Here is a 115343-nt window from a genome sequence, read left to right as displayed (position 1 = left end):
TCAATTTCTGATGATTTCAAATAAACAACCTCAGCAACACTATCGACTAGAATACCTATGACTTGTTTTTCTGACTCTATCACTACAACACGGGTATTATCAGTAATATCACATGGTTCAAGACCAAACCGAGATCGGGTATCTATAACGGTGACCACATTGCCGCGTAGATTAATAATACCAAGTACGTAAAGAGGAGCACCGGGAACTGGAGCTATTTCACTATAGCGTAAGACCTCTTGTACTTGCATTACATTAATGCCGTATGTTTCATTTTCTAACTTAAAGGTAACCCACTGTAATACCTCATCATTAGCTTCTACTTTATCACTTGCACTTCGTCTTTCATTTGACATATTACTCGCCTCTCAAATATCTTACTTTAATTCGACTATAAATTAGATAGGGACCATTTACTATTCTTGATAGATATCACTGCCTTTATCAAGCAATTCAATCAAAGCACTTACATCAAGTAAGGCACACATTTTTTCTTTGACTAAGCCCGCTAACCATGGGCGTTTATCGCTAGAATCTAGCCATTTAACTTCATCTTGAGACAATACGACTGTATCAACTAAATGTTCAGCCATCAGTCCCCAAGAGCTATCATTAAGCATGATAATATATTGATAATTTAGTGAGTCTTTTAATGCTTGATCACATTTTTCTGGCATAACCCATAATGCGGTATCTACAACATTAATTTTTTCATCACGATACAGCATCACTCCTTTAAACCAGTCAGGTTTCCCCATTAAACTAGTTGTTTTGTCAACTTTATGAATTCCACCTAATTCGATTAAGGGAACTGCAATGGTTAAACCTGCTACTTTAAAAAACATTGCTTGAAAGTCACCTTGTCGATAACTTTTCGGTGGTGAACTATGCTTTTCTGCACTGTTTTTATCTGTCTCAATCGGTAACAAATCAGTCTTTGAAACAGAACTAACATTTACTTCTTTTTTGACCGTATTTTCTTTCGGTTCATTTACTGTTTTTAATAAGTTTTCTAAAGACTGATTTTCTTTATGCGCTAATGGTCTACTGATTGCTTGTTCAGCAATACTTGGTTGCGATAAGCTTTCAACAACCTCAGGCTCAGTTAGTAGTTCAGATAAATAATTTTTCATTACCTTTTTACTAGCCATTAATGATTTACTCATTTAGCGTTCAACCTCTTTGTGCTGCATGCACTGCTTGACCAAATAATTTAATAAACTTTTATAAGCTAACGTGCCTCTAGAGTTGGCAGCATAATCTGATGGCACTTTTTGCTCAGAGCTCGCATTCCTAAAATTAGTATCCACTGGAATCACTCCAGGCCATATCTTATAAGTATAAACTTCCTGTAACTTTTTAAAGGCCACAATTGAGGCTTTTGTTCTTTTATCAAACATAGTTGGCACTATTGTATATTTAAAGGGAGCATCTTGCTCTCCTTGCATAATTTCCATAGTTCTAATCATGCGGTCTAAACCTTTTAGAGCTAAAAATTCAGTTTGAACCGGAATAATAATTCGGTCGGCGGCGGCCAAGGCATTTACCATAAGCACACCAAGTACAGGTGGACAATCCATCAATACATAATCATAACTATCTGCTACTTTTTGTACTACTTTTTTTAGTACCAAGCCCATACCACCCTTGTTACCTAATGAGCGATCTAAAGTAGCTAAGCCCATAGTAGCGGGTAAAATGTCGATATTAGGGTATTGACTTGGGCATAAGGTCTGTAGAATTTGCTCCCTTGATGATACCTGGGTAAATAACTCATAGACACTCAGGTCTAAATCTTCTGACTCAATACCAAAATAATAACTTAATGATGCATGGGGATCAGTATCAATCAATAAGACTCGATGTCCTTGCTCAGCTAAAATACCAGCAAGTGCTATCGTTGTAGTAGTTTTACCAACTCCACCTTTTTGATTTGCAACTGTCCAAACTACCAAGAGCACTACTCACTTATTTTAAATTAACTTCTATGAATCACTTTTGCGATCATTTGCTCTTTATCAATATTTTGTAATCAACGAGAAAGGTTATTCAGGGTTATTATCAATGTCTACATCATTTTCATTTCGAGTTGTGATACGAATACCACCATTTTTTAACCTAATAACCTTGATATCATTTGATCCGTCTAGATCTATTTCATTGGAATCTTGCGCTATCTTTACCTTTTCAATATCTGGTAAAGCAATTGTTGGCGGTTGCAGTAAGTTGGCCTTTTCTAAGCCATACTTTGAAATAGCAACAACTACTTTCCTGTTTTTTGCCCTGCCTTCAGAGGTTAAATTATCTGCACTAGGATAATATTGTCCATATCCTTCAATAGCCATACGAGCGGGATTTAGTCCTAATTTTTCTAAAACTCTCAAAATGGCGGTAGCTCGAAAAACAGACAACTCCCAATTTGAAGAATATATTTCATTATTAATGACTTGATTATCAGTATACCCTCTTACCCGAATGAAATTACTTGCTTGACCAATCACATCATAAATCACTGTCAAAATAGCTTCAGCGGAGAGAGTGGCTGATGATGAACCACTGGGGAAGAGTAAACCACTATTTAATTCAATTTCTAACCAATCACCATCAATTTGTAATTGTGCGAAACCGGATTCAACAAGTTCATATAAAGCCGTATGAAGTTCTTTCTCTAAAGAACTTAAATTACTGCCTACCTTTGCATCAGAGATGTTTGACAAGTTTTTTTCGTTATCGAGTAACTCAGGCCCAGCAATATCTAAGATACCATTGCCATATAATTTGATATTCGTTTTACTGGTATTAACCATTAAAACGCCATCACCATGACCTCTATTTTTAGTTTCTTCTTCCGAAGCTTGGAACACTCGACCAAAGGACTCTGTGATACTTTCAAAAGGCTTTTCGTTTACCATTGCCATTGCGTATAACACCACGAAAAGGGCAAACATCAAGGTCATATAGTCGGCATAAGAGACCAACCAACGGTGAATATTATCATGTTCTACCGCGGCTCTTCTTTTACGCACACGCTTCATTGCTCTAACCTGAAGGCTGATAATTTATTTTCTATTGCATGAGGATTTTCTCCATGAGCAATAGATACTAATCCTTCACAAATCATTTCACGATACATGGTTTGTTCGTGAACTATAGCTCGAATTTTATTCGCTATAGGCAAATAAAATAAATTTGCAAAACCAACACCATATATTGTGGCAATAAAAGCGGTCGCAATTCCCTGCCCTAATAGTGCTGGCTCAGTTAAATTGCTCATTGCATGAATTAAACCAAGCACTGCACCAAGGATGCCGATAGTTGGGCTATAGCCCCCCATTGCTTCGTAAACATTAGCCGAACGTAAATTGTGTTCGCGATAAATATCTAAATCTAATTCTAAAGCAACTCGAAAGTTTTCAAGTTCGATGCCATCAACCAATAAATTTAAACCTTTTTGAGTATAGCTATCCTCAATTTCCAGCGCAGTATCTTCTAGTGCGAGATAGCCCTTCTCTCTTGCTTTTGTTGCCCATATTACTATTTCGCTAATCCCTTGCTCAATATCATATTTTGGAGGGTAAAAAACCCATTTAAGCAGTGATATTGCATGGGTAAATTGCACCATGGAAGATTGCAACATGACCGCACCTAAGGTGCCTCCAAATACAATGATGAATGCAGGAAGTTCAAATAAAGCGGATAAATGACCACCATCTAAGCTAAAGCCTATATAAACAGCTAGAATAGCAATGGTGAGTCCCGCAATACTCAACTTATCCACGACTGATCTCCTTTACCATCGATGCAGCCATAGAGTCCAAAGAGAGAGATAATTCAGATATTCCTGCTTTGTCGATAGCCTGAGGCATACCATAAACTACACAGGATTGCTCGTCCTGAGACCAAATAGTTGCCCCTTTAGCTTTTAACATTCTGGCTCCTTCTTTACCATCAGAGCCCATTCCAGTTAAAATCACTCCTAAAACTTTGCCAGCAAATGTTTTTGCGGCTGAGCCAAAACTAATATCAACACTAGGTTTAAAGGTTATTTTGGGAGAGTCATCATCTAAAATTTTAATCTTTGCTGAATTTTCACTACCGGTAATAAGCATTTGTCGCCCACCTGGGGCTAAGTAAGCACAACCGGGTTTTAAAACATCCCCATCAGCGGCTTCTTTAATCGATATTTTACACAAAGAATTCAAGCGACTAGCAAATGCTGCTGTAAATGCTGCTGGCATATGCTGAACGATTATGATTGGTAAAGGAAAATTCTCTTCAAGTTGAACTAATATCTTTTGTAGGGCTACTGGACCACCTGTTGATGTACCAATTGCCAATAATTTATATTCTTTACCCGAGCTTCGAGTAATAGCAGCCATAACTTTTTTATCTTTAGTTACTAAAGAAGAAGTTGATGCTAATGGCCTATGTTGATCTGCAATTAATCTTGAAGACTTTGGACTAATATTTACTGCCGCTGGCCGAGTACGTGTGCGTTGTTTTGAAAATTCAGATTTTCTCGCTATTTCTACGACTCGTTGGCGTAATAGGCTACCAGCTTCATCACTATTTTTAGCTATCTCACTAAATTTTTTCGGTAAAAAATCCAATGCCCCGGCATCAAGTGCTTCTAAGGTTGCTTTCGCTCCTTGGTGGGTTAGGGATGAAAACATTAATATTGATGTTGGAGATTGAGCCATAATTTTTCTTACGGCTTCAATGCCATTAAGAATTGGCATTTCGATATCCATCGTAATAACATCTGGTTTAAGCAATAAAGCTTTATCTACTGCTTCTTGACCGTTAACGGCCACATCAATAACGTTTAATTTTGGATCTTTATTAAGGATGTCAGTAACTCTGCGTCTAAAAAAACTAGAATCATCAACAACAAGTACCTTGTAGGCCATTTAATCTCTCTGCTTATGCTATTTATATTTACACTAAATATTCACACTATTGCAATATACTTAAGTGATTTACTTGTGATTCACTAATTTCGCAATCTTTTATTAATCGGTGACTTTTTCGCATAAAATTTAAGCATGTTAGCTATATCTAAAATAAGTGCAATACCACCATCACTTGTGATCGTAGCACCTGCCATCCCTGGTGTTCCATGCAATAACCTATCAAGTGGTTTAATAACAACTTCTTCTTGACCAATTAAGCTATCAACTACAAAACCTACTTGCTGATTACCAAGCTGTACTATAACTACGTGACCTTTATCACGAGACGTTTTAACAAAGTCGCGCACTAACCATTGATCTAGATAAAACAGTGGAATCGCTTTCTCACGAACGATAATGGTTAATTGTCCATCAACACTATTTGTATTTGATAAATCTAGATGAAAAATTTCATTGACTGAAGCGAGGGGTAAAGCAAAGGTTTGTTTACCGACAACAACCATCAATGTAGGCAGTATAGCTAAAGTTAATGGCACTTTGATTTCGAGTATAGTACCAACACCCAATTCTGAGTCAATATTGACAGTACCGTTAAGCTGCGTAATTTTGGTTTTGACAACATCCATACCAACACCACGACCAGAAACTTCTGAAATTTCAGTTTTGGTCGAAAATCCTGGGGCAAAAATAAGACTATAGGCTTCTTTATTCGACATTCTAGCTGCAGATTCTTCATCAAGTACACCGCGGTCAATCGCAATATTTTTCAACTTTTCTGCATCCATTCCTGCACCATCATCTTTTATGGTTAACAGTATATGGTCACCTTCTTGCGAGGCTGAAAGAAGTACCGTACCTTCTCTAGGTTTACCCATGGCTTCTCGAGTATCTGGCGCTTCAATACCATGATCTACTGAGTTTCTAACTAAATGCACCAAAGGATCAGCAAGAGCTTCCACTAAGTTTTTATCTAAATCGGTCTCTTCACCTTCCAAAATCAATGAAATATCTTTGTTCAAGCTACGCGCTAAATCACGTACAACACGCGGGAAGCGACCAAAAACTTTTTTAATTGGCTGCATGCGTGTTTGCATTACAGCGCCTTGCAAGTCAGTCGTTACCGCATCTAAATTGGTTACGGCTTTATTTAGATTTTCGTCGTCAGAAACCAGACCTAAACTTGTTAATCTATTTCTTACTAAAACAAGCTCACCGACCATATTCATAATTTGATCAAGTCGTTTAGTATCCACACGAACCGTTGTTTCACCTTGAGGTGCTGGTGTAGCCGCTGCTTTTTTCGCAATAACTTTTGCTGGTTCTTCTTGTGATTTTTTCTGAGCAGGTTTCTTCTGAGCAACTTTTTTAGGAACCGCTGCCTTTGCTTTTACTTCTTTTTCAGGGGAAGGAGTTGGAATACTAACAGGCTTGTTAGTTACCGAACTTTCAACAGCTTTAGGCGCATTACCTTTACCGTGTAATTCATCTAGTAACTTTTCAAATTCAAGGTCATCAATATCATCACTAGAAGTACTTAGAGCGCTGTTAGTGGAAGCTGCAGCGTCAACTGAAAAAGCACCTTGTCCATGTAATTCATCTAATAGTGATTCAAATTCATCGTCTGAAATCTCATCACTTGCCCCATCAGTACTCGGTGTAGGTGCCGAATAAGGAGCAGGTTCACTAAGATTTGGCGATGCCGAAACACTGCCAGAACCATGTAGTTCGTCTAATAATTTTTCAAATTCATCTTCACTCATTTCATCACTTGAGCTTGATTCTTCATTTGTCGGAGTTGCTTGCTCAATGACTTCAGTCACAGCTGGCGTACTTACATCAGGGTGACTTAGTCGGGCAAGTTCAGCGAGTAGAGTGGCATCTGCAGGAACAAGTGGTTCCTTATTTTGTACCATCACAAACATGTCATTGACAGTATCTAAGGCAGATAAAATGGTGTCCATAAGCTCTGCATTAACAGAGCGTTTTCCGGTACGCAATAAGTCAAATATATTTTCTGCGCCATGACAGACATCGACTAAGTCGCCAAGGCTTAAAAAACCTGCGCCACCTTTAACAGTATGAAAACCACGGAAAATTGAATTCAGTAATTCAGCATTATCTACATCGTTTTCAAGTTCAACTAGTTCTTCTGAGAGCGATTCTAAGATTTCACCCGCTTCAACTAAAAAGTCCTGTAAAATTTCTTCATCTGCTTCAAAAGACATGCAGTAATTCCCCTTAAAATCCTAAACTTGATAAAAGATCATCAACATCATCTTGATCTTCTACTACATCATCTCTGTTCGCTGCATTTACAATTGGTCCCTCAACAAGGTTTTCACCTACTTTAGGATTACTTGGTCCTTGCGTTTTTTCTGCAGACAGGCCAAAAGCTGTCAGCATATTAATTAAACTTTCTTCAACTTCTCTAACTAACTCAATAACTTTTCGAATAACTTGACCTGTTAAGTCTTGAAAGTCTTGTGCCATTAATACATCTGTCATTAAGCTATGAATATGTTGAGTTTCTTTACCGGTATTTTTTAATAAAGTATCGATATCAATGCATAGCGATTTAAACTCTTTCAAGTCCAACTCGTTATTCATCAACTTTGTCCATGAAGGATTGACAGTTGCCACTTGCTCAGCAATGGTATCAACTACGGGAAATATCGCCTCAACGGCATCCATAGTTTTATTTGCGGCTTCTTCTGTTCTCGTAATAACAAAATTCAACCGCTCTTTCGCATCAGGAATATCTGTAGTAGCAAGATCATTTAACCTAGAATCGACTTGAAAATTGGTCAAAGAGTCGTGAAGCTGGCGAGTTAATTTACCAATTTCTGCAAAAAGTTCGGAATTGATTGGATTTTGAATCTCAGCAATAATCGCATCCGCTGCGTCTTGCTCACCAGACTCCAAAAAAGCAACCAAAGATCTTGCTTGCTCTAATGAAATCCGCCCTGTCATAGCTATACTCATGCAAAGTCCTTAATGGAATATTTGTCAACACCTTAATTTAGCTAACAAATTTACTGTTAGCTAAAGCCTTCACATTAAGCTAAGCGTTCAAAAATTTTATCTAGCTTAGTTTTTAATGTTGCGGCTGTAAATGGTTTAACAATATAGCCATTAACACCTGCTTGAGCAGCCATAATGATTTGCTCTTTTTTAGCTTCTGCAGTGATAAGTAGAACGGGGATATGTGAGAGATTAGCATCTGCTCTTATCGCTTTAAGTAAATCGATACCTTGCATACCAGGCATATTCCAATCTGTCACAACAAAATCAAAATCACCACCTTGAAGCATGGGTAACGCAGTATTGCCATCATCAGCTTCTTGAATGTTGGTGAAACCTAAATCACGTAACAAATTTTTAACTATACGTCTCATGGTTGAAAAATCATCAACTACAAGTACTTTCATATTTTTATCCAAGACACTCTCCGGCGAAACATTCAAAATTAATTATTTTTTCTAACATTTTCATTTTACCTAATTAGGTATTTTTTATACTCATTATCACTAGCTTATTCACAGTCTAATTAACTTTGCCAAGATTGCATACGTGCTTTTAAACGATGCATCGCTTGACTATGAATTTGACTTACCCGTGATTCACTCACATCGAGCACTTGCCCGATCTCTCGTAAATTCAATTCTTCATCATAATATAAAGACAGTACTAGAGCTTCTCGTTCCGGTAAAGACTTAATGCATTGAGTTAAGCCTTTTTTAAAAGCTATTCGCTCAATACTTTGATATGGATCATCTCCGATATAGTCATCACTTGGCTTAATAGCATCTTCATTAACACCAAGATCATCAATGCCAAGTATTTTTCCTGTACTTACTTCACTCAATATCTGATGGTAATCTTTCAGTGAAATATCTAATTTTTCAGCAACTTCAACATCAGAAACATCTCGGCCTAATTGTGCTTCAAGTTGCTTTATCGCTTCACTGATCATTCGGCTATTTTTATGAACAGATCGTGGCGTCCAATCACCTCGGCGTATTTCATCAAGCATAGCGCCACGGATTCTGATACCAGCAAATGTTTCAAAGCTTGCGCCTTTAGTGTTATCAAAATTATTTGCCGCTTCAAATAAACCAATCATTCCTGACTGTATCAAGTCATCAACTTGAACACTTGCTGGCAATCTTGCTAAAAGATGATAAGCAATGCGCTTGACTAAAACAGTTTGTTGTTCAAGAAGAGCTGCTTTATCAATTTGATTATTATAGCTATTCACTTTTACCACGTAATGTTACTCTCACTGAAGTAATGCTAAGTTAGTCAGTTAATTAGCCAGTAACTGTTCAATAAAAAATTCTAAGTGCCCTGATGCTTGTTTAGGTATTGGCCATTGGCTAACCTTTTTTGCTAAATCTATATAAGCTAACGAAGCTGGAGATTGCGGATATGCTTCTACTATAACTTGTTGTTTACGAACTGATTTTCTCATATTTTCATCGTATGGGATCACAGCGACTAATTCTATTGCGACATCAAGAAATCTATCGGTTACTTTAGTTAGCTTTGCAAAAAGCTGCTGTCCTTCTTTCGGACTACGCACCATATTGGCAACAACTTTAAATTTAAATACACCATGATCACGGCTCAGTAACTTCATCAGAGCATAACAGTCTGTAATTGAAGTAGGTTCATCACAAACCACCAACATGACATCTTGCGCGGCACGAGTGAAGCTCAAGACCATATCAGAAATGCCAGCAGCCGTATCAACAATCAATACATCAAACTGTGTTTTCATTTCACTGAAAGCTCGAATGAGACCAGCATGTTCAGATGGCGTTAAATCCACCATTGATTGTGAACCAGAAGTTGCAGGAATAATCTTTATGCCAGCAGGACCTTCAATAATAATATCATCAAGTTCACACTCTCCTGACAATACATGAGATAGATTACGCTTAACCCTTAACCCTAACATTACATCGACATTTGCAAGACCTAAATCGGCATCGAGAACTAAAACCCGTTTGCCGAGTTGTCCTAGCGCAATAGCTGTATTCAGCGAGGTATTGGTTTTACCAACACCACCTTTTCCGCCTGACACGGCTACTACTTTAACTTGTTGTAAACCTTGCATCTTTCTTAAGCCGCTCGCTTGATCTATCATTTAATTATTACTTCTAATTATATATATTTAGCTATTAGCCAGAGTCTTATAACGTTGCAGCGGGTGCTACAGGCATCGGCCGTAAAACAGTGACATTATTATTTACTGACTTAGTCGCCATCTTATCTGCAAGGGTAACTAATTTCTCAGCATTTGCAACTTTAATATCTTCCGGAACTCTTTGTCCATCAGTAAGATAACCTATTGGTAAACCATTTTGAATCGAAGTTGTAATTATTTCACCAATACTGATACTTTCGTCAAGTTTAGTATAAATACAACCCGATAATGGTACTTTTTTAAAACGATCTACATTTTCTTGCATGACACCTTGCTGAGTATTAGCCGCTAAGACTAAATAATTTCTAATCCTTACACGAGCATTAGATACTAATGCGGTCAATTGTTCAGCTAAGCGCATGTCTCGTTGTCCCATACCTGCAGTATCGATTAGGATTAATTTCTTCTTCGAATACTGCTGTAATAATATATCTAACGCTTGACTGTCTTTAGCCAGACTCACCTGACAACCAATAATCTTTCCATAGGTTGCTAATTGCTCAAAGCCGGCAATACGGAAAGTATCTGTAGAAATAAGCGCAACTTGATCGCTGCCATGTACTTGGGAAAAGCCTGCTGCAAGTTTGGCAATAGTAGTGGTTTTTCCTACACCGGTAGGGCCGACTAAAGCAACGACTCCGCCACGATTGATTATATCATTCTGTGTAGTATTAATTTGTTGAGAGATAAGTTGTGTTGCTTGTAACCAAGCTTCTTTCTCATGTGATTGCTCAGGAACATATCCTGCAATCTGATCAGCTATTTGTTCATTTAATCCTAAAGCGAGTAATCGATTTACTAATACCGCCCGTTGAGGATCTTTTTGTGCCATATCTTGCCACATTAAACCTGATACTTGATGCTCTAACAATGAACGAATAGAAGCCATTTCTTGCTGCATTTTAGCAAAGTCTTGTGAGGATACTTGAGCATCATCATTCATACCTATAGCAAGTGGGCTTGAAGATGACATATTATTAGATATATTGGCAGTAATATGATCTCTATTATATAGTTCAGCTTCAGTGTTAGCTGTCTGTTGTTGCACTTCACTAGGCATAGCATCAGAAGTTGAATGACTTAGGCGGTCGGTAAAATTCTTTAACTGCTGCTCAATGCTAGCATCGCCTAAGTTAGTAGGCTCTTGTTGTGAAGCTAATTGTTGAGGGGCTGGCTGTTGCACTTGACGATTAAGTAAAGCTGACAAACTATCCGCAGGTGCTTGCGCAACTCTATTTTCATTAAGATTTGAGGGTGTAGTGTTTACCGGTGTTTGTTGTCCAAGCTTTACTACGTCGTTGCTAATCTCTCTACCACTCGGTGTATTTTCCTGTACTTCAGTTTTATGAGGTTTATTCTCTGAAAACTGAGCAGGAGGTACCGCTTGGTTGTAATCAACTGCAGCCATCAATTCCACCCCTTCAGGGATTTTTTTATTGGACATGATAACCGCATCAACGCCAAGTTCTTCTTTTATCTGCGCTAATGCTGTGCGCATATCTTTGGCAACAAAACGTCTGATTTTCATACCCAACCTCTTATTTAGCTCTACGTTATAACGATGCCCTGCATACGTTTAACTGATTGTTACTGCCCAATAGCACTAACTATTTTAATTTGTTTGTCATCAGGTATCTCCTGATATGAAATTACACGTAGGCTTGGAATAGTATATTTAACAAACTTAGCCAAAACATGTCGTAGAATTCCTGACGTTAATAATATTGGTGTATCACCAGCCATCTCTTGCTGGTTTGACCCTTCAGTTAATGATTGTTGTAAGCGTTCCGCTAACCCTGGTTCAATACCAGCACCATCATCTCCTGCCATTTGCATTGATTGATGCAACATCTGTTCCAATTCAGGAGCCAAAGTTATGACGGGTACTTCTTGTGCTCCACCAACGAGGTCTTGTACGATAAATTTTCTTAAGCTAATTCTCACAGCAGCGGTTAAGACTTCCGCATCTTGACTTTTTGGTCCATATTCAACCAAGGTTTGAACTATAGAGCGCATATCTCGTACAGCAACACCTTCATTCATTAAGCTTTGTAATACTTTAACAACCGTACCTAAACTTAAGGTATCAGGCACAAAGCCTTCAACTAACTTAGGATAGTTTTTAGCCAGTAAGTCCAATAGGTTTTGCACTTCTTCATGGCCTAATAACTGGGCGGCATTATTTGTTAATATTTGACTTAAATGCGTAGCTAACACCGTTGCAGAATCGACCACAGTATAACCCAATGTTTGCGCTTGTTCACGTTGGTTTTGGTTAATCCACGTTGCATCAAGACCAAAAGCAGGATCTTTCGTTGCTACGCCATCTAATTGACCAAATACTTGTCCCGGATTGATGGCAAGCTCTTGGTCATGTCTAATTTGTGCCGTACCGACAACAACGCCCATTAAAGATATTTGGTAACTATTAGGATCTAAGTCTAAATTATCGCGAATATGCACTGCGGGTACTAAAAAGCCAAATTCTTGTGATAGTTTTTTACGCACACCTTTAATTCGACTTAGTAGCTCGCCACCTTGGGCTTTATCTACCAAAGGAATTAAACGATAGCCAATTTCTAAACCAATAACATCAACATGATTAACATCATCCCAATCGAGTTCTTTTACTTCATCTTCTTTTTGTTGGTGTTGAACTATCTCATCTTGTGCTTGTTTTTCCAGTTCAACTTTCAGATTTACTTTATTCCTAGCGCCAAAAAATGCAGCTGCTGCAATGATCGCAGCAAATAGCAAAAAGACAAAATGAGGCATACCTGGAATGACGCCCATCACAAACATCACTCCAGCCGCTACGTAAAGAGACTTTTCTTGACCCAGCTGACTACTTACTTGCTCACCCATGTCTTGCGACGTATTTTGACGAGTGACCACAATTGCAGTACCAATTGATAACAACAAGCCAGGTATTTGAGCGACTAGACCATCACCAATAGTAAGTAAAGTATATATCTCAACAGCACGACTAAAAGATAAATCATGCTGCACCATACCAATAATCAAGCCACCAACGATATTAATGAATAAGATTAAAATACCGGCAATTGCGTCACCTTTTACAAACTTACTGGCACCATCCATAGAACCATAAAAATCAGCTTCACTTGTTACTTCAGTTCTTCGTTCTTTCGCTTGTTCTTGCGTTATAAAGCCAGCATTTAAATCAGCATCAATTGCCATTTGTTTACCTGGCATTGCATCTAAGGTAAAACGTGCAGTTACTTCAGCGATACGCCCTGCACCTTTAGTCACAACCACGAAGTTAATGATGATCAAGATAAGGAAAACCACTAAACCAACAGCATAATTCCCTCCAATAACAACCGAGCCAAATGCTTCAATAACTTTACCCGCAGCTTCAGGTCCTTCATGACCTTCTAATAAAACTACTCGGGTACTCGCGACATTCAGCGCTAACCTTAAGATGGTCGCGACCAGTAAAACGGCAGGGAAAGAGCCAAAATCAAGAGGCTTTAAGGTATATACGGTAATAAGTAATACAACGAGAGAGAGCGCGATGTTAAAAGAAAATAAAATATCTAATAACCAAGCAGGCATAGGTAAGATAATCATACCTAGTGCGGCCATTACTAATAATGGTGTGCCTAAGCCAGTTAAATGGCGTAATTGGCTTTTATCAAACTGATTAAAATAAGCGGCTAATTGCATTACTACTTCATGATGTTTTTTTGACAGTAACCATGAATTAGCAATTCTTATACCAAAAACTAGCGTGCATTGAATTTATTAAAGAAGAGCAAACATTATTGGCGTTTAAGTAACCAGATATCTCGATAGTAAATTGAAGGGAATGTCTAATATCTAAAATCATCAGGGATAGGTAACTCTTTAGCAACGGGTGTTGGCTTTTTAGCTTTACCTTTTTTATGTTCGTTGAGTTGGAAAATAAAGGCTAATACTTGAGCAACTGCAGCAAACAATTCTTCGGGAATATCATCGCCAACTTCGGCAGTATAATAGAGTGAACGAGCTAAAGCCGGTGATTGAATTATTTCTATTTGATGCTCTTTAGCAATAGTGCGAATATGCAAAGCCATCTCATCAACGCCCTTTGCAGACAATACTGGAGCACCACCAGCAGCCGCATCATATTTAAGCGCAATAGAAAAGTGAGTGGGGTTGGTAATAACTACATCAGACTCAGGTACGTCTTGCATCATGCGACGTTGCGACATTTCATATTGGGTTCGGCGAATACGCCCCTTAATTTCAGGACTACCCTCTGTGCCCTTATGCTCATCTTTAATTTCTTGTTTGGTCATTTTTAACTGGCGATTGTGATTCCACACTTGGTATGGCGCATCAATAACAACAATGATCCCTATTGAAAGAGCAAGCACTAAGAACATCCACTGCAACATAGTAACGGCATGTTCAAAATTTGCAGGAATGGTTTCTCGACTTAAGCCAAGAATCTCCTCAAACAAACCACTTAACAGTAAAAAAGCAACAATAAAAACAACAAAGAACTTTAAAACTGATTTAATAAGTTCAACAGCGGCTTGCACGCCAAACATACGTTTAAAGCCCGCCATCGGAGATAACTTGCTTGCCTTTGGCATCATGGCATCCCCTGAAAAACTCATGCCACCAAGTAGTGTATTACCAATAAATGCAGCTAACATTACAATAAAGAAAATCCAAAGCAATGGGGGAATAATTTGATAAACACCATCATTTATTACTTTAAAAAGCGCATTTACATCCATGGCCTCTTCACGACTTAGGCTAAACATATGACTCATCATATTAGCCATTGAATTAGCTAAAGCCTTTCCCATTAATAGCATGGCACAAGCACTACCGACCAAAACAAAAAATGTACCTAAATCTTTAGATCGAGCAATTTGACCTTTTTTACGGGCGTCAGTAAGTTTTTTTGCTGTGGGTTCTTCAGTTTTTTCACCGCTATCAGAATCAGCCATTTACGTCGCCTTACAATCAATAAGATAACAGCTAAAATCCAGTGCGCGTTGCCACTGTAATTCAAAATGAGTAAAGAAATTACCAAAGGTGAGCCACATAATAAGTAAACCGGCCATCATAGTGATAGGGAAACCGATGGCAAAAATATTAAGTTGAGGAGCAGCCCTTGTCATAATACCGAAAGAAAAATTGATTAATAACATCGCTGTTATTGGTGCTAAAGCAAGTGATAAAGCAGTAGCAAACATCCATCCGCCCCATTCGACAACTTCGCGATATTTGATGCTAGACAAATGTTCTGTGGGGATAGGCAAGGTATCGAAACTAGCGACAATAAATTGTAAATAGGCAAGGTGACCATCCATCACCCAAAATAACAACGAGGATAAAATAAGAAAAAATTGTCCAATGGCAGGTACATTCATTCCACTAGCAGGATCAACTAAAGAAGCGAAACCAAGACCCGATTGCATCGCAATGATTTGACCCGCGAGAGTAAAAGTATTAACCACCATGATAGTAACAAAACCAAGCATAACGCCGATAATCATCTGCTGCCCCAATAAAATTGCGGTATTGAGTGACATTAAATTAGTTACACTAGCGGGAGGGATTGCTGGCATCACAGCAATGGTAATACTGATACATAAAAACACTTTGACTCGGCCAGGAATGGTCTTTGAACTAAAGCCTATCATTGTCATAATCAAAGCCGAAATACGACTAAAAGGCAAAACAAAATCTGCCATATATTGATTAATAATAGTCTCTGTAAATTCCATTAAACTGCTCTAGTAATTAGAATGCCTAAGCACATAACTAAACAATCACGCTGGGAATACTAGCAATCAGCCGGATAGTATAATCCATCACTTTTTGCACTAACCAATGCCCACCAATGATTAACGCAAGCAAGGTGACAATCAATCTTGGTAAAAAACTTAAGGTTTGTTCGTTAATGGATGTAGCGGCTTGAAAAACCGCAACCATTAGGCCTACCGCTAAACTCGGCAGGATAATAGCGCAAACTAAAATGATCACAAGTAATAATGCATCACCTAGCATATCTACATAGATTTCTGGTCCCATAACTTACTCTCTTTTACTTAACTAGTTTTGTACTTCATCAAATAAATATAGCTTACCATTTTACTAACTACCCATTCCGTAACTGGTTGCTATGGTACCAATAACCAAGTTCCAACCATCAACCAAAACAAATAACATTAGCTTAAAAGGTAAAGATACGATCATTGGTGAAAGCATCATCATGCCCATCGCCATTAAAATACTGGCAACAACCAAATCAATAATCAAAAAGGGGATAAAAAGGATAAAACCAATCTGAAAAGCAGTTTTTAATTCACTAATAATAAAAGCGGGAATAATTACCGTCATAGGTAAGTCAGTTGGCTCATCAACTGCATCAATGCCCGCCATTGCCGCTAAAGTATCAAGGTCTTTAACGCGTGTCTGCTCTAACATAAAGGCACGTAATGGAATCTTACCCAAGTTAATTGCTTCAGTAGAGGTTAAATTCTCTGATAAATAAGGTTGAATGGCAGTTCTATCTATTTGATTATAAACGGGTGTCATAATAAAGAGCGTCATAAAGAGGGTTAACCCGATAATCACTTGATTAGACGGTGTTTGCTGAAGACCAAAAGCTTGTCGTAAAATAGCCATCACCACGACAATACGGGTAAATGACGTCATCATAATAACCGCAGCTGGTATAAAACTCAGTGCCGTCATAAAAATCAAAATTTGTAAGTTTACTGAATACTCTTGTGAGCCATCAGGGTTGGTTGTCAATGTTAATGCTGAGAGAGACAAATCTTCGGCAAATACACCGAAACTCATGCTGAGCAAGCACAGTGTTATGATGGTGAATAACGAAATTCTTTTCATGGTTCGTTGGTAATCCCTAAAAAACAACCCGATTTAAAATAGTTGTGCTGACATTTATGAGTAAAGGTAAAAATGCTAAATCCATTCGATACTACGACTTTTTAGCTAATAGAAAAGACATCAAATTTTTTGGCAACTCAGTTGCTTTCATTGTTTGAGTTGCTAACGGCTCTTCTAAGCGTTCAATTAAAGTCACTTGTTGAGCGGTAACCCCTAAAAGTAACTGTTGTTCTCCTGCCTGAATCACAACCACACGCTCTTTAGCTCCTAACGATAAACTCGTCACCACTTTCAGTTGGCTAACGCCTTGTTGGGTAAGATTAAAACGTTTAAGCACAAAGGCACAAATAATGATTAACGCTAATACCATCAACAACGACAGTATCATACTGCCAGCATCCATATTTGCCATAACATGGCTACCAACTTTTGGTTTATCGTTATTGAGTATTTGAGAGGCCGAAGCTTGTTCGGTTAATCCTTGTTGTGCAGAAATTTTCTCCTGACTACCTTGCTCAATTGCGCTTTTAACCGTTGTGCTTTGCTGAGTAATATTTTGTAGACTCGCACCTTGCTGAGATACTGCGTCATCATTAACAACTTTTTCAGTAGTAATATTGTTAACTAATTCATTTTCAAAAGTATTTTCTTGCGCCACAACAATTAGAGACAGTAAAGAACAACTAAAAGCCAGTAATATGCGTAGTGTTTTTAATATCATGTTGATTTTATATCTCTATTCACTTCATGTTCAATAAATTACTTTATTTTAATTTTTTAATACGTTCAACTTGGCTAACTACATCCGTCAAACGAATACCAAACTTATCGTTAACAACAACCACTTCACCATGGGCAATTAAGGTACCATTAACTAACACATCAAGTGACTCACCAGCAACTCGGTCTAATTCAACTACCGAACCTTGGTTTAATTGTAATAAATTTCTAATACTGATATTACTTCGACCTACTTCCATCGAAATAGTAACCGGAATATCTAAAATAGCATCAAGCTTACGCTTCTCATCACCGGTAATAGGTGCATCATCTGGCGTTAACTCTTCCAGTTCAACCGTTTCAGCACCTGCTTTTGCTTCAGCTTGCTCATCTAGCGCCTCATCCCACATACTTAGGTCTTCATCTTTTTCGTTACTCATACCACTGGCCTCAATTTATAATTTTGTTCAAATAGATCAACTTACAAGTCATCTTCTAGTAGATGAAGTTCTGCATCACTATCAAGGCGTTTACCACCTTTAGTTAAGATAGTTAGTTCAGATTTAGCTGACTCTGGTCGTCTAATTTTCGATTCAATTTTCAACGCTATATTATCTCTACTACGACCTAATTTAGCTCTAAAGGTTGGTAAGTCTTCAATTAGCACCGTAATATTATCAGGCATTTCAATCGGTATAATATCCCCTGCCTGTAACTCCATCACTTGACTTAATGAGATATCAACCTCAATAAACTTAGTGTTAATGGTAACAGGGACATCCATAATTTCATCACGTAGCGCTTTAGACCAGCGCATATCAGTATCTTCTTTATCACTTTGCACACCGGCATCAAGCAATTCACGGATCGGTTCGAGCATAGAATAAGGTAATGCGATATGGAAATCGCCACCGCCGCCGTCTAATTCAATATGAAAAGAACTGATAACCACCACTTCAGTTGGGCTAACAATATTTGCCATTGATGGGTTAACTTCTGAATCTAAATATTCAAAAGAGACATCCATCACTGGTGACCAAGCTTCCTTATAATCTTCAAAAACAAGCTTTAATAGCATTTGAATAATACGACGCTCTGTCGGCGTGAATTCACGGCCTTCTATTTTAGCGTGGTAACGTCCATCACCACCAAAGAAATTATCTACCAAAATAAAAACTAAACGCGCTTCCATGGTGATTAATGCAGTTCCCTTTAAAGGACGAAATCGCACCATATTTAAGCTGGTCGGTACAAACAGAGTATGTATGTACTCACCAAACTTTATCATTTGGATGCCATTGATTGAAACTTCAGCAGTCCGACGCATCATATTAAATAAGCTAATGCGCATATGACGAGCAAAACGTTCATTAACCATTTCCAACGTAGGCATACGACCACGCACAATACGATCTTGTGAAGAGAAATCATAATCAGAGGTGCCATCTCGCGATTGCACGACATCCTCAACTACGTCTTCTTCTTCAACATCATCAACACCATGTAATAGGGCGTCAATTTCGTCTTGGGATAATAAATCACTCACTCGATAGTCTCTTCTTATTTACTTTGTTTGATGTTATTAAAACAATGGGCACTTTGGCCGGTAATTCATCTATTTATTGCATGACAAAACCGGTGAAAAGTACTTTTTCAACCGTTTTATCACCTTCAACATCTGTCATCACTTTTTGTACCGCTGCTAATGATTGCTGCTTTAATGAAACTTTCCCTGCACTTGTTGACAAATCATCGGCATTGGCTTGTGAGAAAATACCTAGTAAAGTACTTTCTATCAGTGGAATATGCATTTTAGCATTTTCTTCGTTATCACCACCGCGAACGAGTAACTGCACACGGATCTCAACAAAACGATCTCGGGCCGCACCAGGAACATTAAAACGAAATGGTCTTGGCATTGGTACATACAAAGCCGAGCCTAATTGTGCACCTGACTCTACTTTCGCTACTGCACCTGAATCACTTTCTAAGGTGGTATCAAGTGCTGCTTGATTTGCACTATTATCATCACTACCCATGAAGAAAAAATAAGCACCAGCTCCACCAGCGAGTAAAACAACAACAGCAATAATGATAATTATCATTTTTTTCTTTTTACCTGACTTATCCAGCTCTAAATCGCCTTCTTTGCCATTATCTTTTTCGTCTGCCATGAGAACCCTTTAAATTATACAGCCACCAATAGTGATAATAATAAGTGACTAATTAATGACATAGTATTTATGAATAGACTATATCCTTGAATAGTCCTTGAGCCAATGTGTTTTCATCAACTTAACTTCATTTTAAGCAATTAAGCGTAGTAATCCACACCAGTTGCAGAAGAATCGAACAATTGCGTCGATAAAATATGTTCTACATTATTCTCATCTTTTTGAGCACCGTTTGTTAAAACAGAGCCACTATCATTATTGTGTCCTAAGCTTTGCTCATTTTGGTTTTGTTGCTGGTCTTGCTGTTCAACATTAGCGCCCCCCACATCAACACCTTGCTCTGACAACATTTCTTTTAATTTGTGTATATTCTGTTCTAGTGCTTCTTTTGCTTGCTGATTTTGCACAACAAAATTAACGGAGGCTTGCTCACCTTGTAAGTTAACCCGCACTTGCATATTACCAAACTCTGGTGGGTCTAAGGTTATATCAAATTGTTGCAGCTTCTGGTTAATGGTAATCAATACTTTATCTTTCACTGCATCAGCAAAGTCTTTTCTAAAAATGGAAATGGTTTCTTGTTGAAGCTGAACATTATTTTTTTGTATTTGTACCGAATCGCTAGCAACATTATGATTGAGTACTTCAGATACTTGATGCTCAAAATAAGCATCATTACTTTGTTTAGTTTGCGTTGCTTGCACCGTTTGAGCTTGTAGCTCAGATATTGTGCGCATAGCAATATTGTCTATCACTTTAGCCGTTGTTTTTACGCCCGGCTCTTTTGGCTTTTCTTCTGACAAAAGTATTGAGTCAATATATTCTTCACTGACATCGTCAATAGCTTGTTGCTCACTACTCACTGATTGTGTTTTTTGTTGCGCCTGAATTTGCTGTAATGCCTGTAATTGAGCACTTGTCATTGCGGGGTGTTTTTCTTGAGCCGTTACAATCTGCTCTTTGGGGATATTTTCAACGGATGCAGCTTGTGAAGTGCGCTCTGCTACCATTTTATCAAGGTCAACTTTGCTTAACGGCGATGTTGCAGTATCGCGATTACTCAGATTAACTTTTAAAGCTTCCGACGAACTATTAACTGTTTTTGTTGAAGCTATATCACTGTCTTTACTTACTTTAACAGCCAATTCAGTCTCAATTTCACCTTGATTTACTTCACCTTTAACAGAATGTGACATATCACCTGCGGTTATATTTCCCTTGCCAATGGGCTCAACAGGTAATTGATATAAACCATTATCCACTTTTTCTGTTAGTTGGCTTTTGTTCGATTGCGTAACGCCAGCAGCCAAGTCGGAAATGTTGTTATTTAGTTGAGCACTAGCTAGTTGCGTATTCATTAATTGTTCGCTAGTTATGCTTTGGTTGTTGATTGCTTTTTGCTGTGATTGCAATGACAACTGGTAATCTTTTAAGACTTGATCACTTGATTTTGCTGTTACAGCATTATTGTTTTTTAGCTGTGCCCGAGCGAGTAACTCATCTTTTGAAAATGCATTTAACTTATGTCCACTTTCTAGGTCTTCACCCTCGCGTTCATCATTTTGAACTGTGTCTGTTTGGGCTTTTACATTATTATTAACAATATTAGTGCTATTCGTTGCCTTTTCACTTTGGTCAAAAATAACAGTAGATTTGTCCTTACTAGGCTCAGTTGTCTCACCCGTCTTAGTTAAGGTTTGATCGCTATTATAAAGTAATGAAATGAATTCCTCAGACTCAGCTAAAGAACTATTCTTTGTTGAGCCGTTTTTATTTACCTCACTTACCTTGTTCTGTTTTTCATCTACTGAGACTTCTTTACTGACATCAAGTGACTCATTCGAGTCAGTTTCTTGGCGACTATTACTATCAACCCCGTCACTTTTGTCATTGGCGGCAATATTTTTACTCTTAGTTGCCGTGGTTTCATGCTCTGTTATTGGCGATTTGTTTCCACTAATCGTTGTACTTTCTTCAGGAAGGTGCTGCTCAATCAAGCTTGAAAAGTCAGTTTCTTTATTACTATCCGCAAAAGTACTAGATGAATCTTTAGTCTTTAAATCAGTATCTTGTGATACAAAGGAAGGTAAAGTATTCACTTGTTGCATAATAATCCCAATAACTTAAATCAATTAAAATAGTATTAACCAGAACAATAACAACGCATATCATTAGCGCAGCGTGTATTACAGTTCTCAGATGTTTTTTTATATATACAGAAAGTACTGCAAAAATCGCTCCACTTCATCAAGATGTCCAAGTGGATGCTCACTTTCATCGAAGGTTAACGCAGAGGGCGGCGAATATATTGTTGTGTCGCAATTTCATCAAACATTTTTTGCTCAGCTCTGTCAGCTGCTACCGCTACTTTTTTCAAACGCTTATCACGCAATAGCTCAACCGCTTTTACTTTTTGTCTTTGCTTCAACCAGAGACTCTTGCTTTGCTCTGCCAGTGCTTTTGCTTGTCGCGTTGCTATCTCAACTTGTTTAGAAGCGGTATCAAGCTTAGCAATAAAAGCATGGTAATGACTGTATGTGGCGCTATCTAGCCCATTAGTTGCCCTTTCACTTAAACGTTTCATGTACTCTAAACGATAGTCCGCAACACCTTGTAAACGACTAAGGTTTTGTTGATATTCATTCTCCGCAATCTTTAACTGATCGGCGCAACGCTGCTCGTTGTCCTGTTCATACTTTAAAATGGTATCAAGTTGCTTCATTGCCATGTGAGTACTCTTTATATCACTCGTCTAAATTCAATGCTTTTATCAAAAGTTTTAGCGTTATGCTTAATTATGAATTATTCATTATCGATTATTGATTATTATGGGCATGTGCTGCAGCAATAATCTCTTTCAGCTGCGCAATACTTTGATCATAAGGAATAACTTCATCAATTTTTTGTTGCAAGAAAAAATTAATGACCGGTAGCACGTTTATGGCTTGATCAATCCGAGGATCATTACCTTTGGTATAAGCCCCAATGGCAATAAGATCTTTATTTTGCTGATAAAGGGCATACATTTGTTTTAATTGTTTTGCTAATTCTTGATGATCAGGACTAGTCACCATTGGCATTACCCGGGAAATAGAACCTTCAATGTTTACAGCAGGATAATGCCCTGCATCTGCTAACTCACGAGATAAAACAACATGGCCATCTAAAATAGCACGAGCAGCATCAGCTACAGGATCTTGTAAATCATCACCTTCTGTTAATACCGTATAAAAAGCAGTGATTGAGCCTTGTCCTTCACCACCATTACCTGCACGCTCGACAAGTTGAGGTAGCTTTGAGAATACTGAAGGTGGATAACCTTTAGTCGCTGGTGGCTCACCAACGGCCAAAGCAATTTCACGTTGTGCTTGTGCATAGCGAGTTAATGAATCCAGTAATAACAAAACATTTAAGCCTTGGTCGCGAAAATACTCACTAATTTGTACCGCGGTTTCACAACCTTTAAGACGCATTAACGGTGAGTTATCGGCTGGTGCTGCCACAACAACGGCGCGTTTTAGCCCTTCTTCACCTAGAATTTCTTCGATAAATTCTTTTACTTCTCGACCACGTTCCCCCACTAATCCAACAACAACCACATCAGCTGTTGTTCCGCGAGTCATCATGCCCATTAGCACACTTTTACCAACACCTGAGCCAGCAAAAAGTCCCATACGCTGACCTTTACCCACACTAATGAAACTATTAATAGAACGAACACCAACATCTAGTACTTCAGTGATGGCTCGTCGTGACAATGGATTAATGGGCTTACTATCATGGTGGTAATCATTGTCAGCTTTGATAGGTCCTTTACTGTCAAGTGGTTTACCTACGCCATTAATAACACGACCTAATAAGCCCATTGATAAAGGTACTTTAGCCTTACTAGAAATAGGTAATACTCGTGCGCCAGGCATTACACCGCGTAGACTTTCTTCTGGCATTAAATAGGTAATATCTTGAGCGAAGCCAACAACTTCTGCCAGTAAATCGCCATGCGCTGTTTCGACTAAACACTGGCTACCGACATGTGCTTTAACGCCAACGGCTTCAAGTGTTAAGCCAACAACTCGCACTAACCTACCAGCGACAGGCGCTTTGAAATCATGAATGAATTGTTGATTTTTTTTTAAACGCTCGGTTAAACGTGAACTATCAACCATAGTGTTTATTTACCTTAAAATAAAAAGTGCGATGCTAAAGAGTATAAAGCGCTAAGTTGGTCAATAAATTAATCCGTGTGCTATTAGACAATAAATCAATCTGTTTGGTGTAAGGCGTCTTGCAAGAAAGGTTCTAACACTTGCTTTAACCTAGCTTTCATCTGTAAATCAATATTTGAAGTGCTGTTTTCTATTTGGCAACTCCCTTGCGGAAACTGTGGGGCGGGTAGTAAACGCCATCCCTGCTGCTGAATATGCGCAGCGCCAAACTGAGCTTCTACCAATTTAATATCACTTGGGTTTAAACATATTTGTGTTTGCGCGTCACTGCTAGGTAAACTTTTAATACCCGTGGCAATCGCCGTCATTAAAATGTCAGGGTTAGTTTTTGCTTCGTGTAAAACCACTGCCTCGGTCAATTGCAAAACTAAATTAAGCAATTGCTCTTCGACATTCTTTTCCACACTAGCAAGCGGTTGATGCAATTGTTCAATTAAGCTTTGCCAATTAGCGCTTTGTTGATCAATCTGCTCTTTACCTTGGGCTAAACCTTGTTCAGTACCTTCATCAATCCCTTGTACTTTACCTTCTTCTAACCCTTTAACTTTACCTTCTTCATAACCTTTAGCAAAACCTTCCTCTTTACCCTGACTAAAACCTTCTTCACTTGCCGCTTGACGAATTTCTTCAATATCCTGCGCTGTTAAGGGTTGAGGTTCTGCTTCTTCAGGCTCTGGAGGCTCATATACCCAGTTAGATCTTTTACCTAAGGCATTTGTTTTTTCTTTCTCTTGGGCGCTAGGTTCATTTTGCACATCGGGCAAAGACCAAACATCTGTCGCTTCGTCAGATGCTTTTATAATACGAATTGGTGGTTTTGACATTGTTGTATCCTTAACTAATCTAAGCGGGTTTGCTGTTATAAGAACTCATCACCGCCACCACCGCCACCAAGCATAATTTCACCTGCGTCAGAGAGTCGTCGGGCAACTGATAAAATTTCTTTTTGCGCCGCTTCAACTTCACTAATACGCACTGGGCCCATCGCTTCTAAGTCATCAGCCATCATTTCTGCAGCTCGTTTAGACATGTTGCTCATTATTTTGTCTTTTAATGCTTCATCGGTACCTTTAATTGCTTTCATCAAGGCTTCTTGCTGAACTTCTCGTAAGATAGCCTGCATACCTCGATCATCAACATCGGCTAGGTTTTCAAAGACAAACATTAAGTCTTGAATTTGTTGGCTCATCTCTTCGTCATTTTCGCGAATTGAGTCCATCAACATGCCTTCAACATTAGTATCTAAATAGTTCATGATATCTGCAGCCGCTTTTAAGCCGCCCATTTTCGCAGCTTGCGCGCCAGCTTGACCAGCAAACTGTTTCTCCATTATCTCATTTAATTCTTGTAAGGCTGCTGGTTGTACTTCTTCTAAATTGGCAATACGCATCATTAAGTCTAAGCGCACTTTATCGGTAAACTGCCCCATGATTTCTGCAGATTGCTCTGGTTCAAGATACGAAAGCACAATAGTTTGAATTTGAGGATGCTCATTACGAATAATGTTTGCTACTTGTTTAGAGTCCATCCATTTCAATGAATCTAAGCCTTTAGCGCCGCCGCCCATAACAATTTGGTCGATTAAGTTACCGGCTTTATCTTCACCCAACGCCGCGGTTAGTGCTCGACGAACAAACTCTTCGCTTTGGAAGCCAATGGTTGAGAAGTTTTGTATTTCGTGGATAAACAACTTATGAACAGCAGTGATTTTTTCTTGAGTAAAATCCTCCATCGCCGCCATAACGGTGCCCACTTGCTGCACTTGCTTTGGTTCAAGGTGCTTTAAAATTTGCGCTGCATCTTCTTCAGATAAACTAAGTAGTAATATTGCTGCTTTTTCAGCACCTTCTAGTTTATCTACATCAAAGCCTGCAGGCGCTGCGGCTAATGCGCCGACTTCTGTTTCATCACTCATCTTCGTTCAACCAACTTTTAACTACTTGCGATGATAATTCTGGCTCATTGGCGACTAACGCTCGAACCGCTTTTAATACATCTTCATCTCGATGAAGATCAGGTAATTGTAAACTGCCATCTGCTGCAAAACCGACTGCGCCAGCATCAAAATCAGACGTCAACATATCCATGGTTTCATCACCTAAATCAATATGACCATCAAGTGATTTATCACCATAATCATCTGGTGTTTGCTCTGGGTAGATTAAACGTTTCAGCATTGGGCGAACAACGGCTAGAATTAGCACGATAATAACTAAAGCGCCCAAGACTAATTTGAGTACTTTAATAAACCAAGGTTGCTGCCAAATAGGTATCTCAGCTACTACGCCGTAATCTGGACGATTAAAGGGAATGGTTACTACTTCTAAAACATCACCACGCTGCAAATCAAAACCAATACTACCTTGTAATAGACGACGAATACTGGCTGTTTCTCCTGCAGAGCGTGGTGCAAAAGTTGCTGCGGGAGTATTTGCTCCCCCTTCAACGGGAGTTGTTGCAACGCCTGCGACATAATCGAGGGCTACCGATACACTAACACGTCTTACAACGCCAGCTTGCTGCTTAGTATGGCTGATTGCTTCATCAAGTTCGTAGTTTTTAGTCGACTCAGAATGCTTTCGGCTTGGCATGCTTCTCTTTTGTCCACCCGTTGCATCTTCAGGAATAGCAGAGGCAATCGGTGGCTGATTTGTTAAGGCGCCTGGAATTCCGCCTAATGCACCACCAATATTAGTGCTTTCAACGCTCATTTCACTACGTAGCGCTGGTAAATCTGAATTGTAACGACGCTGTGTTTCTTCAACATTGGTAAAGTCCATGGTGATATCAACTTGCGCAGTATAGTTGCCTAAACCAACAACAGGAATAAGAATACTGTCAATTTTCTCCATGTATTCTTGTTCACGTTTCTGTTCAATCTCAAACTCTTTTCTTGAGCGAGATGAAATAGAGTCTTGTGAGCCGGAATTAAGCAAACGTCCATTTTGATCAGTCACAGTGACACGATTAGGCGTTAAACCTTGTACCGCTGAGGCAACAATATCAACAACAGCATCAACTTCTTCTTCCGAAAGAATTTTACCACGTTGCATGGTAAGCACTACCGTCGCGGATGGATTTTTTTCTCGACGGGCAAATATATTTTCACGGGGAATGGCTAGTAGTACTTTAGCTCGGCTTATGCTTTTTAACTGTTCTATTGTTTTGGCAATTTGCTGCTCTCTGCCAAATTTTAATCTTTCACGCTCTAGTCGTTGACTAACACCAAAGCCCATATCTTTCATTAAAATATCTTCACCTTGTGAAGGCTCGTCTGTTAAACCCTCTCGAGCTAATAGTAATTTTATATGTTGATATTCATCAGTAGGTACCGATATAGTATTGTTTTCTTGATGATACTCCACTTGATTAGCATCAAGAAAGTCCATAGTAGTAATTAACTGCTTTGTAGGTAATTTTGAAAGAACGCGATATTCAGGTTCATTAGCCAGCATAATAACAAATACCGCAATAGCTAAACAAATAGCCAATGCAACCACTATGGTGATCTGTCGTAAAATATCAACACTACCTAATGAGGCAGCGAATCCTGATTTTTGCTCACCTATCCCCGCACCTTCAGCTTCACTGGCGATCATATCGCCACTACTATCGGCTGCAACCATTGCGTTTGTATCAGACACTTTACTTCTCCGTTGTACTGTTTTTTAGGATAAAGTTTACAAAATAATCGAGGAAAGCCATTTTTACATACTCAGGTTTAACTGTGAATAAATCGTTGCTTACAAGACGTTTGATTGATTAATCGCTAACCTATTCTGCTATTTACTTCTGAATCAAAGCAATATCGCCAAAATTAGCTCAATCCATTAAATTAAACTGGCATGCTCATTATTTCTTTGTATGCTTCAACAAATTTGTTTCGTATTTGCACGGTTGCATCCAAAGCGATACCTGATTTAGAAGAAGCAATCATTACTTCAGCAAGCGTAACGTTACTATCGCCCATTTCAAATGCCCTCTTCTTTTCGCCAGACTCTGTTTGTAAATCATTGACGCTCTTGAGTGCATCGGTAAGCATATCGCCAAAATTACTGGTAGATTCATTGATTTTGCCAACGCTATTACTGGCAGTACCGTTTATAACATCAACATCAATTGCAGGTGGCTTGTTGCCCATGGCCTGTAGCGACATGTTTTGCATTTGGCTGTATAGAGAGTTACTTTTGATATCCATAGGGCGCTCACTTTTGTCAATTATTTAACTTTAAACAAGATATAACAGTGAGGTTGCAAGCATAGTGCCAAAAGAAAACATTTAAGCTTTGAAGTGATATTCAGAAGGTTATGGGAAGGCTTATAAACGTCCTAGTTACCGTGAATGATAACCAGGAGTAGTCGTAATAGAGTTAATTTAGAAGAATGATAAATATGATTTAGCCGTTAATTAGGCTGGTATTTCAATACCTGAATCACGCATTTTCGCAATTTTATAACGTAGCGTACGTGGACTTATTCCTAAGCGCTCTGCTACGTCTTTTCGACTGCCATGGCAAGCTTGTAAGGTATCTAGAATAATCTGATGCTCTTGCAATTTTAGCTCACTGCCGAGTTTATCATCACTATTAGTTACCTGTTCAGGCTCTACAACCAATGCTGTATCAAAGTTTTCAATCAGTAAGTCTCCTGCATCAATAATCTGCTCGGTATGCAAAATAAGCGCTCTTTGAATAACATTGTCTAATTCACGAACATTACCAGGCCAATGATATGCATTAAGTTTACTGCGCGCAGCACCTGAAAATTCAGGGATGCTATCGCCATTTTTTTGACAATGTAGAGAAACTAAATGTTGTGCTAAAACAAAGATATCATCAACTCGCTGAGCTAACGGTAACCAAGAAAGTGGAAAGACATTAAGGCGATAATAAAGATCTTCACGAAAGACTCCATCATTTACCGCAGCTTTTAAGTCTCGATTACTGGTAGCAATAACGCGGACATCAAGGCTTATCGTTTTTCGTCCGCCTAAACGCTCTACTTCACGTTCTTGTAATACTCGTAATATTTTAGCTTGTAAGCCTAAATCCATTTCGGTAATTTCATCAAGTAAAATGGTACCACCTTGCGCTTGTTCAAACTTTCCTGGACAGGCTTGAATTGCGCCCGTAAAAGCGCCTTTTTCATAACCAAACAACGTGGCTTCAAGCATATTTTCAGGAATGGCTGCACAATTAATAGCAATAAAAGCTTGTGTGCTTCGTTTCGAGTGATTATGAACGTACTGCGCTAACACTTCTTTACCTGAGCCACTTGGACCGAGGATCATCACAGACGCATCTGTGCTAGCGACTTTTTTCGCCAAGGTAAGTAGTTCTAATGAACGTTTATCTGCAACAATGGGATCATTTTTATTAACAATTTTTGGTGGAATATATTGGCTGACCATATTAAGCAGCACCTGTGGAGCGAAAGGCTTAGCAATATAGTTACAAGCACCATCTTTCATCGCTTGCACAGCATCATCTATGGTGCCAAAGGCAGTCATCAATAATACCGGTAGATTAGCATGCTGACTTTTTATACTTTTTAATAAAGATAAACCAGACATTCCGCCCATTTGTACATCACTGATAACAATATCCACTTGTTGGCTTTTTAACGCCAATAAAGCAGCTTCGCCAGAATCAGCTTCAACGCAGTGGTAGTCGGCTAATGAAAGCGTATCGACCAAGGCTTCTCGCAGACCCGCATCATCTTCAACAACAAGGATTTTATGTTCAGTCATTTGCACTCTCCGATGGACTATTTTTCATCACGTTACCTTGCTCTAGCAAAGGTAACTTAATAACAAAATGTGCGCCTGAATTAGCTTCGTTTAGTAGACTCACTTCACCTTGATGCGCATTTACTACCGATTTAACAACCGCTAAACCAAGGCCTGTTCCTTTACTACTTGAGGTATAAAAAGGCTGAAATACTTTATCGATGACGTCAGCGTCAATACCTGGACCATTGTCTTTAAAACTTAAATATAAATGGTTGGCTTGACTATAAACTTGAATATTGATCAGCGGTTCGCTGATCTTATTACTACTTATCGCTTGTAGGGAGTTATGTAATAAATTTTGAATTGCCCCTGTTAAGGCATTTTTATTGCCGAGCATATGAAGCTTATTATTAGGCAGTTGTACTTTTACTTTTGTATTAGCTTTATCTAGCAGTGCATCCATTGAGCTAACTGCATCATTAATGAGCTCTGCTACGTCTACAGAAGCAACTACTTGTTCTTTGCCACTTTTAGAAAATAACAACATATCGTTCACTTGCTGCTCTAAATCATGTAAACGCGCATTGAGTTTTCCTTGAAACTTTATCCGAGAATTTTCGGCTAATTTATTATTGGATAAATTTTCGCTATATAAAATGGCGGCAGATAAAGGTGTACGTATTTGATGAGCGAGTGTTGATACCATTTTACCTAACGAAGAGAGGCGTTGCATTTGCGATAGTTTATCTTGCAGTAAACGGGTTTCGGTTAGGTCAGTTATCATGATCAATTGACCTGGCTGTGAGCCTAAGCTAGTAATTTCTAATTTTACTCGACGACCATCTTTAAGTGATATTTCATGCCAATCATCTTCGCGCGGATCGAATGAACGGGCAATAACATTAAACCATGGTTGGCCAAGAATTGGTTCATCAAGTAAGTTTCTAGCAACTTGGTTTATCTTCACCACAATACCATTACCATCGAGCATAACTAAGCCTGTTGGCATCACTTCGATTAGCTGATCTGCTAATAAATTATTACTAAGTGACTGTTTTTCTGACGTTGAGCTATGAAGGTATTTCGTATTGGCGATTGAGCGTGGAGAAAAGTTATGTTTTGTACTTTGAGATGCTTGTGCTCTCAATGCCGCTAATTCACCAGGAAACGCTTCATGCGCTAGCAAAGAAGGTTTATTAGCTCCAACAATATTAACTGAATGAAACGCAGCATTAGCGCTCGATTCTCTAATACTAGCATTAGTAGGAACTACTGTAGGGTTTGCTTGTGACATAACTTGTGCCATACATAGGTACTCAAAAAAACTATCTAGTACCTACAAAGCATTTACTATGCCACTATTTTTATCTTTAAATTCAACACATTAAAAACAAAACAGTAAATGTCTATTACTATTTTCTGTCAATCTATTGACCTTAACAATCAATCTTAACTATTAACCTTAGTCATATTACTCACTTGGTTTATGTAAATCATATTTACGCATTTTTTCAACTAGCGTAGTTCTACGCATGCCAAGTGTTTCTGCAGCCCTAGCAACTACATAATCATGCTTACTTAACGATTGATTAATTAAAGACACTTCAAGTTCTGCTAAATGTTCTTTTAAGTTTAAACCGTCACTAGGTAATAAGGTCGCATCTGCAGAGCTTTGCGCGCTACTAACTTCACTTCCAACCGTTAACTCACCTTGATCATTATCATCGTCGCTGTCGTCGTCATCATAATCAAAGCCACCGAAAAGTTCGTTGATAACATCGTGTTCTTGTAACTCTTCAGGGTATTCAGGATTATAAGCTTGTACATCTACATGCTGATATTTATACGGCAGTTCGGTAACATCAACAATTTGATCACCGTACATAATTAACATACGTTCAATTAAGTTTGATAGTTCTCGAACATTACCCGGCCAAGGGTGTTCCATCAACGACTCTATCGCTTTTTCAGTAAAGCGTACCGTTTTATTTTGTTCATGTTCAAAGCGAGTAAGCAGTTCTTTTAATAACAGTGGAATATCTTCTTTTCGCTCACGTAATGACGGCGTATCTATTGGGAATACATTCAAGCGATAGAATAAATCTTCCCTAAAACTACCCTCTTTGATCATTTCTTCCAAGTCTTGATGGGTAGCAGCAACAATACGAACGTTAGCTTTAATACTTTTACTGCCACCAACGCGTTCAAAAGTACGCTCTTGTAAAACACGTAGTAATTTTACTTGCATAGGTTGCGGCATATCACCTATTTCATCTAAAAATAGTGTACCGCCCTCAGCTAATTCAAAACGACCTTTACGGGTAGAAATAGCACCCGTGAAAGCTCCTTTTTCATGGCCAAATAATTCACTTTCAAGAAGTTCAGCTGGAATAGCACCACAGTTAACGGGTACAAAAGCTTCTTTTGCTCGGTCAGATAAGTTATGAATATTTCGTGCAATAACCTCTTTACCTGTCCCTGACTCCCCAAGTACTAAAACACTGGCAGGTGTTTTCGCTACTTGCTCAATCAAAAATCGCACTTGCGCCATTGGCTCGCTGCTACCAACCAATGAACGAAATAAAGCACTAGAACCAAGCTTGGTTCCTCTACGCGGTAATTTATTGTGATATTGATGACAATGGTGAATTTGCTCGGTAAGTTGAGCATAATTAAGTGGCGCAGCTAGGGTACCAATGACATTAACGTTAACGGCTAACTCATTGGCATCGAGTACATCATGAAGAATAAACGGAACGCTAGGGTTAACTTTGATTAAAGCAGTGCAATCATGACTAACATTACCCGTTAATATTACCGTGAGAATATGGCTACAATCAGCTAGTTTTGTGACTGCTTGCTCTTGCGAGCAATGGATAAAGTGCTCGCCAACAAAAGCAAGTACCGTACTTAGTTGCTGGCTTCTACCTGCGTCGTTATCAACGACTAATATTTGTTTATGACCTGTTACTACTGAGGTAACTACTGGATTATCAATCATATTTAACTCTTCACGGTTAATGCTAACGTGCTATTTTTAGTCTTGTTTATAGCGTTTTAGGCAATTTTAGCCATTAATTTATTTTAAGCAACAAAAACTTGACGCACACTAGTCATTTTATTGTCATATATCAAAATTTAACAGTGGATGAGGTTATTTATTAATAAACTAACTTTATCCATAATGAGTAATAAAAGATAAACTGAAAATACGTTACAAATTAATCAGTCTTGCTTGTAATAATACTGTCAAAAAATTGATATTTAGTACTGACATCTATCTGGATTACTTATCACTCAGTTTATAGCCGTATAAAAACATTAATAATCAAAGTATTAAATTCAAAAAACAATCATGTAAAAACTGGCATAGAAAAAGCATAGATGATTAATGAATGTTAACAACCATATTTTATAAAATAGGAAAGTCAGATGTTGATCATAAACGGTACTGCTGAATTAATGCATGATAATGAAGAATTCACTAAAGGAACCCGTCATGAGTTTAATATGTTCTCAAGGGAGATGCCTTTTGAACAGCAACTTAGCCAAATTGAAGGATATTTAGTCGCTCGTGGTTGGGATAATATTGAAGTATTGGGTAACGGCGTTATTAATAATGAAGAAGATATAACCCATAACGTATTACAACAAGCCTATACAAAAGCAAAAGATGAAGGTCTTGCGGTTACCGTAAATAACCAACCTTTAATCTAGTTTAACTTAACTTATTATAGCTGAGTTAAGCCCTAAAACTATTGTTTCAATTCAACAAGTTTTCTATACTAATGATATAGTAAACTAGGAGGTGTCTATGACACACGCATCACTTAAAAAGTATCATCAAACCAATAAAAGCACTGCACAGCAAGCTTCACCTTATCAGTTAGTGGCTATGCTATTTCAAAAATTATTAGGGAATATTGCTACCGCTAAAGGTGCTATTTCGCAAAATAATTTTGATAAAAAAGGCACTGAACTATCTAATGCCATTGCTATTATTGGTGTTTTAGAAGGCTCGTTAGACTTTAAGCAAGGCGGTGAGATCTCAGAAAACTTAGCTTCACTTTATAAGTTTTGTTCAGAACAGCTATTAGTTGCCAGTACTAACAATGATTCCGATAAGCTAGAGGAAGTGATTCAAATTTTATTACCAATAAAAGCTGGCTGGGACTCTATCCCACTAGAGAATCAAACTCAGGTTAGCTTTTAGTGGGTCACAACACAAAGAAGTCTATTCAGCAAATAAACGATGTGTCGCGACAAGTATTGTCGCGCATACTTGTTATGCAAACCGACTCACAAGTGTTTCCTCAAGAGCATGGGTTGAAAAATACAAAAATTCAGTCTATTGATGACGAAAATAAAGAGTTAACTGAATTAACAGAAAAACGACAAATATTGATAACTAATTTATTTGAGCAAAATACAGCGGACAACATCAGCTCAGAATTAGCGCTTTTGCAGGAGATGATTACTCTTGATTCAGAATTAACCACTAACGCTAAATTATCTAAACAAGCAATAACAGAAAAAATGATTAAAATAAAAAAGAGTAAAAAAGTTACTAAATCCTACCAAAAGTATTAGCACTCATACTATTTTCCCAAACACTGTTTACCTATTTTAACAAATCAATCAGTTGAAAACCTATTGCCAAAACGCAACATTAATATCCGTTACCACTCAAATAAACATCACAGCACTGGCAAATTCCTTATCGATTACCCTGCTATTAATGACTTCGCTATTGAACGCCCCCTACTTTGTACCGTTTAACAAACAAAAAACAACAACATCTATGCTTAGCTTTGTACCGATTTTTTTAGTCATTAATTACTTAGCTAAATCGCTCGATAATGTTATGTTGATTGCCAACCTACTTAGCGCAAGTAGTGATATACCGCGTAGTGGTGGTTCAAGAATTGAAGCTATTGGTAAGGAAAGAACTTTAAAACCAGATTTAGGGGGGATTTTCAACTGACGTTGTTGAAATTTCAACGTTGGGTATTGAGAAGCAACAAAAAGAAATACAAGTTAAAGCATTAAGAGAAATTGAAAGCATTGCCCTTGAAGTGATAAGAATCATCTCAACCATCGGTAGAGCACATTCTGTTGGTAACATAACAAATAGCCAAGCAACTCACCTTTATAACGAAATAGTGACTTTGTAATAAATTATTTTTATTTCTAGCTTAGTTATCTTTTCTAACAACACCTGGCATATTATCAAGCTGCGTCTGTACATAAGAACTGGTCGAATTTAACTGGGCAACAAGTAAATCCATTGCGTTGTACTGCGCAAACAAGCGTGTCTCTAATGCTTCCATCCTCCGACTAAAAGCTATTTTATCATCATCTAATCTATCTAGTTGATTAGTTCGGCTGTCAATTCTATTTTGAATAATACCGTCTGCATCGGTATAAAAGCTTGTCAATTCTTTAAGTGAAGCGGCAAAGCCAACTGTCGAATCTGTGCCAACAAAAAACTGTTCTATACCATCTACATCATCACTTATAAACTCATTCAAATTGTCTGTATCTAAGCTTAAAACGCCATACCTATCACTTGTTACACCTAGCTCAGATAAAGATAAAGTATTGCCATTACCGGTATCAAATCCTTTACTTAACTCCTGACGCAATTTCCCCATCACGCCACGCAGTAAAGAATCACCGGCTAGTGGCCCAGTACCACCGTCTCCTGCTGAGCCTAATTGTTTGCTAAGTTTTTGCAATTCATTATAACTTTTAACGAACCCCTCTAATCCCGATTGAATATTACCGTTATTGGCAGTAAAACTAATTTTACTAATATCATCTTCAACGTCATGTGATTTTTTGGCCGTAATATCAACACCATCAATCACATCTTTGAATTCATTTGTACTATTGGTTACCACTAGGGTACCATCAATAGTAATCTTGGCATCAAGTGCTTCAGTAATCTCAGATAAATTTGTAATGTGCAAAAGAGGATCGGGGTCTGAAACATCATAGGCAAGACGTGACAAACCTAAGTTGTCAATATTGTCACCATCACTAACATCCGTTACCGTGGTGGTAATTTTGTTCGCAACGCCGGTTTCTTTACTCGTCATAATAAGATGTTGACCAGCATCATCGGTCACTATTGTGGCAATAACAGAGTCATTATCAACACTATCATTAATTGCATTGCGAATATCGCTTAAGGTATCTGTGGCTGACACAGCAATATCAAAACTACCTGCCCCTACCGCAATATTCAATGTCCCCTCACCGACCACTTCAGTTGCACCAATAGCATCCGACATCAATTTATGGGCTTGTGCTAACGCATCAACTTTTACTGAGTAATTACCTATTTGTGCATTTTTATTAGCGTTTAGATTAACAAAGTCATCAGCGCCATTAGCTCTTCGTTGTTGATAATTATCTATATCGGATAAACTTTCTATAGAAGTTGTAAGACTTTCTAAAGCGGACTTTAGTGCGCCTACAGCAGAAATATCAGTAGTGAACTCTGCCTGTTGTTTATTTGTTCTAGAAACAAAAGGAGCGGTTTCAGCACCTACAATAGCATTCACTATTTCGCTAACTTGTAACCCTGAGCCTATCCCAGTAAACGTTAAATCAGGCATAAGTCCCCCTTTGATTTATTAAAACAACAATTATTCTATATTTATCGCTTAAAGCGCTAACTACACTTTAGCATCAACAAAACCGCCAACCATATCAGACAACTTAGCGACTAAGGTTAATACTTCTTCTGATGGGTACTGCTTAACAAGATCACCACTGGTTTTATCGATAACCTTAATCACATCGCGACCTGAGTCTTTATCAACAGAAAACTCTAAGCCTCGATTCATCTCTCCAACAAAATCTTGCAGTTGTTGTGCCACTTTTTCAAGTTGCTCTGGCGTTAAAGGTTGTTTAGCATCTGCTTTATCAACGGTTTTACCGACAGCACCTTTCAGAGGAACATTTTCACCTTGCTTTATGTTGTTACCAGTATTTTCTGCTAATGAAACATTACTTTCTGAATTTTGTGATTTTGCATACTCAGAAGTTAAGTTAGTAGAGCTAAGGTCAATTCCACTTTGTATTACACTCATTATAGACTCCTTATCTTATTACTACACTTGTTAGAGCTAAATATTAAACATAAGCTTGGCGCTTAAACGCAAAAAGGAAGGAGTATTTAGGCCCCTTCCTTCGTCAATGTTCTAGGCCAAACTTAGCTTATTTAACTTTAGCTCTTAATGAAATTAGCCAATTAAACTTAATGCGGCTTGTGGCAATTGGTTAGCTTGCGCTAAAATTGACGTACCTGCTTGTTGTAATATTTGGTTTTTGGTCATTTGCGCAGTCTCTGTTGCAAAATCGGTGTCTTGTATACGGCTACGAGACGCTGATACGTTTTCCGATATATTTGCCAAGTTATTAATAGTGTGACTAAAACGGTTTTGTAAAGCACCTAAATCAGCACGGTTACTGTCAATCTTAGATAACGCACCATCAATGATAGCTAATGCACTTTGTGAACCGCTTACACTGGTTAAATCAACATCATCTATACTTTCTAGTACTGATGTTTTATCTGCATTTATAATAGTGGTGTCTGCAGCAGTAGCTTTAAATGTATTGTCAGACGTTAAATTAATAGCACCCGCAATACGTGCGGTAATATCACCGCCTTCAGTCAGAGCAGTTGTTATACCGGTGGTAGTACCATCATATTTTAATGATGAAATTGAAATTGAATCCGTAAGACCTGCAGAGCTTGTAAAAGCAGTTATTTCAATATCTGCACCACTTGAATCAGACATAACCAAATTACCATCAGTATCAACTTCAGCGGTAACACCTGTTGTGGTAGATTTATCATTAATTGCTGTAGCTAAACTTGCTACATCTGTAGCCGAAGCAGTAGCACTAATTGCAGAACCATTTAATGAGAAACCAATGGTACCAGCATCAATAGTAGAGGCGTCTATTTTAACCGCTGTTTTAGCATCAGCACTTACGCTTGTCTTACCTGATTGTGCATTTATATCTGCCGCAACTTCTTTAGCACTATCGCCCGTGGTAGTAGCCACTGTGACCGATGTAGTTCCTTCAATGGTGAATGAGCCGGTAACAGCATTATTTGCAGGTAATGTTGCTCCCGCTACAGCGCCACCTAAACCAGTCGCTATTCCACTATTAAGCTCTGTAGAGTTAGTACCAATAGCATTAGAACTGATATTACCCAAAGACATCGAGATGGTCTCATTAGCATTAGAGCCTACTTGAAATGACTTAGTACCAAAGCTACCATCTAACAGTTTTTGCCCACCAAAAGAGGTAGTTTCTGCAATACGTGTCAATTCAGATTTTAATGCAGTTACTTCTTTATTAAGTGCTTGGCGATCACTGTCAGCATTCGAGCCATTGGCAGATTGTAGCGCTAGCTCACGCATACGTTGTAAAATATCAGTAGATGACTGCATCGCACCTTCTGCGGTCTGCCCCATTGAAATACCGTCGTTGGCATTACGCTGAGCTACACCTAAACCATTAATTTGCGAGGTCATACGGTTAGAAATTTGTAAGCCTGCCGCATCATCTTTAGCGCTGTTAATGCGCATACCTGACGACAAACGTTGCATTGAGGTAGCAAGCCCTTCACCTGATTTAGTCAAATTACGTTGTGCATTTAATGATGAGGTATTAGTGATTACTGAAATAGCCATTTTTAAAACTCCAGATTACAATATGTAATACGTTAGTTAAACAATTTTAATAAGTCAGGAACTCAACATGATGCTTTTCGTAATAGAGAAAGTGTCATTAAGTACCCGTTCTATTAACAGTAACGGCAGCCGTGAAAATTACTTTAATGTTTTTATTAAAAAAAGATAAATTATTAAAAAAATTAATAAGTAGTAGTAATGGGGCACCTGAATTACAAGCCTACTACAAAGAGTGTAATAATGAATAATAGGTATTTCATTTACGTTATGACTTAGTTGGCGGCCTGATTTATCCAAAAACCTAATGGTCGCTTATATGATGTCCTCTAGATACAAAAAAGCCATCACTTAAAGTGATGGCTTTAACATTACTATTACTGTCTGATTAAAAAAAGTTTAACCACCGATCAAGCTAATAGCCGCTTGTGGGATTTGATTCGCTTGCGCTAAAATCGACGTACCTGCTTGTTGTAATATTTGATTTTTAGTCATTACCGCTGTTTCAACTGCAAAATCAGTATCTTGGATACGGCTACGAGACGCTGATACATTTTCTGAAATATTCGCCAAGTTACTAATGGTATGACTAAAGCGATTCTGAATAGCACCTAAATCTGCTCGATTACTGTCAATTTTAGATAGTGCCCCATCAATAATTGCTATAGCATTCTGCGAACCACTTACACTGGTTAAATCAGCATCATCTATACTTTCTAGTACTGATGTTTTATCTGCATTTATAATAGTGGTGTTTGCAGCAGTAGCTTTAAATGTATTGTCAGACGTTAAATTAATAGCACCCGCAATACGTGCGGTAATATCACCGCCTTCAGTCAGAGCAGTTGTTATACCGGTGGTAGTACCATCATATTTTAATGATGAAATTGAAATTGAATCCGTAAGACCTGCAGAGCTTGTAAAAGCAGTTATTTCAATATCTGCACCACTTGAATCAGACATAACCAAATTACCATCAGTATCAACTTCAGCGGTAACACCTGTTGTGGTAGATTTATCATTAATTGCTGTAGCTAAACTTGCTACATCTGTAGCCGAAGCAGTAGCACTAATTGCAGAACCATTTAATGAGAAACCAATGGTACCAGCATCAATAGTAGAAGCATCTATTTTAACGGCTGTTTTAGCATCAGCACTTACGCCTGTCTTACCTGATTGTGCATTTATATCTGCCGCAACTTCTTTAGCACTATCGCCCGTGGTAGTAGCCACTGTGACCGATGTAGTTCCTTCAATGGTGAATGAGCCGGTAACAGCATTATCTGTAGGTAATGTTGCTCCCGCTACAGCGCCACCTAAACCAGTCGCTATTCCACTATTAAGCTCTGTTGAGTTAGTACCAATAGCATTAGCTCTAATATTACCCAAAGACATCGAAATAGTCTCATTTGCATTAGAGCCCACTTGGAATGCCTTAGTACCATAACTACCATCTAACAGTTTTTGCCCACCAAAAGAGGTAGTTTCTGCAATTCGAGTTAATTCAGATTTTAATGCTGTCATTTCTTTATTAAGTGCTTGACGGTCACCGTCAGCATTAGATCCGTTTGAAGATTGCAGTGCCAACTCACGCATACGTTGCAAAATATCGGTCGATGCCTGCATAGCGCCTTCTGCTGTTTGAGCCATTGAAATACCATCGTTAGCATTACGTTGAGCCACACCTAAACCATTTATTTGCGAAGTCATACGATTAGATATTTGTAAACCCGCGGCATCATCTTTCGCGCTATTGATGCGCATACCTGATGACAAACGCTGCATTGAGGTAGCAAGCCCTTCACCTGATTTAGTCAAATTACGTTGTGCGTTTAAAGACGAAGTATTTGTTACTACTGATAAAGCCATGATAAAACTCCTAATGTGTTAACTGTTGTTAACGCCTGTTTATGTGTTGTTGTAGCGCTGTCCATAAACCGGACGATAACGCTTGGTTATTAGAAGCTTGTTAAAGCAAGCCTCTTCTCTTTTACTAGTAAAAAACGACGGAGTTACTTAAAGTTCAATTGACCGACAGTTTTTTCTGTTCTTTTGCCTTTAACATTAATCAAGCACAAATAATGCCACTTTAATAAATGAAGATATTAAAGTTTATATATAGTTAAATAAACTTAAGCCTTGCACCTTGCTAAACGTTTGCTGTGATGCTTGTAGAGCAATTTTTGATTGCTCAAATTCTGAGATAGCTTTGGCGAAATCTAAATCTTCAATACTCGATTTACCCTTACTAATATTTAACTCTACGTCTAAGTGCTTACTTTGCTGGTTGTCTAAAGCCTGTAACCTAATCCCCGCATCTGCTCTACGAGAATATATATGGTTCATAGCGGAACTAAGCTGGTCCAGGACTGTATTGTAATCAACTTGATGCTGCTCTTGGTTGGTTGACACTACACCTTGTTCAGCCCAGCTAATGGCATTATTAAGAGTTTCAAAAATACTAATATTTTGTTTTTCGTTAATGACAAAACTATCACCCGGCAATGGGTTGCCGCTTAAGGTAACGTCAATACCATCAAAGGAAATAGTTTGCCCTGCTACATAAGGTGCGGGAGGAAAAACAACCGCGGGAATGGGAAGAGTGCTATCGGTAACCGTTAAATCGTTAGTTATTGGGTCAAAAGAAAATGTATGAGGCCCAATACTTACGTTGTAGGCATTTCTATCGACTACATTCGCGCTTTCCACTGCCACACCCGAGGTATTAACAGGAACTGTAGGATAAGTAGCCGTAAAATCACCGATGGCATTATCAATATTTAAAAAAGCAGCATCACCCGTTTGGTTTGTCGGTATTTGAATGTTTTTAGCTACTTGTAGTTCGTTTACTCCGGTGTCACCACTGTAATCAACCGAACCGTCAACTTGTTGACTAAAGGGTTTTTGCTGGGTCTGGAAACCAGAGAAGATATAATCACCTTTTTCATCTTGGCTATTACCAAGATCAATTAGTTGGTCTAAACCATGTCGCATTTGATCGGCAATGGATTGCAAATCTTCGCTAGACATTCGACCATTATTTGCCAACAGCATATCTTGTTTGAACTTATCTAATAATGTTTCAGCATCGGCAAAAATTACTTCTTGCATACTGTTCTGGCTTTCAGCCATAGTAATATTGCGTTTATATTTTTCAATACTCGCTAAATCATCATTAAAACCAGCTAGGGTGCCGTAAGAAACCGCATCATCTTTCGCGGTTAGTACACGTTTACCACTTGATAGATGTTCCATTTGATTATTAACATCAGCACTTTTTTGGTTCATGAGAAGAGCACTTTGTAAATAAAATTGAGACGTTGAAACGCGCATGAAAATCCCCTTACCTTACCGCAGCTAAAATAGTGTCAAAAATGGTATTCGCCGTAGAAATAATTTGCGAGGCGGCTTGATAAGCTTGTTGAAATTTTAATAAATTAGCCGCTTCTTCATCTAGGTTTACCCCTGATGTAGATTGATTGCGATTATAAGCTTGAGTAAATAAGGCTTGTGCTGTGTCTGCAGTTAATTCTGCATTGCTTGCTTTAGCGCCAACAACGGATGTTGAAACCGCAAGGCTTTTGCTAAAGGTTTCTTTACCGCCATTGGTTACGCCAACTTCTTGTGTTTTTGCCATAACAACTGCATGCTTACCATTACCTACCCCAAAAGCATCATTAATGCTGAACTCTTCTCTGGCATTGTTTCCAGAGCCTAACAGGTTCCCTGAAATTTCAATTTGAAAAGCAGGTGTACTAGGTGATGGTGGCAAATCAACAACTTCACTATCTCCAGCATTATAATTGCCAGAAGTGATTAGTGCGGGGGGTGTAGCTGTATCAAAGACACGATAATCAAATATTCCCGAGCCTGGAGCGCTTTCAACAACATCCACAGTAAGGCCCGTTCCGGTAAAAGATTTGGCGTCTTCGGGGTTCATGACATTGATAATTTCAATCTTGCCATCGCTTACATTATTTGTTGATGGTGTAACACCTATTGCGGTGCTAGCTGCAATGGCATTGCCATCTGTTAACGTGGCCTCCATCAATGCAGCACTATTTTTGGTTGGTATAATAGTGAACTTATCACCAGCAGCAGGCGTGCCTGTTTCAACAAAAGAGAAACCATACTTTACGGATGTATGTGTGCCTACTGGTTCTCCTACGGGTACGCCTGTCCCTGGTGCGCCTAGATTTTCAGTATCACCTGACGTTAAGTTATAAAGGGTAAAGTTTCCCCCTTCAAAACGAACTTCAAATTCATCTGTGGTCAGTTTTGAAACATCGTTAATAGTAACTTGAGCTTGTGTGGTACTTGTAATTGCATTGGTTGAATGCCCTAACACACGACCTTGCTGTAATTGCGTGCTGTTAATATCAGTAAAAATATTAGCACCTTGCAAACCATTGAGGTCTAATCCACTTGCTTGGCTGTCATTCAATGTAGAGGATATTGCCATGGCTAAACGATCTATTTCAGTACGTGTTTGACTTAAATGTTCATCTCTAAATTCAAAGCTTGCCTCTAATGAGCCACCTAAGGTAGCTCCCTTTAGTGCAACACTGCTACTACCACTGACTAGCCTTAATTCTGTTTTTTGTGAATCAGGGTCGCCAGCATTTACTTGCAATGTCATTGGCGTTATACCGGCAACGAGCGTAGTACCTTGGCCAATCATAACCGTCATTACATTATTAGCATCTTTTACTGTGTTTACTTGGGTATAATTACTCAACTCGCCAATAAGCTGATCACGTTTATCAAGTAGGTCATTAGGCTGGCCTCCTTGCTGCGAATGCATAATGGTTTCGTTAATTTTGGCAAGCTCTTTTGATATTTCGGAAACTCTGCTGGCTACTTGCTCTATTTCACCATTGACCGATTTGCTCATGGTGTCAAAATTGTTAGTTAACTGGTTAAAGTCATTACTCAGAGTATTGGCTTGATTAAGTACGATACTACGGAGACCTGAATCATTAGGGTTATCTGCAACACCATTTAGCGCTTGGTAGAATTTATCTAATGAGCCAACAACGGATTGTCCTGAAGTAGACATAACTTGATCAAGTTGCGTTAAACGCGCGTTAAGTGAATCCGCATTACCTAATTTACTTTGGTTGGTCACTTGTTCTTTATATGAAAACTGATCATAGAGACGTGTAATATCTTGAATATAAGTACCACCGCCAATGTAGTTATTACCATTATTTAAACCTAGTGATGCGCTCTGGTCTGCACGTTGGCGGTTATAACCATCTGTATTAACGTTGGAAATATTATGACCGGTTGTCGCCAGCTGCTGTTGAGCAGCTAATAAGCCACTCACACCTGATTGGTACAAACTCACTGACATAATATTGTCTCCAATAACAAAGCATACGGGTAAGCAGCTTGCTATAAATAATGTTTCATGAAAGGTTGCAGCAATTTTATGCTCGCCTTATGGCGTAACCCTTCCCTAATGTGCTCAGATAACTTACTAAAATAATTTACTGAGCTGATCTACTTGGCTATTTATTTAGCCAAAAGATTAGTAACAGTTTTCAACGTGCCTAAAATTTTGTCAGCATATTGAGGATCTGTTGCATAACCTGCTTTCTGTAAACCCTGCAGGAAGTGTTCCACATTGCCTGAGTCTTGCAATGCGTCTTGGTAGCGTTCGCTAGTAGAAAGGAAGTTTATGTAATCATCTACACTATCGGTAAGTGATTGATAGGTTCTAAAAGGCTCTGATTTTTTGATCATAGCGCCCTGTTCAAACTCTAAAGTATCTTTAGTGACTTTATCGCCAGCCCAACGAGAATCAGCTTTAATATTAAAGAGGTTGTTTGAACTGCTGCCATCTTGCTCTTTAATCATTTTTTGTCCCCAACCAGTTTCAAGCGCGGCTTGAGCAATAACCACTTCAAAAGGAACACCTAAAGATTTTTGTACTTTTTGGGCGGGCTCAATTAACGCGGTGACAAAGTCTTTGGGTTCATTAAAACTGTGATTTGATAAGGCTGTTGAATTTTTGACGCTTTCTGATTGGCCATTAACTTTATTTGTTCTTTTATCCACTTCGCGGATAACAAATTGATTTACAGCACTGTTCACTTGATTGCTAGTAATATTTTGAGGGTGATAGCTGCCCGCAAACGGAATATCAATATCGGGTTTAATTTGATTTTTATCTGCCAACATTTTTTCTATTAAGGAATTATGTTGGTTGTCTTTCTTGGCTTTACTGGTGTTATCATCGGTAGAATTAGCACTGTCTGTTATCTTCAAGTTTCCATCACTACGTAGTACTGAACTTGGTTTGAAAGTCCCATCATCACCACCGAGTTGTCTAACGATTAAATCAGTCAAGCCTAATGAACCATTAGAAGATAACTCAACCGCCATTTGTTCATCATGCATATCACGGTAGAACTTAGTTGATTCAGAGTTAAATGGGCTATCAGATTCAAGTACTTCTTGCGCTTTACGCATACTCGACAATAACATTTTCATAAAAATGGCTTCAAACTGCTGGGCCGCTTCTTGTAAAGCTTCCTTTTTGGCCTCGCCATCTCCTGCTCGCGATTGCTCACGAATATCATTTAAACCATTTAGATCAAGGGCATTTCGCGCTTGATCATAATTTTGTTTTTGGCTTGAATTGATATCCATAATTTCACTTACTTAAAATATAATTAATTACTGTTTATACAAGTATCATGCCTATATTATTAACTCAGGACTTTGCGTGACCGTGATCTTCGAAGTATCTAATCGAAAACCTATCAAATTTTGAAACTGGATCCCCGATTAACACACCACGGGGATGACGTCGCTGAAGTCTGTGCATAAGCACGTAAAATATTGACTTTAACTTTTGAACTATTAACAATTGCCAGTTTAGTTATTAACTGATTTACCTTTAAGTTGTATGTTTCAAGTTAAAGGATGAAGCACGGAGCTGACGAATGTCAGTGAGTACTCTTGACGCCTAAATTTAGCCCTACAGCGACAAGCTCAACTATATAATGACTAACTCGCCTCGTATCGCGCCGGCTTGATCTAATGCTTCTAAAATAGCCATAACATCACCAGGGCCTGCGCCTACTTCATTGATTGCGCGCACCAAGGTTTCTAATGTTACACCCGGTTTAAATACAAACATACGGGCATCAGAATTACTGACATTAATGTCCGATTGATTGGTCACTACTGTTTCACCTTCAGCAAAAGCATTCGGTTGAGAAACATCTTGAATTTCATTGATAGTGACTGTAATTCCCCCATGGGTAATAGCAGCAGCAAGCAATGTAACTTCTGAGCCAATAACAATAGTACCCGTTCGTGAGTTGACAATAATTTTTGCTGCTGGAGATGCGGGTTCAAACTCAAGGTTTTCAAGTACCGATAAAAAGCTGACTCGATCACTAATATCTCTCGGCGCTCTAACTTGTACAGACGTTGCATCAAGTGCTTTGGCCGAACCTTCAATAAGGTCATTAATGGTGTCAGACAACAGTTTCGCGGTAGTAAAATCAGAATGGCGTAAATTAAAGGTAATATGATCACCAGAGGAAAAAGGTGATTTAACTTCTCGCTCAACAATACCGCCATTGGCGATACGTCCAACGGTAGGAATATTCACTAAGACTTGTGAGCCATCTAAGCCTTGTGCCCCTAAGCCACTGACAATTAAAGAACCTTGCGCTACGGCATAAGCATTACCATCAATCCCCATTAAGATAGTCTGTATTAACGTACCACCTCGTAAACTTTGTGCACTACCCATACTAGAAACGGTAACATCAATAGTTTGACCTGGCTTGGTAAAGGCACTTAACTCTGCATGAACGGCTACCGCGGCAACGTTTTTTATTTTTGGTTTTAATTTATCTGGCATCGTGATACCAAAGTTACTTAGCATGGTTTTAAAACTTTGTTCGGTAAACGGGCTTTGCTCACCAGTACCCGGTAAGCCTACCACTAAGCCATAACCAATTAATTGGTTTGAACGTACACCAGCAACATCAGCTAAATCTTTAATGCGCTGAGCATTTGCTGACAACGAAGCCAAGAAGGTGAACAAGATAAATATATTTATTACAGTTTTCATACTTTAGTACCTTAAAAACACCTTAGAATACATCTTAAAATAAGACCTTTATCTCAGATCTTAAAACAACAGGAGGAATACTTTTACCGTGAGGTTCAACTAAAATGGCCACCAAGAGCTATTGAAAAACTTAACCAACCAACCTTGTTCATTGGAATCGGCAAAGCTACCCGTACCTGCATATTGAATACGTGCGTTGGCAACTTTGTTAGATAAAATAGTATTATTGGAATTAATATCTTTTGAGCGAATAACGCCAGTTAAGCGGATATATTCATCTCCATTATTTAACGTTAACCATTTCTCACCACGTATCATCAAATTACCGTTAGGCAACACTCTCAATACATGCACTGAAATATTACCGCTTAAGCTATTCCCTTGATCAGCTTTAGCATCACCTTTAAAATTTGAATCTTGGCTAATACCAAACTGTAATGACTCACCATTAATGCTAACGGGAACGCCACCTAAACCAGTTACCGCATCTAAATTAGTTTCATTTTCTTTTTTCAATTCTGTTTTAGCATTTTTCTTCGCTTGGGTTTTCTCACTCAAGATAACCGAAATAATATCGCCAACACGATGTGCTTTAGAATCTGAATAAATATTATTAACATAATGTGGTTTAAATAATGAACCAGAAGGAACAATGCGCTCTTCTTCTTCTTCAGGCATTATCGGCGCAAAATCAGGATCATTTGGCAATGCTTTACTTAACTCTACGGTATTACTACAAGCGGTAGTAACAGCAATTAATAAGCTGATTGAAAGTAACTTAATTGTATTTAGCCTACTTTTATTTTTCATCACTGCCTCCCATTTTTTAGATTACGAAAATAATGCTACATTTGTTGGTTGATATAACTCAGCATTTCATCAACCGCTGAAATCACTTTCGAATTCATTTCATAAACACGCTGGCTTTCAATTAAATTAACCAGCTCTTCCGTGGTATTTACATTGGATGTTTCTAAAGCACCCTGAACTAACATACCGTAACCTTCTAAACCCGGAACCCCTTCTTGTGGTGCTCCACTTACCGCAGTTTCGGTGTATAAATTTTGCCCTATCGATTGAAGACCTGTAGGGTTAACAAAGTTAATTAAGTTAATTTGGCCAACGACTGCTGGGTCAGGTTGTCCTTGTAGCGTCACTGAAACCTCACCATCTTGTGAAACAATAATACTCAAGGCATCTTCAGGAATAGTCACTTGCGGTTGGATCATATAACCAGCACCTGGGGTAACCATGTTACCTTCATCATCCATGGTGAATTGACCATTACGACTGTATGCAGAACTACCATCCGGCATTTGAATTTCAAAAAAACCTTCACCTTGAATCATTAAATCAAGGGCGTTATCTGAGGTAATCATGTCACCTTGGGTATGAATTTTTTGTGTCGCGACCACTTTAGTACCAGCACCCAACATTAAACCAGAAGGCGCTTCAGTATCTTGCGCAGTTCGACCACCTGGTTGATTAATATTTTGATAAAGTAAATCTTCAAATACTGCACGGCTTTTTTTAAAGCCGATAGTACTGGCGTTGGCAAGGTTGTTAGAGATTACCGCAATATCTTTGGTTTGCGCATCTAAGCCTGTTTTACTGATCCATAATGCTGCGTTCATACATCACCTCTGATTGAGTAGTAGCGTTTAGCTGAGTTAATTTTAGTTAAGCTAAACATGACTGATAGATTGCTATGCTTAGAAAGCACGTAATAATGAAGAAGCACTTGAATCAATTTCTTCTGCTGTTTTCATCATTTTTAGTTGCATTTCAAACTGACGCTGTAAGGCAATCATGTCTGTCATTTCATTAATAGGGTTAACATTACTCGACTCGAGTGCGCCACCAAGAACATTGACATTAACATCGGCAATTAATTGGCCACCATTTTTGGCACGAAAAAGACCATCATTACCTTTATCAACAAGTCGAGTGTCTGGGTTAACCAGTTTAATACGACCAACTTCTTCTTGAACACTGCTAGGTGCACCTGCTGGCTGAACCATGATAGTGCCATCGCGAGAGATTTGAATATTGTTAATCGGTAACGGCAGGGTAATTGGTCCATTCTCACCAATCACTAATTCGCCATCATTGGTTTCTAATGCACCCGTTTCTGTTAAACGAAAGTGACCGCCACGAGTATAAGCTTCTTGCCCATCTTCGGCTTGTACGGCAAAAAAACCTTCGCCTTCAATAGCCATATCTAAAGAGCGACCAGTATGGAGAATAGATCCAGAGTCAAAATTTTGGCTAGCACGTTCTGTCATTGAAAAAACACGCGAAGGTAATCCTTCGCCAAATGCTTGCATACTTCGCGCTTGTGCTAAATCAGCTTTAAAGCCTGTAGTTTTAGCATTCGCCAAGTTGTTGGCATTGATTGATAAGGCTTGCATATTTTGTTTAGCGCCACTCATGGCGATATAAAGCAACTTATCCATAATGTATTTCCAAAAAAGTAAAAGGTTATACTTGATAAATGCAAATAGAGTGCCAGCTATTGTAAATAGTTAACGAGTGGTTTAAATGCTAATGGATTTTTTGACTGGTTACGGGGGTGTAACAATAAAAAAGCTGCTAGTTAAGTAGGTAATACTTAACTAGCAGCTTTATACCCAAGCTACTTGAAGAGGCGTATTTCAGGAAGCTTAGGTATAATTGTAGAACGAAGACTAGCGTTAGTTTGCTAGCAAAGGAGTTATCTTTCCAATTATCTAATTTGTAAAATCGTTTGGTTCAGCTGATTATCAACTTCTAACGCTCTCGAGTTAGCTTGGAAATTACGTTGTGCTGAAATTAAGTCAATTAACTCTGTGGTTAAGTTCACGTTCGATTGCTCTAATGCAGAAGAGTTAATTGTACCAAAAGTACCTGAACCAGCTTCACCCGCAAGGGCTTCCCCTGACACAATACTTTCTTTCCAGTTGGTGCTACCTGTTTGTGATAAACCTTGTTCGTTGGCAAAATTCACCATAGCAATACGTGCTAAAGGCTGAGAAGTACCATTACTATAAGTCGCTCTAACTAATCCATCAACGCCAATATCAATACCAGTTAATCGCCCCACCGCTAAACCATCTTGATTTAAGGCTGTTACTTCAAAATTTGAAGCAAACTGTGTAGGCTCATTAGGGTTCGGTGCTGCACTATCTAAATTAAAATCAATTTTAACCGTTTGAGTTGGATCAGCACCATTAGGTAAATGGCCAGAGAAATCAACGGTTCGGATGCCACCGTTAGTTGGTGATGGCGACTGAGAAATAAAATCACCAGACGAGTTATACGTTAAACGCGCCCCTTTTGTTCCTGTGCCACTAACAGGTGTTGTTGCTGAAATTGCAGTGGCCAATGCCGTTTTTGTTGCATTAAGCGTCGCTAAATCAGCTGCAGAGGGTGCGGCTATGGCATCATACACACCTTGTGCGGTCGCCACATCTGTAGTTCTAGTAACAACTAAAGCATCTGCTGGTGTCTGCACAGCAGGATTATCATCTAAGTCGATAGGTTTACCATCGACAGATGCAAACATCATCCATTGGTTAGGTGCGACTGCTGGGTCATCTTTAACAAAGAAATAAGTCATAATATGACTATCACCTAATGAATCAAAAATAGTGACTGAAGTCGAGTTATTAAATGTTAGTGGATCTTCTGGGTCGAAATTAGCGGGTGCGCTGGTAATATAGCTATCACCTGCAGGTAAATTCATTCGTACATCGACTTCACTGGTTTTTGTGGGTGCGCCCGATGCCGTAGGGATCCGAATGGGCTCTGCAGTACTTAAACTTACTGAAGCTGATGAGCCATCAGGATTGACAGGAAAACCTAAAAGATGACCACCTTGCGAGTTAACAACAAAATTATCTGAATTTAACTTAAACTGACCGGCACGTGTATAGGAAGTTTCTAAAGAACCAAGCTCAGGGACTGTGGCAAAAAAGCCATTACCTGTAATAGCTAAATCAAGCGCATTATTGGTAAATTGAATACTACCTTGAGAGAATTGCTGCGCAACATCTGCTGTTAAAACACCGTCACCTACTTTAGTTTTACCTGAAGCAAGCAATGATGATGCATAAACATCAACAAATTCAGCGCGTGACTCTTTAAAGCCAACCGTATTTACGTTAGCAATGTTATTTGATGAAACATCTAAGTCTTTTTGTGCAGCGTTTAATCCGCTTAATGCAATATTAAATGACATAATTTAATCCTTTTAAAATTCGATATTTTGCTTAACACCTGTACTGCTCGATACTTGTGCTGTCAGGTAAAGTTTATAATTTTTGTTTAATTGCTTTTACGATAAGACCTAAGTCTCGCCATCGGATACTTCAACTACATCTGATAATGCCATAGCGCTGCCACCATTAAGGTTAAGCACTATTTTTCCACCGGTACCTGCTAACGTAACACTATCAACTTTACGGTAGGTTTGGGCTTCTAACTCTGATGCTTTGCCTTCGACCAAACCAACAATACGAAAACGGTAAGCACCTTCTGCAGCAGGTTCGCCTTTAGCCGTTTGTCCATCCCAAGTAAAAGTAAAACCGCCTGCTTTAACACTACCAACAGGGACAGTTTGAATAACTTCACCGGCAACGTTCTCAACATAAATATTCACATTACTGGCAGGCTTATCAGATACCAATTTGCCTTTAACTGCTTCACCTTCTGCCATACCAAAGACATTATCTTCAACTAAAACACTTCGACCCACGAGAGAAGATGCTTGCAACGCTTGGCTGGAAGTCATCGACGTTGCAAAGCTATCAAATGAAGTATTAAGTTTCTGAACACCATCCGTTGTAGAGAAGGCAGTCATTTGTGAAATCATCTCATTATTATCAACAGGTTTGGTTGGATCCTGGTTAGATAACTCTTTAGTTAATAAAGCAAAAAAGTCAGCTTGTGTAAGCATGCCTTTATCTTGCTCTGCAACTGTGTATTCTTCTTTCTGCCAACGGATAGCATCTAACGGGCTAACACCCTTAACTGTTTCCATTATCCACTCCTACCTTTTGCAATAGACTAAATGACATATCAAAATTGCTCACTATCTTTGCCCTAACTGTAATGTTTTATTTAACATATTTTTGGCAGATTCAGCCAACTGCACATTTGTTTGATACGAACGAGACGCCGAGATCATGTTGGTCATTTCTTCGATGACATTGACGTTCGGTTTGTAAATATAACCCTCTTTATCAGCCATTGGATGACTCGGTGCATATTCCACATTTAATGGTTTATCACTTTCAACAATACCCAAAACATCAACACCAACCCCACTACCATCATTTTTCCCCTGTCCTGCGGCAGCTTCTTGCATGGCAGCGGCAAAAACAGGGTGTCTCGCACGGTAAGTTTTATCGGCACTGCTACTAACACTATCAGCGTTGGCAATATTACTCGCGGTAGTATTTAGGCGGACTGATTGTGCGCTCATACCACTACCGGTAATATCAAATACGTTAAAAAGACTCATAATTATTGACCTCCACTGATAACTTTCTTCATGGCTTTAATTTTTCCATTAAGAAACTGAATGCTTGCTTGATATTCCATTGAGTTTTTTAAATACAAGTTTCGCTCCACTTGTACGTCAACCGTATTACCGTCGCCTGTGTCAGGGTTATTAGGTACACGATAGTCAACGGAATTATTTAACTCTGTTCGTATATCAAAGTGTTTATCATTGGTGCGAGACATGCCCATTTTTTGCTTGTTTGCCGCTTGTGCTAGTGCTTGATTAAAGTCTAGCCCTTTAGCTTTGTAGCCTGGGGTATCTGCATTGGCAATATTACTGGCGATAACTTCTGCACGTTGAGAGCGAATAAGCATGCCCTGTGTATGCAGTTGAAAGCCTTTATCAAAACCTATAGCCATATTAGCCTCACAATGATTAACGATTAGCTAAAAGGAATACAAAATTTGTGCCAGTTAGTAAATCAATAGAGGATAAAGAGTTAGGTATGAGACTAGAATGAGAGGGCTAACAGCAAGGAAGAATCGCTGTTAGCGGGGTGGAGAGATTGCGTTATTTTTTCTGGTAAACAATACCAGGATTACAGCGTAGCATAGTAAAATCTTGATTTATTCCAGATAAAGACTCCGAAGCGCCTAAAAATAAATAGCCATCGTTATTCAACACGCCATGAATTTGACTAATTATTTGTGTTTTTATCTTTGGGGAAAAATAAATTAATACATTACGACAAAACACGATATCGAAACGGCCCATTAGGCTATAACTATTGAGTAAATTAAGTGGTCTAAAGCTCACCATTTTCTTTACTTCGTCTTTTATTTTCAACATACCGTTATCACCCGGCTCAAAGAAGCGTTTCTTTCGCTCAGCAGATAACCCTCGAGCAAGTGCTAGGCTATCATAGTGACCGTATTTGCAATGCTCCAACATAGTCGTTGATATGTCAGTACCAATAACTTGTACTCCACGTGGGAATGCACCAGGATTTTTTTGTTGATATTCCAACACGGCCATCGCAATGGAATATGGTTCTTGACCAGAAGAACTTGCCGCAGACCAAATTTTAACCGGTGTTTTACGATTGGCAAAATCAGGAAGCAACTTGCTTTGAAGTAACTTAAAAGGATAGTCATCACGAAACCATAAGGTTTCATTAGTGGTCATAGCATCTATAACCGCGGCACGCATTTGCCGCTCAACAGGAGTTAACGTACGATTGACTAACTCTGTCAATGAACTGAGCTCAAATTTAGCCATTAATGGCGCTAATCGGCTTTTAACTAAATATTGCTTATTTTCGCCGAGTACTATGCCACATTGCTGCTCTAAGAAGGTTCTAAATTGGTTGTAACTTTTTTCATCAAGTTCTCTTGCTGACACTATTGCTTCCTACTTATTTCGTATTTTCCTAAACCCTCCATCAATTGGAGAGTCGTCGTTAACTTTCGATAACAACTATTCAGCTATATACCTGTTCCACTTGAATATGCATGATTCAGCTGGAATTAGAAACGCCTTTAGTCAAGGCATTGATTGAAGAGAATGGTTGCTCCCTTGTCGAAATCAATAACGCAGCATAAAGCGTTTCTAAACCATCCCCTTGGGGAAGGCTGCGCAAATCATACTCTGCGTTACATTTCTTTTTAAGGGAATAACCCTTAATAAAAAATGTGCCTTAATGATGAATCGCTCAGACTTCCTGAAACGAGCATCTTCAAGTTGAGCGGGTATACTCAGAGTTAATCTTCTATTTTTAACCATTTCTTCACAGCAGTTGCTAGCTCATCTGGATGAAACTTTGGAATAAAATCTTCTGCACCAACTTTTTCCACCATCGCATTATTAAATACACCACTTAACGAAGTGTGCAATATAATTGGCATTTTTGACATGCGATCATTACCTTTTACCTCTGCGGTTAAAGTATAACCATCCATTTCAGGCATTTCGATATCAGAGATCATCAACGCCACTTTTTCAGTGATGCTATTTTCACAAGTCGCTTCAATGGCCAATAATTGCTCTAAAGCATCACGACCATTTTTAGCTAATACCATATTAATACCTAATGGCTCTAATGCTCTTCTAACTTGATTTCTTGCAACGGTTGAATCATCTGCAATCATCACCAACTTATCGCCTAAGTTTTCACCGATAGAAACATCGATGATGTCTTCACTCACTTCAGTAGAAACAGGACTAATTTCATTTAAAATTTTCTCAACATCTAATATTGATACCATCTGACCGTCTATTTCAGTCACCGCAGTTAAGTAACTAGATTTACCAGCACCTTCTGGTGGTGGCATCACATCAGCCCAGCTTAAAGTCACTATACGCTCAACACCGGCAACAAGAAAACCCTGCACACTTCGGTTATATTCAGCAATAATAATATAGCTTTCAGCTGTTTGTTCAATTGCCGGACCGCCCGTTGATTTACTTAAATCAATAACAGAAATAGTTTGCCCTCGGATATGTGCGACACCCTTTATAAAGCTATCTTGCTTAGGCAACAGAGTTAACCGCGGACATGGCATAACTTCACGTACTTTAAAAACATTAATACCAAATCGTTGTCTGCCATTAAGTTTAAAAAGTAACAATTCCAACCTGTTTTCGCCAACAAGTTGTGTACGCTGGTTTACTGAATCGAGTATGCCTGCCATATGAACCTCATGTAAGACCGTAGCAATTATTATGTTTAACCTAATAAACATATAAGGCACAGTTCTTGAATTGTATTTAATATATAGAGTTGATAATCACACTAAGCGTCTGAAACTTGACGTATGATAGAACCTTATTTCACACTGCTGACCCAGGTTAAGCATAGACGACTAATTGCATTTACTTAACGATAGATAACAAAATATATGCGCTTTACCAAACTTTTTTTAACTTTTATATTCTTATTGCTCATTAAGCAAACAACTACGGTTGCAACTGAGCTAGACAGTGCTTTTATTGAGCGTTTTGCAAAAAATTATTTAATCGAGCAGTTTCCTTCAACTGAAGAAGAAAAGGTGCGTATTTCAGTCGCTCATCTAGACCCTAGAATTACGATTAAACCCTGTAAAATTCCCTTAACTGCAAATATACCTGAAAAGAATGGCGCTATAAATGTAAATGTTAAAATTAGCTGTGATGAATCAATACAGTGGAAAATATATTTATCGGCAAAAGTTGAAATAACTAAAGCAGTTTTAATTGCTAAGAATACAATTAGTAAAGGAGATAAACTTGACGAAAGTAATGTCGAGCTTGCTTTTATACCCATTAATAAGATCCGCGGCAACAAACTAACTGATACTAATATTGTTTTTGGCGCTAAAGCGAAAAAGCGAATTGCCAAAGGTAGAGCCATCAGTAAAAGAAGTATTTGTTTAATATGTAAGGGTGATGTGGTGACTATTATTGTCTCATCAGACAGTTTTAGTATCAAAACCCAGGGAGTCGCATTGAGTTCAGGTAATATTAATGAGCAGATAAGAGTCAAGAATACTCGGTCAAAGAAAGTCATCACCCCTCGCGTCAAAGGTATTAACCAAGTCATAATTCATCTATAATCAAGAAATATACACATAGGTAGGGTTAATAAATAATATCGTTGTTAACCGACTCAAAATGTTATTTATAATTTAATCTATTTTTAACTAAAGTTATTACGCCTATGGCCGATAACGAGACAATAGAACTCTTTTGAAATATCATTTCATTGTTAAAGGATGAAATTATGGCTATAAATATCAATAACTTGAATGCTAGCAATCAAGTTCAGCAAGCCCAACAAAATAAAGTAAAACAGCATACTGCGCAAACGGCATCGAACAATGCCCAAGTAAAAAGCTCAGGACAAGATTCTGTGTCGATTACTCCGCAAGCAAAACAACTTAATGAATTACAAAAAAAAGCGGTGGATGCGCCCGTGATTAATCAAAAGAAGATTGATGAGCTGAAAAAAGCGATTAGCTCTGGTGACTATAAAATTAATCCAGAAAAATTAGCAGCGAGTATTGCTAACTTTGAATTTAAGCTTGTTTAACGATAGACTGTAAATACATCATTTATAGTAAAATCAAAGGCAAACTTTATGTCCCTAGGGCCAGATTCTCAAGGATTAACCTCCAATGAACTGCTTGTACAACAACATCAGCAGTTAACTACACTTGCCCAGATCATTGCTAACGAAAAGCACATTTTACAACAGCATGATCCACAAGCCTTGCTAGCCATCAGCCAAGAAAAAAATACGCTGCTAATTGCAATTCAACAGCTTGACCAAACCATAGGTCAAAATCAACTTTTTGCTCAAGATAAAGCAGCAGGAAAATTGACTCAAGAACTTGCTGAAATAACCGATTTATTAACTCATTGCCAACAGCAAAACTTAATCAACGGACAAATCATTCAACAATCTCAACTTGCGGTAGAACGCATGAAAACCAGCTTATTAGAAAATCATAATAAGAGTGCAATTACCTATGACAAGAAAGGTAAAAAAAGCGCAGGACTCTCTAGTCTAGGACTAAAAGCTTAGCGTTAAAAACTAAGCCCCTAGAAATAAATACTAATTAAGAAATAAAAAAGGCGCTAATCCTACAGATTAACGCCTTTTTTATGTGTTCATCTTTAGCATGCTAAATCAAAAATGTGTCACGTCTTTAATTTCTTTTCTATTCTGGTTTGCTTGATAAATATTGTAAACATCTTCAAAATTTAACTGCAGCTCAGTAGTATAAACGTCACCCACAGGATAGCTTTTAATAACTTTAGCCCCGCGAATGATACCTTGCACTGAAGCGGTTAACTGCTGATCTTCAATGAGTAAATCGGCCATAGTGACCTTGCCTGAAACTTGTTGTCCGTATACTTGCTCAGCTAGCTCCGCATAAGCGGCAATTTTTGACGCTTTAATGGCCATCAGCATCCGCTGAGTTTCATGGGTTGATCTTTGCATACTAATGGGGGCAAAGCCTGTTGCATAAAGCACAGGAAAAATTTCTGGTTTTACTGTTTCCCACTGCACATGCTTATCGTAAATAAGGGAGCAGGCACTGGTCAAAAAAAGTGCGCTCAAAATAAGGATGGATCTAATCAATGAGTTATTCATAGGTACTCCTTTGATAGTAATCGCTGATAAAATAGCATTATGATTTCACTCTGATAGATAAAACTGGAATAGTGAAGAGAATACTAATTTTGTATAATCACAGCACGGTCATCGTTATGCAACATAGTATTATCGCGTATAATCATACCGTCTTTCATTTTCACTTTTTCACTATGATTCATTTCATCACCCAAAACCCAAGCAGGGATAAATGACTGAGCGGTAGCAACTACAACCTTTGATTGAATACCTATCATACGGGCATTGACTAAAACGCCATCTTCCTGCTCAACCATAGTGCCAGAGACTACGTAGTCAATTATCTGACGTTCAGGTAATTCCTGCCAGTCTCTACTAAAGACATAATCACCTTTTTTGGTTACACGAATATGCCCTGTAGTTTTAAAGTCTATAACGACCAAACCATGTCGCTGTAGCTCATGCACAAAGCTTTCTGCAAGCTGATTACCAAGCCAGTTAGTCGTTTCAAGATCTTTAAGATCAACAAAAGAAGCTACCGCTACCGGGGTTTTTGCATTAACAAAGCTACTGCTCGTCAGCATTTGATAAGCTAGGCCCTTTACTACATCGTTAATGGCATGTCGTGGTAATTGGTAACTATCAATTTCACCTTTTTCAATATGAGTAGTTTGATAAAACCCCTCATCAGGTGTGGTCTCACACGAGAGTAAAGCTGGCAGAATCAATGGTATAAGCCATTTTTTCATGATATTCCCCTTTAAAACTAAGTACCATATTTAGCCTTAGTCGCAGTATGTTAATTTATACATTTATCTATACACAGATGCACATTTTAAGCCAATAATACCTATCAAAGTAAATCTAATGAAATAGTAACAATACGAAGTGATGAGGCATGAAATATGCATCGTATTTTTTATTATAGTTATCACCCCGTATTAATGGGTGTTAGTCCTTACTGTTGAACAATTAATATGACTAGAACCAAGTTAGGAAAATAACCAGACTTATGTATAAATTCATCACAACGTTAGTTTTCATCGTCAGCTTTTCATGCAGTTTCTCTGCTAGCAGTCAATGGTATGAGACCCAAGGTCATGCTCGTACCAATGATATCAGTGTTGAGCTTGCACGTACCAAAGCGATGGAAAACGCACTTAAGAAAGCGCTGCTTGTATCAGGTGCTAGTGTTTCTAGTGTTCAGCAAGTAGTCAATGGCTTACTCACGCAAGATCAAATCAGTATAAGAGCAAGTGGCAGTGTCAACTCTATTGAATTGGTTGATGAAATACATAGCGACAACCTCATTACGGTGACAATTCGAGCCGATATATTTCCTCAAGAGAAAAAGTGTTTTGCAGTAAACTTTAAAAAGTCTCTGTTAATTACACGTAGTCACTTGCTACAAAGAGAACAAGCAAATATAGGAGAAATTTACCTAATTGATAAAGCGGTTATGCGTAAACTGGCCGTGCAACTTAACCAGCAAAGTACCTTTACTAAAACGAGCAGCATACTCAGTAATAAAACTGAATTCTCACGCCTTAATGACAGCTTAGCAAGTGATGAAATATCTCTATTAACTCGTTCTTTGAGTGATAGTACCGATAGCCAATATATAATGTTCAGTGAAATCACTAATGTCTCGTTCGATAAACAAGCAACTAATAGTTGGTCGTTCTGGCAACAAGGTGTATACCCAAGAAATTTTGCTATAACCTTCTATTTATATAATGGTGTTAATGGAGAATTGGTTTGGCAACAACGTTATCAAAATACTGCCCCATGGACCTTTACCAAACGTATAAAGGTTGATGTAGATGGTAATTCTTTTTGGCAAAGTGAATATGGAATAATGGTGGAAAATATTCTTGATAAAGTCATTAAGGATATCGATGAAAACATTATGTGTGAGCCTAGTCGAGGCAAAATCATTCAAGTTGAAGGAAATCAAGTTACGATTAACATAGGTCGAGATCATGGCTTAAAAATCGGTGATGAATTTAGCTTGCTACATCTAACCAATTTTACTAGTAATTCAGGAAAGCCTTATGCTGGCTATAACTTAAGCCCTTACAAGGTTAAAGTAACTAAGCTATCTAGAGAAACAGCAACGGCAACGACACCAGATGGCCGTTTATTTGGTAATATTCAAGTGGATGATTTAGCCGTGCGCTATTAAAAATGATAACCACGCCCCTAATTTACAGTTAAAAAACGGCGACTACGTATTACGAAGTCGCCGTTTTAATTTAAATTAACGTGATTAAATTGACACGATTAAATTGACACGATTAAATAAAGGTTATTGCCGCAGATATTGCGGCAACTTGTGCCGTGATACAGTTCTCATCATCAACTAGCGGGCTGTCTGGGTAAACCTCAGTAGTGGTAACATAGGGTGCATCAGTTAATCCCATACATAAACCTAGCTCTCTACCTGCATAATTTATAACGCCAAATTGCTCAATATCAACGCCTATCAATTTACCATTACTATCTTCTGGCGCAATATGAGTTACTTTTGCTACCGCTTGATTGATTGCACCTTGAAAGTCAGCTGCTGGTTTAGTTGAATCTCCAACCAAATAGAAACCATCAGGAATATTCCAGTTTTTTTGCTCAATGGCATCACGTGCAGCAAGCGCAGGTCTAAACTCACTATTATCCGTATCCGTGGTTTCATGTAAATCGATATGCATAGCAATATTAACATCAAGTTCATTAATGAAAGACATTAATGCCGCAGACTCTTGGGCTGGGCTATCAAGGTAGAATGAACGGTTTGGATCAATCGCCTCATTATTCCAACGATTAATAGTTTCATAGCCCCAAGGACTCACACAAGGTACGACTATGATATTGAAGCGTTGGCTAAAGTCCTTGGCACTTGTTTCTAAAAAGCGGATCGCACCTTGAACACCACTGGTTTCGTACCCATGTACCCCGCCAGTAACTAGCACGGTTTTATTCTTACTTTGCCAATTTTTACTTCTCATGGCGTATAAAGGGTATCTACTTTCATCAATAGACAAACTACCGTACTGAATCATGTCAAATGAAGAAGTTACTGACTCAAACTTTGACAGTACTTCATCTTGATAACTACGCTTTATAACTTGCTTGCTAAGCCATAAATCTTTATCTTCATCTGTCCAGGGCTGGCCTTGCGTACCGATCGAATAAATTGAATCACTCATGATGTAACCTTTTTGTTCTAATAGTTATTTGCGTTATACCCGCCGCCCTTAATTATGGCTCGAACAGTATTTCTGAAGCGAGGATATTCAAGAGGCTTAGGCATATATATAGTACAGCCCTGCTATCAGATATAAAAATGCCCGAATAATCGGGCATTTTTTAGTTGCAACTAATTAGAAATAGCAGAACAAAAGCGTTTTACTTAGAGTCAGCTCGACCCATAAATTTACGCTCTTCTGTATTTACTTTAACTTTATCACCCGTTGAAATATGCTCAGGTACTTGAATAGTTAATCCTGTAGAAAGCAGCGCTGGTTTTGTACGAGCACTCGCTGAAGCACCTTTAATAGAAGGGTCAGTTTCTGTAATGAGTAGTTCAACACTGGCAGGTAGAGCAATACCTACTGGTGCATCATCAACGATGATCACAGAAATCCCTTGAGTCTCTTCGTCGATAAATAGAATTTCATCGGCAATTGATTCTTTATTTAGGTTATACGGCGTGTAATCTTCATTATCCATAAAGACATATTCTTCACCATCAATATAAGAAAACATTGATGGACGACGGCTTAAATCAGCAAAATTCAACATATCTTCAGCTTTAAACGTTTCGTCTACTTTACCGCCTGTAACTACATCGTATAAACGCATTCTATATAAACTTCCGCCTGCTCTACCTTGCGGCACTGAACGGGTAATATCTCTAACAATTAGCACTTTACCGTTGTGCTCTATTGCTGCATTTTTCTTTATATCACTAGCCTTTGGCATAAGATGACTTCCTCTGAATTTATTTTAAACAATGTTGTTTTAAACACAATGCAGGGAAAATAGCATGAACCCGTGGATATGAAAATAACTTATAAGCTGAAAACTGCATTTTTTAGACAAAACATCAGACAATACCAAGTTTATTAAGCTATTTCCCACTCAGCGAATATTAAAAGGCTTAGAGACAAGGCATTGATTGAAGAGAATGGTTGTTCAGGAGAGTGTGCTCCTGCATTCTCTAATTAGCTGCATCCATGCAGCGTCCTTATCAAAATCAATAACACAGTATGTAAGCCTTTTAAACTCGCCCTTGGGAGCTTGTCAGAAAAGCAATAACTGCACAAACTTGTTAGATATAGAATGACTATACCAGCACAGATTTTATTTGTTATAACTCTTCTGACATAACTCTGAGGTGGGAATAAATTTAATAGAATTGGTATAAATCAAAATAAAAATGATAACAGCCGTAGTTGAACAGTCAAAAAGCAAAAAAGACAAATATATAAACTATATTTGTCTTTTCAATCTATTGAGCTTTTATGCTGCTTACTCGCTATTTAATGACTACTAAAAATCAATAAGTATTTGAGTAAATGCTAGTAACACTACTCGTAAGAACGCTCAAGCCAAGCGATTTGTAATTTTAACTCTTCAATTTCATGGTTTGCGTCGGCTAATTGTTCCACCGCTGATTTTTGAGCATTATCACGGTTATCTACACTAGCATCAGTATTTTTTGACATATTACGTCTTTCCTCATGGGCCATGTTAGCCTCCAAAAAATTGTTACCACACCTGTATTATTACACAATAACTTACATATGTAAGCTTTTGCTAAAAAATCTGACTAAAAATCATCCTTGAGACTGTAAATAGAATGGCATATTTGAGCAGTAATCCTAGCGTCTATTCAACCGAGATTGCTTTTATATCCCTATAACACTGCTCGATTAAAGTAAGGTTTTTCTGCAAATTTATTTAGCCTCACTATACTCTATAGTGTTGAATGGCTAGGGGTTGACTATGTTATTAGCACGCTCTAATAAAAAACTATTAGTTGCTTTTGTTTGGTTTATCTTCATTACTGTGATGACGTCTGCACGCGCAGGGCAATTAAATATTCAATTTGAAAATGATGGAGTATTTGCCAACGATGGAAATTATACCAATGGATTCTCATTAGCTTGGGAAAGTGAGCCTGAACTCATACAACAACACGATAATCCCACAAATATGCCAGCACTATCTCAGTTGCAGTATCTTATAAGATTACCACTAACTCAAACACAAAATGCCTGGGGAATAAAGATATCCCAGCGTATGTGGACGCCAAATAATATTAGAATAATAACGCTGCAAAACGATGATAGGCCTTACGCGGGGTTGTTCGAGATAGAAAGTCACACGGCTGATTATGGCCCGAAATTCGCTCAAAAAAACTGGCTTGCACTAGGCATTACGGGGATAAAATCTAAGGCCGAATACGTCCAAACAAAAGTTCATGATTTAATTGGTTCAATTCCCCCTTTAGGTTGGCGGTATCAAATAGGAGAAGAAATTACTTTACAGCTGGCCTATGAGATTGATGCTTTACTATTTAGATCTAAACAATATCGCAGTAGATATATGGATAACAATCAGTGGGAAGTCAGTAGCTATAGCCATTTATCCTTAGGTAATTTCAATACTGAGGCATCATTAGGATTACTATTTAGATGGGGAACCAGTTTAAATAATACCTTTGGCCGCTTAAGTAGTCATTTTGGCCACACCGGCAATACCACGCAAGTTGACAGCAGTAATAACTTTAGCATCTACTCAAGGTTGCAGTTTGGCCACCGTTTTAACGACTTAACAATTGAAGGTGATCTACCCTATGAATCAAACCTGGATATCCAACATAATCAAGCTAAAGCAGTGTTAGGGATGCAATGGACCATAGATAATTACGCAATAACTTGGAGTTTGAATAGTTACACTCGAGCCTATAGCCAAGATAACAAGTCTTGGCACAGCTATGGATCGTTAACGTTAAGTTGCGCCATCTAAGTTGCCAGGAACTAAAGCTTGTTTACAAACCTGACCGTTCAACTATTTCACTATCAAAACCATCAATACTTTGCTGATTTTTCTTCACCCAATATTTTTCAATGCCTACTTTATCTTGTTTTTCTGACCATTTAGCCAAATCGTTACGATCTGATTCATAGGAAAAATAGGGCACCGACATGCCACAAGATACCTGTACTTTAGCGATATCAAGTAAGAAAACCTGCCGAGAGGCAACGCTTGCTGGAAATAACTCAATGTATTCATTCCACTGCGCATCTCCTTTGTGCAGCACTTTAGCACTGCCATAAGCTCGTAAAGTAAGTGGCGAACCTTCAAACGCACAAAACATAACGGTCATACGCGGATTTATTAAAACATGAGCTGCAGATTCATTACCACTACCCGTATGGTTTAACCAAGCAATGGTATTCGAATTAATTACCCGTAAACTATCACCTCCTTTCGGTGATAAGTTCACGGTACCTGTATCTGCTGCAGTACTAACAAAATAAATTTTTTGCGCTGCGATAAATTCAATATGCATTGGTGATAGTTCTGAAAATTGCTTTCCCATGAGATTTATTCCACTCCTTTGTGTCAAAAATACGGTTAATTAATACTGACGTTTGTTTAGTTATATTTACAAAATACGCATCATTATTAAAGGGAAACTATCACTTTGTAACAACTTTATGCTGATTTAACACAAAGGGTTGTTTAAGGTACAAATCAATAGGCTTTACAAAACTACTTTGGATGAAACATGTACGACCCACTCCTTGATGAGTCACTTGCCAGCAATGCGCCCTACCCTAGTAGCTATTGGGCTGATGTCGCAGGAGTAGCCCCTAAAGATGATGGTCAGTTAAATAAAGATATCACTGTTGATGTTGCCATTATAGGCGCCGGATATACTGGCTTATCAACAGCACTGCACTTAGCGCGTGATCACGGTATCAAGGCGACTGTACTAGAAGCCAATCGAACCGCTTGGGGAGCAAGTGGCCGTAACGCTGGTTTTATTTTAAAGTCCTCAGGGCGTAAACCCTATGCAAGCATGCAATCTCAATGGGGAGAAGAGGTTATGCGAGGCATTTACCAAGAGATGTGTGCGGGCGTAGATACTGTCAAAAGTTTAATCGCTGAAGGCATTGATTGCGAGCCACAAGAAAGTGGTTATATTCGTGTAGCTCACAAGCCCGCTATGTTCAAAAGTTTACTTGCCACGGCAGCATTACAAAAAAAGATGTTTGGCTATGATATCCAAGAAATAAGTCGTGAACAGCTACACCAACAGTATATGGCAGATAACAATGCTTATGGTGCAATACGCTATCAAGATGGTTTTGGTACTAACCCATTAAAACTGGCGTGGGGTTATCAAAAACTAGCTCGACAAGCCGGTGTCACCATTCATTGTGATACTTCAGTAGAAAAGTGGCATCAAGAAACCTCTGATAAAAAAGATCAACAAAGCCAAACAACACAAACATTACACACACCATCTGGCATTGTAAAAGCTAAAAAGGTTGTTATTGCGACTAATGGTTATTCAGCCAAAAATTTCCATCCTTTAATTAAGAGCAAGAGCCTACCTGTACTCTCGCAAATAATTGTTACTCAACCACTAACACCTGAGCAATTGGTCGCTTGTAACTTTTTAACCAGCAATGTCATCATGGATACGCGGGCATTGAAATACTATTATCGAAAGTTACCTGATAATCGTATTTTATTTGGCGGTCGAGGGGCGATAACCGGAAAAAATGCAGCAGATCCATACTATGCTAATCGCTTACTCGCGGTATTGAAAACCAGCTTTCCTTCACTCTCAACACTACGCTACGATTATGCTTGGTCAGGCTGGTTATGTATGTCATTAGACGATATGCCTCATGTTTATCAAAATGAACAACAAAGTGTTTTTTATGCCATGGGCTACTGTGGCAGCGGCGTGTCTTTTTCGGTACAAGCAGGTAAGCGTTTAGCTGAAAAGGTGGCTGGAGTCACAGTGCCCAATTTACCCATATACCAAACGCCATTAGCAACATTTCCCTTCGCACCGCTAAGGCGTGTTGGCCAATGGGGCTATTTTCAATACGGTAAAATAAAAGACCGCTGGCTTTAACGATTCATTTAACTGCCCCCTTATTAAAGTCTTTTCAGTGTCATAACTCTGAACGATAAAACCCTTAACATTAAGTCTTGTTTCACTGAATAAAGTGTATACAATATACCCAAATTTATTATTGAGTACTTTAACTAGAGCGTAAACTAGAACTTGAATACTCAGTAGATATACTTCAAACAACGTTATATTTTTAAAGGAAAATGATATGTCCATTGGTATTGGCGGCTCTTCAGCCGAAATAGAATTAAATAAATTAACCGATATGACAGCTGATGTAGCCCCTATCTCATTAGATGAATATCAACAACGTATTAGTAAAGCACAACAGCTAATGCGTGAACAAAACATTAGCGCTTTGTATCTCAATGCGGGAACTAATTTAACTTATTTTACCGGTACTGTTTGGTATTCCTCAGAGCGATTAGTGGGTGCTATTTTACCTGCTCAAGGTGATTTAGTTTATATAGCTCCTTGGTTTGAAGTAAGTACGTTATCAGGCTTTATGCAAATCAAATCTGAAGTGGCTAGCTGGCACGAACATGAATCACCTTACCAACTGGTTATCGATGTATTAAAGAAAAACAACTGCGCACAAGGCACTATTGCCATTGATGAATCTACCGCTTTTTTTGCTGTTGACGGTATGATTAACGCTGCGAAAGATCAACAGCTCTCGTTAGATTTTACCAGCAGCAAAAGTATTACCGCGGGCTGTCGCATGATCAAATCAGCGAGTGAAATAGCCTTGTTACAACGTGCTAAAGACATGACCATGGTTGTGCACCGAGCCGTAGCCAAAATATTGACCGTTGGCATCACAACGTCACAAGTCACTGACTTTATCAATAAAGCACATCGTAAACTTGGTGCGCCTAAGGGCTCATCTTTTTGCATCGTTTTATTTGGCCAAGACACCGCCTACCCTCATGGTGTAAAAGAGCCTAAAACTCTCGATACTAACGATATGGTGTTAATCGATACTGGTTGTTTAGTGCAGGGATATAACTCAGATATAACCCGTAGTTATGTCTTTGGTGAAGCAACAGAAAAACAACGCGCTGTGTGGTTACATGAAAAAACAGCGCAAGCACAAGGTTTTGCTGCGGCAAAAATATCCTCTGCTTGCGAAGCGGTAGATATTGCTGCTCGCCACTATCTTGAAACGCAAGGTTACGGTCCTGATTACCAAGTTCCAGGGCTTCCTCATCGAACAGGGCATGGTGTTGGTTTAGACATTCATGAGTGGCCATATTTAGTCAGAGGCGATAAAACAGCATTAGCTGCTGGCATGTGTTTTTCTAATGAGCCTATGTTATGTCTTTATGGTGAGTTCGGTGTGCGCTTAGAAGATCATTTCTATATGACAGCGACAGGTCCCAAATGGTTTAGTGAGCCAGCTCATTCAATCGATGACCCTTTTGGTTATGAAGCATAATATCAATCCGTATAAGTAAGTTAAGTCGTTCTATACCCAAGCCACATGAAGATGCAGGTTTCAGCTGGAATTAGAAACGCCTTTAGGCAAGACATTGATTGAAGAGAATAGTTATTCTATTGTCGAAATCAATAACGTAGCATAAAGCGTTTATAAACCAGCCCTGTGGGGACGTTTGAGCAAATCATGTACTTCGTTGCCTCCTTTTTTAAGGAAATAACCCTTAATAAAAAGAGACGCCTTGATCATGAGTCGCTCAAGCGTCCTGAAACACGCATCTTCAAGTGGTTTGGGTATATATTCATTCATAGAGCGACTCACACCATCTCAATAGACTAAAATAATAATAAGTAAAAGAGATACTGATGAAGAATGCTACCCCCCCACTAATTACTGTTTTAAGTTGTAGTTTCGCTTTGGCTGCTTACTTTATTGCGGATTCAGCGATGGCAAATGAGACTGCTGCTGCTGTTGTACAGAACAAAGCAACTACAAATGAACAACTGGCTGGTGTTGAACAGGTACTCAAGCAAGTACACCATTGCAACAAGTCGATTACCCTCCGCTCACAAGCATTGTCTCGTGATAAAGTGATAAAGGCCTGCAATGAGCTTATCGCCCAAGAGGACAAGTTTCATCAAACTTTCAATACCCGCAATAAACCTGTTCGTGATGATCATAACATTAGCCTACGCGCGAACTTTTATAGTTCAAATGCAGAATACGTAAAATATGCCACTGAACATTTTACTATGCCTACTAATAATGGCGGCATGTACTTAGAAGGCTACCCAGAGAGACCAGGTAACCACGCTGAGTTTGTCGCCTACGAGCGTAATGGGGGTTTATGGAATTTATCCCATGAATATATTCATTATCTCGATGGTCGTTTTAATCGCTATGGTGATTATTGTAATGGTTTACATGATGATCATGCTGGCCCTGAGTTTTGCCCTACACCTAACTCATCATATCCGCACGGCGTTTGGTGGTCCGAAGGGGTTGCTGAATATATTGCTTGGGGTAAAAACAATCCAAAAGCAATAATAGTAGCAAGCAGTAAAACATATCCGTTAAGTGAACTATTTAACACTAGCTACAATCAAAATAATGGTAGCGATCGTGTTTATCGTTGGGGATATTTAGCAGTACGCTTTATGATGGAAAACCATCGCGATAAAGTCGAAGAGAGCTTGGCATTATCTCGCCAAGGTGATTGGGCTGGATATCAAGCATTAATGCGTTCTTGGTCAACATCAATGGATCAACAATGGTTTACTTGGTTAGACAGTCTTGTTGAAGAAAAAAACAATGCGGGCAAAGCGACTCCATAAGATAACTAATACGTATTAAAACCTGTATTAGTAGCTAAGTTAAGCGCTAACGACATAAAACATTGAGAATAAAGGCGCTAATGCAAATAAAGTTAGCGCCTTTGTTGTTGAGTAAAATAGCTTAATGATAGGTAGACAACACACAAAAAAATATATGGTTATAACATTACGAATTGTAATCAATATGATCCTTAATAAAATCTATAAACACTCTTACTTTTGGTGAGATAAGTTCTCGCTTTAAATAAATTGCATAGGTTGAACTCATACTTTCATACGGACTAAATATATTTTGCTCGAGTACCTGTACTAGTGTGCCATTATCAAGTTCATTGATTACCGACCATTTTGGCATTAAAGCAAATCCTGCATGATTTAAAATCAATTGTTTTTGACCATTTATCGAACGAACAGTGAGTCCACTTTTTATTGTTAATTTTGTAGGCTTATCGTTCATAAGATACCAATCCCGCCAACCAGCATATTCATAACGAATACACTCAAAATCGGTTAGTTCAAAAGGTGATTTGGGAGTCCCGTGTTCAGCAATGTACTGTGGACTGGCGCATAACAAAAAATTATTGCTCGTTAATTTAAGAGCAATTAAATTAGAGTCTCGCAGGCGACCTGTTCTGATCGCGACATCGACATTCTCTTCTACTAAATCAACAACTCGACCTGTCATTTCTAATTCTAAGTTTATTTCTGGGTATAATTTAGTAAAAGTAGGAATCATGGGTAAAATGCAGCACTCAGCAAAACCAACTGCCATGCTGACTTTTAAGTTCCCTTTGGGTTTTTGCTGCAAGTCGTTAACCGCGCATCTTGCTTCATCAAGATCTGATACTATTTTTTGTGAGTACTTGTAGTAGGTTTGTCCTGCTTCAGTAAGACCAATATTACGGCTTGTTCTTTTGAGTAATAATACCCCTAGCTCTTTCTCAAGAGCTGTTAACTGTCTTGATATTGATGAAGGTTGCACATCAAATATTCGGCTTGCCTTTGAAATACTGCCAGTCTCTACTACGCAATTAAAGTAGTGGAGTCGTGTTAACATGCTCATTTGCATTACCTTACCGATGTAATAAGTAGTGAACAGTAATTCATCTTTGCAATAAAAACAAAGGTAGTTTGCTTACAGCATTCTTGATAGCTTATTCCGCAATGATGTAAAATAGCTCAATGAGTAAAGCTATGAGGTAATATCTATGACTAAAAAGCCAGATTGCACTAGTGCGATGAAAAAGCTAATTACTGAAGTAAGGGGTGACTTTCCTTTTAACGTTCCAGAGGCAAATATTTGTGGTATATCCTGTATTGGCTGCCCTAAAAAGCTATTAGAGATTGTTGATACTGAACTTTGTGACTGGGAGTCAAAACTTGATAATCACGTTGTACCCAAATTTGGTGAAATATCACAATTAAGTAAACTTTGTAAAAATGTAAGACGGGGCTTAAAACGCAATGGTCTAGTCGAATAATGAACTTGCTAAAACCTTTAACTGCCTTTATGACGTACCAATGAGAACAAAGTGTATGGCATTGTTGCCCAGCTACTCCATAGAATCTTGATATTTATGCCGACTCTGTGTTCTGAAAGTTAATCTCCAGAGTTGGAGTTTCTTTAGACTTTATTGCTATTCTGGTCAGTCCCTACAGAGTAATTATTGAATTATAATAAACCATTATACTGCACCATAAAGCATCACTAATTACATTGAAATTCCATTGCAATAGTGATGCTTTTTACATAAATTAATCTGCTAACTTTTCTACTACGCTATGTGCCGCTACTAAATCACTAATCGCTGTGCCTACCGACTTAAATAACGTTATTTCATCGCTTGATTGGCGCAGCATTGATGGCGTTTTACACATGTCAGCTAATTCGCCTACAATCTCATCCTTGTTAAAAGCATCTTCTGCCATAGGGATAAGTAATTCACCCGCTTCATTTAAGGTATTCGTTAAGCTATCAACATATACCCTAGCGCGTAATATTGTTGTTGTATCGCATTCACGCGCATCAGTCATGTGATTACCTAAGCAATCAATATGACAACCTGCACTCACGCTATTCCCATCAAAAAGAGGTGTTTTTGCCCCCGTTGCACAGCAAATAATATCAGCAGTTGCTACCTCAACATTGACATCAACACTGGTTTTAAACGTAACAGCTGGATACAAAATACTAAAGTCTGCAATCAGTTTGCTAACTTTTTTTGCATTACGTCCCCACAGAGTAACTTGCTTAATATCTCGCACAGTTAAATGCGCTTTTACTAAATAACTTGCTAGATTTCCGGTACCAAATAACATCAGATGTTGGCTATTTTTTCGAGAAAGTAATTGGCTGGCTAATGCTGAAATAGCTGCTGTTCGCCAATACGTAACACTGGTGCCATCAACCAGTGCTAACGGCTCACCTGTTTGGCGTTTAAACAGCATTATTTTCGAAAACAAACCCGGTAAATCATGCTTTTTCGCGTTGTCAGGAAAGTAAGTAAAAGCTTTATTACCAATCACTTCTTCATTCCATGAAGGTAATAAGGCAAACGCATCATGATTTTCACTTTGCTCAGGCGCTAGTGAGTAAACCTGACGCTGAGGCATACTAAATGGGCGACTAAAATTCTGTTTTAGTAAAGGGATCAACTCTTCAAAGTTTAGGTTTTGGTGGACTTGTTCGGCGCTAATAATTTTCATCGAGATCTCATTTTCACTGTTAATGTTGTAAAGTAGTTATACCAATTCAAGTAAGTATGATCACACGCAGCGAGACTTAAAAGGCTTAGAGGCAAGGCATTGATTGAAGATAATGGTTCTTCCCTTTTCAAAATAAATAACGTGGCATGTAAGCCTTTTAAACTCGCCCTTTGGGAGTTTGTCAGCAACCTGATAACCGCACATAATTCCCTTAAGATAGAATAACTATACATAAAAAAATTATATTTGTTCTCAAGCTGCTGACAAGCTCTGAGTGGGAGCAAACTTATTTGATTTGGTATCATTGGGTAAAAATTCGCTAGAGTTCAATCAAGCCCTTAGGCGATTTAGTCAGTATTTTTAAACCCTCATCAGTTAACACCACATCATCTTCTATGCGTATACCACCCCAACCAGGAATGTAAATACCCGGTTCTATGGTAATAACGCAACCTTTCTCAATAGTCGTATGACAGTCAGGTCCAATGAATGGTTGTTCATGTAACACTAAACCTACTCCATGTCCTAAGCCTTCTCCTGCGTATTTTTTATATTCACTGTTGAGTAATATGTTTGCTGATTGTTGATATAAATGACTACCTAATACACCTTCATAAACTGCATCAATTGCCGCTTGCTGTGCTGATTGCACCAATTGATAGATATGTTTTTGCTCTGCACTTGCTTGACCAAAAACAAAGGTACGTGTCATATCTGAGCGATAACCATTAACCACAGCGCCAAAATCAATTAAGATGACATCACCAAGCTTTAATTGCTTGTCTGACGGAATACCGTGAGGCAAAGCACTGCGCTCACCAAATAATAAAATGGTGGCAAAAGATACTTCTTCTGAGCCAAGTTTCGCCATTTGATAATCTAGTTCAATGGCCAGTTCTCGCTCAGTAACACCCCCTTTAACTGAATTAAGCATGGCAGCTAAAGCTGTGTCTGCTATTTTTGCTGCTTGCTCAATCGAAGAAATTTCACTGGTCGATTTAATAAATCGTAGTGCTTCAACGGCGCCACTAACAGCTTCTATTTGGCTCAACTTCGTTAATTGGCTGATCTGTTGATGAATCTGTTGCCATTGCATCACACTAATATGTTCACTTTCAAAACTAAGGCTTTGACAATCATCTTGAAATAACAAGTCTTCAATCAGCGAAGCTAAACTTTGATTGGCTCTATCTCGGCAAATAACGTTAAAGTGGCTGGCTTGTGTTTTGGCTTGCTCAAAGTAACGGTAATCAGTCAGTAAATAGTTGCCTTTGCTGGTCAATAAAATGGTCGCTGCATGGCCAGTAAAAGTTGAAAGGTAACTGATATTGATATCACTAAAGATCAACATGGCACTGTGAGACTTGTTTAATATTTTCTCTCGTAATCTTGTTAAGTTCATAATACTCCTTAAATATTTTAGTTCTAATTTTTTAAATATGTATTTATTTGATTATCTTAATAAAAAACCATATTTCAACGGATCTTCAGCGTTAATAAACCACTGGCCTTTACCACAGACATAGGCATCACCTGTTACCTCAGGAATCACCGCATCAAAACCGGCAAAGCATACTGTTTCAATAGCTCGGACACTAAACGAACTCGCTAAAATGCTCTCTATGGTAATCGTTTCATTTAAAACTATTTGCTGTTTGGCATGATGCAAAGCGATACGTCCACTAACCCCACTGCCAGTAGGACTCCTATCTAATTCGCCATCAGCAAAAATACAGACATTGCGTGAATGCACATCTTGATTCGGTGAGTCATCAATAAAAATAACGCCATATAAAAAACTCAATTCTGCGGTCGTTGGATGATTAATTTCAAACTGAGGAATAATGGCTTGTTTGATTTTTCGGCCATACGCTATGAGCTTTTCTTGTTGCTCAGGCACCAATGACAAACCAAGAGAAGAGGCTTGTACATAAGCATAAAAAGCACCACCGTAAGCAATATCAAACTGAACCATGCCAATGCCATCAACCTCAACCTGTTGATCTTTGGCATAAACAAATGAAGGTACGCATTGAAAGCTAACGTGTTTCACTACATTATTGTGGCTATAAGCCATTGCGTAAATCTGTCCACAAGGTACATCGATAACAACTTGAGTAACATCGCCTGTTCTGGCAACTACACCTGACTCTACCGCAGTTTTTGTCAAAGCTATAACTGCATGACCACACATACTGCTATAACCTTCGTTATGAATAAACACAGCACCAAAGTGGCTATCGTCTCGCTCAGCGCCAGTAATAATAGCGCCATACATATCAGCATGCCCCCGAGGCTCAAACATCAATGCTCGACGAAGTTGATCATAGTTTTGCTTACAATCATTTGCTTTTGCCAAAATGGTATTGCCTTTTAATACAGGAAAACCACTGGTGATAATACGCAATGGCTCACCACCGGTATGGCACTCAAGGGAATTAATGGTTAAATAACTTTCTTGCTCAATTTTTGGCTGCCATTGTTCGAATTTTACAGCTGCTTGCGCTATATTTTTTGTCATTGCTGATTCTCATTCCTTAACAATTTACTGAAACACAATGGTACTACTCTATTTTTACTCATAACTTATTCCTTAAGCGACCGATAATGACTGCTCTTTTTGTGCTAACTGCTGTTTTTGTATATCGCTAATAAAGTGCTTATTAAAAAAATAAAAAGCGATACAAGTCACAAAACCTAGACAGGCAATAATGGCCCACATCCATTCAGGACGTGATAATTGGCTGGCAAAATAGCCATATAACCAACCTGAAAGTAAGCCAGCAAATAAATTACCTAATGCCATAGAAACAAAGTAGTAGCCCATGAACATGGCCGCTTTATCTTTAGGGGCAAAGCTTGCCACGTATTCTTGGCTTTTAGGTGCTGAAATCATCTCGCCAACGGCAAATACCATAACCCCACAACACACAAATAATCCGCCAAAGATCAAGCCGTGGGCAAAGCCCTGCATTAACATAGAAACGGATAAAATGGCGGTACCGACAATCAACGCCGGCAAGGCTTTAAACTTATCAACAACGTGGCTGATAGCAATTTGAAAAATAATAATCATTAAAAAATCGATGCTTAAAATAGTCGCGGGATTCATTTGACGATATTGCGTCGACCACTGAATCGCTAAGTTTTTGCTTAATGCTTCTGCACTTGAGTCCGTTACTAACTGCATTTGATTTAGTTGAGCAAAACTATGGATAATCTCATGCTCAGGAATACGTACATCGAGTGCGGAAAACGTGCGTATTACCTCTTGTAAAGCCATAGGACTTTGGCCGATATCGACCTCTCGATAATACTCAGCTAATCGTGAGATTTCCCCCGATAGTATGTCAATATTAACTGACGTTAAAACATCATGTAACCAAGGACTAAGAGAATGAAGAATTGAGACTAAATCTGAACTATCGACAAAATCTCGAATGTAGACAGGTAAGGTAACGAAAATTTGCATATAGACAGTCCAAAACCCTGTCAAAATAAGCAAATAGATCATAAAAGGTTTATTACCAATACGCATTTTTTGTAAATACCATGGCAAACTTACTGGCGCTAACAAGTCATGTTCAGTGACTTTATTGCTATTTGGGGCACTATATTTCGCCACAGTAATATCCCAAACAGCAGCACTGATCACCAGAAAGATAACAATTAACAGCGTACTTTGTGCGCCAATAAAACCCGCATAAAAAGCCACTAACAGCACCAATAAAGGAACGACTAATAAGGCTAAACGGAAATTACCAAGTACCTGCTGCATTTCTTGAAAGACTTGTTTCAGAGTTTTGTCTTTTGCATGACGTTCAGGCTCTTTATAGAAAAATAACGCTGGAATAAAATTTACCGAAATCCAAATACAGGCAAAAATGAACACCCATTGCCAGCCATAATGCTTTTGAATTATCGGCGCTAATACTGGGCCTAGAAAGCCGCCAATATTAACCATCATATAAAAAATACCAAAGCCTAAACCGCGGTTAGTATCATCCGTTGTTCGGCTAATGGTTGCGGTGACTACTGGTTTAAAGATTCCAGCGCCAAGCGCTATCAACATGAATATGCTCATAAAGCTTGTTAAATCTTTGGCGTAACCTAAGAAATAATAACTCGGCGCCATTAAAATAAAAGACAATAAGAACATTTTTCGATAGCCAAATCTGTCTGCTAATGCGCCAGAAATGACAGGAAAAAGATAAAGAAAGAAAGGCACCACGCCCATAATCAAGCCACGCTCAGTATTACCTAAACCTAAGCCGCCTTGAGAACTTGGCGTCATAATATAACTAGCAAGTAGTGTATACATGCCATACCAAGCAAGTCGCTCAAAAATCTCCATGGTATTGGCTACATAAAAGGATCGCTGAAAAGGACTTCGTTTAGTTTGGCTCACTATCTTATCTACCTGTAGTGTAAAATCTGTGACAATAGTTCAGTTCTGCGATTGAACGTAACAATGAACTTTAGCGAAAAAAAAACCAAGAACATAATGTGCACTTGGCTTTAAACTTATCTTTAGTTAATCTCTCAACAAGGTCGGTAACAACTCTGCCGGCATATTTTGATAACAGATAGGTCGTCTAAAACGAGTAATTGCTTCACTGCCCACTGACGTTGTTCTGATGTTAGTTGATGCTGGGAACGGACCACCGTGATTCATTGAGGCGCACACTTCAACACCTGTAGGCATTTGATTATAAATCAAGCGTCCTACTTTATGGGCAAGACTTTGACTCAGCACTTTGGCTTCAGCTAAATCACTATCCAAACCATGAATACTGGCGGTTAAATTACCTTTAAGTAAAGTTACAAACTCCATCATTTCAGTCGTATCTTCACAGCGAACAACCAAAGCACTAAAGCCAAACACTTCTTCTTGTAATAATGGCGTTTTAGCGAATGCAGCAAGATCGGTGGCAAATAAAGACGCTGAACACTCTTGCTCATTTCCCATAAGGCCTGTTGATAGCAAACTAACACCGCTCAGCACTTCACGCTCTGCAACAGCATCGTTATAGCTGGCACACATGGCAGGCGTTAACATAACACCAGCAGATTGTTGTGCTAACGCTTCACTTGCTGAGGCGATAAAAGTTTGGTAATTTTCACTTTCTTCACTACCTACGACCACCCAAACCCCAGGGCTGGTACAAAATTGTCCTTGTCCCATCATTAATGAAGCAACTAGGCCTTGTGCTATTTCATTGCCATCTTGTGCCAATTTATTAGGCATAATAAATTGCGGGTTAATACTGCCAAGCTCGCCATAAAAAGGAATAGGCTCAGGGCGTTGATGAATTTGCGCTTGTAAAATCATACCTACACGTTCAGAGCCCGTAAAACCAACAGCCTTCACTAATGGGTGAGTCACAATTTGCGTAGCAATAGCGTAGTTTTTACCTTGAATAAGGGAGAACACTCCACGGTCTAATTCGCAAATACCAATCGCTTTGAGTATTGCTCTTGCGACTAATTCAGCGGTAGCTGGATGTGCGGCGTGCGCTTTCATCACCACAGGACAGCCCGCAGCTAATGCCGATGCGGTGTCGCCACCAGCAGTAGAGAAAGCAAGAGGAAAGTTACTTGCTGCAAAAACACCAACCACACCTAAAGGTAAATAACCTAAACGGGTATCTGGCTTTGGTAACGGTTGGCGATCATTGTTTGCTTGCTCAATAACGCCTTGATACTCACCTGCTTCTAATAAATCAGCAAATAAACCAAGTTGGCCAATTGTTCTGCCTCGCTCACCTTGAATACGCATTGCTGGTAAACCTGTTTCACCACAAGCGGTTTCAACAAGTTCATCACCTAAGGCAAGAATTTCAGCCCCAATGGTCCGTAAGAAAGTAGCGCGCTTTTTTGCACTTAACTGGCTATAAGTAATGAACGCTTCATTGGCACGGTTGACCGCGGTGTTTACTTCAAGCATTGTTGCCTCAGCAAACTCAAGATCAATAGCACAATGTGTTTGGGCATTAAATGCTTTAAAGCCACCTTGTGTATTGCCTGACCATTCGCCAGCAATTAAATTCTGTCCTGTTATTGTCATGTTCTTACTCACTTATATTGCTAAGTGTCTTTATTGAATAAAGACACTGGGTGTAATTCGTAGTTAAATTTGTATTTAAATTCTGCTTAAAGTTGTGCTTAAACCTTCACTTAAACAAAGAATACGATGGGAGTTTTCCATGTTTTCACCCTTTGTTAGCTCTGTATTAGTTAGTTTACTTAACGCTAAAGCCAAAAGCATAAGGGTCATCGTCATCAATAGTGATGCAGTTTTTTGCAAAAACTTTCGCCCAACCTTGTATGCTCGGCATTATGGCGGTTATAGGTTTGCCTTGAGTAGCTAACTCCACAACACCTTCAATCTTGCCGGTGAATTGACTACCGATATAACTCTCATGAATAAAAGTATCCCCTAAAGCTAACTCACCTTTGGCAAATAATTGTGCCATTCTCGCGCTAGTTCCCGTGCCGCAAGGAGAGCGGTCAATGGCTTTATCGCCATAAAATACCGCATTGGCTGCGTCTGAGCCTTTGGTTTGCGATTTTCCTGTCCACAAAACGTGGCTAACGCCATTTACACTGGCATCTTCTGGGTGAACACAATCAAGGGTTTTACTTGCCACTTCACGAATAACAGGACTCCACTGTAATATCTCTGCAGCACTCCATTGGTCGATTCCGGGGAAGTTTTCTTGTGGTTCAACAATCACATAAAAATTACCGCCGTAAGAGACATCGACAGTTAACTGACCCAACTCAGGAATATCTAAAGTGATATCTCGGTGTGCTAAGTAGGAGGCAACATTGAATATTTTAACGTTAGAAACTTTGCCATCATTTTCTTGATACTCAATGATAATTTGACCTGCAGGCACATCAATAATGAGCTTACCTGGAATTTTTGGCGTGATAATACCGCTCTCTAATCCTGCGGTAACCGTGCCAATAGTGCCATGTCCACACATAGGCAGGCAGCCAGAAGTTTCAATAAATAGAATCGATGCATCGGCATTATTACTGCAAGGTGGATATAAAAATGCACCAGACATCATATCGTGCCCACGCGGTTCAAACATTAACCCTCGACGTATCCAGTCATAGCGCTCAATGAAATCAAGTCGCTTTTCACTCATAGTTTTACCCACTAAATGGGGGTGACCGCTGGTTACTAATCGAACCGGATTACCACAAGTGTGTGCATCAATACAAAAAAATGTACCCTTAACCATATTGTCCCCAAGCGTTGTAATTTATCTTAATTAACTAACGATGCGCGAGTACTGAAAAAGACTTTCAAGACTCGCGAATTAATGAGAGATCGAAAATTAATCTAAGTTAAATTTGCTTAAATCGATACGATTAGCAACCGCTTCATTATAGATACGTTCTACGTTTGCACGCTCATCACCAACTAAAGGCATACGTGGAGCACGTGTTAATTCACTACCACGACCGGCAAGTTGTTCACATAACTTGATGCACTGCACAAGTTTAGGTACGGTATCTAAGCGTAATAAAGGTAAGAACCAGCGCCAAATTTCAAGCGCTTCGGCATAACGTCCTTGCTCTGCTAATTTATAGATAGCAACGGACTCTTTTGGGAAAACATTTGTTAAGCCTGAAATCCAGCCAGTACAACCCAGCATTAAAGATTCAAGGGCTATGTCATCTACGCCGCCAAAAATAACAAAACGATCATCAAATGCGGAGTACAACTCAGAAATACGACGCGTATCTTCAGTTGCTTCTTTAATTGATACTATGTTGTCTTCTTGTGCCAAGATTTTCATGCCTTCAATGCCAACATCAACACCATAAGTAACAGGGTTGTTGTAAATCATAATAGGTAAACCACAATTACGCGCAATTTGCTGATAATGATTTACCGCTTCGCTTTCATCAGACTTGTAAATCATGCCTGGTAAAACCATTAAGCCATCAATACCTATCGCTTCGCAGGCTTGTGAGAATTCAATCGCAAACTGAGTCGATGTTTCAGCAACACCAGAAAGTACCGGCACACGACCCGCAACAACTTCTTTTACCGCTTTTAAAATAGCGACTTTTTCTTCACGGGTATGTGAAGCATTTTCACCAACAGTTCCTAAAGCAATGATGCCATTAACACCTTCTTTGATAATGGTATCAACCATTTGAGTAGTTGCTTCAAAGTTAATAGATAAATCTTCGTTGTATTGCGTTGTTACTGCTGGGTAAACACCTTGCCAGTTTACGTTCATAATATTCTCTTCATTTTTCGTGATTAAAGACCAATCGCGACGCTCCACCATTGGTTTTGATAAACTATTGCTAGTCAGATTTAAATATATTGTATACAATATTTAATTTGTGGCAAGTATAATTTTTGACTTAACCTCAACTCTGCTTAAGAGATAGATAAAACAGTAAATTAATTATTAAGCCGTGCTGAGGTTATTTAATCAAAATGCCAATATACCCGTGATCATTCAAAATGCATGTTTCAGTGGGAGAAAAAAACGATTTAGGCAAGGCATTGATTGTAGTGAATGGTTGTTCAGGAGAATATGCTCCTGCATTCTCTAATAAGCTACATCCATGTAGCGTCTTTCTCAAAATCAATAACGACGTATAAATCGTTTTTAGCCCCATCAAAGAAGCGCTTGAGTAATATCATTTTATTGTTCCGCCAAAGAAATAGGGAATAACCTGATTTAATTGACGCGCCTCAAACTGAAATTGCTCAAGCACTCTGAATCGAGCATTTTGAATGATTACGGGTGTAACACTATCGATTTAAACTTTCAGTCATCACAGGGTATTAGTTAAATGAGCACAGTCGTTGATCAAGAAGGGAATAACAAACAACAAACCGTTGCGGTTATCGGTGCTGGAATTATCGGTATAAACTGTGCGTTAGAATTACAAAGCTTAGGCTATCAAGTGACCTTACTTGATAAAGAAGGCATTGGTTTAGGGTGCTCTAAAGCTAATGCTGGTCATTTTGCTACTGAACAAGTCTTTCCACTTGCTGAGTTTTCATTGTTATGGAAAATGCCAAAATTACTGTTTGATCCGCTTGGGCCTGTCGCTTTATCTGCCAAGCACTTCATCAAAGCCATTCCGTGGTTTATGCAGTTTTTTAATAATATGCGCCCAACACTACGTAACAAAAACAAGAAAGCCCTACAAGCACTCAACAAAAATGCCATCCACCATTATACAGCACTACTGAAAGCTGCTGAGGCCGAGCATTTAATTAGCTTAGATGGTTCGTTACTAGTCTTTGAAACCAATGACCGAACTAAAGTTGAGCTTATGTATCAGCATTATTTAGCTGCGGGCATTGCGGTAAAGCTTTTAGATAAAAGGCAAACCCTTGAGTTAGAGCCCAACTTAAGTAACAACATCAACTACTCACTCTATTTTACTGATGTTGCCCATACCATTGACCCGCTAGCACTGAGCAAAACATTGGCTGAGTTTGCTATGTGTAAAGGCATGACCTTTCAACAAACAGCCGTAACTTCTGTCACTCAGACACAGTCTGGAGTCACCGTAGAGATAGATGAACAACATTTACATGTTGATCACTGCGTTATTGCATGTGGCGCGTGGTCAAAAAAGTTACTCAATGGCTTAAACTATCATTTACCTATCGAAGCTGAGCGAGGATATAGTTTGAGTTTACCCACTTCAGCAGCAGCCAGCGCCCTTTTGTCTCGGCCCATTGCTTCTGCCGAACGTCGCTTTATTATTACGCCGATGGGTAAAACATTAAGGTTAGCAGGTACTGTTGAATACGCGGGGCTGAACGCTCCGGCAAATTATAAGCGTGCTGAAATGTTAAAAGGTAATGCCGCTTATATTTTAAAGAGATTGCCTGAAAATGAAGAGAAGCAAGAAGCTTGGATGGGGTGTCGTCCATCACTACCTGACTCTTTACCCGTAATTTGCCAAGCGCCAAATCATGATAAAATCTTCTTTGCTCTTGGGCACCAACACTTAGGGTTAACACAAGGAGCAATAACGGGGAAACTTATCGGTCAGTTAGTGACAGGGCATTTACCTGAAATTAATATAGAACCTTTTTGCATCAGTCGCTTTAACTAAGCGGTGTTGAATAAGTTAACTCTAATCAAAAAAAGGCATTGTGGTAAATAACCACCCTGCCTTACTAATATTAGCTTTATGCTTTGGTGAATTTTGTTATTTTAATTGATATACAGTTAACTGGGTATTGCTAGCCCCAATCAAGTAATCGTTGCTGACCTTCTATTTTCAAAATTTCAGTGATATCTTGCGACATTTCAATAACACCTTTGTAAGTGCCTTCTTTATCTCTAATAGCAAAGTAACGAATATGAATTTTCTTATCTTTAAAGTTAATCCAAAATTCAGCCTTATCTTGGGTGCCCTTTTTAAATTCTTCAAGAATTTTCAAAACGTGATCGACTGACTTAGGTGGGTGACAGAACTTAACTTCCCGACCAATAATACCAGCAGAGCGAGGGAACACACGGTTATCACCGCGATTGTAAAAAACTACGATGTCATTTTCATCAACATAGGTAAGATCTATTGGCATAAACTGCAACATCAGGTTTAACTGCTCTGTCGAAATATAGCCTTCATCAAGGCGAATACGATCGTCGGTTGAAAAAGGTAAACGGCGTTTACGTCTATCTTCGCCAGGATGCACGTACTCTTCTGCTGGGTAAGGTACTGGCTCTTTAGCTAACATCCAACCAATCTCCATATCCCCTTCTCGCATCTCTTGCCAATCTTCTTCACTTAATAATTCAAGGGCATTTGGAAAAAGTCTATGTTCTTCTATCTCCATCAGGTGAAATAATTCACGGTCTATACGTTTGACAATTCTGGTGACTTTATTAAGTGACTTTGCTTCTATACAGCCCCTTACTTCACGGAATAAATCTCGTATTTCATCGTGAAATGCCCACATTCCTTGGCTAGGTCCTGTCCAACCATGTTTCTCCAAATAAGGGAAAAGCTGGTTTTCTTTTCGAGTAAAGCGCTTTTCAACACCAGATAGTTGATTAAATACATTAAAAAATAATTCAAAATCAACTTGCGCATCTATTGCACATATCTCTGAAAGTAAAGATTGAACCAACAGATTTTCTTCAAAGTAAACTTTTACAGGATGTCCATCAGGTAAAGCATTTACATATTCTGGCCAAGAACTCATCACTAGACTCTATTAAAAATAAAACAGCATTTTTACAAATTCAAAATATTCATGTTTAGGCATAGATCATAACTTTTCAAATTAGTTGTTATAAAGTAAACAAGCCAGTACTGAGTTGATCAGATCATTTAATAAATTCAAATCATAGTCAGCTATCTTCAAGTTGAGTATTGAAAAGTAACCCCTTTCCTACTTTACACAACTATAATCACCAGCTAACCTTAGGTGTAATTTTGTACTATAAGTTATTGTTGTTAGATACTTACAAGGACTGGTTATGCTGAATAATAAGATTGTTACCGCCGTTAGCCTTGCTTGCGTACTTGCCGCTGGGCAAAGTGCGTTAGCTTCACAAACAACCGAAGCGGATAAAAAATATTCGCCTCGTGCGAATAATACGCAACCTAATAATGTGTATTGGGGCGATTCTCATCTTCATACCGGTCTATCACTTGATGCTGGCTTATTTGGTAATACCGTTAGTATTGATGATGCCTATCGCTTAGCCCGAGGCGAACAAATTAACTCCGCGAAAGGTATTCCAGTAAAACTTGCCCGCCCGCTAGATTGGTTAATTGTGACTGACCATTCAGATTTAATGGGTATTGCCACTGATATTCAAAATGGTACCGATAATATTTTAGCCATACCCAAGGCTAAAGAATGGCATGAAGGGTTTAAAAAAGGTGGTAAAGCCGCTGGCGAAGCTGCTTTTGATTTAATCGGTAACTTTGCTCAAATGACGTTACCTAAGCAACTGGTGAAAGAATACAGCCCTGGCTCTGCAGTATTTAACCGTATATGGAAAACCATAGTCAATGCCGCAGAAGAGCATAATGAGCCAGGCCTATTTACTGCTTTTATCGGTTTTGAATGGACCTCTGTGCCTAAAGGTTTCAACTTACATCGAAATGTTATTCTTCGTGATAATGCCGATTTAGCTTTAAAAGTTGAGCCTTTAACAACACAACCACCACTCGGTAGTACTGATCCGTTAGCGCTATATCAATGGTTAGAAGATTATGAAAAAAATACTGGCGGTAGAGCTTTTGCATTTTCACATAACGGTAACTTATCAAATGGTTGGATGTTTCCTACCGAAGGAACTTATGCTGGTGGCACCGTTGATAAAAATTATGTAAAACTCCGCGCTAAATGGGAACCGCATTACGAAATTACCCAAATAAAAGGTGATGGTGAAGCACACCCTTATTTATCACCTGAAGATGAATTTGCTGATTATGAAACCTGGGATGTGGGTAATTTAGATATTTCCCAAAAGAAACAACCTGAAATGCTTAAAGGCGAATATGCCCGTGAAGCGCTTAAACAAGGGTTACTGTTAGAGGAAAAATTGGGTTATAACCCCTATAAATTTGGTTTTGGTGGCGCAACAGACAGCCATACCTCATTAGCAACTGCTGATGAAGATAACTTCTTTGGTAAATCTACCAGTGTTGAACCCTCAAAAGATCGTATTAACCATCCATTTGTTTCATCTGATTTAGGTGCATTTGAGGGTTACAAGTTAGTTTCTTCTGGTTATACAGGTATTTGGGCACATGAAAATACCCGTGGCGCATTATTTGATGCCATGGAGCGTAAAGAAACTTACGGTACCACGGGCCCTCGCATGACAGTTCGATTCTTTGGTGGTTGGGATTATAACAAACAAGATTTACAAGCCAATGATCCGGCAAAAGTAGGCTACGCGAAAGGTGTACCAATGGGCGGTGATCTTGTTAAGCAAAAATCTAACAAAGCGCCTTCTTTTATGGTTTATGCTATGAGAGATCCGAAAAGCGCTTACCTTGATCGTATTCAAGTCATCAAAGGCTGGTTAGATAAATCAGGTAAATTACATGAGCGTGTTTATGATGTTGCTGTTTCTGATGGGCGTAAAATTGACAGCTCAGGCCGTACTAAAAAGGCAGTAGGTAACACCGTTGATTTAAATACGGCGACTTGGACAAATAGCATTGGTGATGCTCAGTTATCTACAGTGTGGACCGATCCTGACTTTGATAAAAATGAGTCGGCATTCTACTACACCCGTGTTATCGAAATCCCAACACCGCGATGGGTGTTATACGATAAAGTAAGGTTAGGTGCTGTATTACCTAAAGAAGCAGAACTTGTTGGTCAAGAACGCGCTTATTCTTCGCCAATTTGGTATTCAGCTAAATAAGAATCAAGCTCTGTGAGTGTGATAACTCCCAGAGCTTTCATCCAATCACTGACAATAGACCATTAATTTTTATTATTTTACATCTACTTTATATTACTACTCATACTATGCTTAAAAAACTGATTACCGAACCACTGGTTCACTTCCTCGTTATTGCTATTTTGTTATTTATTATCTTTGAACAACTTAATGCACAAGATGACAACCCGAATACAATTACCATCAGCCAAGGGCGAATAGAACAAATTAAACAAAACTTTTTAACTCGCTGGAACCGTGCCCCTTTAGCAAAAGAGTTAGAAAATGCAACACTTCACTACGCGGTTAATGAGATGTATATTCGTGAAGCACGCGCATTAAATATGGATAGGGGTGATAAAGTAATTGATAGACGTTTAAGACAAAAAATAGAGTTTTTGATTGAAGATCTTGTTACGACTAAAGAGCCAAACAATACAGAGTTAATGCAATTTTATCAGCAGCATATTGAAAACTATCAAACCCAGCCACTGCTAAGCTTTCAACAAGTTCATTTATCCATTGATGGTAATCACGATGAATTACAACAAAAAATTGTTCTGCAGCAACTATCAATCAAACAAGGTAAAACACCACAAGGCGACCTGAAATTACTCCCTTACCAAGTAACCAATAAAGATTCTGTGCAAATAGATAGATTATTTGGCAAAAGTTTTAGCAAACAGTTAATCCATGCTCCTTTATCTTCATGGTCTGGGCCTATCGAATCTTCACATGGCGTACACTTTGTTTTAATCGAACAAAGAAGTCCTGCGGTCAATAAAGCTTTTGAATCAATAAAATCAACGGTATTAGCGGATTGGCAATATAAAAACTTACAAAGCGCCAAAGCAAGCTTTGAGGAACGCCTACTGAAAAGTTATACCATAGCGCAAGAATCTGCAGCTAAGGCGGAGTGATTTGATGATCTTTTCTCTGCAGATAGAAATAAAAAGACTATTACGTCTTACGTTGCTGTTACCACTTTTGACTTTCTTTTGCAGTCAAGTACTCGCCGATGACATGAGGCCTGCCTCACTGACAATTACCGCAACTAGTGACGCAGATTTTGACGTGGTTTGGAAAGTACCACTTCGCAATGGTAAAAAAGAAAAAATTAGCTTTGTATTACCTAAGAATAGTCAGCAGTTAGGTTTAACAAGAAAACATGTCGTTAATAATGCTTATATCGAATATAGCCGATTTCATCGAGCGGCCGGGTTATCAGGAATGATGCTCAGCATTGACGGCATTGAAAAATCAAAGGGCGATATACTCGTTCGAATAATAGCAGTGAATAAAGACACCCTAACAACCATACTCAATGTAGATACTCCTGAATACTTGATAAAAAAAGTGGTCTCACTAAGTACCTTTGACACTGCGATTACCTATATAGAAATTGGTATAGAACACATTCTCATTGGTTTAGACCACTTATTATTTGTTGCTTGTTTGGTGTATATCTCAGGTACGCGAAAAAAACTACTCTATACCATTACAGGTTTTACCATAGCTCATTCAATCACACTATTTTTGTCAGCAACAAATGTCATGGTTATCCCAATTGAGCCAGTAGAAGCGGTTATCGCATTAAGTATTATTTTTTTAGCCTGGGAGATAGCCAAAAACAAACAGCACAGTTTAAGCTTACGCTATCCGGTCTTGGTCTCATCGAGTTTTGGCTTACTTCATGGATTTGGTTTTGCGGCAGTACTGAGTGATATAGGGCTACCCGAAACGGAAAAATCATTAGCATTATTGAGTTTTAATATCGGCGTAGAATTAGGTCAGTTAATTTTTGTTTTGGCACTATTTTTATTGGTTAAGTTCGCATCAGTACTTTATAAATGGCTACAACATAAGCCATTAACCTTACCCATGCTGCGTTTACCAATTAGTTACCTTTGCGGTATCACAGCAACCTTTTGGCTAATTGAACGATTAGCGGCTTTTTAACAATCTGCTTTACCAGCTAAGTAAACAAGTAACGGGTTAGTTAATTTATTTTTTAACGCATTAGCTCAAGAAAATGTAACCAATAAAACCAAGCCAACTAACACCTAATAGTATCCAAGGTAAGTAATTGCTACTTTGAGTTTCGGTCAGCTCAGTGGTGTCTTCTGTGAGCAGCTGTTTTTGCTTTACTTGCTGTTTACGGTCTTTATCTCGTTCACGTGACTTTTTACTTTGCTGTTTTTTATATTCTGAAATACCTTTTTCTATCCCTTGGGCAATGAGCTTAGTTTGCTCTTTTGTTTGCCCTTTTTTTTGTGTGCCTTTGGCAACTTTGAGCGCTTGCTCTTGAGTTTCTTGTGATACTTTATTATTCATAGATAAAATCTCTTATAACGTAACTAAACTGGTTAAAAGCTGCCGCTGAAGTTAATGCCGTAATGCCCACTTTTAGCTGTAGGTGAAATAGTAATACCTGAGTAGGGTTCAGTGAAATATAGGCCTGAAATGATACCTATAGCAGCCCCCGCTAGAACATCTTCTAGATAGTGTTTATCGCTTTCAACTCGACTATAACCCACAAAAGTCGCACCGATATAAGCAGGAATACCCCACTTCCAGCCATAACGTTGTTGAATAAAGGTTGCTGCAGCAAAACTATCAGCCGTATGACCTGACGGAAAAGAGTCATCGCCAGAGTCGTCTGGTCTGTCTTTATCAACGCCATACTTTAATCCTTCCACCGCCACACGAGAGACAACGCCTGTTTTTATAAGCTGCCAGCTGCCTTCATAATCATCTTCTATCACTAACGTTGCGCCTAGGGCCGTTGCAGGTAAAAGCAAGTGGATGATGTCTCCTGATTTTTCTAAAGAAGACTTTGCAAGTACGGGAACTGCAACCAGTAATAAAAATATAAATGAAAGTGTTTTCACCAAGCTAACTCATAAAATAACAAATCGTGGCCGTCTTTATACCTAGCAAAATCAATAATTGCAAAGATGATTTGACTGGGGATGACGAGTCAGGAGTGTAATTCACAAAAGACCATGCATAACTATTGTTTGTTTTCCCCCTCAACGAATAGAGATATGTAACGGTAGAGTAACAATGACCTCGTCGAGTAAACCCTACCGTTAAACGTATCTAGGTTGACATTTTATTAACATACGCGAAAATGTCAGGGTTCAAAGTGGTACCGTTAACTATAAGCGAATAATTAATATTTAAAAAAGTAATGAAGCAATCCCGACATCTTAGTTGATACATCAACACTTAGATGCTTTTTTAATGTCGCTATAAACCGTATTACTAATTAATTTAAAAAGAGAGTTATTCTATGAAAAAAACTTTGATAGCCATTGCCTTAGCAACTACCGTTATTGGCGGTTGTGGCATGTTTGACGCGAGTAAAGACAACAATAATAAAAGTACTATGGCCAGTAAAGCCGAACTAGGAAGCTTCGGTGTTGATTTAAGCGCCCGTAATGAAGTAGTAAAACCTGGTGATGACTTCTTTATGTATGCTAGTGGTACTTGGTATGACCATTATATAATGCCTGCCGATAAAACACGTTTTGGTGCTTTTACGGGTTTAGCTGAGCGAAGCGAAACACAAGTAAAAGAAATTATTGACGACATTACTAGCCGTACTGATTTAAACGCTGATGAACAATTAGTGGCTGATTTTTATCAAGCCTATATGGACACTGAAACCGTTAATAAATTAGGCATCAGCCCGATCCAATCGACTTTAGACCAAATTAGCGCAGTAAAAAATACTGAAGACTTAACCAAAATATTTGGTGAAGCATGGTTAACAGGTGCTAAGTCTCCTATTGGCGGTTATATGTGGTTTAACCGTTTAAACCCAAATCAATATGAAATGTCTGTTGGTGCTGGTGGTTTAGGTCTTCCTGATCGTTCTTACTACTTAGAAGAAAGTGAACGATTTGAGAAAACGCGTAATGCCTATGTAGAACATATCGTTACTATGTTGAGTTTTGCTGGCATTGAAAACGGTCAAGTACGTGCTGAACAGATTTTAGCGCTAGAAACTAAAATTGCTCAAGGTCATTGGCCACGTGAGAAAAAACGTAATCGCGACCTAACCTTAAACCAAGTACAACGTACCGATTTAGCTAAACAATACCCAGATTTTGACTGGGATACTTACTTCGCTCAATCTGGCTACAAAGTGCCACAGCTTAATATTTCTCAGCCTGAACCAGTTAAAGCAATGATCGCTTTGGTTAATTCAGAGCCATTATCGATTTGGCAAGACTATTTAACCTTCCATACTATTAGTGGTAATGCCGATTTATTATCTGAAGATATTTATGCGGCTAACTTTGCTTTTTATGGCAAGGAGTTAAGTGGTCAGCAAGAGCCTCGTCCACGTTGGAAGCGCGCTATCGGCGAAATGTCTGATACTGAATCTTTAGGTTTTGCTATTGGTAAAGTGTATGTCGCCCGTTTCTTCCCTGAAAGTTCAAAACTACAAATGGCTCAACTCGTTGAAAACTTACGTACTGCACTAGGCCAACGTATCGACGGACTTGATTGGATGGGTGAAGAAACCAAAGTTAACGCTCATGCTAAGCTTGCCGCATTTAATCCTAAAATTGGTTACCCTGATGTATGGCAGGAGTTTGATGGCGTAACCATTTCTAAAAATGACTTGGTTGGTAACATCAAACATCTTCGTCAATTTTTTAATGCTGATAGCGTTGCAAAAGAGTTAAAGAAAACCGACCGTAATCGCTGGGGTATGACACCACAACGTGTAAACGCTTATTACAACAGTTCATTTAATGAAATTGTATTCCCTGCAGCAATTTTACAACCGCCATTTTTCGATCCAAATGCTGATGCTGCAGTTAATTACGGTGCAATTGGTGCAGTAATTGGTCATGAAATGGGTCACGGTTTTGATGATCAAGGTTCAAAGTCAGATGCTAATGGTATTCAACGTAACTGGTGGACTGATGAAGATCGTGATGCTTTTGATGCTAAAGCAGACCAACTCGTTGCACAATACAATCAGTATGAGCCTATTCCTGATAACTTTGTTAACGGCCGCAATAGCTTAGGCGAAAATATTGGTGATGTTGGCGGTTTATCTATGGCTTACCATGCTTACCGATTAAGCTTAAATGGCAAAGAAGCACCAGTTATTAACGGTGTTACCGGTGATCAACGTTTTTTCTTAGCTTGGGCACAAGTATGGAAAGAAAAACGCACTGAAAAAAGTATGTTAAACCAGCTTCGTGGTGGTACACATGCGCCAGGTCGTTTTCGTGCTCAAGCACCGCGTAACCATGATGCATGGTACAAAGCGTTTGACGTAAAACCAGGTGATGCTTTGTATTTAGCAGAAGATGAACGCGTTCGCATTTGGTAGTCATAGCTAAGTTGAACTATTCAACTTAGCTATGTTATGAATAGATAGCGAATAAAAAAATGCCAGTCAGTTACCTGACTGGCATTTTTTATTGCTCGCTATGCTCTATAAAACAGCTTTATTAAAAATAATGTTATATTCGAATAATGAATTTTTATTCCTATTTAACCTGAACTCTGGATAAGCAGCACTTGCTCAACATTCCTCTTCATCCAATTCTCAGCGTTAAAACGTCGATAAATAGCCAGCTATTCATAAACGTTTTGCCTTGATAATTGAATAAAATGAAACATTGATAAAGCGTATAACTACTTTAATTTTATTACTTTTCATACGTAACAATCTAAGTTGTTGAGTTTACTTAATCATCAAGCACTCATTATCCAGAGTTCAGGTTATTTAAGAAGAATCAAATGAAAATAAACATTCAAAAACAAGGCGTTTTATTGAGCAATAGCGGGCTATTGTGATTGAAAGCAACGACGTTAGTGGATATCTGTACCAATTCCATCAAATTTATTCCCACCTCAGAGCTATGTCAGAAGAGTTATAACAAACAAAATTTGTATAAGTATATCCATTCTATATTTAACAAATTTGTGCAGATATTGCTTTTCTGACAAGCTCCCATGGGCGAGTTTAAAAGACTTACATGCTGTGTTATTGATTTTGATAAGGGAATAACCATTCTCTTCAATCAATGCCTTGCCTCTAAGCCTTTTAATTATCGCTGAGTGGTAAATAACTTAATGGACTTGGTATCAGACCATTTGAAAGTCACCGTTTTTCCAGATAATTAATATTAGTCAAACTTAAAGCGCGAGACCAATTCATTCAGGTGAATGGCTTTATCTCTGAGCTCACTACAAGCAATCGAGGTTTGCTGAACGATATCGCTATTAGCACGTGAAATATCCGCAACCGCTGTAACATGAGGGTTAATCTCACCCACTACATTCGATTGCTCCCCGGTAGCGGTAGCAATTTGTAAGTTCATATCATTCATTATACTGATGCTTTCAGAAATACTCTCTAGGTGCTTGCCTGAATGACCCGCCTCAGTTTGACTCGTAGTGCTGAGTTCTGTGCTTTGAGAAATAGCGGCAACCACTTCTTCTGTTTTTGCTTGCAGCTTTTCAATAATATTTCTAATTTCTTTAGTAGAGTCATGACTGCGTGATGCAAGCGTCCTAACTTCATCAGCAACGACGGCAAAACCTCGACCTTGCTCTCCTGCGCGTGCCGCTTCAATAGCTGCATTTAGCGCCAATAAGTTAGTTTGCTCTGACACACTTCGTATTACTTCAACCACTGTATCAATAGAACGTGCATCCTCAGCTAATTGAGCGATCATAGTACTGGTAGATACCAGCTGCTCACTCATATCGGAAACGCTGGCGATAGTTTGTACCACTGAATTATTACCTTGCTGCACTGTTTCATCAGCAGCTTGTGCACTTTGTGCCGCATTATTAGCACTGCCAGCAATTTCTTCTGCCGTCATACCCATTTCATGCATTGCTGTGGCAATTTGCTCAACTCGGCTCACTTGCTCATTTATCTCAGACTCCATCGACTTCGCTTGAGAATCTATTTGTTCAATCGCCACGGCAAGTTCATTACCTGTTTTAGAGACTTGTTGTAATAATTCACTTAAATAGCTGACAAATTGATTATAACCTCTCGCCATAGTACCCGCTTCGTCTTGACGTGAATCATCTAAACGACGCGTTAAATCACCGCCACCTTTACCAATTTCAGCCAACATATCAGCAAGCTGGCCAAAAGGCGCAATCAAACGAGAAATAAGCCAAGTACTAACAAATGCAGAAATCACCGCAATAATGATGCCCATCATCACTAAGGCCCATGTTGCTTGGGTTAATCCTCCAAGAACTTCTTCTTTAGGCACTTCGGCAACCACATACCAACCAATACTGTCTAAATAACGACTCGCAATAAGGGTTTTAATACCATTAAGGGTAAATTCAGCTGAACTAAACTGCGCTTTAGACAAGAGGTCCTGGCTGTTACTAACACCAATATCAGCTAAATCTTTACCTATTTGTTGAGTATCAGGGTGAAGCTTTATCTTGCCCTGTTGATCAACTAAAAACACCTTACCTGTTTGTGCAATACGGTACTGACTTATACTGTTAGCCATATTCTCTAGTGATAGACCAACGCCTACAACAGCACTAGGTTTTCCCGAAACTTTCATTAAATAATTAATAAATAAGGTCGGAATATTGGTTTCTTCATCAACATCTAAGCTCAGTTCATATTTTTTTCCACTATTGATAAAACCATAAAACCATTGATCTTTACTTTCTTGTGGCGACAAGGTTTTGAAAAGTCCACTCGGTGTGAAGTATTTTCCGGTATTGGCTGAGACTAAAAAGGCACTGATTGTATTAAATTCACTCTGGATACTTTTCAAATAAGCGATCACGTGTTGATGATTTTTCTCCTGTTCACCAGTGGCAATAAACTGCTGAGAGTACAGGTTACTCGACATAGTTTGCGCAACGGTAATAGGCAACAATAATTGCGCATCAAGATTATTAGCTACCTCACCAAGCGCTGCGGGCAATTCTCGTTCAATGGCAGCCTCCATAATAATGGTGCGGCTTGAGTTAAGGGCAAAAGCACTAACAATCAATATTGATAGCACCACAGCAGTCAAGGTAGTAAGTACAACTTTACGACGAATAGTTAAATTCAGCATAGATAAATATCTTCCTTTGGAGTAGAAGTAGAATAGAAATTGAGGCTACGACAGCACTGAAAAAATCTGACGATCTATATTTTCAGTTTACTTATACCCAAGCTACTTGATCATGAGTGCCTCAAACGTCCTGAAACACACATATTCAAGTAGCTTGGGTATCAATAAAGGGCTAAGCCAATTCAACTATAGACCACATCACATCATAATTTTTTAAATTTCCATAAGCACTAACTGGTGATTTCACATTATGAAATGCAGGGCGAGTTAACAGGATTTTTAATAAAATATTCCTTCCCCCCGAAAAAAAAACAAAAAAAGACCAAGCTGAATTAATACCAAAAGGTATAGCTTGGTCTTTGCTGTCATAACCGTTGGTAATAAAATAACGTTCAGGTATGATTTATTACCTTACTAATTTTCGTTATTCTACTCAGCAGCCTTGGTTTTATATTTTTCAAACCAAGCAAGGGTATGTTCAATTTTAGTAATCATTCTTGACGGTTTACCCGCAATACCATGAGGCGAGCCAGGTACTTTGACTAATACAGTATCAATCTTTCTTAATTTAAGCGCTTGATAAAACTGCTCAGTTTGCGCCATTGGTGTACGTAAATCTTCCTCACCTGTCATCAACATAGTCGGTGTTGTAACGTTACCTACTAATGACATTGGAGAACGCTTCCAATAATGTTCAACGTGTTCCCAAGGCATTCCTGGGAACTGTGTAGGTATTTGCCCTAAACCACTATCCGCTGTTAGTACTTTACTTAACCAGTTAATAACCGGTTTAACCACTACAGCGGCAGAAAAACGATCGGTTAAGCCAATAGCATAAGCCGTTGCAATACCGCCAGCAGAGCCGCCAGCAATAAACAAATTATCTTCATCAATAAAGCCCAAGCCCAACATAGCGTCGACACCTGAGTTATGATCGGCAAAATCTTCTTTCGAACTGTATTTATACTTCAATAACATAGCAAAACGCTCGCCGTAAGAACTGCTACCGCGATGGTTATCATAAAACACCACATAACCTTGCGCTGCAAAACGTTGAAGTTCAGCAGAGAAATGTGGGCCATAAGCTAAGTGTGGACCACCATGGATCTCTAAAATAAGGGGATACTTTTTCTTAGGGTCGAAGTTTGGTGGGGTAACGTACCAACCCTGAATAGGCTCATCATCAAATGATGATTTATAATTAATTTCAGTGACTTTACCTAGGTTTTTATGTGCCAATAAGTCTTCATTTAATTGTGTTAGTTTAACAAGTTTTTTACGGGTGTTAATAACTGCAACATCTGCTGGACGTGAACTACTACCTTGCGTAAAGGCCATATAACCTTCACTTGAGGCGGTAAAACCACCACTGATATAAGGACGACCAATGCTACTTCCTACTAGAGTATCCGTTAAGTCTTTAACTTTACCTTTGGTTGAGATAGTCGCCAATTTACGCTTACCAAAATCATCATAAGTCATCGCTAACAACGAGCTTGATAACCATTGTGGGTCTTGGATAGAACGGTCAAAATCACTCGCAATCTCACTCGTTTTTTTAGACTTCCAATCCATAATATTTAATTTGGCATTACGATAAGGGTTCAATGCGTTAGAAGTCGACAAAAAGGCAAGTTTCTCACCATTTTCAGAAAACACAGGATTAAACTCTTTACCCGGTGTAGAGGTTAACTGCGTTAGCTCACCATCATTTACCATCACTTTAAATAAATCACCTTCAAGTGATTTATATTCCCAATCTGAGATACGATTTGCTGAAAAAACGATAGCATCACTTTTTTTATTCCAAGCAAGCTTTCCTTTATGATGAAAATCCCCTTGAGTGATCTGACGTGGAGTACCACCCTCACTAGGTAAAACAAAAATATGTTTGTAACCTGGTTTAAGCAATCCGCGGCCATCTGCTTGATAATATGCTTGGTCAATAACAACGACAGGTTTTGACCATTTAGCCCCTTTAGGCTTTTTAGGCATTTTGGCAATAACCGTTCTTTTATCGGCAACAAGTTTTGTAAACGCCAGCCATTTTCCATCTGGTGACCAGGTTAAACTGCTCACACCGCCTTGCACTTGGCTAACTAAAGCTGTGCGATTTTGTTTAAGGTAATGCACGTGTATTTGATAACTGCCGGTTAAATTACTGACAAAGGCAATTTTTTCGCCATCAGCTGACCAACGCGGTTGTGAATATTGTTTGTCATCAGAAAAAAGTGGTAACTGCTTTTTACTGTCAACATCAACCAACCATAGGTTTTTGTTTTTATCATCGGTCATAATATTGTTTGAATTTCTGATATAAACAATTTTTTCGCCATCTGGAGATATTTGCGGATCGCTGGCATATTCCAGTGAAAAAATATCTTTAGCTTCAAAGAGGTTACTAGCCCCTGTACTACTAGCAACAGTGGTATTTGCCACCGTTATGAAAGGTGTCGCTAGAACACTAACAGCAAAAGCTAATCGACAAGAAAAGCGAGAAAAAGAACGCATTGGTTTACTCCAATATAAAAGTGAGCGTTAAGGCTGGCTCACCGAATGATAAATAACAATCTATTATTGTATACAAAATATTTTAAATGCACAGGTCATTTACTGGCTTTTGTCTTATATCTTGGTGAGTTAGTCGCAAGTGATAGGTTAAATCTCTTAAAAGAGAATATTAATAGCTAAAATTTCAGTGTGATACACTCTTTATAATTTGCTTATCTATACCCGTTGCCATTCAATATGCTTGTTTCAGTGGAAGAAAAAATCGATTTAGGCAAGGCATTGATTGCAGTGAATGGTTATTCCCTGCAATCAATAACGATGTATAAATCGTTTTTAGCACCATCGTAGAAGCGCTTGAGCAATATCATTTTATTGTTGCGACAAGGAAATAGGGAATAACCCTGATTTAATTGACGCGCCTCAAACTGAAATTGCTCAAACACTCTGAATCGAGCATTCTGAAAGGTAACGGGTATAATATTACGACTGATATTACTCCAAGGAATATTCATGAAAAAATTTATGCTGGCAGTTAGTTTTTCAACGCTGCTAATGGGCTGCTCTGATAATGAAGTAGGTGATGTTTCATTAGGTATGTTTACGCTCAAGGATATTAAACTAAATACCTTAGTTGACCCCATAGTGCCCGGCGTTACTTGTCACATAGCAAGTGTTGAAGCGAATTTGAGCTTATCTGATCCCAGTGATAGTTCAATCGCTTGTCGTCAAACAGGTGAAATCACCTCAACGATGATCGCTCAAATAGATAAAAGTAAATCTGGCGAAGTAGTCTTTAAAAAATCAAAAAGCATCTTTTTTAAAACCATGAAAGTAAGACGTATTTATGACGCCCAAAATCAAACATTGATGTATTTGTCTTACGCGACCAAAGAAACCTCAGGAAGTTTTAAGCATAGTCTTTCTACGGTTCCGTTATGGGGAACTAAAGCCTATACAGCACCACAAATCATCTTAAAAAATGATGGGTAAATCCGCTTTGAAAACCGTAACGAAATAAGAAAGTTTAATTGATAAGTGGCTGGCTGCACATAATCATTAGAATAACTATTCACCGATAATGAAATGATCACTGAACTCCACAGTGATCATTATCGCTTATCACAATCAACATAGAAGCCATTTTTGACTTAAACATGCTAATTAAACTAAGCTGAGCTTTATAGCAATTAGCATCAATACAAATCCTGCTACTTTATCAACTTTTTGTTTTTGTCGATTGAAACGAGGCAATATGCTTGGGTGTGATAACAATAAAGCCACACCGCTGTACCAAATAAAATGTGCCAACACTATGATCAAGCCATAACTTATTTGCATTATTATCGGGGTATCTATCGACACCACTTGCGTAAAAATACTTAAGAAGAAAATAGATGTTTTGGGGTTTAACATATTGCAAGTAAAGCCTAAACGTAATGCCATAAAAGGTGACATTTGAGTCGTTGAACTGCTTTGGTCTTTATTTAAACTCTCACGTGTTGTTAATAACTGCCAAGCAATATAAATAAGATAAGCCGCACCTAAATATTTGATTGCTGAAAATAACCATGGCGAATTTGCTATCACTACTGCTAATCCAGCAATAGAATAGCTGGCGTGAATACAAACAGATAAACACATACCTAAGCTCATATATAAACCTGCAAAACGGCCATTGTAGATGCTCGTACGTGTCACCATCACAAAATCAGCGCCGGGTAACATAGCCATAAAAATAGCAATTGTGCTCACCGCTATAATTTCTGCCATATAAGTATTTATTAACAATTCCATATTTACCTCTTACAATTTTAAGTTTGCTCGCAGCAACTCATTTATTACTATGCAACTATGTTAATATATGAGTTATTTTAAACAATACACTTAATTGACAAAGGACTTGTGCTTCATGGACACAAATAAATTAATCCCTTTATTATCTGATATGGCTATTTTTGTTACTGTGATCGAGCAAGGAAACTTTAGTAAGGCGGCAAAAAAACTTGGGGTCACACCTTCAGCAGTGAGCCGTCAGATTAGTAGGTTAGAAGATGCGTTAGGCATCAAGCTATTGCAGCGTACTACAAGGCAACTGGCGTTAACGGAGTCAGGTAAGTTAACCTTTGATTATTGTAAACAGATGGTTGAGTCTGCGGACCAAGCAGTTAATGCCAGTCGCTCTGCAACATCGACGGTTAGAGGGCTGTTGCGAGTATCAGCGCCAAAATCACTTGCGAACAAGGTGTTACGACCACTATTTGTTGAATTTTTAAAATGCTATCCGGACATTCAGTTACACTTAAAAGTAACCGACCGTATTTTAGATCCTATTCATGACGGTGTTGATTTCTTGATTCATATTAATGATTACCCGATTGAAGCCTTAGTAAATATTAAAATTGGTCGCGTTGAACAGGTTTTATGTGCCAGTCCTGAATTCCTACAAAGCCATACACCACCAACACACCCCGATGATTTAAAATATTTATCATGTATTTGTTTAGGCGAAAACATGGTCGATAACCGTTGGCGCTTTATTAATGAAAATCAACAAACAACCGTACAAGTTGCTGGTTCATATCTACTTAACCACAGTGACATGCGTCGAGATGCGATAGAACAGGGTTTTGGTATAGGGCCATTGCCGGATTATATCGCGCAACAGGGTATTAAAACGGGGAAGCTCATTCCATTATTGGAAGGTTGGCAGTTAACAGGGAGTTACCAAGGTGATATTTGTTTACAGTATGTACAAAGTAAATACCTACCTAATAAAAACCGTGTGTTTATCGATTTTATGAAACAAAAGTTACTTATAATCCAGCCTGATTCGTAAGTGGTGGTTAGGATCTGCTTTATTGTTCTTTGAGTAGATCACCTAACTCTATGGCCGCATGGCGCAATGCTGGTTCAAAGGCTAATAATTCATCTAAACTTTTGCGGATCACGGGGGCATGGGTGAAAAGACAGGCAAACAACTTACCATCTTGATCTTTAATAGGCACCGAACAGGCAACCATGCCATCTATAAATTCTTCGTTATCGGTTCCTAACTCATTAGCTTGGATATTTATAAGCTCTTTTTCTAATGATTCTGACTCAATCAACGTATTACGAGCCAGCTTTTCAAGTGATAACTTACCTATAATACGATGACGACGTTCTTTAGGCAGAGAACTTAAATAAAGCTTTCCGCTGGCAGTACACGCTACAGGCGTATGACTACCGACAGGTAAATTAACTCGTAATGGCCAATTAGTTTGAACACGATCGTAATAGATCATTTCGATGCCATCAGGAATTGCGATACCACAGGTTTCACCAATGGTTTCCGCCAGTTTTTTTAGAATGGCCTGACGCAATGCTTTAAATCGGCTGCTATGGAGCACACCTAAAGCAATACTATGCATCCGATCACCAGGAACCAACAAGCCGCGCATATTAATCTGCACATAATTATCAGCTTCAAGTTGCTGTAGTAAACGATGAATACTGGGTTTAGGAATATCAAGTAAAAATGCTAACTCAGCGGGTGACATAGGTCGCTCGGCACGAGAAATTGCCTCGATGATTTCAAGCACCCTAGTGATAGATGAACCTTTCTCTCTTCGCTGAACTGTCATTTTATATCCTTTGATAAATTTCGCGCTAATTATAGGCGAGACAGATGCACTTACGCAAGCATCAAAGGGGTTCCAAAAACTAAAGAAGTAAAGGCTATTCCATCGATAAAAAGGAATAGCCATTAGCTTGCGATAATTATACTAAGGCAGAGTTAATTACATTTCAATTAACTCAACGTTGGCATTGAGAACTCTGCGCCCTCACGAACACCTGCTGAAGGCCAGCGTTGGGTAATTGTTTTGCGCTTGGTGTAGAAGCGAACCGCATCTGGACCGTAAGCATGTAAATCACCGAAAAACGAACGCTTCCAGCCACCAAAACTATGGTATGCAACAGGCACGGGTAACGGCACATTGATACCAACCATACCTACTTGAATGTTGTCAGAGAAGTATCGAGCCGCTTCGCCATCACGCGTAAAGATACAAGTACCATTACCGTACTCATGGTCATTAATTAAATCCATAGCTTGCTGCATCGTTTGCACGCGTACCACTTGCAGTACCGGACCAAAGATCTCTTCTTTATAGCTCACCATATCGGCCGTGACATTATCGATTAAGGTGCCACCGACAAAGAAGCCATTATTGTAGCCTTCAACCTCAGGATTGCGACCATCAACGACAATAGTTGCGCCCTGCTCTTGGGCATGATTAATATAACCAACCACTTTGTCACGATGCTGGCTGGTAATAACTGGACCAAAATCGTTAGTGCTATCGCTAAATGCACCTACTTTAAGGCTTGCCATTGCGGCTGTCATTTTAGTAATTAAGGCATCACCGGCAACGTCACCTACTGCAACCGCAACAGACAATGCCATGCAACGCTCACCCGATGAACCAAATGCTGCGCCCAACAATTGATTAACCGCATTATCCATATCAGCATCAGGCATCACGATAGCGTGATTCTTTGCACCACCTAATGCTTGGCAACGTTTGCCATTGGCATTAGCCGTGGCATAAATATATTCGGCAATTGGCGTTGAGCCAACAAAACTAACCGCTTTTACTCGCTGGTCAGATAACAACACATCAACCGCAACTTTATCGCCATTAACAACATTCATTACGCCATCTGGTAATCCAGCTTCTTTTAATAACTGAGCAATAAATAACGTTGAACTTGGATCGCGTTCTGACGGTTTTAATATGAAACAGTTACCACAGGCAATCGCCATTGGGAACATCCACAATGGAACCATCGCTGGAAAGTTAAATGGTGTGATACCGGCAACAACACCTAAGGGTTGAAATTCACTCCATGAATCAATGTTTGGTCCAACATTTTTACTGTGCTCACCTTTTAATAACTCTGGCGCGCCACAAGCATATTCAACGTTCTCGATACCTCGTTGTAATTCACCGGCTGCATCATGCGAGATTTTTCCATGCTCTTCGCCTATCATTTCGCATATTTTATCTGAGTTTGCTTCCAACAACTCTTTAAAACGAAACATCACTCGTGCACGTTTGATAGGTGGAGTATTTCGCCATTGTGGAAAGGCAGCTTGTGCAGCAGTTATTGCTTGCTCTACTGTTTCGACAGAAGCCAAGGCAACTTGTCGAGTCACTTCCCCCGTTGCAGGGTTAAACACATCTTGAGTGCGGGCGGCGTCGGTACAAATTTCACCGTTAATTAAATGTCCAATAATATTCATAAAAAATTCCTAAATAATGTCTAAAATGTTAAAAAGTAATGTTGATCGCAGAAGTTAATCCCATAGCCCCTGGTAAATACTGATAATTTCGTTGATAGATGGCTCAATAGGGTTATTACTCGGTGAGCCTGAAGCTAATGCTTGTTCAGCCATTGTTTGACACACCTCAAAAAACTCATCGCGCTTAATACCAAATTCCTGTGGCGTTGGTACTGCTAATTCTTCATTTAGTGAACGAAGCTCGATTAATAATTTCTGATTGGCAACTTCATTGCTATCTTGCTCAGCTGCAATACCCATCGCCCGAGCACAATCCGCATAACGCGCTGGTGCCGCAGGAATAGAAAAAGCGGTAACACTGGGCAATAACATCGCATTTGAGAGACCATGAGGTACATGAAAAAAGGCACCAATAGGTCGACTCATACCATGCACTAATGCCACCGATGCGTTAGAGAATGCAATACCAGCTAAGGTCGAACCCAGCATCATAGCTTCACGAGCATCTTGATCTTCGCCGCTGTGATAGACCTTTCTCAAATTAGGTCCAATCAATTTAATCGCAGCAATTGCCTGACTATCACTATATGGGTTTGCTTTTTTACTCACATACGCTTCAATTGCATGGGTCAAGGCATCGATTCCAGTATCGGCAGTGGTCCTAGGAGGCAAACTAATGGTTAATTTATAATCCACCAATGCTGCAACGGGCATGAAGCCAATGCCGACACACAGCATCTTTTCGTCGTTTTTTTCATCGGTAATGATGGTAAATTTAGTGACTTCAGATCCAGTCCCCGCCGTAGTAGGTACGGCAATGACAGGTAAGCCTTGCTCTATAACCATACGAGGAAAACGGTAATCTTGCATCACACCACCATGTTTGGCCAAGATAGCAATGGCTTTAGCACTATCGATTGGACTTCCACCACCAAGGGCGATAATACAATCGTAATTACCCTCTCGTGCCTTATCAACACCCGCTTGAATAGATTCAACTGTAGGCTCTGGCACGGTATCGTCGAAGATATGGGCGGGAATATGATGTGCGCCTAAACTGACTTGAATTCGACGAGCATAGCCCAATCCCACCATCATCTTGTCAGTAATAATCAATGGTCGGGTACAGCCAATACTAACTAATACGTTGGCTATTTCCTGACTTGCGTTTTCACCCACCTGCATAATACGTGGCAGAATAACTTGAGTAGACATACTCACTCCTATATATTTTTTATCATGTGGGTTAGTGGTTTCTTTTATCTCAATGACTTAACCACTTCCCTTCAATTGAATATTTCTAGCGATGGCGAAAAACAGGTGCTCGCTTGGCTATAAACGCATGCATACCTTCTTTCTGCCCTTCGGTAGCGAAGGCTGCTTGGAATAAACGGCGCTCATGACGCATCCCCTCAGTAAGGCTGGTTTCAAAAGCGACATTTACCGCTTCTTTCGCCATACGTACGGCAGGACTGTTATAGCCTGCAATGGTATGTGCAGCTTCTAAAGCCGTTTGTAACAACTCTTTACCTGGAACAACACGCGCCACCAATCCTGCAGCTTTTGCTTCATGAACATCGATTGTTCTACCTGTTAGAACTAGATCCATCGCCAATGACTTACCAACGGCATTGGCCAAGCGTTGTGAGCCTCCAATACCAGGCAAAATACCAAGCTTAATTTCTGGTTGTCCAAACTGAGCGTCTTCAGAGGCAATGATAAAATCACACATCAACGCTAGCTCACAGCCACCGCCCAAAGCATAACCACTCACGGCGGCAATGATCGGTTTGCTGATTGAACGCAATTCATCCCACGGTGCAAAGATATCGTCGCAATAAAATTCGGCGTAGGTCAGGTTTGCCATTTCCTCAATATCTGCCCCGGCGGCAAATGCTCTAGCACTGCCAGTAATAACAATCGCGCCGATATTATCGTCGGCGTCAAAGGTTTTTAAGGTATCAACAACTTCTCTGGCAAGCTGCCTACTTAAAGCATTTAGGCTTTTAGGTCTATGAAGAGTGATCATACCTACCCGTTCACGGCGTTCGACTAATATAGTTTCCATCGCTGCTACTGTCTGTTTCGCGTCTGCTGCAGATTCGGCATTTTCTGTGGTTTCACTACTTTCCTGTTCAGTGTCGACGGACTTAAGTTTAATACTGTCTTTGGTTTTCATAATTCGACTCTCTCTTCTAGGATATTAAGGATTAAATTTGAGAAATAGCTTCGGAATATGTCTCTAGCTTACTATCATCCGAATTTTCTTGGGGTTGGGGTGTCGGCGCATACGCACCGTTTTTGGCCATCAATTCTGCTAATATTGCCTCGCGATGCTCGTTAAGCGCTGGGGACTTGAGCGGTACCTCGGGATCAATTTCTGCTACTGAGCTCATCTTTATTGGGTTACCGGCTGTTCGTATTGCTCTCTCGTTTTCCCCTTTCACTTTAACGATCATGTTGCGGGCTAGAAGTTGTGGATGAGTAAATAATTTATCAATGGTGTTTATCGGGGAGCAAGGTACTCCAGCTTCATTGAGGGCATCAATCCAATGCTGCATTGGCTCTCTGAGTGTTATTGCCTCGACATCTTTAACCAGTTGTTTACGGTTTTGCACACGTAAATCGTTGGTTATAAATTGCGCTTCTAAGGCCAACTGAGGCGAGCCCAAAGCGTCCATCATTAGCAAAAATAACGTATCATTGCCGGCACAGATCACGAACTTTCCATCCTGTGCGGCAAAGGTTTCAAAGGGTGCAAGCGATGGATGATTGTCACCTGTGCGTGTTGGCACAATCCCCTCCACGTCATATCTTGCTAGTGCAGTTTCCATTAACGCCGCTTGGCAATCTAGCATCCCTATATCCACTCGCGTTCCTTGCGCATCACGTGTTCGACTATAGAGTGCAGACAAGATACCAATCACACCAAAGAGTGCCGCACCTAAGTCACCAAAGCTGGTGCCAACACGAGCGGGTTCTTCATCTGGCCAGCCGGTCAAACTCATCACCCCGCCCATGGCCTGTACCACCATATCGTAGCCTGGCAATTCACTAAATGGACCGCTGTGACCAAAACCTGAAATAGACGTATAAATAATATGGGGATGCGTTTTTTCAAGACGTTCAGGCCCGTAACCAAGGCGTTCCATCACTCCAGGTCGAAAGTTCTCTACCACCACATCACAACTATCCAACAAGCGCTCTAGTAGTTCACGGTCGCGTGGTGATTTAATATCAAGAGAAATACTTTCTTTTCCGCGATTGAAACACATGAAATAAGCTGAATCAACGCCCACGAAAGGCCCAAACGCACGCGTATCATCACCAGTGCCAAATCTTTCAATTTTGATTACCCGTGCGCCAAGATCTGCTAAGACCATTGTGCAATAAGGCCCTGCCAACACTCGAGAGAAATCCAATACGGTAACGCCAGACAAAGGGCCTGGTTTTTCATCTGCTTCACTTACTTGATTCATAATTTTTAATCCAGTGGTTGGCGCTTAAATTAATATACAAAATGATACGTATCGTATCGATATAACCAAACTACATCACAAGTGATAATGAGTCAATACGTATCGATATAAGACCTTAGTCGTGCAAGTGTAGTTATGAAGGAGAGTTGGCTGTAAAAATAATTTAGTCAGCAATTAGTGAATTAATAGTGAGTCAAGATGATCAAACAACACTATCTGATAAAAGAAGTTGCCTAAAATCATTGCAGAATATAATGTAAATAATCATCATATTATCTAAAGGATTAAGTGATGATGGCAAGGTTAACCTATGACGCTAAGTGCCCCACAGCGCTTTAGAATATGAAACCTATGTCAGCTTTACGATCGGAAAGTTTACCTTCATGATAGGGAGTATTTTATTCCTCTATATGCTCCGTTCAGTCCTATCTTGAAATTATAAAATATCGACTATCGTGTCTTTGTGATCATTAGATTGGGTGATTTTTAACGACAAAAGACCGACCAAGTATAAGAAAAAATGGCAGCTTAACTTATCTAGTAATGAATATTGTCAGATATTCCATTAATAGTTTATCAATCATCAGTAAAGTGAATATATTCATTGATAACTTATGAACACTAGAATTAGTTTTAAGTAAATAGTTAAGGAACTATTAGTTCAAGAGCTTTAATGAGTGATTATGATGAAATTACGCTTTGGGTAAGGTCACACTAAATTGAGCGCCTTGTAACTCAGCTGAGTTTTCAATAATAATCTCGCCGTGGTGCCACTCAACAATTCGCTTAACGATGGCAAGGCCCATTCCGTAGCCTTTCACTTTTTTCTCCGTACTTTCTCCGCGAATAAAAGGTTTAAGAATTTTTTCTCTTTGATCTATCGGGATCCCAGGTCCATTGTCAGCAACCGTTATAACAATATTACTGTCTTGCGCTATTATTTTAACCGCTATTTTTCCTTTACAATACTGATGGGCGTTTTGTAATAAGTTACTCATCAAAATCATCAAATAGGAAAGATCACCATCAACGAATACCGCTTGCTTTGGTGCATCAAAAGTTAGTTGAACATCATCCTGACTTTTGTTTTTAATACAAGTCGCCGTCAGTGCTGAAAAATCAACTGCCGCTTTATTTATAGTAATTAAGGTTTGGTCTAAACGCGCATAACTCAATAAGCTCTCTACCAAATCGACCATTTCATCAACGTTATCACTAATGCGCTGTTCAAAACGTTTTCGCAAGACAGGGTCATCTTCTTCTTGAATGGTATCAATGCCAAAGCGGATACGTGCAAGCGGTGTGCGTAAATCATGAGAAACGGCGCTACTAAGCAGTTTTATGTCAGTCACTAAATCATCGATACGCTGCGCCATGCGATTGAACTCTAATTCTAAATCACGAATATACGAAATAGAGCCAACATCAATACGTTGGTTTAAATTACCTTCACCAAATGACTTGGCCGTTTGACGCAAAGTCATTAACCTTCTCATTAGCGGATAAAGCCAAAGCAACATTAATAACAGTACGGCTAGATAAAATAGACTGGTCAGTAAAATGGGTAAAAATGAGTTATTTTGATGAGACTCTACAGGGGGAGTTATTAACACCAAAAGTTCATCGGTAGCAGGCAGATAAAAGTGCATGGCGATACTATCATCGGTTTCAAGTAATAACGGCTGCCCTGCTACTAAGTCGGTGAGTAAAGGTTGCGGTAGGGGGAAATTCGTTAACGGTTTCAAACGTAATGACAATGTCCCTTCACTCGGCCATTGTTGGATAAATTCTTGACGATTATCAATACCAGAGAGTGCGATTGATAAGTGAGTGCCTACTTGCTCTAACGTATCAATGACACTCTGCTGGCCACTCGTTTCTTGATTAGATTGCGCAGTACTTTGATCGAGGTTTTGGTTGAGGTATTGGTTATAAATACCATCAAACATCCAACCTAAACCTATGGTTGCGATAAGCACCACGGCTACTAATGAAAGTGTCAAATTACGCATTAAGTTTACCTAGTAATATTAAAAGGAAAGCCATTAGGTTTTATTATAAATAAATTAGACCGTTACCAAACATCATTAGCAAATAAATAACCTTTTCCCCAAATCGTTTTGATACGAAAAGGCTCTGATGAGTCATCCTTTAGCTTTTTGCGTAATCGTGAAATACGTAAATCAATTGAGCGATCAAAGCCATCATAATCAAAACCACGAAAATGACTGACCAATTCTTTTCTCGACACAACCTGCCCTGCTTTTGTGGCAAGAAACCATAAAACATCAAATTCATTAGAGGAGACTTTGATCGACTCGCCGTCCAGAGTAACGCTTCGGGCTTGCTCACTAATGACCAAACCGCTAAATTTTAATACGCCTTTGGATTCAAGTTGTTCATCCGTTAACTGCTGAACGTTACTTTTATCTGCTGTTCGAGATTTATCTTCTCGACGAAGTAACCCTCGAATACGGGCTAATAATACTCTGGCTCTCACGGGTTTAGTAATATAATCATCGGCCCCCATTTCAAGCCCAAGCACTTCATCAATTTCTTCATCACGTGCGGTGATCATAATAATAGGGTTATCAAAGGTGGCTCGTACTGTTTTACAAACGTCGAGCCCATCCATACCTGGCAACATGCCATCAAGTAAGACAATATCGGGGTTGAGTGATTGAATAAGATCAACTGCATCATCCCCACGATGGCAAGTAGTTACCTTAAATTCACGTCCTATTAAGTAATCAGCAATCCACTCAGCGAGATCAATATCATCTTCTACCAATAAAATATGCGGTCTCGCTTGTGCTGTCATTAACGCATTCCTCTACTCAAAATAATAATTACTCTTGCCGTAGTTTCTATTATTTGAAGCTATGGCAATAGTATGATTAAAAGGTAAAACTAAAAGATACGCCATGACTTTCTTGGCTGACCTTTTTTCTTATGTACCCAAGCCATTTTTACTACCGCAGTAGCAACGGATAAACTTTCATTCTGACGCCTTAACGAAAATTCCAAATTGACCTTACTATCAAATGCTTTTTTCATTTCACCCACAGAACTATTTATCCAACAATTGAGTGCTTTAGATTCTCCTGCGGTATATAAGCAATAATTGCCCGGCGTATCAACTTGCCAACTTAACTCGACCGAAACATAACAAGCCTGACCTTGGCGCATAGCAACACATTGCTCAGGACTTACCTTCATGCTCGCTTGAATATCGGTTGCATTCGCCACTGAACTTATTACCAGTAATAACATTAATAAGCATGACGTTTTTATTTGTAAAAGCAGTCTTTGTAACTGTTTTTTAATTTTATTAAGCTTTTTAGCGTGCATAATGATGCTCCCCTAAAAAACGAAAGTGAGTAGAATACCGCCTCTGACACCGTCTTCAACGGTATCTTGGCGAGTAGAAATACTACGATCTGACAGTGCGTTATAACCAACGTAGCTACCGATAACCCAATCGGTTGTTAGCGGATATTCAATGCCAACTTCTGCCGAATAACTGATACCCGCTTTTGTTGACAAGTCATCTTCAACCCAGGTTTTTACGCCATATGGGGTTACTTCTTTTGAACGGTATTGCAACCCTAAGTTAGTGTACAAATTCCAGTTTCTTACCTGCCAGTCATAGCTGTATGAAATAGAAGCCTCGATACCATCACTGCCTTCACCATTGCGACTAACGGGTGAGTATATCAATTGCAATTGACTGTTTTCATAAAAGCCTGTCATTCTCAGGCCTGCACGTTCATCTTCATTACGCGTTTGAATGCCTTCTAAACCTTCAATACCTCGCGTACTGTATTGATAAAATAAATCAAAAGAATAATCATCGCTATTATAGAAGTTTACTCCCCAAGCTGGCATAGAGTACATACCTTGAATTCGTCTAGTACTTATTCCGGGTGATTCCATAAATAGTCCGAGTAACTGTACTCGGTAACTTATCGCTACATCAAACTCTGATTCAGTATCTTCATTCGCAGAAAAAGCATAATCATCACCAAAGCTGCTTATAGCACTGACATCAACATAAAACCCATCACGACGATTATAGATTAGACGATGAACTTTCTCACACTTATCATCACCTTCATCACAGTTTCTAGACTCATGGTTTTCACATTCGCCGAAACAAACAGAGAAGTCTTCATCCTCTGTTGAGTCAGTTGTTGACTCTTTCTGTGCATTCACGGCTTTAGTTGGATTTTCATTATCGACAATAATCTTTGCTGCCGTAGTCTCGGAAGTTTTATTGTTTTGACCCGCATTAGTTGTTTGTTCATTCTTGTCACTGCTAACCACAACAGTATTTTTATTACTTACTTGCTGTGAAGTGGCTTCAGTAGTTTTCTCTTCAAGATTAGGATTTGCGCTAGCAGTAAAAGAAGTCAAAGTGATACTGGAGGCAATTAGGCTAATGACGGCTATTTTTGTTATATTTTTCATATATTCCCTATGAACGTCTGTTTTTGTTAACCGTAATATTAACTAAGCTTTGCAAAAATAGACGTAACACAAATTAAGCTGATGTATCAATTTGTATCATGTTTTAACGCAATAATAACATTGCTTTACATTATGAGGAATCAAGATAATACCAATAGAATGAATCGAGGTTGCAGAATGACATAAAAATAAAGGATCAAAGAAAATGACGAGGCTAGATGCTTATGCCATTTGAGTTAAATGGTATTGATATAGTGGAAAGTAGCACGGTCTTGTCTAGCAACTAGGAGGAAATCGATTACAGGGAGGATACATTCTAAAAAGAATATTTCAGTCTTCGGGGACTTTTGATCTAACCTACAATAAGGTTAGATCAACATATTAACCCGCTAAAGTAGCGACAATTGATATAACGGCAAGCGCTAATATGAATATTGCTCAAAGGCGGCAATATCTCGTCTTAAACGGCGTTGCTCTTTTATTGCTTCAATTTCACGCCATTTACGTTTTCGATCACTGCCTTTAGCTTTGCCCTTTTTATCAGGTCTTGTTAGTTCATCTTCATCGTCGAAAACATCTGCTTCATGCCAATATTCATTATTCATATTACTCTCCTATCACTAACGTTAAATGGCAATTTAAGGGAGTTAGGTGAAAGTAATATGAAACAAAGATGACATTTTGATGAAAGCGCGACTTAATTAGTGACTGTGACCAATCAAACTAATTCAATCACTTTACTTAGACTTGATTTTTAAGCCTTTCAAAAATGCAGACAATACTTCATCAGAACAATCTTTATAGTGCTTATTATTTACATTTCTGAAAAAAGCGCTTAGCTCATACTTACCTAAACTTAAATCGGCTAATTCAAGCGTAGCAATAACTTCTTCAGCTTTTAAAGACAAGGCTATTTTCACTTTATTAAAGATCATGTTATTGGTTAATTCTTCTTCAACCGGACGCTCTGGTCCATCACTAGGACCTCTTTTAGCTATGATAAGACCATTTAGAAAACTGGCAAATTGCACGTCTTCTAATGGTTGATAAGCAGTATCATCTTTTTCTTTAAAGAAGTTTGTTAGCTGTTCAGCACTAATCTCACACTGACTTAACGCAAAAGTTGTAAGAATAGTTTCATCGGTTAAATCAAAGATATTGCTGATGCGGCGAAGGAGGTCGTTATTAATCATTTAAGAGCCTAAAAGTTGTTTACTTGAGCAGTGAATAAATCATTGCTTGAGAAATATTTCTAAATATTGGCATAGTATAACTGACTATAATACCAATCGTACTAATTTATTGATCACTTAGCGAGAATTAAAAGGCTTAGAAGCAAGGCAGTGATTGCAGAGAATGGTTGCTCCCTTGTCAAAATCAATGACGCTGAATGTAAGCCTTATAAACTCGCCCTTTGGGAGCTCATTAGCAAACTGATAACATCACAAAACAAATGAAATATAGAGTAACTATAGTTAACTCATTTTGCTTGTTTTAAGCTCGCTAATGTAGCTCTAAGTTGCCCAATAAGTTAATACGACTGGTATACATTAGCGTGTTTTGCTTACAAAAATGAAACTTGCCCTTACTACACGTTTAGCTGAGTAGCTAACTTTTTAATATTGATGAAAATTTGTCAAAAGCACAAATTGTAATTATTATTAGTCAGGTAAATGTAACTAATTATAATCATTGCCAATAAAGGAAATTCAATGAACGCAATAGACGCCCCCATGACACAACTTGAAACTCTCACTATGAAGGCCTACGAACTTGGCCTAATTTACGCCCCTCGATTAGTTTTATCGATTCTTACGTTATTGATCGGTTTATGGATAATCAGTGGCATTACTAAGTTAGTAAAAGCTTCAATGGTTCGTTCAAAGGTAGATCCAACCTTAATCCCTTTTATGGGGAGCTTGGTTTCTTGGTTACTTAAATTACTACTATTTATCTCTGTTGCTTCAATGATAGGTGTTGCTACGACTTCATTTATTGCGGTATTAGGTGCGGCTGGCCTAGCCATTGGTTTAGCGCTGCAAGGTAGTTTAGCTAACTTTGCTGGTGGCGTACTTATTATGGTATTTAAACCTTATAAAGTAGGTGATTTGATTGAATCTCAAGGTCATTTAGGTGTTGTTAAAGAAGTACAAATCTTCAATACCATTTTACTTTCGCCACAGTCAAAACGCATTATTATCCCAAATGGTGCAACGTCTAATGGCTCTGTCATTAACTATACGGTTGAAGGTAAAATTCGTGTTGATCTTACTATCGGCGTTTCTTACCTTGCAGATATCGATCAAACTAAAGCCGTATTAATGGATGTTCTACTTAATAATGACAAAGTAATGAAAACACCAGCTCCGTTTGTTGGCGTATCTGAAATGGCTGATAGTTCAGTAAACTTTGCCGTTCGTCCACATTGTTTACCTGAGCATTACTGGGCTGTTTACTTTGAAGTGAATGAAGCTATCAAGAAAACGCTTGATAAGAATGGTATTGCTATTCCGTTCCCTCAACGCGATGTACATTTAATTCAAGCATAATTGCTAGTAATTAATCATTATGTAATCGTTTTTAGTAAACGCTCTGTCGTAAAGTAAAAAACCGTTAATGGCTCGCCATTAACGGTTTTTTTATCTCAGCTCTAATAGATTATTTTTTAGAGGCTGCGTATTTCGTGACATAGTTTAATTTCGAGAGCGGTACCGTCTTTTTCACTGGAAACTCTTCAAATTCTTTTCGTTCAATAATATGGCCCAAGCGACTTTCAATAGCACAAAGCTCTCTGAAGTTATCCTTAGACACTAAAGAAATAGCTTCACCTGATGCTCCCGCTCGACCTGTTCGGCCAATACGGTGAATATAGTCATCTACTTGCGCAGGTAAGTCATAATTAATAACGCGCGAAAGCTCTCCAATATCTAGACCACGTGCCGCAATAGCGGTAGCGACTAAAAATTTTATTTTTCCTGATTTAAAGTCGTTAAGTATTTTTTCACGAATATCTTGCGCTCTACCACTGTGAATACTTTCAGCGACAATACCGCGTTTTTCTAACTGGCTTACTAATTTTGCCGCGCCATGCTTAGTTTCAATGAAAATAAGCGCCTGTTGCCAATTTTTCGTGGTAATTATATGGCTTAATAATGCGGACTTGTTAGCTTTATCAACCGTAACCAACCACTGCTCTATTTTAGATTTAGAGGCTTTATCTGCACCGATAGAAATTTCGACAGGTTTATGAATCGTTCTCTTCGCTAAACCACGAACTTCTTCAGACATAGTGGCAGAAAACAGTAAATTTTGACGGTGCTCAGGTAAACGTTCAATGATTTTATTAATGTCATCGATAAAACCCATATCAAGCATTCTATCGGCTTCATCAAGTACCAACATATCAAGCTCATCAAAATGTAAAACCCTTTGATGTGTCATGTCGAGCAAACGTCCAGGAGTTGCTACTAGAATATCTACTCCCCAAATCAATCGCTGCTTTTGTTCCTGTGCATCAACGCCGCCATACATGGCCATAGAGCTAATATCTAAATATTTAGCATACTGACTAATACTCGCTTCAACTTGGACAGCAAGCTCACGGGTAGGTACAAGAATAAGGGCACGAATACGTTTAGCACGTAGTTTTTTACCTGTTTCTTTGTACTGACTATTAAGCTGCTCTAATAATGGCAAAACAAAACTGGCTGTTTTACCTGTACCAGTTTGCGCTGCGGCAATAATATCTTTGCCCGCTAAAACAACAGGTATTGCTTTTTGTTGAATAGCTGTTGGCTTGGTATAGCCTAGATCAGCAATGGCGTTGAGTATTGGGGTAGATAATTTAAGTGTTGAGAAGGACATAATGTGTCTTAGCCATATTAATAATCACACTGCGATGACAATTTGCCTTAGTTTAATATATTGCGGGCAAAATACAGATGATAGGAACGATAATGCGCGGAGTATAGCAGTTATCTATACCCATTCCACTTGAAGATGCATGATTCAGCTGGAATTAGAAACGCCTTTAGGCAAGGCATTGATTGAAGAGAATAGTTATTCTATTGTCGAAATCAATAACGCAGCATAAAGCGTTTCTAAACCAGCCCCTTGGGGAAGAAGACTGAGCGAGCATCTTCAAGTGGAGCGGGTATGTAGTGCGTAGAGGCAAGAAGCTACTTGCTTGTGATAAAGCATTAAATACCAAAAAATCATTCTAGAGTATACTTAGAACAAGCGCTATCAGCCGTTAAGACAAACGCATAATTATAGCTATGTATTAAAGATAGGTTATAATAATAGGAGTAAATGTCGAGCTCTGCTCAAGATAATTGGATCTATCTACCCTATGAAAAACACAGAAAATACAACCGATACAACAACAGAAAAAGACATAGCATTAGGCAATGTTTATGTGATGACACATTCTTTTTTTTCCGATGTAGTGAAAATAGGCTGTACCACTGAAGATCCACAAGAATATGCTAAATCACTATCAGCAAAGACTATTGGTGAATACAGCGTTGCTTTTTCATTACAGTGCAACAACCCTTGTAAAGTAAAAAAACAAATAAAGAAATACTTAGACGCGCAAGAATACGTTAATGAGTTTTACCAAGTATCACCTGACGTTGCCAAAAAACTATTAAAAAGAGAGACTTTGGTCATTCCAAGCCTTAGTAGCTTTTAGTTAACCTGAACTCTGGATAAGCAGCACTTGCTCAACATTCCTCTTCATCCAATTCTCAGCGTTAAAACGTCGATAAATAGCCAGCTATTCATAAACGTTTTGCCTTGATAATTGAATAAAATGAAACATTGATAAAGCTTATAACTACGTTAATTTTATTACTTTTTATACGTAACAATCTAAATTGTTGATTTTATTTAAACATCAAGCACTCATTATCCAGAGTTCAGGTTAGTTAATAAAAAAGCATTGCTCTGGATGAACAATGCTTTTAAATGATTATCCTACCGAAAGCACTTAACGATATCAGCTCAGAGAAAAATAGATTAACTAATACTTATTTTAACGATTCTATTGCTGCAAGTGACTGAGTAAATTCACTCAATTCTATTTCTAAACACTCATCATCACCTTGCCAGTTAATACCAACAATAACGCCATCTTCATTAAGGTCTTCAACCCAAAACTCAAACCAATCGGCTAGTGAAATTTCACAAGGAACATATTCACTCCACTCTTCAATACAATGCTGTTGTGCTAATTGTGAGCTTGACCAAAGCGGCATGACTTCGCTGTTTTCAAAGCTAGGTGAGTCAAGTACAACCCAATCTTCGCTTGCTTTATCTTGTAGTGCCCAAATAACTTGGGTAGGTTTAGTTTCTGCCAAAAACGTTTTCAATATATTGTTGCTATCGCTCATAAGATCATAACTTCTCTTTAATTAGATGAGCGGATTATATCGGAGTTACCATCAGAGATCATGTTATACCCAAGCTACTTGAAAATACATGTTTCAGAGCTCGGGTAGGGAACGAATACAAGGCATAATTTTTCATTAATGGTTATTCCCTAATGATGAATAATAACGCTGCAGTCATTTTCTACCCGAACTCCCTTCGGGCAAGGCGATAAGCGACCAACTGTGTCCTTATAAAGTGAGGATGGGTGATAACCACACCATACATTTTAAGCCTAGCATTTGGCACGCTTCTCGTCTTGCTGAAATCGAGAATTTCCAAGTGGTTTGGGTATTTTCCCAAACCATTCAAAATGCCTGTTAGGTGCTAACTGGCTGCATGCCTATAGCAGCGCTGAAATAGAGGTACAGCGACGATGAATTATTGCTAACGCCCGTTTAATGGCAACACAGATTTACAGAGCAAACATCACTTAAAAAATTAAAGGCTTTTTATTTTCTCCCTTGACCTATAAACTTGTCGGCTTTTCGATCTGAGATCCGTTTATGCTATTTAGAATTAATTGCCTTATATTGGCGCTATTTTTAACGCCCTATTCCTCAGCAAACAACGTTAGCCAGTTTAAAAAAAGTTTCTCTACCGAAGTTAAAAAACAACTTAAAGCCTATAACATTCCCGGTGGCGCTTATGCCATAGTGCAAAATGATACTATTATTGCCATGGAAACCATTGGTCATACTGATAAAGCTAAATCTCATCAAGTTGATTACAACACTGTATTTCGTTTAGCCTCAGTTTCTAAAACGTTCGCCGCCACAGTAACGACCATGTTGGCGCAAGAAAAACGATTAAACTTATCTGACCCTATAACCAAATACGTACCAAACTTTACCCTAGCCACAGACGGTGCAGCACAAAAGATTCAACTCAAACACTTATTAAGTCACTCTAGTGGTTTGATGCCAAACGCCTACGATAATCTGCTGCATGAAAACTGGACTATGGATAAAATCATTGGACGTTTTGATCGCATCACCCCTATTTGCCAACCTGAAAAGTGCTATGGTTACCAAAATATAGCCTATGGTCTTTTACAACCGGCTATAGAAGCGAGCCAGAGCAAAAGCTATGCAACGCTATTACAAGATCGCGTATTCACACCACTCAATATGACAAATGCTTCTTTAGGTATTGATGTATATAAAGAAAAAGAAAACACCGCTAAACCTCATATTCTAAGAAAACGAGTTAAAACAGGAAAAAAAGATTCTCAAGGTCGAGATATTAGAAAATATGTATGGCGTACTGTAAAAGTAGCACCAGATTATTATAAAGTTGCGCCAGCAGCCGGTGTTAATGCCAGTATAAGTGACTTAGCCAAGTGGTTAATTGCTAATTTAGGGCATAAACCCGAGGTATTATCCCCGTCATTATTAGCCGAATTAACAACCCCAAGAATTAGAACGAAAAAAGACCTACGCCGACGGTTTTGGCGTGGTCACTTAACCGATGCCCATTATGGTTATGGCTGGAGAATTTATCAATTTGAAGGTCACCCCATCATTTACCATTCAGGCTGGGTTGCAGGGTTTCGTGCTGATATAGGTTATTCGCCCGATTTAGATATCGGCTTTGCCATAGTCATAAACGCTGAGTCTAATGCTATCAATAAAATATCCAGTCAGTTTTGGATACAAGCAAGTACCCTATTTGATAAAAAGTTAGCTAAACAAGTTAAAAGCTAATATTCACCATTGGTATGATTGTTTAAGTTTAAAAAAGTGATGTAT

At 38.8% G+C, this 115343-nt stretch carries 104 protein-coding genes (1 of these 104 cut by a window edge); 23 read left to right on the top strand and 81 right to left on the bottom strand.

All coding sequences use genetic code 11. The features are described 5' to 3' along the window. The 31 genes from CXF79_RS05100 to CXF79_RS04950 form a co-directional block, all read right to left on the bottom strand. A protein-coding gene (locus tag CXF79_RS05100) for a chemotaxis protein CheW (RefSeq protein ID WP_011042364.1) crosses the window boundary here: on the bottom strand, positions 1–356 show its 5' portion. It extends 139 nt beyond the left edge of the window; the window shows 356 of its 495 coding nt (coding positions 1–356); the start codon lies at positions 354–356; the stop codon falls past the left edge of the window. A gap of 60 nt (positions 357–416) precedes the next feature. Then, positions 417–1166, bottom strand: a complete 750-nt coding sequence (locus CXF79_RS05095; RefSeq protein ID WP_041736762.1) for a chemotaxis protein CheW — start codon at positions 1164–1166, stop codon at positions 417–419. Then, a complete protein-coding gene (locus CXF79_RS05090; protein WP_011042362.1) occupies positions 1167–1955 on the bottom strand; it encodes a ParA family protein in 789 nt (262 codons plus the stop codon). It abuts the gene before it with no gap. Between the two features lie 90 nt (positions 1956–2045). Further along, a complete protein-coding gene (locus CXF79_RS05085; protein ID WP_011042361.1) occupies positions 2046–3035 on the bottom strand; it encodes a flagellar motor protein MotB in 990 nt (329 codons plus the stop codon). Continuing rightward, on the bottom strand, positions 3032–3778 hold the full coding sequence (locus CXF79_RS05080; protein WP_011042360.1) for a flagellar motor protein: 747 nt from the start codon (positions 3776–3778) through the stop codon (positions 3032–3034). Before CXF79_RS05080 ends, CXF79_RS05085 begins: the two co-directional genes overlap by 4 nt. Next, positions 3771–4910 (bottom strand): protein-glutamate methylesterase/protein-glutamine glutaminase, encoded by a 1140-nt coding sequence (locus CXF79_RS05075; RefSeq protein ID WP_101154216.1) that lies wholly within the window; start codon positions 4908–4910, stop codon positions 3771–3773. Before CXF79_RS05075 ends, CXF79_RS05080 begins: the two co-directional genes overlap by 8 nt. An 83-nt stretch (positions 4911–4993) precedes the next feature. Next, positions 4994–7138: a chemotaxis protein CheA gene (locus tag CXF79_RS05070; protein ID WP_101154215.1), complete on the bottom strand. Its 2145-nt coding sequence runs from the start codon at positions 7136–7138 to the stop codon at positions 4994–4996. A gap of 13 nt (positions 7139–7151) precedes the next feature. After that, positions 7152–7895, bottom strand: a complete 744-nt coding sequence (locus tag CXF79_RS05065; RefSeq protein ID WP_101154214.1) for a protein phosphatase CheZ — start codon at positions 7893–7895, stop codon at positions 7152–7154. A gap of 74 nt (positions 7896–7969) precedes the next feature. Continuing rightward, a complete protein-coding gene (gene cheY / locus CXF79_RS05060) occupies positions 7970–8353 on the bottom strand; it encodes a chemotaxis response regulator CheY (RefSeq protein WP_011042356.1) in 384 nt (127 codons plus the stop codon). Positions 8354–8460: 107 nt separating this feature from the next. Next, positions 8461–9180 (bottom strand): RNA polymerase sigma factor FliA, encoded by a 720-nt coding sequence (locus CXF79_RS05055; RefSeq protein ID WP_011042355.1) that lies wholly within the window; start codon positions 9178–9180, stop codon positions 8461–8463. A gap of 39 nt (positions 9181–9219) precedes the next feature. After that, complete coding sequence (locus CXF79_RS05050; RefSeq protein ID WP_011042354.1) at positions 9220–10062, bottom strand: MinD/ParA family ATP-binding protein; 843 nt, start codon at positions 10060–10062, stop codon at positions 9220–9222. A gap of 46 nt (positions 10063–10108) precedes the next feature. After that, complete coding sequence (gene flhF, locus CXF79_RS05045) at positions 10109–11650, bottom strand: flagellar biosynthesis protein FlhF (RefSeq protein WP_101154213.1); 1542 nt, start codon at positions 11648–11650, stop codon at positions 10109–10111. Positions 11651–11709: 59 nt separating this feature from the next. Then, positions 11710–13812 (bottom strand): flagellar biosynthesis protein FlhA, encoded by a 2103-nt coding sequence (gene flhA, locus CXF79_RS05040; RefSeq protein ID WP_101154212.1) that lies wholly within the window; start codon positions 13810–13812, stop codon positions 11710–11712. Between the two features lie 146 nt (positions 13813–13958). Continuing rightward, on the bottom strand, positions 13959–15089 hold the full coding sequence (gene flhB, locus CXF79_RS05035; RefSeq protein ID WP_101154211.1) for a flagellar biosynthesis protein FlhB: 1131 nt from the start codon (positions 15087–15089) through the stop codon (positions 13959–13961). Beyond that, complete coding sequence (fliR, locus tag CXF79_RS05030; RefSeq protein WP_011042350.1) at positions 15090–15872, bottom strand: flagellar biosynthetic protein FliR; 783 nt, start codon at positions 15870–15872, stop codon at positions 15090–15092. It lies immediately after the preceding gene. A 37-nt stretch (positions 15873–15909) separates the two neighbouring features. Beyond that, positions 15910–16179 carry a flagellar biosynthesis protein FliQ gene (gene fliQ, locus CXF79_RS05025; RefSeq protein WP_011042349.1) on the bottom strand — a complete coding sequence of 90 codons (270 nt, stop codon included), beginning with the start codon at positions 16177–16179 and terminating at the stop codon, positions 15910–15912. Positions 16180–16242: 63 nt separating this feature from the next. Beyond that, complete coding sequence (gene fliP, locus CXF79_RS05020; protein ID WP_101154210.1) at positions 16243–17001, bottom strand: flagellar type III secretion system pore protein FliP; 759 nt, start codon at positions 16999–17001, stop codon at positions 16243–16245. A gap of 91 nt (positions 17002–17092) precedes the next feature. Further along, the gene (gene fliO, locus CXF79_RS05015; RefSeq protein ID WP_101154209.1) at positions 17093–17722 is read right to left on the bottom strand and encodes a flagellar biosynthetic protein FliO; all 630 of its coding nucleotides are present in this window, start codon (positions 17720–17722) and stop codon (positions 17093–17095) included. Between the two features lie 43 nt (positions 17723–17765). Further along, positions 17766–18161 carry a flagellar motor switch protein FliN gene (fliN, locus tag CXF79_RS05010; RefSeq protein ID WP_011042346.1) on the bottom strand — a complete coding sequence of 132 codons (396 nt, stop codon included), beginning with the start codon at positions 18159–18161 and terminating at the stop codon, positions 17766–17768. A 41-nt stretch (positions 18162–18202) separates the two neighbouring features. Further along, a complete protein-coding gene (gene fliM, locus CXF79_RS05005) occupies positions 18203–19267 on the bottom strand; it encodes a flagellar motor switch protein FliM (protein ID WP_101154208.1) in 1065 nt (354 codons plus the stop codon). Between the two features lie 73 nt (positions 19268–19340). Further along, positions 19341–19895, bottom strand: a complete 555-nt coding sequence (gene fliL, locus CXF79_RS05000; protein ID WP_101154207.1) for a flagellar basal body-associated protein FliL — start codon at positions 19893–19895, stop codon at positions 19341–19343. A gap of 140 nt (positions 19896–20035) precedes the next feature. After that, positions 20036–22003 (bottom strand): flagellar hook-length control protein FliK, encoded by a 1968-nt coding sequence (locus CXF79_RS04995; protein WP_101154206.1) that lies wholly within the window; start codon positions 22001–22003, stop codon positions 20036–20038. A gap of 176 nt (positions 22004–22179) precedes the next feature. Further along, on the bottom strand, positions 22180–22623 hold the full coding sequence (gene fliJ, locus CXF79_RS04990) for a flagellar export protein FliJ (RefSeq protein ID WP_101154205.1): 444 nt from the start codon (positions 22621–22623) through the stop codon (positions 22180–22182). An 88-nt stretch (positions 22624–22711) separates the two neighbouring features. Continuing rightward, entirely contained in the window at positions 22712–24061 is a 1350-nt protein-coding gene (gene fliI / locus CXF79_RS04985) for a flagellar protein export ATPase FliI (protein ID WP_101154204.1), read from the bottom strand. A gap of 95 nt (positions 24062–24156) precedes the next feature. Then, positions 24157–24945 (bottom strand): flagellar assembly protein FliH, encoded by a 789-nt coding sequence (gene fliH / locus CXF79_RS04980; RefSeq protein WP_101154203.1) that lies wholly within the window; start codon positions 24943–24945, stop codon positions 24157–24159. 35 nt (positions 24946–24980) lie between these two features. Continuing rightward, entirely contained in the window at positions 24981–26036 is a 1056-nt protein-coding gene (gene fliG / locus CXF79_RS04975) for a flagellar motor switch protein FliG (protein WP_011042339.1), read from the bottom strand. Then, positions 26029–27720 carry a flagellar basal-body MS-ring/collar protein FliF gene (fliF, locus tag CXF79_RS04970; RefSeq protein ID WP_101154263.1) on the bottom strand — a complete coding sequence of 564 codons (1692 nt, stop codon included), beginning with the start codon at positions 27718–27720 and terminating at the stop codon, positions 26029–26031. Before fliF ends, fliG begins: the two co-directional genes overlap by 8 nt. 236 nt (positions 27721–27956) lie before the next feature. After that, positions 27957–28319 (bottom strand): flagellar hook-basal body complex protein FliE, encoded by a 363-nt coding sequence (gene fliE / locus CXF79_RS04965; RefSeq protein WP_011042337.1) that lies wholly within the window; start codon positions 28317–28319, stop codon positions 27957–27959. Between the two features lie 210 nt (positions 28320–28529). Next, positions 28530–29870: a sigma-54-dependent transcriptional regulator gene (locus CXF79_RS04960; RefSeq protein WP_101154202.1), complete on the bottom strand. Its 1341-nt coding sequence runs from the start codon at positions 29868–29870 to the stop codon at positions 28530–28532. Beyond that, the gene (locus CXF79_RS04955; protein WP_232769078.1) at positions 29863–31146 is read right to left on the bottom strand and encodes a sensor histidine kinase; all 1284 of its coding nucleotides are present in this window, start codon (positions 31144–31146) and stop codon (positions 29863–29865) included. The genes CXF79_RS04960 and CXF79_RS04955 overlap by 8 nt, the downstream gene beginning before the upstream one ends. A gap of 177 nt (positions 31147–31323) precedes the next feature. After that, on the bottom strand, positions 31324–32853 hold the full coding sequence (locus CXF79_RS04950; protein WP_101154200.1) for a sigma-54 dependent transcriptional regulator: 1530 nt from the start codon (positions 32851–32853) through the stop codon (positions 31324–31326). A 431-nt stretch (positions 32854–33284) separates the two neighbouring features. Here CXF79_RS04950 and CXF79_RS04945 point away from each other — a divergent pair, with 431 nt between their 5' ends. The 4 genes from CXF79_RS04945 (at position 33285) to CXF79_RS04930 (ending at position 34836) form a co-directional block, all read left to right on the top strand. Then, a complete protein-coding gene (locus tag CXF79_RS04945; RefSeq protein ID WP_101154199.1) occupies positions 33285–33569 on the top strand; it encodes a hypothetical protein in 285 nt (94 codons plus the stop codon). A gap of 97 nt (positions 33570–33666) precedes the next feature. Continuing rightward, on the top strand, positions 33667–34065 hold the full coding sequence (gene fliS / locus CXF79_RS04940) for a flagellar export chaperone FliS (RefSeq protein WP_101154198.1): 399 nt from the start codon (positions 33667–33669) through the stop codon (positions 34063–34065). After that, entirely contained in the window at positions 34065–34442 is a 378-nt protein-coding gene (locus CXF79_RS04935) for a hypothetical protein (RefSeq protein ID WP_101154197.1), read from the top strand. The genes fliS and CXF79_RS04935 overlap by 1 nt, the downstream gene beginning before the upstream one ends. 160 nt (positions 34443–34602) lie before the next feature. Beyond that, the gene (locus CXF79_RS04930; RefSeq protein WP_157825846.1) at positions 34603–34836 is read left to right on the top strand and encodes a hypothetical protein; all 234 of its coding nucleotides are present in this window, start codon (positions 34603–34605) and stop codon (positions 34834–34836) included. Positions 34837–35047: 211 nt separating this feature from the next. Here CXF79_RS04930 and fliD read toward each other — a convergent pair whose 3' ends face one another. The 17 genes from fliD to CXF79_RS04840 form a co-directional block, all read right to left on the bottom strand. After that, positions 35048–36475: a flagellar filament capping protein FliD gene (gene fliD / locus CXF79_RS04925; RefSeq protein WP_101154195.1), complete on the bottom strand. Its 1428-nt coding sequence runs from the start codon at positions 36473–36475 to the stop codon at positions 35048–35050. A gap of 60 nt (positions 36476–36535) precedes the next feature. After that, positions 36536–36952 carry a flagellar protein FlaG gene (locus CXF79_RS04920; RefSeq protein ID WP_232769077.1) on the bottom strand — a complete coding sequence of 139 codons (417 nt, stop codon included), beginning with the start codon at positions 36950–36952 and terminating at the stop codon, positions 36536–36538. Positions 36953–37105: 153 nt separating this feature from the next. Beyond that, positions 37106–38572, bottom strand: a complete 1467-nt coding sequence (locus tag CXF79_RS04915) for a flagellin (RefSeq protein ID WP_101154194.1) — start codon at positions 38570–38572, stop codon at positions 37106–37108. A 396-nt stretch (positions 38573–38968) separates the two neighbouring features. Next, a complete protein-coding gene (locus CXF79_RS04910; RefSeq protein ID WP_101154193.1) occupies positions 38969–40438 on the bottom strand; it encodes a flagellin in 1470 nt (489 codons plus the stop codon). Between the two features lie 243 nt (positions 40439–40681). Then, positions 40682–41902 (bottom strand): flagellar hook-associated protein FlgL, encoded by a 1221-nt coding sequence (flgL, locus tag CXF79_RS04905; RefSeq protein ID WP_101154192.1) that lies wholly within the window; start codon positions 41900–41902, stop codon positions 40682–40684. Between the two features lie 10 nt (positions 41903–41912). Then, on the bottom strand, positions 41913–43925 hold the full coding sequence (flgK, locus tag CXF79_RS04900; protein ID WP_101154191.1) for a flagellar hook-associated protein FlgK: 2013 nt from the start codon (positions 43923–43925) through the stop codon (positions 41913–41915). Positions 43926–44086: 161 nt separating this feature from the next. Further along, entirely contained in the window at positions 44087–45226 is a 1140-nt protein-coding gene (gene flgJ / locus CXF79_RS04895; RefSeq protein WP_101154190.1) for a flagellar assembly peptidoglycan hydrolase FlgJ, read from the bottom strand. Between the two features lie 349 nt (positions 45227–45575). After that, complete coding sequence (locus tag CXF79_RS04890) at positions 45576–46667, bottom strand: flagellar basal body P-ring protein FlgI (RefSeq protein WP_101154189.1); 1092 nt, start codon at positions 46665–46667, stop codon at positions 45576–45578. Between the two features lie 99 nt (positions 46668–46766). Then, on the bottom strand, positions 46767–47477 hold the full coding sequence (gene flgH, locus CXF79_RS04885; protein ID WP_101154188.1) for a flagellar basal body L-ring protein FlgH: 711 nt from the start codon (positions 47475–47477) through the stop codon (positions 46767–46769). Positions 47478–47512: 35 nt separating this feature from the next. Further along, complete coding sequence (gene flgG / locus CXF79_RS04880) at positions 47513–48301, bottom strand: flagellar basal-body rod protein FlgG (protein ID WP_101154187.1); 789 nt, start codon at positions 48299–48301, stop codon at positions 47513–47515. A 78-nt stretch (positions 48302–48379) separates the two neighbouring features. Further along, complete coding sequence (gene flgF, locus CXF79_RS04875; RefSeq protein ID WP_011042317.1) at positions 48380–49123, bottom strand: flagellar basal-body rod protein FlgF; 744 nt, start codon at positions 49121–49123, stop codon at positions 48380–48382. A 269-nt stretch (positions 49124–49392) separates the two neighbouring features. Then, entirely contained in the window at positions 49393–50886 is a 1494-nt protein-coding gene (flgE, locus tag CXF79_RS04870) for a flagellar hook protein FlgE (protein WP_101154186.1), read from the bottom strand. Between the two features lie 108 nt (positions 50887–50994). Further along, positions 50995–51687: a flagellar hook assembly protein FlgD gene (locus tag CXF79_RS04865; RefSeq protein ID WP_101154185.1), complete on the bottom strand. Its 693-nt coding sequence runs from the start codon at positions 51685–51687 to the stop codon at positions 50995–50997. 51 nt (positions 51688–51738) lie between these two features. Further along, positions 51739–52170, bottom strand: a complete 432-nt coding sequence (flgC, locus tag CXF79_RS04860; protein ID WP_101154184.1) for a flagellar basal body rod protein FlgC — start codon at positions 52168–52170, stop codon at positions 51739–51741. Positions 52171–52172: 2 nt separating this feature from the next. Continuing rightward, positions 52173–52571 (bottom strand): flagellar basal body rod protein FlgB, encoded by a 399-nt coding sequence (gene flgB, locus CXF79_RS04855; protein ID WP_011042313.1) that lies wholly within the window; start codon positions 52569–52571, stop codon positions 52173–52175. Between the two features lie 151 nt (positions 52572–52722). Further along, positions 52723–53553 carry a CheR family methyltransferase gene (locus CXF79_RS04850; protein WP_011042312.1) on the bottom strand — a complete coding sequence of 277 codons (831 nt, stop codon included), beginning with the start codon at positions 53551–53553 and terminating at the stop codon, positions 52723–52725. Positions 53554–53912: 359 nt separating this feature from the next. Beyond that, complete coding sequence (locus CXF79_RS04840; protein ID WP_101154183.1) at positions 53913–54842, bottom strand: chemotaxis protein; 930 nt, start codon at positions 54840–54842, stop codon at positions 53913–53915. A 207-nt stretch (positions 54843–55049) separates the two neighbouring features. On the opposite strand from CXF79_RS04840, the gene flgA reads away from it, so the two are divergent. The 3 genes from flgA (at position 55050) to flgN (ending at position 56713) form a co-directional block, all read left to right on the top strand. Then, positions 55050–55742 carry a flagellar basal body P-ring formation chaperone FlgA gene (flgA, locus tag CXF79_RS04835; protein WP_101154182.1) on the top strand — a complete coding sequence of 231 codons (693 nt, stop codon included), beginning with the start codon at positions 55050–55052 and terminating at the stop codon, positions 55740–55742. A gap of 167 nt (positions 55743–55909) precedes the next feature. After that, positions 55910–56218, top strand: coding sequence for a flagellar biosynthesis anti-sigma factor FlgM (flgM, locus tag CXF79_RS04830; RefSeq protein WP_101154181.1), 309 nt, complete (start codon positions 55910–55912; stop codon positions 56216–56218). 48 nt (positions 56219–56266) lie between these two features. Next, complete coding sequence (gene flgN / locus CXF79_RS04825) at positions 56267–56713, top strand: flagellar export chaperone FlgN (protein ID WP_101154180.1); 447 nt, start codon at positions 56267–56269, stop codon at positions 56711–56713. Positions 56714–56818: 105 nt separating this feature from the next. Here flgN and CXF79_RS04820 read toward each other — a convergent pair whose 3' ends face one another. Further along, positions 56819–57286: an LPP20 family lipoprotein gene (locus CXF79_RS04820; RefSeq protein ID WP_101154179.1), complete on the bottom strand. Its 468-nt coding sequence runs from the start codon at positions 57284–57286 to the stop codon at positions 56819–56821. An 83-nt stretch (positions 57287–57369) separates the two neighbouring features. Next, positions 57370–58014: a FlgO family outer membrane protein gene (locus CXF79_RS04815; RefSeq protein WP_101154178.1), complete on the bottom strand. Its 645-nt coding sequence runs from the start codon at positions 58012–58014 to the stop codon at positions 57370–57372. 263 nt (positions 58015–58277) lie between these two features. On the opposite strand from CXF79_RS04815, the gene CXF79_RS04810 reads away from it, so the two are divergent. Then, positions 58278–59450, top strand: a complete 1173-nt coding sequence (locus CXF79_RS04810) for a flagellar assembly protein T N-terminal domain-containing protein (RefSeq protein ID WP_011042304.1) — start codon at positions 58278–58280, stop codon at positions 59448–59450. Between the two features lie 112 nt (positions 59451–59562). Here the strand turns inward: CXF79_RS04810 and CXF79_RS04805 are convergent, their stop codons facing one another. From CXF79_RS04805 to CXF79_RS23485, 3 genes are all read right to left on the bottom strand, one after another. Further along, positions 59563–60468 carry a M14 family metallopeptidase gene (locus tag CXF79_RS04805; RefSeq protein ID WP_011042303.1) on the bottom strand — a complete coding sequence of 302 codons (906 nt, stop codon included), beginning with the start codon at positions 60466–60468 and terminating at the stop codon, positions 59563–59565. Positions 60469–60667: 199 nt separating this feature from the next. Next, positions 60668–61243, bottom strand: a complete 576-nt coding sequence (gene efpL, locus CXF79_RS04800; RefSeq protein WP_011042301.1) for an elongation factor P-like protein EfpL — start codon at positions 61241–61243, stop codon at positions 60668–60670. A 608-nt stretch (positions 61244–61851) separates the two neighbouring features. Then, positions 61852–61989, bottom strand: coding sequence for a hypothetical protein (locus tag CXF79_RS23485; protein ID WP_170235784.1), 138 nt, complete (start codon positions 61987–61989; stop codon positions 61852–61854). Positions 61990–62269: 280 nt separating this feature from the next. On the opposite strand from CXF79_RS23485, the gene CXF79_RS04795 reads away from it, so the two are divergent. Beyond that, complete coding sequence (locus CXF79_RS04795) at positions 62270–63295, top strand: lipid A deacylase LpxR family protein (protein WP_101154177.1); 1026 nt, start codon at positions 62270–62272, stop codon at positions 63293–63295. 22 nt (positions 63296–63317) lie between these two features. On the opposite strand, the gene CXF79_RS04790 is transcribed toward CXF79_RS04795, so the two are convergent. Further along, positions 63318–63872: a pyridoxamine 5'-phosphate oxidase family protein gene (locus CXF79_RS04790; RefSeq protein ID WP_101154176.1), complete on the bottom strand. Its 555-nt coding sequence runs from the start codon at positions 63870–63872 to the stop codon at positions 63318–63320. A 189-nt stretch (positions 63873–64061) separates the two neighbouring features. On the opposite strand from CXF79_RS04790, the gene CXF79_RS04785 reads away from it, so the two are divergent. The 3 genes from CXF79_RS04785 (at position 64062) to CXF79_RS04775 (ending at position 68198) form a co-directional block, all read left to right on the top strand. Then, positions 64062–65426 (top strand): NAD(P)/FAD-dependent oxidoreductase, encoded by a 1365-nt coding sequence (locus tag CXF79_RS04785; protein WP_101154175.1) that lies wholly within the window; start codon positions 64062–64064, stop codon positions 65424–65426. Between the two features lie 208 nt (positions 65427–65634). Next, a complete protein-coding gene (locus CXF79_RS04780) occupies positions 65635–66864 on the top strand; it encodes a M24 family metallopeptidase (RefSeq protein ID WP_101154174.1) in 1230 nt (409 codons plus the stop codon). 365 nt (positions 66865–67229) lie between these two features. Then, a complete protein-coding gene (locus CXF79_RS04775) occupies positions 67230–68198 on the top strand; it encodes a collagenase (protein WP_101154173.1) in 969 nt (322 codons plus the stop codon). A gap of 166 nt (positions 68199–68364) precedes the next feature. Here CXF79_RS04775 and CXF79_RS04770 read toward each other — a convergent pair whose 3' ends face one another. Continuing rightward, positions 68365–69261 (bottom strand): LysR family transcriptional regulator, encoded by an 897-nt coding sequence (locus CXF79_RS04770; protein WP_101154172.1) that lies wholly within the window; start codon positions 69259–69261, stop codon positions 68365–68367. Positions 69262–69406: 145 nt separating this feature from the next. Here CXF79_RS04770 and CXF79_RS04765 point away from each other — a divergent pair, with 145 nt between their 5' ends. Then, positions 69407–69679 carry a hypothetical protein gene (locus tag CXF79_RS04765; protein WP_101154171.1) on the top strand — a complete coding sequence of 91 codons (273 nt, stop codon included), beginning with the start codon at positions 69407–69409 and terminating at the stop codon, positions 69677–69679. A gap of 274 nt (positions 69680–69953) precedes the next feature. On the opposite strand, the gene CXF79_RS04760 is transcribed toward CXF79_RS04765, so the two are convergent. The 7 genes from CXF79_RS04760 to CXF79_RS04730 form a co-directional block, all read right to left on the bottom strand. Continuing rightward, positions 69954–70904, bottom strand: a complete 951-nt coding sequence (locus tag CXF79_RS04760) for an ornithine cyclodeaminase family protein (RefSeq protein ID WP_101154170.1) — start codon at positions 70902–70904, stop codon at positions 69954–69956. Positions 70905–71223: 319 nt separating this feature from the next. Next, positions 71224–72306, bottom strand: coding sequence for a M24 family metallopeptidase (locus CXF79_RS04755; RefSeq protein WP_101154169.1), 1083 nt, complete (start codon positions 72304–72306; stop codon positions 71224–71226). A 51-nt stretch (positions 72307–72357) separates the two neighbouring features. Further along, a complete protein-coding gene (locus tag CXF79_RS04750) occupies positions 72358–73425 on the bottom strand; it encodes a proline racemase family protein (protein WP_101154168.1) in 1068 nt (355 codons plus the stop codon). 72 nt (positions 73426–73497) lie between these two features. Continuing rightward, positions 73498–75312, bottom strand: a complete 1815-nt coding sequence (locus CXF79_RS04745; RefSeq protein ID WP_101154167.1) for an MFS transporter — start codon at positions 75310–75312, stop codon at positions 73498–73500. Between the two features lie 126 nt (positions 75313–75438). Further along, complete coding sequence (locus tag CXF79_RS04740; protein WP_101154166.1) at positions 75439–76971, bottom strand: aldehyde dehydrogenase (NADP(+)); 1533 nt, start codon at positions 76969–76971, stop codon at positions 75439–75441. A 175-nt stretch (positions 76972–77146) separates the two neighbouring features. Beyond that, positions 77147–78160, bottom strand: a complete 1014-nt coding sequence (locus CXF79_RS04735; RefSeq protein WP_101154165.1) for a 4-hydroxyproline epimerase — start codon at positions 78158–78160, stop codon at positions 77147–77149. A gap of 96 nt (positions 78161–78256) precedes the next feature. Next, positions 78257–79171, bottom strand: coding sequence for a dihydrodipicolinate synthase family protein (locus CXF79_RS04730; RefSeq protein ID WP_011042285.1), 915 nt, complete (start codon positions 79169–79171; stop codon positions 78257–78259). A 568-nt stretch (positions 79172–79739) separates the two neighbouring features. On the opposite strand from CXF79_RS04730, the gene CXF79_RS04725 reads away from it, so the two are divergent. Then, entirely contained in the window at positions 79740–81023 is a 1284-nt protein-coding gene (locus CXF79_RS04725) for an NAD(P)/FAD-dependent oxidoreductase (RefSeq protein WP_101154164.1), read from the top strand. Between the two features lie 130 nt (positions 81024–81153). Here the strand turns inward: CXF79_RS04725 and CXF79_RS04720 are convergent, their stop codons facing one another. Next, entirely contained in the window at positions 81154–82122 is a 969-nt protein-coding gene (locus CXF79_RS04720) for a DUF438 domain-containing protein (RefSeq protein ID WP_101154163.1), read from the bottom strand. Positions 82123–82399: 277 nt separating this feature from the next. On the opposite strand from CXF79_RS04720, the gene CXF79_RS04715 reads away from it, so the two are divergent. The 3 genes from CXF79_RS04715 (at position 82400) to CXF79_RS04705 (ending at position 86287) form a co-directional block, all read left to right on the top strand. Then, a complete protein-coding gene (locus CXF79_RS04715) occupies positions 82400–84310 on the top strand; it encodes a DUF3604 domain-containing protein (RefSeq protein ID WP_101154162.1) in 1911 nt (636 codons plus the stop codon). Between the two features lie 107 nt (positions 84311–84417). Then, positions 84418–85248: a peptidyl-prolyl cis-trans isomerase gene (locus CXF79_RS04710; RefSeq protein ID WP_101154161.1), complete on the top strand. Its 831-nt coding sequence runs from the start codon at positions 84418–84420 to the stop codon at positions 85246–85248. Positions 85249–85252: 4 nt separating this feature from the next. Beyond that, positions 85253–86287: a HupE/UreJ family protein gene (locus CXF79_RS04705; RefSeq protein ID WP_101154160.1), complete on the top strand. Its 1035-nt coding sequence runs from the start codon at positions 85253–85255 to the stop codon at positions 86285–86287. Positions 86288–86347: 60 nt separating this feature from the next. Here CXF79_RS04705 and CXF79_RS04700 read toward each other — a convergent pair whose 3' ends face one another. Both CXF79_RS04700 and CXF79_RS04695 read right to left on the bottom strand, forming a co-directional pair. Beyond that, on the bottom strand, positions 86348–86662 hold the full coding sequence (locus CXF79_RS04700) for a DUF2956 domain-containing protein (RefSeq protein WP_011042279.1): 315 nt from the start codon (positions 86660–86662) through the stop codon (positions 86348–86350). A 32-nt stretch (positions 86663–86694) separates the two neighbouring features. Further along, entirely contained in the window at positions 86695–87189 is a 495-nt protein-coding gene (locus CXF79_RS04695; protein ID WP_442871891.1) for a phosphatase PAP2 family protein, read from the bottom strand. Positions 87190–87623: 434 nt separating this feature from the next. Here CXF79_RS04695 and CXF79_RS04690 point away from each other — a divergent pair, with 434 nt between their 5' ends. Further along, entirely contained in the window at positions 87624–89687 is a 2064-nt protein-coding gene (locus CXF79_RS04690; RefSeq protein WP_101154158.1) for a M13 family metallopeptidase, read from the top strand. Between the two features lie 802 nt (positions 89688–90489). Here CXF79_RS04690 and CXF79_RS04685 read toward each other — a convergent pair. Next, positions 90490–92415 carry a methyl-accepting chemotaxis protein gene (locus CXF79_RS04685; protein WP_101154157.1) on the bottom strand — a complete coding sequence of 642 codons (1926 nt, stop codon included), beginning with the start codon at positions 92413–92415 and terminating at the stop codon, positions 90490–90492. A 429-nt stretch (positions 92416–92844) separates the two neighbouring features. Continuing rightward, positions 92845–94926: a S9 family peptidase gene (locus CXF79_RS04680; protein WP_101154156.1), complete on the bottom strand. Its 2082-nt coding sequence runs from the start codon at positions 94924–94926 to the stop codon at positions 92845–92847. A gap of 510 nt (positions 94927–95436) precedes the next feature. On the opposite strand from CXF79_RS04680, the gene CXF79_RS04675 reads away from it, so the two are divergent. After that, positions 95437–95916, top strand: coding sequence for a CreA family protein (locus tag CXF79_RS04675; protein WP_101154155.1), 480 nt, complete (start codon positions 95437–95439; stop codon positions 95914–95916). A gap of 171 nt (positions 95917–96087) precedes the next feature. On the opposite strand, the gene CXF79_RS04670 is transcribed toward CXF79_RS04675, so the two are convergent. Further along, positions 96088–96720, bottom strand: coding sequence for a LysE family translocator (locus tag CXF79_RS04670; RefSeq protein WP_101154154.1), 633 nt, complete (start codon positions 96718–96720; stop codon positions 96088–96090). A 115-nt stretch (positions 96721–96835) separates the two neighbouring features. On the opposite strand from CXF79_RS04670, the gene CXF79_RS04665 reads away from it, so the two are divergent. Beyond that, positions 96836–97762 (top strand): LysR family transcriptional regulator, encoded by a 927-nt coding sequence (locus CXF79_RS04665; protein WP_101154153.1) that lies wholly within the window; start codon positions 96836–96838, stop codon positions 97760–97762. A 19-nt stretch (positions 97763–97781) separates the two neighbouring features. Here CXF79_RS04665 and CXF79_RS04660 read toward each other — a convergent pair whose 3' ends face one another. The 11 genes from CXF79_RS04660 to CXF79_RS04610 form a co-directional block, all read right to left on the bottom strand. Beyond that, the gene (locus CXF79_RS04660; RefSeq protein ID WP_011042270.1) at positions 97782–98549 is read right to left on the bottom strand and encodes an IclR family transcriptional regulator; all 768 of its coding nucleotides are present in this window, start codon (positions 98547–98549) and stop codon (positions 97782–97784) included. Between the two features lie 167 nt (positions 98550–98716). Beyond that, positions 98717–100213, bottom strand: coding sequence for a CoA-acylating methylmalonate-semialdehyde dehydrogenase (locus CXF79_RS04655; protein WP_101154152.1), 1497 nt, complete (start codon positions 100211–100213; stop codon positions 98717–98719). Between the two features lie 54 nt (positions 100214–100267). Beyond that, entirely contained in the window at positions 100268–101428 is a 1161-nt protein-coding gene (locus CXF79_RS04650) for an iron-containing alcohol dehydrogenase (protein WP_011042268.1), read from the bottom strand. Positions 101429–101513: 85 nt separating this feature from the next. After that, complete coding sequence (locus tag CXF79_RS04645) at positions 101514–102392, bottom strand: enoyl-CoA hydratase (protein WP_041736747.1); 879 nt, start codon at positions 102390–102392, stop codon at positions 101514–101516. 31 nt (positions 102393–102423) lie between these two features. Next, positions 102424–103692, bottom strand: a complete 1269-nt coding sequence (locus CXF79_RS04640) for a CaiB/BaiF CoA transferase family protein (RefSeq protein ID WP_101154151.1) — start codon at positions 103690–103692, stop codon at positions 102424–102426. Positions 103693–104384: 692 nt separating this feature from the next. Next, complete coding sequence (locus CXF79_RS04635; protein WP_101154150.1) at positions 104385–105704, bottom strand: HAMP domain-containing sensor histidine kinase; 1320 nt, start codon at positions 105702–105704, stop codon at positions 104385–104387. Positions 105705–105766: 62 nt separating this feature from the next. Next, on the bottom strand, positions 105767–106513 hold the full coding sequence (locus CXF79_RS04630; RefSeq protein ID WP_011042263.1) for a response regulator: 747 nt from the start codon (positions 106511–106513) through the stop codon (positions 105767–105769). An 89-nt stretch (positions 106514–106602) separates the two neighbouring features. Then, a complete protein-coding gene (locus CXF79_RS04625) occupies positions 106603–107043 on the bottom strand; it encodes a DUF3019 domain-containing protein (protein WP_101154149.1) in 441 nt (146 codons plus the stop codon). A gap of 12 nt (positions 107044–107055) precedes the next feature. Then, positions 107056–108162, bottom strand: coding sequence for a MipA/OmpV family protein (locus CXF79_RS04620; protein WP_011042260.1), 1107 nt, complete (start codon positions 108160–108162; stop codon positions 107056–107058). Positions 108163–108584: 422 nt separating this feature from the next. Continuing rightward, entirely contained in the window at positions 108585–108767 is a 183-nt protein-coding gene (locus tag CXF79_RS04615) for a DUF3545 family protein (protein ID WP_011042259.1), read from the bottom strand. Between the two features lie 132 nt (positions 108768–108899). Then, the gene (locus CXF79_RS04610; protein ID WP_011042257.1) at positions 108900–109355 is read right to left on the bottom strand and encodes a DUF1456 family protein; all 456 of its coding nucleotides are present in this window, start codon (positions 109353–109355) and stop codon (positions 108900–108902) included. 519 nt (positions 109356–109874) lie between these two features. Between CXF79_RS04610 and CXF79_RS04605 the strand changes: the two genes are divergently transcribed. After that, positions 109875–110711: a mechanosensitive ion channel family protein gene (locus CXF79_RS04605; protein ID WP_011042256.1), complete on the top strand. Its 837-nt coding sequence runs from the start codon at positions 109875–109877 to the stop codon at positions 110709–110711. Positions 110712–110820: 109 nt separating this feature from the next. On the opposite strand, the gene CXF79_RS04600 is transcribed toward CXF79_RS04605, so the two are convergent. Further along, entirely contained in the window at positions 110821–112026 is a 1206-nt protein-coding gene (locus CXF79_RS04600) for a DEAD/DEAH box helicase (RefSeq protein WP_101154148.1), read from the bottom strand. A 487-nt stretch (positions 112027–112513) separates the two neighbouring features. Here CXF79_RS04600 and CXF79_RS04595 point away from each other — a divergent pair, with 487 nt between their 5' ends. Beyond that, the gene (locus tag CXF79_RS04595) at positions 112514–112855 is read left to right on the top strand and encodes a GIY-YIG nuclease family protein (RefSeq protein ID WP_041736745.1); all 342 of its coding nucleotides are present in this window, start codon (positions 112514–112516) and stop codon (positions 112853–112855) included. 337 nt (positions 112856–113192) lie between these two features. Here the strand turns inward: CXF79_RS04595 and CXF79_RS04590 are convergent, their stop codons facing one another. After that, positions 113193–113555, bottom strand: a complete 363-nt coding sequence (locus tag CXF79_RS04590; RefSeq protein ID WP_101154147.1) for a DUF2750 domain-containing protein — start codon at positions 113553–113555, stop codon at positions 113193–113195. Positions 113556–114098: 543 nt separating this feature from the next. On the opposite strand from CXF79_RS04590, the gene CXF79_RS04585 reads away from it, so the two are divergent. After that, positions 114099–115298: a serine hydrolase domain-containing protein gene (locus CXF79_RS04585; RefSeq protein ID WP_101154146.1), complete on the top strand. Its 1200-nt coding sequence runs from the start codon at positions 114099–114101 to the stop codon at positions 115296–115298. Positions 115299–115343 lie beyond the last annotated feature (45 nt).

The sequence above is a fragment of the Colwellia sp. Bg11-28 genome (assembly GCF_002836245.1).
Lineage (GTDB): Bacteria > Pseudomonadota > Gammaproteobacteria > Enterobacterales > Alteromonadaceae > Colwellia > Colwellia psychrerythraea_A.
Note: the sequence above shows the minus strand (reverse complement) of the source record. Positions and strands in the feature narration are given on the sequence as shown.

Bases quoted from the DNA above. Each gene is read 5' to 3' on its own strand.
- CXF79_RS05095 (WP_041736762.1), bottom strand. From the start codon at position 1,166: ATGAGTAAATCATTAATGGCTAGTAAAAAGGTAATGAAAAATTATTTA.
- CXF79_RS05085 (WP_011042361.1), bottom strand. From the start codon at position 3,035: ATGAAGCGTGTGCGTAAAAGAAGAGCCGCGGTAGAACATGATAATATT.
- CXF79_RS05075 (WP_101154216.1), bottom strand. From the start codon at position 4,910: ATGGCCTACAAGGTACTTGTTGTTGATGATTCTAGTTTTTTTAGACGC.
- CXF79_RS05070 (WP_101154215.1), bottom strand. From the start codon at position 7,138: ATGTCTTTTGAAGCAGATGAAGAAATTTTACAGGACTTTTTAGTTGAA.
- CXF79_RS05065 (WP_101154214.1), bottom strand. From the start codon at position 7,895: ATGAGTATAGCTATGACAGGGCGGATTTCATTAGAGCAAGCAAGATCT.
- CXF79_RS05050 (WP_011042354.1), bottom strand. From the start codon at position 10,062: ATGATAGATCAAGCGAGCGGCTTAAGAAAGATGCAAGGTTTACAACAA.
- flhF (WP_101154213.1), bottom strand. From the start codon at position 11,650: ATGAAAATCAGACGTTTTGTTGCCAAAGATATGCGCACAGCATTAGCG.
- flhA (WP_101154212.1), bottom strand. From the start codon at position 13,812: ATGCAATTAGCCGCTTATTTTAATCAGTTTGATAAAAGCCAATTACGC.
- flhB (WP_101154211.1), bottom strand. From the start codon at position 15,089: ATGGCTGATTCTGATAGCGGTGAAAAAACTGAAGAACCCACAGCAAAA.
- fliR (WP_011042350.1), bottom strand. From the start codon at position 15,872: ATGGAATTTACAGAGACTATTATTAATCAATATATGGCAGATTTTGTT.
- fliQ (WP_011042349.1), bottom strand. From the start codon at position 16,179: ATGGGACCAGAAATCTATGTAGATATGCTAGGTGATGCATTATTACTT.
- fliP (WP_101154210.1), bottom strand. From the start codon at position 17,001: ATGAAAAGAATTTCGTTATTCACCATCATAACACTGTGCTTGCTCAGC.
- fliO (WP_101154209.1), bottom strand. From the start codon at position 17,722: ATGATATTAAAAACACTACGCATATTACTGGCTTTTAGTTGTTCTTTA.
- fliN (WP_011042346.1), bottom strand. From the start codon at position 18,161: ATGAGTAACGAAAAAGATGAAGACCTAAGTATGTGGGATGAGGCGCTA.
- fliL (WP_101154207.1), bottom strand. From the start codon at position 19,895: ATGGCAGACGAAAAAGATAATGGCAAAGAAGGCGATTTAGAGCTGGAT.
- CXF79_RS04995 (WP_101154206.1), bottom strand. From the start codon at position 22,003: ATGCAACAAGTGAATACTTTACCTTCCTTTGTATCACAAGATACTGAT.
- fliJ (WP_101154205.1), bottom strand. From the start codon at position 22,623: ATGGCAATGAAGCAACTTGATACCATTTTAAAGTATGAACAGGACAAC.
- fliI (WP_101154204.1), bottom strand. From the start codon at position 24,061: ATGGTTGATAGTTCACGTTTAACCGAGCGTTTAAAAAAAAATCAACAA.
- fliH (WP_101154203.1), bottom strand. From the start codon at position 24,945: ATGTCAAAACCACCAATTCGTATTATAAAAGCATCTGACGAAGCGACA.
- fliG (WP_011042339.1), bottom strand. From the start codon at position 26,036: ATGAGTGATGAAACAGAAGTCGGCGCATTAGCCGCAGCGCCTGCAGGC.
- fliF (WP_101154263.1), bottom strand. From the start codon at position 27,720: ATGATCGCCAGTGAAGCTGAAGGTGCGGGGATAGGTGAGCAAAAATCA.
- fliE (WP_011042337.1), bottom strand. From the start codon at position 28,319: ATGGATATCAAAAGTAACTCTCTATACAGCCAAATGCAAAACATGTCG.
- CXF79_RS04960 (WP_101154202.1), bottom strand. From the start codon at position 29,870: ATGACTGAACATAAAATCCTTGTTGTTGAAGATGATGCGGGTCTGCGA.
- CXF79_RS04955 (WP_232769078.1), bottom strand. From the start codon at position 31,146: ATGTCACAAGCAAACCCTACAGTAGTTCCTACTAATGCTAGTATTAGA.
- CXF79_RS04950 (WP_101154200.1), bottom strand. From the start codon at position 32,853: ATGATTGATAATCCAGTAGTTACCTCAGTAGTAACAGGTCATAAACAA.
- CXF79_RS04945 (WP_101154199.1), top strand. From the start codon at position 33,285: ATGTTGATCATAAACGGTACTGCTGAATTAATGCATGATAATGAAGAA.
- fliS (WP_101154198.1), top strand. From the start codon at position 33,667: ATGACACACGCATCACTTAAAAAGTATCATCAAACCAATAAAAGCACT.
- fliD (WP_101154195.1), bottom strand. From the start codon at position 36,475: ATGCCTGATTTAACGTTTACTGGGATAGGCTCAGGGTTACAAGTTAGC.
- CXF79_RS04920 (WP_232769077.1), bottom strand. From the start codon at position 36,952: ATGAGTGTAATACAAAGTGGAATTGACCTTAGCTCTACTAACTTAACT.
- CXF79_RS04915 (WP_101154194.1), bottom strand. From the start codon at position 38,572: ATGGCTATTTCAGTAATCACTAATACCTCATCATTAAATGCACAACGT.
- CXF79_RS04910 (WP_101154193.1), bottom strand. From the start codon at position 40,438: ATGGCTTTATCAGTAGTAACAAATACTTCGTCTTTAAACGCACAACGT.
- flgL (WP_101154192.1), bottom strand. From the start codon at position 41,902: ATGCGCGTTTCAACGTCTCAATTTTATTTACAAAGTGCTCTTCTCATG.
- flgK (WP_101154191.1), bottom strand. From the start codon at position 43,925: ATGTCAGTGAGTTTGTACCAATCAGGTGTGAGTGGCTTATTAGCTGCT.
- flgJ (WP_101154190.1), bottom strand. From the start codon at position 45,226: ATGGATATCAATTCAAGCCAAAAACAAAATTATGATCAAGCGCGAAAT.
- CXF79_RS04890 (WP_101154189.1), bottom strand. From the start codon at position 46,667: ATGAAAACTGTAATAAATATATTTATCTTGTTCACCTTCTTGGCTTCG.
- flgH (WP_101154188.1), bottom strand. From the start codon at position 47,477: ATGAAAAATAAAAGTAGGCTAAATACAATTAAGTTACTTTCAATCAGC.
- flgG (WP_101154187.1), bottom strand. From the start codon at position 48,301: ATGAACGCAGCATTATGGATCAGTAAAACAGGCTTAGATGCGCAAACC.
- flgF (WP_011042317.1), bottom strand. From the start codon at position 49,123: ATGGATAAGTTGCTTTATATCGCCATGAGTGGCGCTAAACAAAATATG.
- flgE (WP_101154186.1), bottom strand. From the start codon at position 50,886: ATGTCATTTAATATTGCATTAAGCGGATTAAACGCTGCACAAAAAGAC.
- CXF79_RS04865 (WP_101154185.1), bottom strand. From the start codon at position 51,687: ATGGAAACAGTTAAGGGTGTTAGCCCGTTAGATGCTATCCGTTGGCAG.
- flgC (WP_101154184.1), bottom strand. From the start codon at position 52,170: ATGAGTCTTTTTAACGTATTTGATATTACCGGTAGTGGTATGAGCGCA.
- flgB (WP_011042313.1), bottom strand. From the start codon at position 52,571: ATGGCTATAGGTTTTGATAAAGGCTTTCAACTGCATACACAGGGCATG.
- CXF79_RS04840 (WP_101154183.1), bottom strand. From the start codon at position 54,842: ATGGCAGGCATACTCGATTCAGTAAACCAGCGTACACAACTTGTTGGC.
- flgA (WP_101154182.1), top strand. From the start codon at position 55,050: ATGCGCTTTACCAAACTTTTTTTAACTTTTATATTCTTATTGCTCATT.
- flgM (WP_101154181.1), top strand. From the start codon at position 55,910: ATGGCTATAAATATCAATAACTTGAATGCTAGCAATCAAGTTCAGCAA.
- flgN (WP_101154180.1), top strand. From the start codon at position 56,267: ATGTCCCTAGGGCCAGATTCTCAAGGATTAACCTCCAATGAACTGCTT.
- CXF79_RS04820 (WP_101154179.1), bottom strand. From the start codon at position 57,286: ATGAATAACTCATTGATTAGATCCATCCTTATTTTGAGCGCACTTTTT.
- CXF79_RS04815 (WP_101154178.1), bottom strand. From the start codon at position 58,014: ATGAAAAAATGGCTTATACCATTGATTCTGCCAGCTTTACTCTCGTGT.
- CXF79_RS04810 (WP_011042304.1), top strand. From the start codon at position 58,278: ATGTATAAATTCATCACAACGTTAGTTTTCATCGTCAGCTTTTCATGC.
- CXF79_RS04805 (WP_011042303.1), bottom strand. From the start codon at position 60,468: ATGAGTGATTCAATTTATTCGATCGGTACGCAAGGCCAGCCCTGGACA.
- efpL (WP_011042301.1), bottom strand. From the start codon at position 61,243: ATGCCAAAGGCTAGTGATATAAAGAAAAATGCAGCAATAGAGCACAAC.
- CXF79_RS23485 (WP_170235784.1), bottom strand. From the start codon at position 61,989: ATGTCAAAAAATACTGATGCTAGTGTAGATAACCGTGATAATGCTCAA.
- CXF79_RS04795 (WP_101154177.1), top strand. From the start codon at position 62,270: ATGTTATTAGCACGCTCTAATAAAAAACTATTAGTTGCTTTTGTTTGG.
- CXF79_RS04790 (WP_101154176.1), bottom strand. From the start codon at position 63,872: ATGGGAAAGCAATTTTCAGAACTATCACCAATGCATATTGAATTTATC.
- CXF79_RS04785 (WP_101154175.1), top strand. From the start codon at position 64,062: ATGTACGACCCACTCCTTGATGAGTCACTTGCCAGCAATGCGCCCTAC.
- CXF79_RS04780 (WP_101154174.1), top strand. From the start codon at position 65,635: ATGTCCATTGGTATTGGCGGCTCTTCAGCCGAAATAGAATTAAATAAA.
- CXF79_RS04775 (WP_101154173.1), top strand. From the start codon at position 67,230: ATGAAGAATGCTACCCCCCCACTAATTACTGTTTTAAGTTGTAGTTTC.
- CXF79_RS04770 (WP_101154172.1), bottom strand. From the start codon at position 69,261: ATGAGCATGTTAACACGACTCCACTACTTTAATTGCGTAGTAGAGACT.
- CXF79_RS04765 (WP_101154171.1), top strand. From the start codon at position 69,407: ATGACTAAAAAGCCAGATTGCACTAGTGCGATGAAAAAGCTAATTACT.
- CXF79_RS04760 (WP_101154170.1), bottom strand. From the start codon at position 70,904: ATGAAAATTATTAGCGCCGAACAAGTCCACCAAAACCTAAACTTTGAA.
- CXF79_RS04755 (WP_101154169.1), bottom strand. From the start codon at position 72,306: ATGAACTTAACAAGATTACGAGAGAAAATATTAAACAAGTCTCACAGT.
- CXF79_RS04750 (WP_101154168.1), bottom strand. From the start codon at position 73,425: ATGACAAAAAATATAGCGCAAGCAGCTGTAAAATTCGAACAATGGCAG.
- CXF79_RS04740 (WP_101154166.1), bottom strand. From the start codon at position 76,971: ATGACAATAACAGGACAGAATTTAATTGCTGGCGAATGGTCAGGCAAT.
- CXF79_RS04735 (WP_101154165.1), bottom strand. From the start codon at position 78,160: ATGGTTAAGGGTACATTTTTTTGTATTGATGCACACACTTGTGGTAAT.
- CXF79_RS04730 (WP_011042285.1), bottom strand. From the start codon at position 79,171: ATGAACGTAAACTGGCAAGGTGTTTACCCAGCAGTAACAACGCAATAC.
- CXF79_RS04725 (WP_101154164.1), top strand. From the start codon at position 79,740: ATGAGCACAGTCGTTGATCAAGAAGGGAATAACAAACAACAAACCGTT.
- CXF79_RS04720 (WP_101154163.1), bottom strand. From the start codon at position 82,122: ATGAGTTCTTGGCCAGAATATGTAAATGCTTTACCTGATGGACATCCT.
- CXF79_RS04715 (WP_101154162.1), top strand. From the start codon at position 82,400: ATGCTGAATAATAAGATTGTTACCGCCGTTAGCCTTGCTTGCGTACTT.
- CXF79_RS04710 (WP_101154161.1), top strand. From the start codon at position 84,418: ATGCTTAAAAAACTGATTACCGAACCACTGGTTCACTTCCTCGTTATT.
- CXF79_RS04705 (WP_101154160.1), top strand. From the start codon at position 85,253: ATGATCTTTTCTCTGCAGATAGAAATAAAAAGACTATTACGTCTTACG.
- CXF79_RS04700 (WP_011042279.1), bottom strand. From the start codon at position 86,662: ATGAATAATAAAGTATCACAAGAAACTCAAGAGCAAGCGCTCAAAGTT.
- CXF79_RS04690 (WP_101154158.1), top strand. From the start codon at position 87,624: ATGAAAAAAACTTTGATAGCCATTGCCTTAGCAACTACCGTTATTGGC.
- CXF79_RS04685 (WP_101154157.1), bottom strand. From the start codon at position 92,415: ATGCTGAATTTAACTATTCGTCGTAAAGTTGTACTTACTACCTTGACT.
- CXF79_RS04680 (WP_101154156.1), bottom strand. From the start codon at position 94,926: ATGCGTTCTTTTTCTCGCTTTTCTTGTCGATTAGCTTTTGCTGTTAGT.
- CXF79_RS04675 (WP_101154155.1), top strand. From the start codon at position 95,437: ATGAAAAAATTTATGCTGGCAGTTAGTTTTTCAACGCTGCTAATGGGC.
- CXF79_RS04670 (WP_101154154.1), bottom strand. From the start codon at position 96,720: ATGGAATTGTTAATAAATACTTATATGGCAGAAATTATAGCGGTGAGC.
- CXF79_RS04665 (WP_101154153.1), top strand. From the start codon at position 96,836: ATGGACACAAATAAATTAATCCCTTTATTATCTGATATGGCTATTTTT.
- CXF79_RS04660 (WP_011042270.1), bottom strand. From the start codon at position 98,549: ATGACAGTTCAGCGAAGAGAGAAAGGTTCATCTATCACTAGGGTGCTT.
- CXF79_RS04655 (WP_101154152.1), bottom strand. From the start codon at position 100,213: ATGAATATTATTGGACATTTAATTAACGGTGAAATTTGTACCGACGCC.
- CXF79_RS04650 (WP_011042268.1), bottom strand. From the start codon at position 101,428: ATGTCTACTCAAGTTATTCTGCCACGTATTATGCAGGTGGGTGAAAAC.
- CXF79_RS04645 (WP_041736747.1), bottom strand. From the start codon at position 102,392: ATGAAAACCAAAGACAGTATTAAACTTAAGTCCGTCGACACTGAACAG.
- CXF79_RS04640 (WP_101154151.1), bottom strand. From the start codon at position 103,692: ATGAATCAAGTAAGTGAAGCAGATGAAAAACCAGGCCCTTTGTCTGGC.
- CXF79_RS04635 (WP_101154150.1), bottom strand. From the start codon at position 105,704: ATGCGTAATTTGACACTTTCATTAGTAGCCGTGGTGCTTATCGCAACC.
- CXF79_RS04630 (WP_011042263.1), bottom strand. From the start codon at position 106,513: ATGACAGCACAAGCGAGACCGCATATTTTATTGGTAGAAGATGATATT.
- CXF79_RS04625 (WP_101154149.1), bottom strand. From the start codon at position 107,043: ATGCACGCTAAAAAGCTTAATAAAATTAAAAAACAGTTACAAAGACTG.
- CXF79_RS04620 (WP_011042260.1), bottom strand. From the start codon at position 108,162: ATGAAAAATATAACAAAAATAGCCGTCATTAGCCTAATTGCCTCCAGT.
- CXF79_RS04615 (WP_011042259.1), bottom strand. From the start codon at position 108,767: ATGAATAATGAATATTGGCATGAAGCAGATGTTTTCGACGATGAAGAT.
- CXF79_RS04610 (WP_011042257.1), bottom strand. From the start codon at position 109,355: ATGATTAATAACGACCTCCTTCGCCGCATCAGCAATATCTTTGATTTA.
- CXF79_RS04605 (WP_011042256.1), top strand. From the start codon at position 109,875: ATGAACGCAATAGACGCCCCCATGACACAACTTGAAACTCTCACTATG.
- CXF79_RS04600 (WP_101154148.1), bottom strand. From the start codon at position 112,026: ATGTCCTTCTCAACACTTAAATTATCTACCCCAATACTCAACGCCATT.
- CXF79_RS04595 (WP_041736745.1), top strand. From the start codon at position 112,514: ATGAAAAACACAGAAAATACAACCGATACAACAACAGAAAAAGACATA.
- CXF79_RS04590 (WP_101154147.1), bottom strand. From the start codon at position 113,555: ATGAGCGATAGCAACAATATATTGAAAACGTTTTTGGCAGAAACTAAA.
- CXF79_RS04585 (WP_101154146.1), top strand. From the start codon at position 114,099: ATGCTATTTAGAATTAATTGCCTTATATTGGCGCTATTTTTAACGCCC.